This window comes from Streptomyces sp. NPDC017448, assembly GCF_044330565.1.
Classification (GTDB): domain Bacteria; phylum Actinomycetota; class Actinomycetes; order Streptomycetales; family Streptomycetaceae; genus Streptomyces.
On record NZ_JBIRLM010000006.1, the window covers coordinates 227,244 to 323,941 of the forward strand.

At 70.5% G+C, this 96,698-nt stretch carries 84 protein-coding genes, 2 tRNA genes, 2 pseudogenes and 1 riboswitch (1 of these 89 only partly in view); of the genes and pseudogenes, 44 read left to right on the forward strand and 44 right to left on the reverse strand.

Features of this window, described 5'->3' with window-relative positions:
* Window positions 1-50 carry the start of a peptidylprolyl isomerase gene (locus ACH4K1_RS13270; protein ID WP_398089119.1) on the reverse strand. Its footprint begins 478 nt before the window's first position, so only the first 50 of its 528 coding nucleotides appear in the window; it begins with the start codon at window positions 48-50; the stop codon falls past the left edge of the window.
* 335 nt (window positions 51-385) lie between these two features.
* On the opposite strand from ACH4K1_RS13270, the gene ACH4K1_RS13275 reads away from it, so the two are divergent.
* Window positions 386-1,105, forward strand: a complete 720-nt coding sequence (locus ACH4K1_RS13275) for a DUF5324 family protein (protein ID WP_398089120.1) — start codon at window positions 386-388, stop codon at window positions 1,103-1,105.
* A 113-nt stretch (window positions 1,106-1,218) separates the two neighbouring features.
* Here the strand turns inward: ACH4K1_RS13275 and ACH4K1_RS13280 are convergent, their stop codons facing one another.
* Entirely contained in the window at window positions 1,219-1,803 is a 585-nt protein-coding gene (locus ACH4K1_RS13280; protein ID WP_398089122.1) for a TerD family protein, read from the reverse strand.
* Between the two features lie 270 nt (window positions 1,804-2,073).
* A tRNA-Ala gene (locus ACH4K1_RS13285) sits at window positions 2,074-2,146 on the reverse strand.
* Between the two features lie 178 nt (window positions 2,147-2,324).
* Between ACH4K1_RS13285 and ACH4K1_RS13290 the strand changes: the two genes are divergently transcribed.
* Window positions 2,325-2,873 carry a helix-turn-helix domain-containing protein gene (locus tag ACH4K1_RS13290; RefSeq protein ID WP_398089124.1) on the forward strand — a complete coding sequence of 183 codons (549 nt, stop codon included), beginning with the start codon at window positions 2,325-2,327 and terminating at the stop codon, window positions 2,871-2,873.
* A gap of 218 nt (window positions 2,874-3,091) precedes the next feature.
* On the forward strand, window positions 3,092-4,546 hold the full coding sequence (locus tag ACH4K1_RS13295) for a serine/threonine protein kinase (protein ID WP_398089125.1): 1,455 nt from the start codon (window positions 3,092-3,094) through the stop codon (window positions 4,544-4,546).
* A gap of 170 nt (window positions 4,547-4,716) precedes the next feature.
* Here the strand turns inward: ACH4K1_RS13295 and ACH4K1_RS13300 are convergent, their stop codons facing one another.
* Both ACH4K1_RS13300 and ACH4K1_RS13305 read right to left on the reverse strand, forming a co-directional pair.
* Entirely contained in the window at window positions 4,717-6,045 is a 1,329-nt protein-coding gene (locus tag ACH4K1_RS13300; RefSeq protein WP_398089127.1) for a hypothetical protein, read from the reverse strand.
* A 313-nt stretch (window positions 6,046-6,358) separates the two neighbouring features.
* The gene (locus ACH4K1_RS13305) at window positions 6,359-6,493 is read right to left on the reverse strand and encodes a DLW-39 family protein (RefSeq protein ID WP_003958712.1); all 135 of its coding nucleotides are present in this window, start codon (window positions 6,491-6,493) and stop codon (window positions 6,359-6,361) included.
* Between the two features lie 290 nt (window positions 6,494-6,783).
* On the opposite strand from ACH4K1_RS13305, the gene ACH4K1_RS13310 reads away from it, so the two are divergent.
* From ACH4K1_RS13310 to ACH4K1_RS13325, 4 genes are all read left to right on the forward strand, one after another.
* Window positions 6,784-7,170: a DUF6344 domain-containing protein gene (locus ACH4K1_RS13310; protein ID WP_398089129.1), complete on the forward strand. Its 387-nt coding sequence runs from the start codon at window positions 6,784-6,786 to the stop codon at window positions 7,168-7,170.
* Window positions 7,171-7,367: 197 nt separating this feature from the next.
* A complete protein-coding gene (locus tag ACH4K1_RS13315; RefSeq protein WP_398089131.1) occupies window positions 7,368-7,553 on the forward strand; it encodes a hypothetical protein in 186 nt (61 codons plus the stop codon).
* Window positions 7,554-8,088: 535 nt separating this feature from the next.
* Window positions 8,089-8,289, forward strand: coding sequence for a hypothetical protein (locus ACH4K1_RS13320; protein ID WP_398089133.1), 201 nt, complete (start codon window positions 8,089-8,091; stop codon window positions 8,287-8,289).
* A 41-nt stretch (window positions 8,290-8,330) separates the two neighbouring features.
* Entirely contained in the window at window positions 8,331-8,570 is a 240-nt protein-coding gene (locus tag ACH4K1_RS13325; protein WP_398089135.1) for a hypothetical protein, read from the forward strand.
* 59 nt (window positions 8,571-8,629) lie between these two features.
* Here the strand turns inward: ACH4K1_RS13325 and ACH4K1_RS13330 are convergent.
* From ACH4K1_RS13330 to dnaA, 9 genes are all read right to left on the reverse strand, one after another.
* Window positions 8,630-8,703 (reverse strand) — tRNA-Ile (locus ACH4K1_RS13330).
* A 78-nt stretch (window positions 8,704-8,781) separates the two neighbouring features.
* Window positions 8,782-9,402, reverse strand: a complete 621-nt coding sequence (locus tag ACH4K1_RS13335) for a DUF3566 domain-containing protein (RefSeq protein ID WP_228993666.1) — start codon at window positions 9,400-9,402, stop codon at window positions 8,782-8,784.
* 94 nt (window positions 9,403-9,496) lie between these two features.
* Window positions 9,497-12,139: a DNA gyrase subunit A gene (gyrA, locus tag ACH4K1_RS13340; RefSeq protein ID WP_228993665.1), complete on the reverse strand. Its 2,643-nt coding sequence runs from the start codon at window positions 12,137-12,139 to the stop codon at window positions 9,497-9,499.
* 47 nt (window positions 12,140-12,186) lie between these two features.
* Window positions 12,187-14,256, reverse strand: a complete 2,070-nt coding sequence (gene gyrB / locus ACH4K1_RS13345; RefSeq protein ID WP_398089136.1) for a DNA topoisomerase (ATP-hydrolyzing) subunit B — start codon at window positions 14,254-14,256, stop codon at window positions 12,187-12,189.
* A 437-nt stretch (window positions 14,257-14,693) separates the two neighbouring features.
* Window positions 14,694-15,197, reverse strand: coding sequence for a DUF721 domain-containing protein (locus ACH4K1_RS13350; RefSeq protein ID WP_398089286.1), 504 nt, complete (start codon window positions 15,195-15,197; stop codon window positions 14,694-14,696).
* Between the two features lie 77 nt (window positions 15,198-15,274).
* A complete protein-coding gene (recF, locus tag ACH4K1_RS13355; RefSeq protein ID WP_398089138.1) occupies window positions 15,275-16,405 on the reverse strand; it encodes a DNA replication/repair protein RecF in 1,131 nt (376 codons plus the stop codon).
* A 119-nt stretch (window positions 16,406-16,524) separates the two neighbouring features.
* A complete protein-coding gene (gnd, locus tag ACH4K1_RS13360) occupies window positions 16,525-17,409 on the reverse strand; it encodes a phosphogluconate dehydrogenase (NAD(+)-dependent, decarboxylating) (protein ID WP_398089139.1) in 885 nt (294 codons plus the stop codon).
* Window positions 17,410-17,570: 161 nt separating this feature from the next.
* A complete protein-coding gene (gene dnaN / locus ACH4K1_RS13365; RefSeq protein ID WP_030115122.1) occupies window positions 17,571-18,701 on the reverse strand; it encodes a DNA polymerase III subunit beta in 1,131 nt (376 codons plus the stop codon).
* Between the two features lie 1,081 nt (window positions 18,702-19,782).
* Complete coding sequence (gene dnaA, locus ACH4K1_RS13370) at window positions 19,783-21,669, reverse strand: chromosomal replication initiator protein DnaA (protein ID WP_398089141.1); 1,887 nt, start codon at window positions 21,667-21,669, stop codon at window positions 19,783-19,785.
* A 381-nt stretch (window positions 21,670-22,050) separates the two neighbouring features.
* Here dnaA and rpmH point away from each other — a divergent pair, with 381 nt between their 5' ends.
* The 9 genes from rpmH (at window position 22,051) to ACH4K1_RS13415 (ending at window position 28,971) form a co-directional block, all read left to right on the forward strand.
* Window positions 22,051-22,188, forward strand: coding sequence for a 50S ribosomal protein L34 (gene rpmH, locus ACH4K1_RS13375; RefSeq protein WP_003967884.1), 138 nt, complete (start codon window positions 22,051-22,053; stop codon window positions 22,186-22,188).
* Between the two features lie 19 nt (window positions 22,189-22,207).
* Window positions 22,208-22,579: a ribonuclease P protein component gene (gene rnpA, locus ACH4K1_RS13380; protein ID WP_228993660.1), complete on the forward strand. Its 372-nt coding sequence runs from the start codon at window positions 22,208-22,210 to the stop codon at window positions 22,577-22,579.
* Complete coding sequence (gene yidD, locus ACH4K1_RS13385; RefSeq protein ID WP_073768205.1) at window positions 22,576-22,935, forward strand: membrane protein insertion efficiency factor YidD; 360 nt, start codon at window positions 22,576-22,578, stop codon at window positions 22,933-22,935. Before rnpA ends, yidD begins: the two co-directional genes overlap by 4 nt.
* A gap of 3 nt (window positions 22,936-22,938) precedes the next feature.
* The gene (gene yidC, locus ACH4K1_RS13390) at window positions 22,939-24,201 is read left to right on the forward strand and encodes a membrane protein insertase YidC (RefSeq protein WP_398089143.1); all 1,263 of its coding nucleotides are present in this window, start codon (window positions 22,939-22,941) and stop codon (window positions 24,199-24,201) included.
* Between the two features lie 14 nt (window positions 24,202-24,215).
* On the forward strand, window positions 24,216-24,731 hold the full coding sequence (locus ACH4K1_RS13395; RefSeq protein ID WP_398089144.1) for a protein jag: 516 nt from the start codon (window positions 24,216-24,218) through the stop codon (window positions 24,729-24,731).
* A gap of 109 nt (window positions 24,732-24,840) precedes the next feature.
* Entirely contained in the window at window positions 24,841-25,557 is a 717-nt protein-coding gene (rsmG, locus tag ACH4K1_RS13400) for a 16S rRNA (guanine(527)-N(7))-methyltransferase RsmG (RefSeq protein ID WP_398089146.1), read from the forward strand.
* A gap of 328 nt (window positions 25,558-25,885) precedes the next feature.
* Window positions 25,886-26,962 carry a ParA family protein gene (locus ACH4K1_RS13405; RefSeq protein WP_398089148.1) on the forward strand — a complete coding sequence of 359 codons (1,077 nt, stop codon included), beginning with the start codon at window positions 25,886-25,888 and terminating at the stop codon, window positions 26,960-26,962.
* Window positions 26,959-28,047 (forward strand): ParB/RepB/Spo0J family partition protein, encoded by a 1,089-nt coding sequence (locus tag ACH4K1_RS13410; RefSeq protein WP_398089149.1) that lies wholly within the window; start codon window positions 26,959-26,961, stop codon window positions 28,045-28,047. The genes ACH4K1_RS13405 and ACH4K1_RS13410 overlap by 4 nt, the downstream gene beginning before the upstream one ends.
* A 306-nt stretch (window positions 28,048-28,353) precedes the next feature.
* Window positions 28,354-28,971, forward strand: coding sequence for a GNAT family N-acetyltransferase (locus ACH4K1_RS13415; RefSeq protein WP_398089151.1), 618 nt, complete (start codon window positions 28,354-28,356; stop codon window positions 28,969-28,971).
* Between the two features lie 97 nt (window positions 28,972-29,068).
* Here ACH4K1_RS13415 and trxA read toward each other — a convergent pair whose 3' ends face one another.
* From trxA to ACH4K1_RS13450, 7 genes are all read right to left on the reverse strand, one after another.
* The gene (trxA, locus tag ACH4K1_RS13420) at window positions 29,069-29,404 is read right to left on the reverse strand and encodes a thioredoxin (protein ID WP_073768191.1); all 336 of its coding nucleotides are present in this window, start codon (window positions 29,402-29,404) and stop codon (window positions 29,069-29,071) included.
* Between the two features lie 43 nt (window positions 29,405-29,447).
* Complete coding sequence (gene trxB / locus ACH4K1_RS13425; protein WP_398089153.1) at window positions 29,448-30,419, reverse strand: thioredoxin-disulfide reductase; 972 nt, start codon at window positions 30,417-30,419, stop codon at window positions 29,448-29,450.
* A 125-nt stretch (window positions 30,420-30,544) separates the two neighbouring features.
* Window positions 30,545-31,501, reverse strand: coding sequence for a hypothetical protein (locus tag ACH4K1_RS13430; RefSeq protein WP_398089155.1), 957 nt, complete (start codon window positions 31,499-31,501; stop codon window positions 30,545-30,547).
* Window positions 31,498-32,214, reverse strand: a complete 717-nt coding sequence (gene sigM / locus ACH4K1_RS13435) for an RNA polymerase sigma factor SigM (protein ID WP_398089157.1) — start codon at window positions 32,212-32,214, stop codon at window positions 31,498-31,500. The genes ACH4K1_RS13430 and sigM overlap by 4 nt, the downstream gene beginning before the upstream one ends.
* 203 nt (window positions 32,215-32,417) lie before the next feature.
* Window positions 32,418-34,148: a protein kinase family protein gene (locus tag ACH4K1_RS13440; RefSeq protein WP_398089159.1), complete on the reverse strand. Its 1,731-nt coding sequence runs from the start codon at window positions 34,146-34,148 to the stop codon at window positions 32,418-32,420.
* Between the two features lie 129 nt (window positions 34,149-34,277).
* The gene (murJ, locus tag ACH4K1_RS13445; RefSeq protein ID WP_398089161.1) at window positions 34,278-36,431 is read right to left on the reverse strand and encodes a murein biosynthesis integral membrane protein MurJ; all 2,154 of its coding nucleotides are present in this window, start codon (window positions 36,429-36,431) and stop codon (window positions 34,278-34,280) included.
* 50 nt (window positions 36,432-36,481) lie between these two features.
* The gene (locus ACH4K1_RS13450; protein ID WP_398089162.1) at window positions 36,482-38,776 is read right to left on the reverse strand and encodes a DUF6049 family protein; all 2,295 of its coding nucleotides are present in this window, start codon (window positions 38,774-38,776) and stop codon (window positions 36,482-36,484) included.
* Between the two features lie 180 nt (window positions 38,777-38,956).
* Between ACH4K1_RS13450 and ACH4K1_RS13455 the strand changes: the two genes are divergently transcribed.
* Complete coding sequence (locus tag ACH4K1_RS13455) at window positions 38,957-40,399, forward strand: CCA tRNA nucleotidyltransferase (protein WP_398089164.1); 1,443 nt, start codon at window positions 38,957-38,959, stop codon at window positions 40,397-40,399.
* Between the two features lie 100 nt (window positions 40,400-40,499).
* Here ACH4K1_RS13455 and ACH4K1_RS13460 read toward each other — a convergent pair whose 3' ends face one another.
* From ACH4K1_RS13460 to ACH4K1_RS13470, 3 genes are all read right to left on the reverse strand, one after another.
* Window positions 40,500-41,768, reverse strand: coding sequence for an MFS transporter (locus ACH4K1_RS13460; protein WP_398089166.1), 1,269 nt, complete (start codon window positions 41,766-41,768; stop codon window positions 40,500-40,502).
* 124 nt (window positions 41,769-41,892) lie between these two features.
* Window positions 41,893-42,975, reverse strand: a complete 1,083-nt coding sequence (locus ACH4K1_RS13465) for an inositol-3-phosphate synthase (protein ID WP_398089167.1) — start codon at window positions 42,973-42,975, stop codon at window positions 41,893-41,895.
* 59 nt (window positions 42,976-43,034) lie between these two features.
* The gene (locus ACH4K1_RS13470) at window positions 43,035-43,745 is read right to left on the reverse strand and encodes a helix-turn-helix transcriptional regulator (protein ID WP_398089169.1); all 711 of its coding nucleotides are present in this window, start codon (window positions 43,743-43,745) and stop codon (window positions 43,035-43,037) included.
* Window positions 43,746-44,144: 399 nt separating this feature from the next.
* On the opposite strand from ACH4K1_RS13470, the gene ACH4K1_RS13475 reads away from it, so the two are divergent.
* Together ACH4K1_RS13475 and ACH4K1_RS13480 are read left to right on the forward strand one after the other, a co-directional pair.
* Window positions 44,145-46,886, forward strand: a complete 2,742-nt coding sequence (locus tag ACH4K1_RS13475; protein WP_398089170.1) for a transglycosylase domain-containing protein — start codon at window positions 44,145-44,147, stop codon at window positions 46,884-46,886.
* A 174-nt stretch (window positions 46,887-47,060) separates the two neighbouring features.
* Window positions 47,061-48,560 carry a glycosyltransferase family 87 protein gene (locus ACH4K1_RS13480; protein WP_398089172.1) on the forward strand — a complete coding sequence of 500 codons (1,500 nt, stop codon included), beginning with the start codon at window positions 47,061-47,063 and terminating at the stop codon, window positions 48,558-48,560.
* A 16-nt stretch (window positions 48,561-48,576) separates the two neighbouring features.
* Here the strand turns inward: ACH4K1_RS13480 and ACH4K1_RS13485 are convergent, their stop codons facing one another.
* The 3 genes from ACH4K1_RS13485 to ACH4K1_RS13495 all read right to left on the reverse strand — a co-directional run bounded on the left by ACH4K1_RS13485 (window position 48,577) and on the right by ACH4K1_RS13495 (window position 51,334).
* Window positions 48,577-49,608: an alanine racemase gene (locus ACH4K1_RS13485; RefSeq protein WP_397772011.1), complete on the reverse strand. Its 1,032-nt coding sequence runs from the start codon at window positions 49,606-49,608 to the stop codon at window positions 48,577-48,579.
* A 79-nt stretch (window positions 49,609-49,687) separates the two neighbouring features.
* A complete protein-coding gene (locus tag ACH4K1_RS13490; protein ID WP_073768161.1) occupies window positions 49,688-50,806 on the reverse strand; it encodes a peptidoglycan bridge formation glycyltransferase FemA/FemB family protein in 1,119 nt (372 codons plus the stop codon).
* A gap of 186 nt (window positions 50,807-50,992) precedes the next feature.
* Window positions 50,993-51,334, reverse strand: a complete 342-nt coding sequence (locus tag ACH4K1_RS13495; RefSeq protein ID WP_398089174.1) for a hypothetical protein — start codon at window positions 51,332-51,334, stop codon at window positions 50,993-50,995.
* Between the two features lie 329 nt (window positions 51,335-51,663).
* Here ACH4K1_RS13495 and rpsF point away from each other — a divergent pair, with 329 nt between their 5' ends.
* From rpsF to rplI, 4 genes are all read left to right on the forward strand, one after another.
* Complete coding sequence (rpsF, locus tag ACH4K1_RS13500) at window positions 51,664-51,954, forward strand: 30S ribosomal protein S6 (protein ID WP_006126011.1); 291 nt, start codon at window positions 51,664-51,666, stop codon at window positions 51,952-51,954.
* Between the two features lie 74 nt (window positions 51,955-52,028).
* On the forward strand, window positions 52,029-52,631 hold the full coding sequence (locus ACH4K1_RS13505) for a single-stranded DNA-binding protein (protein WP_398089176.1): 603 nt from the start codon (window positions 52,029-52,031) through the stop codon (window positions 52,629-52,631).
* A gap of 42 nt (window positions 52,632-52,673) precedes the next feature.
* Window positions 52,674-52,910, forward strand: coding sequence for a 30S ribosomal protein S18 (gene rpsR, locus ACH4K1_RS13510; RefSeq protein WP_003967857.1), 237 nt, complete (start codon window positions 52,674-52,676; stop codon window positions 52,908-52,910).
* 18 nt (window positions 52,911-52,928) lie between these two features.
* Window positions 52,929-53,375, forward strand: coding sequence for a 50S ribosomal protein L9 (gene rplI, locus ACH4K1_RS13515; RefSeq protein ID WP_073768155.1), 447 nt, complete (start codon window positions 52,929-52,931; stop codon window positions 53,373-53,375).
* Between the two features lie 116 nt (window positions 53,376-53,491).
* On the opposite strand, the gene ACH4K1_RS13520 is transcribed toward rplI, so the two are convergent.
* The gene (locus ACH4K1_RS13520; RefSeq protein ID WP_398089177.1) at window positions 53,492-54,829 is read right to left on the reverse strand and encodes an MATE family efflux transporter; all 1,338 of its coding nucleotides are present in this window, start codon (window positions 54,827-54,829) and stop codon (window positions 53,492-53,494) included.
* Between the two features lie 457 nt (window positions 54,830-55,286).
* Here ACH4K1_RS13520 and dnaB point away from each other — a divergent pair, with 457 nt between their 5' ends.
* On the forward strand, window positions 55,287-56,762 hold the full coding sequence (gene dnaB / locus ACH4K1_RS13525; RefSeq protein WP_073768151.1) for a replicative DNA helicase: 1,476 nt from the start codon (window positions 55,287-55,289) through the stop codon (window positions 56,760-56,762).
* 216 nt (window positions 56,763-56,978) lie between these two features.
* On the opposite strand, the gene ACH4K1_RS13530 is transcribed toward dnaB, so the two are convergent.
* Window positions 56,979-57,701 carry a dienelactone hydrolase family protein gene (locus ACH4K1_RS13530; protein ID WP_398089288.1) on the reverse strand — a complete coding sequence of 241 codons (723 nt, stop codon included), beginning with the start codon at window positions 57,699-57,701 and terminating at the stop codon, window positions 56,979-56,981.
* A 434-nt stretch (window positions 57,702-58,135) separates the two neighbouring features.
* On the opposite strand from ACH4K1_RS13530, the gene ACH4K1_RS13535 reads away from it, so the two are divergent.
* Window positions 58,136-59,512, forward strand: a complete 1,377-nt coding sequence (locus tag ACH4K1_RS13535) for a serine hydrolase domain-containing protein (protein WP_398089179.1) — start codon at window positions 58,136-58,138, stop codon at window positions 59,510-59,512.
* A 92-nt stretch (window positions 59,513-59,604) separates the two neighbouring features.
* Here the strand turns inward: ACH4K1_RS13535 and ACH4K1_RS13540 are convergent, their stop codons facing one another.
* A complete protein-coding gene (locus ACH4K1_RS13540) occupies window positions 59,605-60,057 on the reverse strand; it encodes a GNAT family N-acetyltransferase (RefSeq protein ID WP_398089181.1) in 453 nt (150 codons plus the stop codon).
* 40 nt (window positions 60,058-60,097) lie between these two features.
* Window positions 60,098-60,556 (reverse strand): MarR family winged helix-turn-helix transcriptional regulator, encoded by a 459-nt coding sequence (locus ACH4K1_RS13545; RefSeq protein WP_398089182.1) that lies wholly within the window; start codon window positions 60,554-60,556, stop codon window positions 60,098-60,100.
* A 141-nt stretch (window positions 60,557-60,697) separates the two neighbouring features.
* On the opposite strand from ACH4K1_RS13545, the gene ACH4K1_RS13550 reads away from it, so the two are divergent.
* Window positions 60,698-61,909, forward strand: coding sequence for an MFS transporter (locus tag ACH4K1_RS13550; protein ID WP_398089183.1), 1,212 nt, complete (start codon window positions 60,698-60,700; stop codon window positions 61,907-61,909).
* A 75-nt stretch (window positions 61,910-61,984) separates the two neighbouring features.
* Here ACH4K1_RS13550 and ACH4K1_RS13555 read toward each other — a convergent pair whose 3' ends face one another.
* The 3 genes from ACH4K1_RS13555 to ACH4K1_RS13565 form a co-directional block, all read right to left on the reverse strand.
* Window positions 61,985-62,875, reverse strand: a complete 891-nt coding sequence (locus ACH4K1_RS13555; RefSeq protein WP_398089184.1) for a GNAT family N-acetyltransferase — start codon at window positions 62,873-62,875, stop codon at window positions 61,985-61,987.
* Between the two features lie 169 nt (window positions 62,876-63,044).
* Window positions 63,045-63,524, reverse strand: coding sequence for an NUDIX domain-containing protein (locus tag ACH4K1_RS13560; protein ID WP_398089186.1), 480 nt, complete (start codon window positions 63,522-63,524; stop codon window positions 63,045-63,047).
* A 44-nt stretch (window positions 63,525-63,568) separates the two neighbouring features.
* Window positions 63,569-64,693, reverse strand: a complete 1,125-nt coding sequence (locus tag ACH4K1_RS13565) for a cystathionine gamma-lyase (protein ID WP_398089188.1) — start codon at window positions 64,691-64,693, stop codon at window positions 63,569-63,571.
* 327 nt (window positions 64,694-65,020) lie between these two features.
* On the opposite strand from ACH4K1_RS13565, the gene ACH4K1_RS13570 reads away from it, so the two are divergent.
* The 4 genes from ACH4K1_RS13570 (at window position 65,021) to ACH4K1_RS13585 (ending at window position 67,478) form a co-directional block, all read left to right on the forward strand.
* A complete protein-coding gene (locus tag ACH4K1_RS13570; RefSeq protein WP_398089189.1) occupies window positions 65,021-65,338 on the forward strand; it encodes a cupin domain-containing protein in 318 nt (105 codons plus the stop codon).
* Window positions 65,339-65,502: 164 nt separating this feature from the next.
* Entirely contained in the window at window positions 65,503-65,715 is a 213-nt protein-coding gene (locus ACH4K1_RS13575) for a DUF5326 family protein (protein ID WP_228991845.1), read from the forward strand.
* Between the two features lie 444 nt (window positions 65,716-66,159).
* The gene (locus ACH4K1_RS13580) at window positions 66,160-66,939 is read left to right on the forward strand and encodes an IclR family transcriptional regulator (RefSeq protein ID WP_398089191.1); all 780 of its coding nucleotides are present in this window, start codon (window positions 66,160-66,162) and stop codon (window positions 66,937-66,939) included.
* A gap of 101 nt (window positions 66,940-67,040) precedes the next feature.
* A complete protein-coding gene (locus tag ACH4K1_RS13585) occupies window positions 67,041-67,478 on the forward strand; it encodes an SsgA family sporulation/cell division regulator (protein WP_030115079.1) in 438 nt (145 codons plus the stop codon).
* 21 nt (window positions 67,479-67,499) lie between these two features.
* Here ACH4K1_RS13585 and ACH4K1_RS13590 read toward each other — a convergent pair whose 3' ends face one another.
* Window positions 67,500-68,846, reverse strand: a complete 1,347-nt coding sequence (locus tag ACH4K1_RS13590; RefSeq protein WP_398089193.1) for a YibE/F family protein — start codon at window positions 68,844-68,846, stop codon at window positions 67,500-67,502.
* Between the two features lie 70 nt (window positions 68,847-68,916).
* Window positions 68,917-69,054, forward strand: a riboswitch (TPP riboswitch).
* Between ACH4K1_RS13590 and thiC the strand changes: the two genes are divergently transcribed.
* On the forward strand, window positions 69,047-70,822 hold the full coding sequence (gene thiC / locus ACH4K1_RS13595) for a phosphomethylpyrimidine synthase ThiC (protein ID WP_398089195.1): 1,776 nt from the start codon (window positions 69,047-69,049) through the stop codon (window positions 70,820-70,822). Its footprint overlaps the riboswitch before it by 8 nt.
* Before the next feature lie 183 nt (window positions 70,823-71,005).
* Here thiC and ACH4K1_RS13600 read toward each other — a convergent pair.
* Window positions 71,006-71,248 (reverse strand): annotated as a pseudogene (locus tag ACH4K1_RS13600) (YybH family protein); the annotation flags it as partial.
* On the opposite strand from ACH4K1_RS13600, the gene ACH4K1_RS13605 reads away from it, so the two are divergent.
* Together ACH4K1_RS13605 and ACH4K1_RS13610 are read left to right on the forward strand one after the other, a co-directional pair.
* Complete coding sequence (locus ACH4K1_RS13605; protein ID WP_398089197.1) at window positions 71,129-71,485, forward strand: hypothetical protein; 357 nt, start codon at window positions 71,129-71,131, stop codon at window positions 71,483-71,485. The pseudogene ACH4K1_RS13600 and the gene ACH4K1_RS13605 overlap by 120 nt on opposite strands.
* Window positions 71,486-71,733: 248 nt before the next feature.
* On the forward strand, window positions 71,734-72,090 hold the full coding sequence (locus ACH4K1_RS13610; protein ID WP_398089198.1) for a DUF805 domain-containing protein: 357 nt from the start codon (window positions 71,734-71,736) through the stop codon (window positions 72,088-72,090).
* A 119-nt stretch (window positions 72,091-72,209) separates the two neighbouring features.
* Here the strand turns inward: ACH4K1_RS13610 and ACH4K1_RS13615 are convergent, their stop codons facing one another.
* From ACH4K1_RS13615 to ACH4K1_RS13625, 3 genes are all read right to left on the reverse strand, one after another.
* Window positions 72,210-73,031, reverse strand: a complete 822-nt coding sequence (locus ACH4K1_RS13615; protein ID WP_398089200.1) for a hypothetical protein — start codon at window positions 73,029-73,031, stop codon at window positions 72,210-72,212.
* Between the two features lie 203 nt (window positions 73,032-73,234).
* Complete coding sequence (locus tag ACH4K1_RS13620) at window positions 73,235-74,425, reverse strand: metallophosphoesterase (RefSeq protein ID WP_398089201.1); 1,191 nt, start codon at window positions 74,423-74,425, stop codon at window positions 73,235-73,237.
* 174 nt (window positions 74,426-74,599) lie between these two features.
* Complete coding sequence (locus ACH4K1_RS13625; RefSeq protein WP_228991836.1) at window positions 74,600-75,712, reverse strand: LacI family DNA-binding transcriptional regulator; 1,113 nt, start codon at window positions 75,710-75,712, stop codon at window positions 74,600-74,602.
* A gap of 403 nt (window positions 75,713-76,115) precedes the next feature.
* Here ACH4K1_RS13625 and hisC point away from each other — a divergent pair, with 403 nt between their 5' ends.
* The 5 genes from hisC to ACH4K1_RS13650 all read left to right on the forward strand — a co-directional run bounded on the left by hisC (window position 76,116) and on the right by ACH4K1_RS13650 (window position 85,592).
* Complete coding sequence (gene hisC / locus ACH4K1_RS13630) at window positions 76,116-77,195, forward strand: histidinol-phosphate transaminase (RefSeq protein ID WP_398089202.1); 1,080 nt, start codon at window positions 76,116-76,118, stop codon at window positions 77,193-77,195.
* Between the two features lie 445 nt (window positions 77,196-77,640).
* The gene (locus ACH4K1_RS13635) at window positions 77,641-79,152 is read left to right on the forward strand and encodes a cytochrome ubiquinol oxidase subunit I (protein WP_398089204.1); all 1,512 of its coding nucleotides are present in this window, start codon (window positions 77,641-77,643) and stop codon (window positions 79,150-79,152) included.
* Window positions 79,153-79,168: 16 nt separating this feature from the next.
* Window positions 79,169-80,170: a cytochrome d ubiquinol oxidase subunit II gene (cydB, locus tag ACH4K1_RS13640; RefSeq protein ID WP_398089205.1), complete on the forward strand. Its 1,002-nt coding sequence runs from the start codon at window positions 79,169-79,171 to the stop codon at window positions 80,168-80,170.
* A 93-nt stretch (window positions 80,171-80,263) separates the two neighbouring features.
* Window positions 80,264-83,785, forward strand: coding sequence for a thiol reductant ABC exporter subunit CydD (gene cydD / locus ACH4K1_RS13645; RefSeq protein WP_398089207.1), 3,522 nt, complete (start codon window positions 80,264-80,266; stop codon window positions 83,783-83,785).
* Window positions 83,786-83,885: 100 nt separating this feature from the next.
* The gene (locus tag ACH4K1_RS13650; RefSeq protein WP_398089209.1) at window positions 83,886-85,592 is read left to right on the forward strand and encodes a GAF domain-containing protein; all 1,707 of its coding nucleotides are present in this window, start codon (window positions 83,886-83,888) and stop codon (window positions 85,590-85,592) included.
* 60 nt (window positions 85,593-85,652) lie between these two features.
* On the opposite strand, the gene ACH4K1_RS13655 is transcribed toward ACH4K1_RS13650, so the two are convergent.
* Complete coding sequence (locus tag ACH4K1_RS13655; protein ID WP_398089210.1) at window positions 85,653-86,510, reverse strand: HAD hydrolase family protein; 858 nt, start codon at window positions 86,508-86,510, stop codon at window positions 85,653-85,655.
* 149 nt (window positions 86,511-86,659) lie between these two features.
* Between ACH4K1_RS13655 and ACH4K1_RS13660 the strand changes: the two genes are divergently transcribed.
* Window positions 86,660-87,562 (forward strand): LLM class flavin-dependent oxidoreductase, encoded by a 903-nt coding sequence (locus tag ACH4K1_RS13660; RefSeq protein WP_398089212.1) that lies wholly within the window; start codon window positions 86,660-86,662, stop codon window positions 87,560-87,562.
* 85 nt (window positions 87,563-87,647) lie between these two features.
* Here the strand turns inward: ACH4K1_RS13660 and ACH4K1_RS13665 are convergent, their stop codons facing one another.
* The 4 genes and pseudogenes from ACH4K1_RS13665 to ACH4K1_RS13680 form a co-directional block, all read right to left on the reverse strand.
* Complete coding sequence (locus tag ACH4K1_RS13665; protein ID WP_398089213.1) at window positions 87,648-88,202, reverse strand: RNA 2'-phosphotransferase; 555 nt, start codon at window positions 88,200-88,202, stop codon at window positions 87,648-87,650.
* 369 nt (window positions 88,203-88,571) lie between these two features.
* The gene (locus ACH4K1_RS13670; RefSeq protein WP_398089215.1) at window positions 88,572-89,537 is read right to left on the reverse strand and encodes a MerR family transcriptional regulator; all 966 of its coding nucleotides are present in this window, start codon (window positions 89,535-89,537) and stop codon (window positions 88,572-88,574) included.
* Complete coding sequence (locus tag ACH4K1_RS13675; RefSeq protein ID WP_398089217.1) at window positions 89,534-91,303, reverse strand: SDR family oxidoreductase; 1,770 nt, start codon at window positions 91,301-91,303, stop codon at window positions 89,534-89,536. The genes ACH4K1_RS13670 and ACH4K1_RS13675 overlap by 4 nt, the downstream gene beginning before the upstream one ends.
* A pseudogene (locus tag ACH4K1_RS13680) lies at window positions 91,300-91,458 on the reverse strand (Xaa-Pro aminopeptidase); the annotation flags it as partial. The gene ACH4K1_RS13675 and the pseudogene ACH4K1_RS13680, both read right to left, overlap by 4 nt.
* Before the next feature lie 501 nt (window positions 91,459-91,959).
* Here ACH4K1_RS13680 and ACH4K1_RS13685 point away from each other — a divergent pair.
* The 5 genes from ACH4K1_RS13685 (at window position 91,960) to ACH4K1_RS13705 (ending at window position 96,569) form a co-directional block, all read left to right on the forward strand.
* Window positions 91,960-92,979 (forward strand): ABC transporter ATP-binding protein, encoded by a 1,020-nt coding sequence (locus ACH4K1_RS13685; RefSeq protein ID WP_398089290.1) that lies wholly within the window; start codon window positions 91,960-91,962, stop codon window positions 92,977-92,979.
* Window positions 92,969-93,877 carry an ABC transporter permease gene (locus ACH4K1_RS13690; RefSeq protein ID WP_398089219.1) on the forward strand — a complete coding sequence of 303 codons (909 nt, stop codon included), beginning with the start codon at window positions 92,969-92,971 and terminating at the stop codon, window positions 93,875-93,877. The genes ACH4K1_RS13685 and ACH4K1_RS13690 overlap by 11 nt, the downstream gene beginning before the upstream one ends.
* Window positions 93,874-94,785: an ABC transporter ATP-binding protein gene (locus ACH4K1_RS13695; RefSeq protein ID WP_398089221.1), complete on the forward strand. Its 912-nt coding sequence runs from the start codon at window positions 93,874-93,876 to the stop codon at window positions 94,783-94,785. The genes ACH4K1_RS13690 and ACH4K1_RS13695 overlap by 4 nt, the downstream gene beginning before the upstream one ends.
* A 30-nt stretch (window positions 94,786-94,815) precedes the next feature.
* Complete coding sequence (locus ACH4K1_RS13700; protein WP_398089223.1) at window positions 94,816-95,535, forward strand: ABC transporter permease; 720 nt, start codon at window positions 94,816-94,818, stop codon at window positions 95,533-95,535.
* A gap of 320 nt (window positions 95,536-95,855) precedes the next feature.
* A complete protein-coding gene (locus ACH4K1_RS13705) occupies window positions 95,856-96,569 on the forward strand; it encodes a hypothetical protein (protein WP_398089224.1) in 714 nt (237 codons plus the stop codon).
* Window positions 96,570-96,698: the final 129 nt, after the last annotated feature.

The window sequence follows — 96,698 nt, forward strand, 5'->3', positions numbered from 1 at the left end:
TCGATGTCGCCCTGATCGGTCTTCACAGTGGCGTAAAGCTGCTCGGCCACGATCTGCCTTCCTTCGTCCTTCGCCTGCCGTCACATCCTGCGCCGACGTCCGCCGATCCTCCCACGGGCGGGGAAACGTACGGCCGGATGGCGAGCGAAGCGGCGCGTCCACCACCGAACCATGGCATTGTCGTCGGCACACTCCACATGAACCGTTTCGACCACATGAACCGTTTCGACCCCAAGAACGGTCTCACCTGTATGAACCGTTCCGGCCGCAGATGACGGTCATGACCCGGATGCCCGTCCCGCATGCCGGGCATGGCCGCAACAGGCATGATTTCGAACTGGGCGGACAGGCGGAGTACCTACCCGCCACCAAGGAGGAGGATCTCGTGACCCGCATCGACAGCGTGCGCGCCGCAACCGACTCGGCGAAGGACAGCGCGCAGCACGCCGCGGAAGTGGTGGCGCCCTATGCCGACACGGCCAAGGAACAGGCGGCCCACCTCGCGCACGAAGCGCGTGCCCTGCTCGCGCCCAAGGTGACGAAGGCGGCCAAGCAGGCCCGCGTCCAGTACGCCTCGCACCTCGCGCCCCGTATCGAGCAGGCCCGTACGCACGTGCCGCCCCGCGTCGACGAGGCCGCGCAGCGCGCCGCGGCCTCCACCCGCAGGGCCGCCCGGAGCGCCGCCGACTACACCGCGCCGCGCGTCGAGCAGGCCCGGGCGGCGGCCCTGCCCGTCGCCGAACAGGCCTCCGCCCGGGGCGCTGCCGCCTTGGCCGCGCTGCGCACCCAGGTGACGGCCAAGGAGATCCAGAAGCTCGCCCGGAAGCACCAGCGGCGGGCCAGGGCCGGCCGGGCCGCGAAGGGCTTCCTGGTGCTGGGCGTCCTGGCCGGCGGCGCGTACGCCGCCTGGCGCTGGTGGGACAAGCAGGCCAACCCGGACTGGCTGGTCGAGCCGCCCGTCGCCACCGAGGTGGGCGACGAGCGCTCGCCGCTCAGCTCGGTCGACGGCAGCGACCGGGCCGACCTCGACCCGGAGGTCAAGGCCAAGCAGGCCGAGGCCGAAGCGGGCCAGGACGACACCCCGGGCCTCGACGACCGGCCCTGAGCCGGGCGGAGCGCCTCCGGAAGGAACGAGAACGCGGCTGCGGTGACCGTCGGACGGTCACCGCAGCCGCGTTCGTCGCGTTCGCCGCGTTCGCCTGAACGAACGGCTGCCGACTACCGGCTCACCGCGAAGCGCATGAGGGCGTGCTCGTCGCCCTGCTTGATCTTCCCGGTCTCATTGATCACCTGGAGCTTCCACCCCGAGCCCTGCCGGACCGCCTTGGCCACCGCGACGCCGTTGTCCTGGGTGAGCATGCTCGGCCAGATGTCGGCGACCTGCTGGCTGCTGCCGCCCGTCGCGTCGTACACCTTGAAGCTGATGTTGCGCGCGTTGCTGAACGAGCTGCGCTTCTTGTACGCGGCGGCGACGAAGACGATCGACGTGATGTTCGGGGGAACCCTGGCGAACTCGACGGTCACCGTCTCGTCGTCACCGTCCCCGTGACCGGTCTGGTTGTCCCCGCTGTGCACCAGCGAGCCGTTGCCCAGCGGGTCCAGGGAGTCCAGGCCGGCGAGCCGCACCGGATCCCCGCCCTGCATCGCGATGGCGATCAGGTCGAGGTCCGTACCGGCCTTCTGCCGGATCTTCCCCATCAGACCGCCGCTGCTCCCTACGGTCGGATCCCACGAGGCCCCGATGCTCAGGTGCGTCACCCCGTCCAGGTCCGCGGGTCCGTCTTCCTTCGTCAACGTGATCATGCCTGAGTCCTTAATGGCTCGACTGCTTATGCAGGAAGTGTGCCTGGTTCCCCGGCACTCGTCCCCGGGGGGAAGAGGGGAGGGGCCTCCGGGACGGAAGCGGAACACCGCGCGAAGACCCGGGAACCCGGTCGGCGGGCCCCCTCGCGGCACCGGCCGGCAGCCCCGCCCGCCCGGCCGCCCGCAGAGCCGGCCCCCGCCCGGGGGCCGCACGACGAAAAAAAGACCCCCCTGACCACGTTTTCGCAGGTCAGGGGGGCCTTCACGCTGTGGAGCCTAGGAGATTCGAACTCCTGACATCTGCCTTGCAAAGGCAGCGCTCTACCAACTGAGCTAAGGCCCCGGGCCACTACGCACGAGGGTAACGCCCAGCACGTCCGCGCCAGGGCCACCGTCGCGAACCAGAGTACCGGGTGACCCCCGTGTTCCTGCAAAAAGATAGGGACTCCCGGTGGACGACCACGCTCCGTAAGATGCTCGCAAGGTTCGCAGCAGCGAAGCCGCAGCGATGGGGAGACGCCATGGACACAGCGCAGCAAGAGGCGACGGCAAGAGCCAGAGAACTTCAACGCAGTTGGTACGGGGAGCCGTTGGGGGCGCTCTTCCGTCGACTGATAGATGACCTCGGTCTGAACCAGGCCCGGTTGGCGGCCGTGCTCGGACTCTCGGCCCCGATGCTCTCTCAGTTGATGAGCGGCCAGCGTGCCAAGATCGGCAACCCCGCGGTGGTCCAGCGCGTCCAGGCCCTCCAGGAGCTGGCCGGCCAGGTGGCCGACGGCAGCGTCAGCGCCGGGGAGGCCACCGACCGCATGGAGGAGATCAAGAAGTCGCAGGGCGGCTCCGTCCTCATCCCCTCGGGCCAGACCTCCTCCTCCGGCGGCGCCCCCACCGTCCGCCGGGTGGTGCGCGAGATCCAGTCCCTGCTGCGGTCGGTCGCCGCGGCCGGCGACATCATCGACGCCGCGGACGCCCTCGCGCCCACCCACCCGGAGCTGGCAGAGTTCCTCAAGGTGTACGGCGCGGGGCGCACCGCGGACGCGGTCGCGCACTACGAAGGGCACCAGAGCTAGGACGTCCCGCCGGAGCGAGGACGTTCCGTTCGGGCCGGGCCCGTGTGCCCGGCACGACCCGAACGACAGGCCCGGGGACCCTTCACAGGAATCGGGCCGCAGGACGGAGCCAGGGCACGCGCGCCGCGCAGCGCCCTGGTGCCGCCGGACCACGGGGGCCGGACACGGGCCGCGGCAGCAGCCGCGGCGCCACGGGAACGGGGAGCGGGCGCAGCGCAATGGGTGAGGTCTTCGCCGGTCGGTACGAGCTGATCGATCCGATCGGACGGGGCGGGGTCGGCGCCGTCTGGCGCGCCTGGGACCACCGCCGCCGCAGGTACGTCGCCGCCAAGGTGCTCCAGCAGAGCGACGCGCACACGCTGCTGCGCTTCGTCCGCGAGCAGGCCCTGCGGATCGAGCACCCGCATGTGCTGGCTCCTGCCAGCTGGGCCGCCGACGACGACAAGGTCCTGTTCACCATGGAGCTGGTGGGCGGCGGGTCGCTCGCCCATCTCATCGGCGACTACGGCCCGTTGCCGCCGCACCTCGTCTGCCTGCTGCTGGACCAGCTGCTCTCCGGCCTCTCCACGGTGCACGCCGAAGGGGTGGTGCACCGGGACATCAAACCGGCCAACATCCTTCTGGAGGCGACCGGGACGGGCCGCCCGCATCTGCGCCTCTCCGACTTCGGCATCTCGATGCGCAAGGGCGAGCCCCGGCTGACCGAGACCAACTACGTGGTCGGCACGCCCGGTTACTTCGCTCCCGAGCAGATGATGGGCGCCGAGCCCGACTTCCCGGCGGACCTCTTCGCGGTCGGCCTGGTCGCGCTCTACCTGCTCCAGGGCAAGAAGCCCGACGCCCAGGCGCTGGTCGAGCACTTCGCGGAGCACGGCACGCCGGGCGCCCCCAAGGGGGTCCCCGAGCCGCTGTGGCAGGTGCTCGCCGGCCTGCTCCAGCCCGACCCGCACGCCCGGTTCCGCACCGCGACGGGTGCGCGCAAGGCGCTGGCCGCGGCGGTCGAGATGCTGCCCGAACCCGGCCCGGGCGACGAGCCGGTGGAGGTGTTCGACCAGATCGGGCCGCTACCCGCAGGATACGGCCCCGACGGGCCGCCCACCGCCCCCCGGCGTTCCTCGGACGCCGGGACCGGCGCCCCGGGCCCGGCGGCCGCTGGAGCGGCACAGCAGAGCGTTCCCCAGCCGACCGGCCCGCAACCCGCCACCCCGCCCCCCGTCTCGATGTCGGAGACGGGCAGCTTCCACCTCGCGCCCCCTCCGGAGGCCGCGCCCCCTCCGCGGCAGCCCCACCCGCAGGCCGGTTCGGAGCACCGGCCGGAACCCCACGGCCGACAGGTTCACCCGGAGCCGCACCGGAAGCCGCCGGAGCCCGTGCCGTACGCCGTGGAAGCGCCGCCCCCGTACGTCGTCGGCGCCCCGGACGCCTCCCGGGCACCGACCTCCGGGGTACCGCGCGACCCCGCCGCCACCCGCCCCTACACGGCCCAGCAGCACCAACAGCCCCAGCCGCACCAGCCCTTCCCCCCGGTGCCCGGCCCGTCGGTGCAGCACGCCACGCCCCCCGCCCCTGAACGACGCACGCTTCCGGGACCGTCCCCGAAGGTGGCGGCCGGGGTGCTGCTGGCGGCACTGATCTGCTTCGCGGTCGGTGTCTGGGCCCTGACCCAGGTCTGACGGCCTGCCCGCCGGACCCAGGCCGGCAGGCCCGACGGTCTGCCCGCCGGACCCAAGCCGGCAGGCCCGACGGTCTGCCCGCCGGACCCGGGCCGCAGCCCGTAGGACAGAAGACCGCCGACGCGTGCCGCAGGCGGGAGGGCGAGGCCGCCGACGCGTGCCGCAGGCGGCTACCGGCCCCGCGGCGTTCCGGGGCCCGGTACGCCGGAGGCGGCGGCCGGGGCGGCGGCGCGGCGGCGGGCCAGCAGTGTCCAGGCGCCGAGCCCGAGCACCAGCACGGTCCCCGTGCCGATCCCCGCCGCGGCGACCACCTTCATCGGGCCGCTCTTCGCGGCCTGCTCGGCGTTCTGCCCCTTCCGGGCCACCTCGCGGTCCTGGTCGGTGACGCCGAAGACCCCGGCGTCCCCTTCGTACGGGGACTCCCCGGCCCTGTTCTTCACCTGGACCGACAGCTCGTACGGGATCGGCCCGGAGCCGTAGGACTCCTTCAGCTTCGGGCTGAGGGAGACCGCCAGGTAGTACCAGCCCGCGAAGCGCATGGCGCTGACCTGGGTCGAGGAGTCGTACCGGTTGCGGTAGGCCACCGGCGGCAGCGGCCGCAGGGAGGCGGAGGCGGGCCCTCCCGAGTACGCGAGGGCGGCGTCGGAGACGAACCCCTGGGCGGGGTTGGCCAGCGACAGGGTCAGCGCGCTGCCCACGAACTCCTTCGCCGTTCCCGTGCTGTTGGAGAGGACCGCGGTGGCGTGGAGCTGCTGGCCCCAGCCCACCGGCACCCGGTAGAAGCGGGTCTGCCCCGGGGCGACCGTGTCCTGCCAGCGGCCGTTCTCCAGGCTGGTGGCCTCGGAGTACCCCGACCCGCCGGCCCGCTTCCGCTGCGTGCCGGTCAGGGGCTGCGGCGTGGCCGACGGCCAGCTCTCGGGCGCCTCCGTCGGCATGGCGGAGGCGTTCTTCAGCCGTGGTTCCCGGAGGAAGCGCAGCTCCAGGTCCCAGGCCCGGGTGTCCGAGGCGTCCTTGGTCTCGCGCTCGACGAGGACGTCGTACTGACCGCTCTCCTGGCAGGAGGTGGCGCCTTCCTCGATCGTCCGGTAGGCGTACGCGGTGACGGGGCGGGCGTACTCCCCCGAGCCGAAGACCGCCCGCTCCCAGCTGCACCGGGTGTCGTCGGTCTCCCGGAGGCTGACCTCGATGCCGTCGCCGTAGGCGGCCGGACCGCTGCCGCCGGGCACCGCGACCGCCGAGACGTAGGCGTTGGAGACGTCGTCCAGGGCGACCCGGTAGTACAGCTTCTCGCCCGGCCGGATGGTGCTGCGGTACGGAACGCCCTCGTCCAGCTCGGACGCCTCGACGTTGGCCGCGGCCCCCTGCACCTTCTTCGCGTCGGGATCGAACGCGTACGCCCCCGGATCCGCCGCGTGCGCCCCGCCCGGCAGCACCGCCACCGCGCACATCGCCGCGAGCGCCGCGGCCACCACCCGCCCCCTGTTGCGCTGCCTCTTCACGCGCTTCCCCTCGTCGTCCTCACGCGCCGGCGCCGTCGGCCCGCCCGACACCGCGGCCGGTCCATCCTGCCCCGCCCGCCCCACCGCTGTCTCCGGCCCTCCGCGGATCGCCCCGCCGGTCCGCGTCGGCGACCCGCCCTCACCCCGCCGACACCCCGGCTGACGGTCATTCACGTAAGCAAGCCATCTATTCGCTCAAGTGAATCCGCGGGCCCGGCCCCGCTCGCCGGCGTCCCCCACCGAGCACCCCGGCCCCGGACAGCACGAAGCCCCGGCCGCTCAGCGACCGGGGCCCGTATCAGACTGTGCCGTCTCACACACCCGAACCTGCGGGCACGGAGTCGGTCGCTTCCGTCCACAGATCCTGCTCGGCGCGATCCGCCTGGATCTGGCGGTACACGAGGAGCCCGCCGATGGCGGCCAGTGCGACCAGGAGAAGCTTCTTCACCGCGCTACCTCGTCTTTCCTTGGTTTTGGGGCCTTCCGCCGCCGACTATACACACCGGCCGATACCGATCGGTGACCTGCCCGCGACCGCGGAGCGAGCCCTCTCCGGCGCCCGGAACGCCCCCTCGACGCCCTTCTCGGGAGCCCGCGAGAGGCCGTCCCCTCCGGTTGCACCATACGAGTGGTGTTCATCCGAAGATCGGTGCAGCACGGGGGTCGGTCCTCGCATTCGCGGCTCGGCTCCCCATGATCGGAGAAGTCAGCAACCGGACCGTCCGAAAGCGAGGGGCCATGAGCACCTTCCAGCCCAAGAACATCTGGACCGCCTTCGTCACCGCCTTCTTCGCCCTCCTGGCGTCGCTGGGCCTCGCCACCGCCGCGGCGAGCACCGCGAGCGCCACGAACGCCACGAACGCCGCCCTGACGCCGAGCGCCACGACCCACGAGCACACCGCCGCCACCGCGGCAACTCCGTACGCTCCCTCGGTCCGATGGACCCTTCCGCGTGACCGCGCTCTCCCGCCCACGATGAAGCAGCGCATCCGGGCCGAGGCCCACGGCTCCTCCCCGGCCACCCGCCACCTGGCGGTCGACCCCGCGGAGACCGCTCGTAGCACCGGCCAGTCCGGCTCCCACTCCACAGCCCCGGAAGGCGACTCCCCGGCGCCACCCCCCTGACCCCGGCGCCGCACTCCGGGGCCCCTGGTCCGGTTCACACCGGCCGGGGGCCTTTCGCGTGCCGGGGAGACCCGGCGGGCGGCCCGAGGCCCTTCCCGTACGCCCGATGCCGGCCCCGCCGACCCGTCTGCGAGGATCTCGAACGTCGCGGTCGGCCGCGACGCGAGGTGACTTGACGTGCTCAGCGGAGGAATCGCATGGCGGCTCTGGGCTTCTTCTTCATCGTCCTGCCGTGCCTCGCCATCGCGAGCTTCACGTGCTTCGCCGCCTGCCGGGCCCAACGGCACAGGGCCTTCAAGGCCCTTGCGTACGTGTTTCTGTCCGCCGGCCTCACCTGCGGGCTGACGCCGGTAGCCATGGTGATCCGGGCGGCCACGCTGTAGCCCCCCGCCCGACGCCCCGGCGGAACACCGGAACACCGGAACACGCCGAAGGCCCCCACCGTCTCCGGTGGGGGCCTTCGTCTCCGGTGGGGCCGACAGGATGTGGACCCGTGGCCTCATCCTTACCGGGACGATCACGGGGAGTCGGCGACGTCGGTCAAGCGGCTCTGCGCCTGGAACGGTTGCCCGTTGAGGTTCGGCGTTGACCGCCGCCGTCCATCCCTGTGGGTGTCAGGTGCTGGTGTCGGACCTCAACCGGAAGCTGGACAGTTCTCACGGCCGGCAGGAGTGCCCCGGCGTGCCCTTGCACCGCGTTTCTGCGGTGTTCACCCCGGTTTCCAGCTCGGATCGGGCGATCGGGCACGTGAGGGGGACGGACTCGTCCAGAGGCGGTGCCGGGCGACCGTTCTGGTGATGTTTTGATCACCACATGATCTCTACCGGTGACTCGCCTGGCGACAGACCGGGGCGGAGGAGTCTCGCCGTCGCTTTCGGCGGGGCCTCCGTCGCCCTCTGGTTCTGCTGTCCGTTCTGGATGCTCATCTGGCTGGTGGCCTTGCCTCTGGGGCTGACAGGCCTGGTCCGGGGTGTCATCGAATACCGCGCTGCTTCGCGTCAGGACGCCGACCGTGCTCAGCCTCTGATCGGACTGACGCTCTCGACCGTAGGGACAGGAGCCGCGGTGGCTTACATGATCTTTGTGTTCACCCATCCGGACCTGCCGGTTCAAGGCTAGACCGACGGCTGAGCAGAATCTGTGAGGCGAGCGCCCGGAACGTGGCCGAGCCGGTGGACATGCCGAAGGTGACGGAGAAGCAGGCGAAGCCGTGGCACGCGCGGGGGGCCGTCACGTTCCTCCGGTCCGCTCGGGCCCACCGGCTCCACGCGGCCTGCGTCCTGGCGCTCGTCCTCGGCCTGCGGCGCGGTGGGGTGCTGGGGCCGCGCCGACAGGACATCGACTTCGACCAGCGCCGGTTCACCCCGTTCAAGCGGGTGCAAGACCCGCTGATCGGCTGATGTCAGCCGCAGATGCCGAAGGCCCCCCACCGTCTCCGGTGAGGGGCCTTCGTGTCCGGTGGGGCTAACAGGATTTGAACCTGTGGCCTCATCCTTATCAGGGATGCGCTCTAACCAACTGAGCTATAGCCCCGCCGCGCTGTACTGCTCCGCGCTGACCTCTGAAGATTAGCGCACGTCGGGGCCAGTCCCAAAATCGATACCCGGCGCCCTACTCGTCCTCGGCCAGCGTGAGCTCGACGCCGCCCACGAAGCCCGCCGAGAGGTTGTAGATGAAGGCGCCCAGCGTCGCCAGCGCGGTGGCCAGCACCACGTCGATCACGGCGATGACCGAGGTGAAGACGAGCACGCGCGGCAGCGACAGGAACGACTGCAGATCGAAGCCGTTGCTCTCGTTCGAGCCGGTGGCCTCGCTGATCGTGCCGCCGACGGTCTCGAAGACGCCCATCGCGTCCATGACCATCCACAGCACCGCCGCCGCCACCACCGTGCAGATGCCCAGCGCGATCGACAGCAGGAAGCTGACCTTCATCACCGACCACGGGTCGGCCTTGGCCACCCGCAGACGGGCCTTGCGGGTACGCGGAGTGGTCCGCGCCCCCGTGCGCGGCTTGCGCGTCGCCTGAGCGCCGTCCACGCCCTGCGCGCCCCCCAGAGTGCCGCCACCCTGGCCGGGACGCTGCTGGCCGCCCTGCGTGCCGCCGCCGGGCGCCTGGTACGCCTGGGGCGGGTGGTACGGCCCCGAAGGCCCCGGTGCGGGCTCACGCTCGCCGGGCAGCGGCCCGGTCGCGTAACCCTCGTACTGGGGCTGAGACCCTCGTGTGTCCGTCACAGTGCCCCCTTGGGAGTCCGTGGCAGGGCCACGGGCACCGTTCGCTCCTGCTCCGGAAGCGGCCGAACCGGCGCCCGTGGCTCCACTCACGCTCTTACTCCTCGTGCTCCCCGGTCGAAGGCTCCGTGCCCTCGACAATGCCCTCGATCACGCCCTCGGCGTGAACCTCGGCCGTCTCGCCCTCGGCGTCGTCGGCCCCTTCGACCTCTTCCGCCTCACGACCGGCCTCGGCGTTGCGCGCGATGCCGACGACGGCGTCGCGCTTGCCCAGATTGATCAGTTGGACGCCCATGGTGTCACGGCCCGTCTCCCTGACTTCATTGACTCGCGTACGAATCACACCACCGCCGAGCGTGATGGCGAGAATCTCGTCGGTCTCCTCGACCACCAGCGCGCCGACGAGCGATCCGCGGTCCTCCACGATCTTGGCGGCCTTGATCCCGAGGCCGCCGCGACCCTGGACGCGGTACTCGTCGACGGCGGTCCGCTTCGCGTATCCGCCGTCGGTGGCGGTGAAGACGAACGTACCGGGCCGGACGACATTCATCGAGAGGAGTTCGTCGCCCTCGCGGAAACTCATCCCCTTCACACCCGAGGTGGCGCGGCCCATCGGACGCAGCGCGTCGTCCGTCGCGGTGAACCGGATCGACTGGGCCTTCTTGCTGATGAGCAGCAGATCGTCCTCGGCCGACACCAGCTCGGCGCCGATCAGCTCGTCGTCCCCGCCGTCCGGCGTCTCGCGCAGGTTGATCGCGATGACACCGCCCGAACGCGGCGAGTCGTAGTCCTTGAGCGCGGTCTTCTTCACCAGACCGCCCTTCGTCGCCAGGATCAGGTACGGCACGGCCTCGTAGTCCCGGATCGCGAGGATCTGGGCGATCTTCTCGTCCGGCTGGAAGGCCAGCAGGTTGGCGACGTGCTGGCCGCGCGCGTCCCGGCCGGCGTCGGGCAGCTCGTACGCCTTGGCCCGGTAGACCCGGCCCTTGTTGGTGAAGAACAGCAGCCAGTGGTGGGTCGTGGAGACGAAGAAGTGGTCGACGATGTCGTCCTCGCGCAGCTTCGTCCCGCGCACGCCCTTGCCGCCGCGCTTCTGCGAGCGGTAGTCGTCGGTCTTCGTCCGCTTCACATAGCCGCTGCGGGAGATCGTGACGACGATGTCCTCCTCGGCGATCAGGTCCTCGATGGACATGTCGCCCTCGAAGGGCACCAGCTTGGAGCGCCGGTCGTCGCCGAACTTCTCGACGATCGCCGCCAGCTCCTCGCTCACGATCCCGCGCTGCTTGGCGGGCGAGGCCAGGATCTCGTTGTACTCGTTGATCTTCGCCTGGAGCTCGTCGTGCTCGGCGGTGATCTTCTGGTGCTCCAGCGCGGCCAGCCGGCGCAGCTGCATCTCCAGGATCGCGTTGGCCTGGAGGTCGTCGATCTCCAGCAGGCCCATCAGCCCCTCACGCGCGATCTCCACCGTGTTGGAGCGCCGGATGAGGGCGATGACCTCGTCGATGGCGTTCAGGGCCTTGAGGAGGCCGCGCAGGATGTGCGCCCGCTCCTCGGCCTTGCGCAGGCGGAACTTGGTGCGCCGGACGATGACCTCGATCTGGTGCGTCACCCAGTGGCGGATGAACGCGTCGATCGACAGCGTGCGCGGCACCCCGTCGACGAGCGCCAGCATGTTCGCGCCGAAGTTCGTCTGGAGGTCGGTGTGCTTGTACAGGTTGTTCAGGACGACCTTGGCGACCGCGTCCCGCTTGAGGACGACGACCAGGCGCTGCCCCGTCCGCGAGGAGGTCTCGTCGCGCACGTCGGCGATGCCGCCGACCTTGCCGTCCTTGACCAGGTCGGCGATCTTCTGCGCGAGGTTGTCCGGGTTGGTCTGGTACGGAAGCTCCGTGACGACCAGGCACTGGCGGCCCTGGATCTCCTCGACCGCGACGACCGCGCGCATCGTGATGGAGCCGCGGCCGGTGCGGTACGCCTCCTCGATGCCCTTGCGGCCCACGACCAGCGCGCCGGTAGGGAAGTCGGGGCCCTTGATGCGCTCGATCAGCGCGTCCTGCAGCTCCTCGTGCGAGGCCTCGGGGTGCTCCAGGTACCACTGGGCGCCCGCGGCGACCTCGCGCAGGTTGTGCGGCGGGATGTTGGTCGCCATGCCGACCGCGATCCCGGCGGAACCGTTGACCAGCAGGTTCGGGAAGCGCGCCGGCAGGACCGTCGGCTCCTGGTTGCGGCCGTCGTAGTTGTCCTGGAAGTCGACGGTCTCCTCGTCGATGTCCCGGACCATCTCCATGGACAGCGGCATCATCTTGCACTCGGTGTACCGCATGGCGGCGGCCGGGTCGTTGCCCGGGGAACCGAAGTTGCCGTTGGAGTCCACCAGCGGCATCCGCATCGACCACGGCTGCGCGAGGCGCACCAGGGCGTCGTAGATGGAGGAGTCGCCGTGCGGGTGGTACGTACCCATGACGTCGCCGACGACGCGGGCGCACTTGTAGAAGCCCTTCTCCGGGCGGTACCCGCCGTCGTACATCGCGTACAGCACCCGGCGGTGGACGGGCTTGAGGCCGTCCCGCACGTCGGGGAGCGCACGCGAGACGATGACGGACATCGCGTAGTCGAGGTAGGAGCGCTGCATCTCCGTCTCGAGCTGGACGGGCTCGACCCGCATCCCCACGCCGGGGACGGTGGCCTCCTCCTCGGTCGTCACGGATTCAGGTGTCACGGGGGTGTTCTCGTCGGCCATTGCTGGTCAAAGTCCTTTCGAGCTGCGGCGTGGCTGGTACGGCCGACTCAGATGTCGAGGAAGCGGACGTCCTTGGCGTTGCGCTGGATGAACGAGCGCCGCGCCTCGACGTCCTCGCCCATGAGCACCGAGAACAGGTCGTCGGCCTGCGCCGCGTCGTCCAGCGTGACCTGGCCGAGCACCCGGTGGTCGATGTCCATGGTCGTGACGCGCAGCTCCTCGGCGTTCATCTCGCCGAGGCCCTTGAAGCGCTGGATCGAGTCCTCCCTGATCCGCTTGCCGTTCTGCTTGCCGAGCGCCACCAGGGCATCGCGCTCGCGGTCCGAGTACGCGTACTCGAAGTCGTCCCGGCCCCACTTGATCTTGTAGAGCGGCGGACGGGAGAGGTAGACGTGCCCGGCCTCGACCAGCGGCTTCATGAAGCGGAAGAGGAAGGTCAGCAGCAGGGTGTTGATGTGCTGGCCGTCGACGTCGGCGTCCGCCATCAGGATGATCTTGTGATAGCGGAGCTTCTCGATGTCGAAGTCCTCGTGGACCCCGGTGCCGAAAGCCGAGATCAGCGCCTGCACCTCGGTGTTCTGGAGGATCTTGTCGATCCGGGCCTTCTCGACGTTCAGGATCTTGCCGCGGATCGGCAGGATCGCCTGGTACATCGGGTTGCGGCCGGACTTCGCCGAACCGCCGGCGGAGTCACCCTCGACGATGAAGATCTCGCACTGGGTGGGGTCGTTCGACTGGCAGTCGCTGAGCTTGCCCGGCAGCGAGGCGCTCTCCAGGAGCCCCTTGCGCCGCGTCAGGTCGCGCGCCTTGCGGGCCGCCACGCGGGCGGTCGAGGCGGCGATGCCCTTGCGGATGATGTCGGCGGCCTCGTTGGGGTTCCGGTCGAACCAGTCCGTCAGCTGCTCGTGGACGACCTTCTGCACGAAGGTCTTGGCCTCCGTGTTGCCCAGCTTGGTCTTCGTCTGGCCCTCGAACTGCGGCTCGCCCAGCTTCACCGAGATGATCGCGGTGAGGCCCTCGCGGACGTCCTCGCCGGTGAGGTTGTCGTCCTTGTCGCGCAGCAGCTTCTTGTCCCGCGCGTACCGGTTGACCAGCGAGGTCAGCGCCGCGCGGAAGCCCTCCTCGTGCGTACCGCCCTCATGCGTGTGGATCGCGTTGGCGAAGGAGTAGACGCCCTCGGTGTACTGCGTGTTCCACTGCATGGCGATCTCGGCCGAGAGGAGACGGTCCTTGTCCTCGGCCTCGATGTCGATCACCGACTGGTGGATGACGTCGCCCTTGCGGGAGTTGAGGTACTTCACGAAATCGACGATGCCGTTTTCGTAGTGGTACGTGACCGAGCGGGCGGCCTCCTCCTCGGCGGGCTCGGCCGCGTCCACGCTGTCCGCGCCCACCGTCGCCCTGGCCGACTCGCGCTCGTCGGTGAGCTTGAGGGTGAGGCCCTTGTTGAGGAACGCCATCTCCTGGAAGCGGCGCGAGAGGGTCTCGAAGCTGTAGTCGGTGGTCTCGAAGATGTCCCCGTCGGCCCAGAAGGTGACCGTGGTGCCGGTCTCGTCGGTGGCCTCGTGCCGGGCCAGCGGGGCGGTCGGGACACCGAGCTTGTAGTCCTGGGTCCAGCGGTAGCCGTCGGTCTTGACCTCGACGGCGACCCGGGTGGACAGGGCGTTGACGACGGAGACGCCGACACCGTGCAGACCGCCGGAGACGGCGTAGCCGCCGCCCCCGAACTTGCCGCCCGCGTGCAGGACGGTCAGCACGACCTCGACGGCCGGCTTCCCTTCGGACGGCACGATGCCGACCGGGATGCCTCGGCCGTTGTCGATCACGCGCACCCCGCCGTCGGGGAGGATCGTGACGTCGATGGTGTCCGCGTGGCCCGCCATCGCCTCGTCGACCGAGTTGTCGACGACCTCCTGCACCAGGTGGTGCAGGCCGCGCTCACCGGTCGAGCCGATGTACATGCCAGGCCGCTTGCGGACCGCGTCCAGCCCTTCCAGCACGGTGATCGCGCTGGCGTCGTACGAGGTGGTGGCCTCGCCCGGCTCACCGGCTGTGGACGGAATGTTCTCGTTGGGGTTGCCGGAATCGGCCACGAAGCGCCCTTTCTGGCACAGCACAGGCCGTCCTCCGGACAACCGGGAGCGGCTGCGTCGTTCGGCTTGTATCGACGACTCCCGCCTCAGCGGCGGGATTACTCACCAGTCTACCGGTAGCGCTGACATGAGTGGGGGTTTGCCGGTACCTGAGTACGCATGTGCCGCCCTGAATGAGCGGCTGACGACTCCCCATATTCGGGAAGGGGCTCCAAGAGGCCCTGACGGGCTTTGAGCGCTTCGGCCTGTCAACCTCCCGCTACGGTGAGGGACGCTTCAGCCGTACCGTCCGGTTTCCTCCCGCGCCCGCCGGGGGGAGATCCCCGGAAACTCGTCCCGTGCACGACAATTTTGCGCCAAAAGCGCAGCTCAGGGCAGGCGAGCGAAGAGAGACACGAGTGCGGCGAGGAGGCGTGGAAGCCGACCGTGGACGCCCCGGCCGGGCGGCGCGCCCCTGCCGCTCACCCGTAGGTGTCCCCCGGCCCCTTGCTGCCCGGCGCCCGCAGCGGACCGTAGCGGCGCTCCGGTCCCCCCGGCCCGACCACCTTGATCATCCGTACCGTGCCCTGCCCCAGATCCGCGTTCAGCCGGGCCACCAGCTGCGGGGCCAGCAACCGCAGCTGCGTCGCCCACGCCGTCGAGTCGCAGCTCACGGTCAGCACCCGGGCGTCCGGAGCCTCGTCGTACCGCAGCGGTACGCAGTGGTTGGCCAGGTCCTCGCCGACGATCTGCGGCCACCGCCCCACCACCCCGCCGACCGCCGCGGGCGTCTCCCAGCCCCGCTCGGTGATCAGCCGGTTGATCGCGGACCCCAGCGCCTGCGGGTCCCGGCCGTCCGACCGGGCCCCCGAGCGCAGCCCGCCGCCCCGCCGGGCCTGCTTCTTCTGCTGGGCCGCCGCGCCCCGCGCCCGCGCCTGCTCCTTCGCGGCCCGCAGCGCGACCCGGGCCAGATCGACCCCGGACACCTCGGGCGGCTTCGGGCCCCCGGGCTCCGGCGCGCCGCCGACGGCCCCCGCCTCGCCCGCCCGCCCGTCCCCGCCGGTCATACCCGCTCCACCTCGCCCGCGGCCACCGCGTACCGCGTCCCCGCCAGCACGGCCGGCACGTCCTCCGCCACCGCGGCCGTCACCAGCACCTGTTCGCCCGGGGCCACCAGCTCCGCCAGCCGCTCCCGGCGGCTGGCGTCCAGCTCGGCGAAGACGTCGTCCAGCACCAGCACCGGCTCGTTGCCCTCGGACCGCAGCAGCTCGTACGAGGCCAGCCGCAGCGCCAAGGCGTAGCTCCAGGACTCGCCGTGACTCGCGTACCCCTTGGCCGGCATGCCGCGCAGCCCCAGCAACAGGTCGTCGCGGTGCGGGCCGACCAGCGTCACGCCCCGCTCGATCTCCTGCTTCCGGACCCCCACGAGCGCGGCGAGCAGCCGCTCGTACAGCTCGTCGCGGGTCCGCTCGGGCCCCACGTCCTCGCCGACCGAGCTGCGGTACTCCAGCGCCACCGGACCGCCGCCCGGCGCGACGTCCCCGTACGCCTTGTCGGCCAGCGGCTGGAGCGCGGCGATCAGATCGATCCGCTGCGCCAGCAGCTCGGCGCCCACCCGGCCCAGGTGCTGGTCCCAGACGTCCAGGGTGGACAGGTCCATCGAGCGGCCGCCGTGCCGCCGGGCCATCGCCGCGGACTTCAGCAGGGTGTTGCGCTGTTTGAGCACCCGCTCGTAGTCGGAGCGGACCCCGGCCATCCGGGGCGAGCGCGCGGTGATCAGCTCGTCCAGGAACCGCCGCCGCTCGCCGGGGTCGCCCTTGACCAGCGCCAGGTCCTCCGGCGCGAACAGCACCGTCCGGACGATCCCGAGCACGTCACGCGGTCTGACCTGCGAGGACCTGTTGATACGGGCCCGGTTCGCACGGCCCGGGTTCAGCTCCAGCTCGACCAGCTGCGAACGCTCGCCCTGGGTCACGGCCGCGCGGATCACGGCCCGCTCCGCACCCATCCGCACCAGCGGGGCGTCCGAGGAGACCCGGTGGCTGCCGAGCGTGGCGAGGTAGCCGACGGCCTCGACCAGGTTGGTCTTGCCCTGCCCGTTGGCGCCCACGAACGCGGTGACGCCCGGGTCGAGAGGGACCTCGACCCGGGCGTACGAGCGGAAGTCGGCCAGCGAGAGGTGGGTGACGTGCATGGTGGCCGGCCTCTCCCGTTGGTGCTTCCGCTTCGCAGGCCGTCACGGTGTGCGGCGCTGCGCGGCGCGTCCCGTACGCGCCTTCTCGAGACGCCGGCGCGTGGGCGCCGGCGGCCCGGTCAGTTCTCGGACTTGGACTCGACGGCGTGGCCGCCGAACTGGTTGCGCAGGGCGGCGATCATCTTCATCTGCGGCGAGTCGTCCTGGCGCGAGGCGAACCGCGCGAACAGCGACGCCGTGATCGCGGGCAGCGGCACCGCGTTGTCGATCGCGGCCTCCACCGTCCAGCGGCCCTCGCCCGAGTCGGCTGCGTACCCCCGGAGCTGGTCCAGGTGCTCGTCGTCGTCGAGGGCCTTGACCGCGAGGTCGAGCAGCCAGGAACGGATGACCGTGCCCTCCTGCCAGGAGCGGAAGACCTCGCGCACGTCGGTGACGGAGTCGACCTTCTCCAGCAGCTCCCAGCCCTCGGCGTACGCCTGCATCATGGCGTACTCGATGCCGTTGTGGACCATCTTCGCGAAGTGGCCGGCGCCGACCTTGCCCGCGTGGACGGAGCCGAAGTCGCCCTCGGGCTTCAGCGCGTCGAAGATCGGCTGGACCTTCGCCACGTTCTCGTCGGTGCCGCCGTACATCAGGGCGTAGCCGTTCTTCAGGCCCCAGACACCGCCGGAGACGCCGCAGTCGACGAAGCCGATGTCCTTCACGCCCAGCTCGACGGCGTGCTTCTCGTCGTCGGTCCAGCGCGAGTTCCCCCCGTCGACGACCACGTCGCCGGGGGAGAGCAGCTCCGCCAGCTCGTCGATCGTGGACTGGGTCGCGGCGCCGGCCGGAACCATGACCCACACGACCCGCGGGCCCTTCAGCTTGCCCACAAGCTCTTCGAGACTGTGGACATCGGCGACATCCGGGTTGCGGTCGTAACCGATGACGGTGTGGCCTGCGCGGCGGATGCGCTCACGCATGTTGCCGCCCATCTTGCCGAGGCCGACGAGACCGAGCTCCATCAGAGATTCCTTAAGCGTCGTGGCGATAAGCGTCGGGGTGCGTGTGCACCCGTCTCCGAGCCTACGCCCGGCCGGGGACAGCGCGGCGGGCCCGCTCCGCGCCGAGCGGGCCCGCCGGAAACTGCCGCGGAAAGGTCCCCCGGACGGCGGGGGCGCCGGGATCAGCCGGAGAGGCGCACCGGCATGATCAGGTACTTGTACGCGTCGTCCGCCTCGGCGTCGACGGCCGGGCGGCCGCTGAGCAGGGCGGGCTTGGTGGACGTGGTGAACGAGAGCTGGGCGACGGGGGAGTCGATCGCGCTCAGGCCGTCCAGCAGGAACGTCGGGTTGAAGGCGATCGAGATGTCGTCGCCCTCCAGCACCGCGTCGACCCTCTCCACAGCCTGTGCATCGTCGCTGGAGCCGGCCTCCAGGATGAGGACGCCCTGTTCGAAGCTGAGCCGTACGGGTGTGTTGCGCTCGGCGACCAGGGCCACGCGCTTGACGGCCTCGACGAAGGGGGCCGTCTCGATCACCGCGACGGAGTTGAACTCGGTCGGGAACAGCGTGCGGTACTTCGGCAGGTCGCCCTCGAGCAGCCGCGTGGTGGTCCGCCGGCCGGCGCCCTCGAAACCGATCAGCCCCTCGCCCGCACCGGAGCCGGAGAGCGCCAGGGTGACGGTGTCGCCGCTGGTGAGCGCCTTCGCGGTGTCCAGGAGCGTCTTGGCGGGCACCAGGGCGACCGCCGAGGCGTCCGCGTTCTCCGGCTTCCACAGGAACTCGCGGACCGCGAAGCGGTAGCGGTCGGTGGAGGCGAGGGTGACGGTGTCGCCCTCGATCTCGATCCGCACACCGGTGAGCACGGGCAGCGTGTCGTCGCGGCCGGCGGCGATGGCCACCTGGGCGGCGGCCGAGGCGAAGACCTCGCCGGGGACGGTGCCGGTGGCGGTCGGCATCTGCGGCAGGGCGGGGTACTCCTCCACAGGCAGTGTGTGGAGGGTGAAGCGCGAGGAGCCGCAGACGACCGTGGCGCGCACACCGTCTGTGGAGATCTCCACCGGGCGGTTGGGCAGGGCGCGGCAGATGTCGGCGAGCAGCCGGCCGGAGACGAGCACCGTGCCGTCCTCGTCGACCTCCGCGTCGACGGAGACCCTGGCGGAGACCTCGTAGTCGAAGCTGGAGAAGCTGAGCGCCCCGTCCTCGGCCTTCAGCAGAAGGCCCGCGAGAACGGGCGCCGGCGGACGGGCCGGAAGGCTGCGGGCCACCCAGGCCACCGCCTCCGCGAGTACATCGCGCTCCACCCGGATCTTCACCGGAACCGCCTCCTGCTGTTGCTCGCTCGCCCTGCTGGCCTTCGTCGTCTGGACCGGAGCCGGCTGCCGAGTCGGCGGCGGCTCCGGGGTCCAGTCTGACGTACGGCACCGACAGCCGTTGCTGCTCGGGGTCAAGTCGGGCCGAGAGGCTCGCGGCGGTCGCCGGTCGAGTTGTACACAGGCCCCACTTCGAAGCGGATTCCTGGCTAACTCTGGGTGGTAGTAGTAGTAGGCCCTGTGGAAACCGTGGATAACGTCGTTTGCACAGGTCAGCATCGGTTTTTTGTCCACCGGTCCTGTGGGCGGCACCCGTGGACAACCCGGCCCATCTGTGGACAGCCGAAAGTTCTGCACACCCGATGCACAGGAGGGGGCTACTTCTCCCCAGCGCCGTCCCCAGTTTTACCCCCGTTCCCCACAACCCAACCCCGCCTCTTGGTGTGACGCCTTTCACTCCGGGCGGTGAAAGCGTGTGTTGGGTTGCCGAACAGTGGACAGGCATGTGGAGAAGCTGGGGACAACTCGGACCGGCCTGTGGGTCACCGGTGGACAACCCCGAGGACCCTCTGTGGAAGAGAAACTTGTCCACAGGCTGTGGATTGTTGTTGACCACAAATCCCCAACCGTCTGACCTGGCCTGATGGAGTATCGGCAGCGACCCCTGTGGACGCAATATGGACAACTTCCCAGTCCCCAGGCTGTGGACGGAAAATACTTCGCACATCTGTGGAGAAGGGCCTCTGAGCAGTCCGTATTCGAACAGTGAGGGTGCGAGGGGGCCCTCGGCACCGTCCCCGGCGGTGCCTCGACGGCGCCCAGGGAGGACCGGCGGCGGCCCCGGACGCCTCCCCGCCGGTCCCGAAAACGCGAAAAGGCGCCTGCCGCGGACCGTGGAGGTCCGCGGCAGACGCCCGGAGAAACGCCCTCCGAGAAGCCCGGCAGCCCCGGGAGGCCGGGAGACCAGAGGCTCGGGAGACCCGGGGACACCGGAAGCCCCGGGGTTCTTGAGTCCGGGGGCACCGGAAGCCCCGGGGCTCCTGAGGTCCGGAAGCCGGTGCACGGTCGTCCCGAGGGGCCGGGGTCAGCCGTTCTTGATGCGGTTGGTCAGCTCGGTGACCTGGTTGTAGATGGAGCGGCGCTCCGCCATCAGCGCCCGGATCTTCCGGTCCGCGTGCATCACCGTCGTATGGTCGCGGCCGCCGAACTGCGCACCGATCTTCGGCAGCGAGAGATCGGTCAGCTCGCGGCACAGGTACATCGCGATCTGGCGCGCCGTCACCAGCACCCGGCTGCGCGACGATCCGCAGAGGTCGTCGACGGTGAGGCCGAAGTAGTCCGCGGTCGCCGCCATGATGGCCGGCGCGGTGATCTCCGGGGCCGCCTCCTCGCCGCCCGGGATCAGGTCCTTGAGCACGATCTCGGTCAGCCCCAGGTCCACCGGCTGCCGGTTGAGCGAGGCGAAGGCGGTCACCCGGATCAGGGCGCCCTCCAGCTCGCGGATGTTGCGCGAGATCCGCGAGGCGATGAACTCCAGCACCTCCGGCGGGGCGTTGAGCTGCTCCTGCACCGCCTTCTTGCGGAGGATCGCGATCCGGGTCTCCAGCTCGGGCGGCTGGACGTCGGTGGTCAGCCCCCACTCGAAGCGGTTGCGCAACCGGTCCTCCAGCGTCACCAGCTGCTTGGGCGGCCGGTCCGAGGAGAGCACGATCTGCTTGTTCGCGTTGTGCAGCGTGTTGAAGGTGTGGAAGAACTCCTCCTGCGTCGACTCCTTGCTCGCGAGGAACTGGATGTCGTCGACGAGCAGGATGTCCACGTCGCGGTAGCGCTTGCGGAAGGTGTCGCCCTTGCCGTCGCGGATCGAGTTGATGAACTCGTTGGTGAACTCCTCCGAGCTCACGTACCGCACCCGGGTCCCCGGGTAGAGGCTCCGCGCGTAGTGCCCGATGGCGTGCAGCAGGTGGGTCTTGCCGAGTCCCGACTCGCCGTAGATGAACAGGGGGTTGTACGCCTTGGCGGGCGCCTCGGCCACGGCGACGGCCGCGGCGTGCGCGAAACGGTTGGAGGCCCCGATGACGAAGGTGTCGAAGAGGTACTTCGGGTTGAGCCGGGCGTGCGGTTCGCCGGGGCCCGGCGCGGGGGCCGGCTGGGCGCCCATCGGGCCGGGGGCCGAGCCGCCGGCCCGCCCGGGGCCGTGGCCCGGGGCGCCCTGGCGGTGCTGCGGCTGCTGGTCCTGGCGGTCGGACCGCTGCTGTTCGTACCCCTGGTGCTCGGCCGGCTGCGACCGGTAGTCGTGCTGGGGCCGACCGGCGCCGTACGGCTCGCGCCACTGCTCGGAGGGCTGCTCCCGGTACTGCTCGCCGTCGCGGTACTGCTCCTTCTCCCGGTACGACTCGCTCCCGCGGTACGCGTCGCTCTCGCGGTACGGCTCGCCGGGGGGCTGCTCACGGTCCTGGTAGCCGCTGTGCCGGGGCTGCTGCCAGGAGAGATCGTCCTGGGTGCGCGGCCAGGCGCCGGGGGCCGGGCGCTGCTGGTAGTCGGGGTAGGCGGGCCGGGCCGTCGGCATGCCGTCGTCGGAGGGGCGGTGGCCGTACCCGTCGTACGCGTCGTCCCGGGGGGCGTCCTCGCGCGGCTGCGCCGGATAGCGGTGGCCGTGCTGGCTCTGGTGCGACGGGGGCGGCGGGGCGGGCGGCTCGCCGGCGGAGTCGTCGACGGTGATGGCGATCCGGATCGGGCGGCCGCACTCGCGGGTCAGCGTCTCGCTGATGAGCGGCGCGAGCCGCCCCTCCAGGACGTGTTTGCCCCATTCGTTGGGGACGGCCAGCAGCGCGGTGTCGGCGACGAGTGCCAGAGGCTGGCAGCGCTCGATCCACTGCTTGTCCTTCGGCTCGATGCCCTGCTGGCCCTCCCCGAGGAGTTGTTCCAGCACTCGCGGCCACACTGCGGCAAGATCGGCAGGTACGTCAGCCACAAGGCACGCTCTCTCGCATGTCCCACGAATGTGTGGTTCTCGGGACGGGATGGGTCGGGTGGGGTGAGGTCCGGCAGTCGGGAAGGAAAAGAACCGGAGTTCAGCCAAGGTAGTCAGGCCGACCCGCACGGTTCAAGTTGTTGTCCACAGGCTGTGCACAATGGGGGGTCGTACGGAGCCGGTTTGACCGGATGGCGTAGCCGCGCGTACCGTGACCAGGTCGAGTTGTCGATGGCTGCTGCCGCCTGCCTCCGATGGGCAAAGATCACGATCTGTGATTGTGAAGCGGTGCACTAAGGCGTTTACGCGAGTTCCTCGTGGGCGCACGGTGACAGCCAGGCGATGTCCCGCCAAGACACGAATCATTTCTGGAGCCCCCGAGTGAGCAAGCGCACCTTCCAGCCGAACAACCGCCGTCGCGCCAAGACCCACGGCTTCCGTCTGCGCATGCGTACCCGTGCCGGCCGCGCCATCCTCGCGAACCGCCGCGGCAAGGGCCGCAGCAGCCTGTCCGCCTGATCGCTTACAGGTCCATGACGTGCTGCCTACCGAGAATCGGCTGAGGCGGCGCGAGGACTTCGCGACCGCGGTACGACGAGGCCGTCGAGCCGGACGGCCACTGCTCGTCGTCCATCTACGCAGCGGTGTTACGGACCCGCACGTGTCGGAGGAGACTGTTCCCCCGACACGTGCGGGTTTCGTTGTCAGCAAGGCCGTGGGGGGCGCCGTCGTCCGCACCGCGGTGAAGCGGAGGCTTCGCCACCTGGTCCGGGACCGGCTGGCTCAGCTGCCCCCCGGTAGCCTTGTTGTCGTACGGGCGCTGCCCGGTGCGGGCGACGCCGACCATGCACAGCTGGCCCGAGACCTGGACGCCGCTCTGCAGCGGCTCCTGGGAGGGGGCGCGCGATGAAGTACCCGCTGCTTGCTCTCATCAAGCTGTACCAGTGGACGATCAGTCCACTCCTCGGTCCTGTCTGCCGCTATTACCCGTCGTGTTCCCACTATGGATATACGTCGATCGACAGGCACGGTGCCATCAAGGGAACAGCGCTGACGGCTTGGCGCATCCTGCGGTGCAACCCGTGGTCACCCGGTGGTGTGGATCATGTTCCGCCTCGTAAGCGTCCGCGGTGGCACGAGCTGCTGCGCAACGCCCTGCGCGGTGAAAAGGGCGGGGAGACCGCCGCTGATGTGCCGCCCGGGGGGTCGGTCTCCGAACCTCCGAGCCCGGCCGCAGAGACCTCGCCCAATGCTCAAGGAGCCTGATTAGTGGACACGATTGCCAGTCTGTTCAGCTTTATCACCACACCTGTCTCATGGGTCATCGTCCAGTTCCACAAGATCTACGGAGCGCTCTTCGGCGACGACTCCGGGTGGGCCTGGGGCCTGTCGATCGTGTCCCTGGTGGTGCTGATCCGGATCTGCCTGATCCCGCTCTTCGTGAAGCAGATCAAGTCGACCCGCAACATGCAGGTGCTCCAGCCGAAGATGAAGGCGATCCAGGAGCGCTACAAGAACGACAAGCAGCGCCAGTCCGAAGAGATGATGAAGCTGTACAAGGAGACGGGCACCAACCCGCTCTCCTCGTGCCTTCCGATCCTGGCGCAGTCCCCGTTCTTCTTCGCCCTGTACCACGTGCTGTCGTCCATCGCCTCGGGCAAGAAGATCGGCGCGATCAACCAGGACCTCCTGGACAGCGCGCGTGAGGCCCACATCTTCGGCGCCCCGCTGGCCGCGAAGTTCATGGACAGCGCCGACAAGGTCGCCTCGCTCAACGCCGACCTGCTGGACGTCCGGATCGTCACCGCCATCATGATCATCCTGATGTCGGCCTCGCAGTTCTTCACTCAGCGCCAGCTGATGACGAAGAACGTCGACCTGACGGTGAAGACCCCGTACATGCAGCAGCAGAAGATGCTGATGTACATCTTCCCGATCATCTTCGCCGTGATGGGCATCAACTTCCCCGTCGGTGTCCTCGTCTACTGGCTGACCACCAACGTCTGGACCATGGGTCAGCAGATGTACGTGATCAACCAGAACCCGACGCCGGGCAGCAAGGCGCAGGACGCCTACCTCCAGCGACTGCTCAAGAGCGTGACCTCCCACGGGGAGGTGCGGGGCCGCACCCGGCGCAAGATGGTCAAGGCGATCGTCGCCAAGGGGGCCGACCGCAACGACATCGAGCGCAAGTTCATCACCAGCCTCGCCAAGCTGGGTCTCGTGGCCCAGGAGGACGGGACCGTCCAGAAGGGCGAGACCGCGGTCGCCGATGCCGACGGACAGTCGCCCAGGCGTCAGCAGCCCAAGCGCCAGACCAAGGCGAAGCGCCAGACGACCGGTCACGCGACCGCGGGAGCCAAGGACACGTCGTCCACGGCAGCCGGCTCCACGACTTCGCTCGAGAAGCAGGACGCACCGCAGGACAGCAAGCCGAAGTCGGCGGACAAGCCCGCCTCCGGCTCCTCACGCCAAGCCAAGTCCGGACAGCGCAAGGGCCCGCAGCGGCCCAAGCACCCGTCCAAGAAGTAAGAAGGAGTCCACCCGTGACGGAAGGCACCACTTCCACGGCGCCCGCCGAGGCCGGCAGCGACACCCTGACCCGCCTGGAGCAGGAGGGGGAGATCGCGGCCGACTACCTTGAGGGCCTGCTCGACATCGCCGACCTCGACGGCGACATCGACATGGACGTCGAGGCGGACCGGGCCGCGGTGTCGATCATCAGCGAGTCGGCACGCGACCTCCAGAAGCTCGTGGGCCGCGACGGCGAGGTCCTGGAGGCTCTCCAGGAGCTGACGCGGCTTGCCGTTCACCGGGAGACCGGCGACCGCAGCCGTCTGATGCTGGACATCGGCGGCTTCCGTGCCCAGAAGCGCGCGGTCCTCGCAGAGCTGGGTGCCAAGGCGGCGAACGAGGTCAAGAGCTCGGGCCGGCCGGTGAAGCTGGACCCGATGACGCCGTTCGAGCGCAAGGTCGTGCACGACGCGATCGCCGCCGCAGGCCTCCGGAGCGAGTCGGAGGGCGAGGAGCCGCAGCGCTTCGTCGTCGTTCTCCCGGCCTGACCGGACCCTTGTACTGTCGGCCCCGTCTGTTCGCAGGCGGGGCCGCATGTGTCAGCTTGATAGTCGGCCACCAGACAGGCCCTAGGGCGGTACGGAAGGACGGTCCCCCGTGACGGAGGCAGCAGAGCTTCCCCAGGCACCTGCGGAAGCGCAGGCGGTGTTCGGAGAGCTCTTCCCGGAGGCTGTCCGGTACGCGGAGCTTCTGGCGGACGCCGGGGTCAAGCGCGGCCTGATCGGGCCGCGTGAGGTCCCCCGGCTGTGGGAGCGGCACCTGTTGAACTGCGCCGTGCTCTCCGAGGTCGTGCCCGAGGGCGTCACCGTCTGCGATGTGGGCTCGGGTGCGGGCCTGCCCGGTATCCCGCTCGCGCTGGTACGCCCGGACCTCAAGATCACCCTGCTGGAGCCGCTGCTGCGGCGGACGAACTTCCTCCAGGAGGTCGTCGACCTGCTGGGCCTGGACCATGTGACGGTGGTGCGCGGCCGGGCGGAAGAGGTCCTGGGAACGCTGCAGCCGGTACAGGTGGTGACCGCGCGGGCGGTGGCTCCGCTGGACCGGCTCGCGGGCTGGGGCGTGCCCCTGCTGAAGCCGTACGGCGAGATGCTCGCCCTCAAGGGTGACACCGCCGAGGAGGAGCTCCACGGTGCCAGGGCGGCGCTCAGCAAGCTCGGCGTGGTGGAGACCGAGGTGCTCCAGGTCGGAGAAGGCGTCGTCGCGCCGCTGTCCACCGTGGTCCGTGTCGTGGTGGGCGAGAGCCCGGGCGGTGTGAGGTTCGCCGCAAAAAGGGCCAAGGCCGCCCGGACGGGGCGCACGCGCAGGCGTCGCTGAGAGGGCCTTCGGGCGGTCTTCCCGCCCGGCGGGGAGGCCGGCACCCCGCAGCCGGTACACGCGGGTGTATGCCTGTTCGATCCGTTTTGCAGCTTTTCTACCGGAACACGGCGATAGCTGCCGCCTGCGGAGTGTCGTGGCCCGGCGGTTGCCGTGCAGGGGCATCGTGTTTCACGTGAAACGTCGCTCTCTGCTGCAGGGAATCATCGGTCGCGGTCGTGCGGCCGGCACGCCGCGTGACCGCAAGCCCGGACGAGTGGCCGAGTTGTCCACACGCGCGGATTCATCCACAGAACAGCGGGCCTCGCTGGTTCACGACCCCGAAAGCATGGCAGGCTCTGTTCATTGCGAGCCTGAAGTCGAGGAGAGTGAATCCTTGCGGTCCGACGCCAACATCGCGGGACCGATGACCGACCCGGTCCCCGGTCCCCGAACCGAGTCCCTGGGCGAGGGTGTTTCACGTGAAACACCGCCGCCGATGGACGACACCCCCATCGGCCGTTCCGCTCAACTGGCGGTCGAGGCCCTCGGCCGCGCCGGCGAAGGGCTGCCCCGCCCTGACCGCACCCGCGTTATGGTGGTGGCCAACCAGAAGGGCGGCGTGGGAAAGACGACCACGACGGTCAACCTCGCCGCTTCTCTGGCGCTGCACGGCGCGCGCGTTCTGGTGGTCGACCTCGACCCGCAGGGCAACGCCTCCACGGCACTGGGGATCGATCACCACGCCGACGTCCCCTCCATCTACGACGTCCTGGTGGACAGTCGCCCCCTCTCCGAGGTGGTTCAGCCCGTACAGGACGTCGAGGGCCTCTTCTGCGCCCCCGCCACCATCGACCTCGCCGGGGCGGAGATCGAACTGGTCTCGCTGGTGGCACGGGAGAGCCGGCTTCAGCGGGCCATCCAGGCGTACGAGCAGCCGCTGGACTACATCCTCATCGACTGCCCGCCGTCGCTGGGCCTGCTGACGGTGAACGCCCTGGTGGCGGGAGCCGAGGTGCTGATTCCCATCCAGTGCGAGTACTACGCGCTGGAAGGGCTGGGGCAGCTGCTGCGCAACGTCGACCTGGTACGGGGCCACCTGAACCCGGAGCTGCACGTCTCGACGATCCTGCTGACGATGTACGACGGTCGGACGAGGCTTGCCTCCCAGGTCGCCGAGGAGGTCCGTACCCACTTCGGCAAGGAAGTGCTGCGGACGAGTATCCCGCGGTCGGTACGTATCTCGGAGGCGCCGAGCTACGGGCAGACCGTCCTGACCTATGATCCGGGATCCAGCGGTTCGCTCTCCTACCTCGAAGCCGCCCGGGAAATCGCTCTGCGGGGCGTCGGGGTGCACTACGAGGCCCAGCACGCCCACACGAGCAGTCAGAACAATCGGCAGAACATTTCGGAGGGCATGCAGTGAGTGAGCGGCGTAGAGGACTGGGACGTGGGCTCGGTGCGTTGATCCCCGCCGCCCCCCAGGAGAAGCAGATCTCGACGGCCGGTGGCGCCGTTTCGTCCGGTGCCGGTCAGGTCCTGACGGCGGAGCGCGGGGTGGCGGCGGCCAAGGTTGCCGGGCTCCCGTCCTCGCCGGTGGTGCCGGAGCCGGCGTCCGCTCCCGAGGAGCGGGCCGACCAGGGCACCGGGGCGTCCGGCGCGTACTTTGCGGAGCTGCCGGTCGGGGCGATCACCCCGAACCCGCGCCAGCCCCGTGAGGTCTTCGATGAGGACGCACTGGCCGAGTTGGTCGTCTCCATCAAGGAAGTCGGTCTGCTCCAGCCGGTCGTCGTCCGGAAGACGGGCCCGGACAGCTACGAGCTGATCATGGGTGAGCGTCGGTGGAGGGCCTGCCGGGAAGCGGGACTGGAGCGCATCCCCACCATCGTTCGCGCCACGGACGACGAGAAGCTGCTGCTGGACGCGTTGCTGGAGAACCTCCACCGGGCTCAGCTGAACCCGCTGGAGGAGGCTGCGGCATACGATCAGCTGCTCAAGGACTTCAAGTGCACGCATGACGAGCTGGCCGACCGGATCGGCCGCTCGCGCCCGCAGGTGTCGAACACGTTGAGGCTCCTGCGGCTCTCGCCGCCGGTGCAGCGCCGGGTGGCCGCAGGTGTTCTTTCCGCCGGACACGCCCGCGCCCTGCTGTCCGTGGACGACTCGGAGGAGCAGGACCGGCTGGCCCACCGCATCGTGGCCGAGGGTCTTTCGGTGCGTGCTGTCGAAGAGATCGTGGCGCTGTTGGGCTCGCATCCGTCCAGCTCTCCGAAGGCCAGGGGGCCGCGGGCGGGCGGCCGGGTGTCCCCGGCTCTGACCGACCTGGCGACCCGGCTGTCCGACCGCTTCGAGACCCGGGTGAAGGTCGACCTGGGCCAGAAGAAGGGCAAGATCGTCGTCGAGTTCGCCTCGATGGAGGACTTGGACCGGATTCTCGGAAGCCTCGCTCCGGGTGAAGGCCGGGTGCTGGAGCGCCGGCTCGCCGAGACGCACGAGGACGACAAGGGCTGAGCAGCGCGGCTCCGTGAAAGGGCGGGCTGGGTTCCGGTACTGGCCGGAACCCAGCCCGCCCTTTGCGCTCTCTCGGTGTCCGCATCACCTCTGGGTGGATACGATGCGTTCTGGGACGGCGCATCCACGGTGATGGACCTCGGAGGAGAGGGTGGAGACCTTGCCAAGAGTGAGCCGTAGCCGCCTTGTCGCGGTCGGGCTGGGCCTGGGCGCGGTCGGCGGTTTCATCGGCGGCCTGTTCCATGAACGGAGTGCGTTGGCAGCCGCACGGGGTGCGGCGGGTGGAGGAAGTGAGGAATCGCCGTCATGGGGCGCCGACTCGTACCACTCACCCTGGACAACCTTTCGGATCTCCCCGAGCGGTGCCGCTCGTGCGTCTTCTGGGAGCTTGACCCGGTCAGCGGGGAAGCCGCGGTAAGAGCGGGCAAGCCGGGGCTGGAGAAGGAAGCCTGGATCTCCGCAGTGCTTCTGGAGTGGGGCTCCTGCGGCCGGGTGGTCTATGTGGACGATGTACCGGCCGGTTTCGTGCTCTTCGCCCCACCCGCCTACGTTCCTCGTTCGACGGCTTTTCCGACCAGCCCGGTCTCCCCCGACGCCGTCCAGCTGATCACCGGGGTGATCGCCCCTGAGTACCAGGGCCAGGGGATCGGCCGTGTCATGGTGCAGACCGTGGCCAAGGACGTGCTGCGCCGTGGCTTCAAGGCCATCGAGGCGTTCGGGGACGCGCGGAGGGAGCCGTCCACCTGCATGCTTCCCGCGGATCATCTGCTGGCCGTCGGCTTCAAGACCGTCCGGCCCCACCCCGTCCATCCACGGTTGAGGCTGAACCTGCGGACGACGCTGTCCTGGAAGGAAGACGTGGAGATGGCGCTCGACCGGCTCCTGGGGGCGGTCCAGAAGGAGCCGGTGCTCCGCCCGCTGTGAGGCCGGGCCGCTGTCGGCCGTCATGCGAAACGGGCCCGCCCCTGAGAGGGTGGGCCCGTTTCACGTGAAACATCGCGCCGGAGGCGCTGCCGAGCTGTCAGGCAGGGGTGATGAAGCCTTCCAGGTCGCGGAGGATCGCGGCCTTCGGCTTGGCGCCGACGATGGTCTTGGCGACCTCGCCGCCCTGGTACACGTTCAGGGTCGGGATGGACATCACGCCGTACTTGGCGGCGGTGGCCGGGTTCTCGTCGATGTTGAGCTTGACGATCTCGATCTGGTCGCCGTGCTCGGCCGCGATCGCCTCCAGCGACGGGGCGATCTGGCGGCACGGGCCGCACCAGGCAGCCCAGAAGTCCACCAGAACGGGCTTGCCGCTCTTGAGGACGACCTCGTCGAAGGTGTCATCCGTAACGTGCTTCAGGTCGCCGGCCACGGCGGCCTCCTTAGTCTCTCGGGGTGGGGTGCGGTGCGCAGGTTCAGAGGGCCGGGGTCTTCTCCGGCTCGGCGGGCTCGGCATCGGCCAGAGCCGCGAGGAAGCGCTCGGCGTCCAGGGCGGCGGAGCAGCCGGTGCCCGCCGCGGTGATGGCCTGACGGTAGGTGTGGTCGACCACGTCGCCGGCACCGAAGACACCGGGGAGGTTGGTGCGGGTGGACGGCGCCTCGACCTTCAGGTAGCCCTCGTCGTCGAGTTCCAGCTGACCCTTGAAGAGCTCGGTGCGCGGGTCGTGGCCGACAGCGATGAAGAGTCCGGTCACGGGCAGTTCGGATGTCTCGCCGGTCTTGGTGTTGCGCAGGACCAGACCGGAGAGCTTCTGGTCGCCCTTGACCTCGGCGACCTCGCTGTCCCAGGCGAACGTGATCTTCGGGTCGGCGAAGGCCCGCTCCTGCATCGCCTTGGAGGCGCGCAGGGTGTCACGGCGGTGGACGATCGTGACGGACTTGGCGAAGCGGGAGAGGAAGGTCGCCTCCTCCATCGCCGTGTCACCGCCGCCGATCACGGCGATGTCGTGGTCCTTGAAGAAGAAGCCGTCGCAGGTGGCGCACCAGGAGACGCCTCGTCCGGAGAGGGCGTCCTCGTTGGGCAGTCCGAGCTTGCGGTGCTGGGAGCCGGTCGTGACGATGACCGACTTGGCACGGTGGACCGTGCCAGCCGTGTCGGTGACGGTCTTGATGTCGCCGGTGAGGTCGACCGCGACGACGTCGTCGGGCACCAGTTCGGCGCCGAAGCGCTCGGCCTGGGCCCTCATGTTGTCCATGAGCTCGGGGCCCATGATGCCGTCCTGGAAACCGGGGAAGTTCTCCACGTCGGTGGTGTTCATCAGCGCACCGCCGGCCGTGACGGCGCCCTCGAAGACCAACGGGTTCAGCGAGGCGCGGGCGGTGTACAGCGCGGCGGTGTACCCGGCCGGTCCGGAGCCGATGATGATCACATTACGGACGTCGCTCACGGGTTTCTTCCTCGTTTCTGCAGACTGCCTAACTGCCTACGGGGTGGGTCAACGACTCTCACCCCACCCAACGGATCCTACGGCTGATGCATTCCCGAACGTGCCGCGGCGGGTGCGGACGGTTTTCAGGGGCGGTCGTAGGCGCGGGTGAGCAGCAGCTGCCCCGGGGAGTTCGGTGCGGTGTCCACGCAGGTGGCGGAGACGAGGTAGGCCTGAACGCGCGAGGGGTCACTGGTGTGGGGAAGGACGACGAGGTAGGCGTTCTTCCCTTCGTACTCCCCCTCGTCGAGAGCGAGAGCCGGTGCGGTGCGGCCGGTGGCCTGTTGCACACATGGGGGGACAGCGACGACGGGAGCCTTCAAGGGGCTTCGGGAGGCGTCGGCATCAGGGTCGAGGGCTTCGCTCGACACCTTGGTGTCCGTCTCTGGCGGCACCTTCTTGGCACTCGGGTTCTCCTGGCCCCCGCCGCCGCTGAGGAGGTTCTGTACCTGGGCCTCGAGCGTGCCCTCTGCATAGGAGTGCGCCCCGCTTTCCGCTGCGCTGACCCCGCTGTCGGACGCCGTCCTGGACGCGTCGCCGGACGGGGCTACGGACTGGAGGAAGAAGACGCTCGCTCCGATGACCGCCGCGCCGAACGCGGTGCCGAGGAGCACGGTGCGGCGACGGCGGCGGGTGGGGCGGCGCCCCGGTCCGGCCGTCGCTGAGGACCGGCCCGCAGGGCGGTCCGGGGCAGGGCCACCGGTGCTCACAGGAGGGGGGCCGGCCGTCGGGTCTGCGTCCGTCGCTGTTTCACGTGAAACAACCACCGGTGTGCCCCCGGGGGGAGCGGTGGAGGAGGGGGTTTCCGCCGCGAGGGCCGCGTCGATCCGTGCGGCGACGTCCTCCGGCATCGGCTCAGGGGCGGGCACCGTTCCGAGAAGCCGCCGTACCTCTTCCAGGGAGCTCCGGACTTCCGTGCAGAGATCGCACTCCGCGAGGTGGAGCCGGACTTCCTCGGTCCGGGAAGGGGAGAGCAGCCCTTCGGTGAGGTCGGAGATCTCGGAGACCTCGGGGTGCTGAGCCGTGTCGGCCGGGGATGTCACGGGCGCCCACCTCCTCCCTTCGTCGCGGCAGGGTCGCTTGCTGCTGTGTCTCTGGGGCTGGACGCAGATGGGACGGATGCGCCGGGCGCCCGGTTCCTTCCGGCCGCTGTGTCGTCCCCGGCCGGGCTCCGTCCCCCTGCTTCCGCGCGCAGATGACGGACCAGGGGGGCCAGTCTCGCCCGGCCCCGGGCGCATCGGCTTTTCACGGTGCCGGTGGGGACCTCCAGGATGCTGGCCGCCTCGGCGACGGGGTAGCCCTGCATGTCGACGAGGACGAGGGCTGCCCGCTGGTCGGCGGGGAGGGTGGCCAGCGCTTCCTGGAGCTGTCGGTGGAGGTCCTGTCGCACGGCGGGGGCCTCGGCGGATTCGTGGGGTTCCAGGAGGTGATCGAGCCGTTCGGCGTCGTCCACCGGGGATGTCTTCCGGGAGGCTGTCTTGCGGGCCCGGTCGAGACAGGCGTTGACGGTGATCCGGTGCAGCCAGGTGGTGACGGCGGAGTGGCCGCGGAAGGTGTGGGCGGCGCGGAAAGCCTTGACGAGCGCGTCCTGGACGGCGTCGGCCGCTTCCTCCCTGTCCCCCAGGGTTCGCAGCGCCACGGCCCAGAGACGGTCGCGGTGGCGGCGTACGAGCTCGCCGAAGGCGTCGGGGTCGCCCGCCACGTGCCGGGCGAGCAGGTCCGAGTCGCTCGGTGCCTCTGGTGGAACGGAATCCACCGTGCTCCCCCTCCGAACCGGATCCGATGTGGCCTGTGGCCGCGCCGCCGAAGCGGTGCGACGGGGAGAAGCCTGCCGTCAGGGGCAGGGCGGCCGCAACCCTCGCCTCCGTCGGCGCCCGCCGGGGCGGGCTGTTCGCCCCACCGTAGTGGGTGGACGGGATCGTGATCACCGTTCGGTACGGACGGCCGCCCCCACCGTGCTCAGCCGAGGACGGAGATCTCCGTGATGCCGCCCCGGTATCCGCCGGTGCCGTCCGCCGGGAGCTCCGTGATGTGGATCAGGACGTAGCGCGTGCGGACGGGTTCGTTCAGTTTTTCCTTGAGCGTCGATCCCGCGACGGTCCGCTTGACGATCGACTGGTCGAAGTCGGCCGTCGTGGACGGGGACGTCGCGTCCGGGGACGCGGCGGAGACGGTGGTCGTCTGCCCGCTCCGGTACAGGGACACCTCGACGCCGGAGATGTCTCGCACCTTGCCGAGGTCGACGATGATTCCGCTGCCCTGCTTGCGCTGGGGGAGATTGCCGAAGTTGGCGAAACCCCTGTAGCGCGGGGTGACCCAGTGTGTCCCCCGGTCGCCGTCCACGGTGTTGCCCGCCTCGAGCTGCTTGATCCCGGAGCCGTCGGGCATGAACTCCGTGGCCCCCGCGATCTCCAGGGGCTCCGCGCGCGGGGCGGCCTTGTCGCCCTTGTTCTTGTCGTCCTCGTGCGGGCCGGGGACGCCGGTGTCGTTCGAGCCCTGGGTGCGGTCGAGCAGGGCCTCCGCGAGCTGCCAGCTGCCGAGGCCCAGCGCGGCGATGAGGAGCGCCGAGACAGTCCACTTGAGCGCGCGGCCGGCACGGCTCTGCAGGGGGGCCGGCGGGGGCGGCATCACCGGCTGGGGCACGGCGGCCGGGTGCGAGGACGGTCGTCCGTAGGTGCCCTGCTGGTAGGTCGTGCGCTGGTACGCCGGCGGCGCGGTGAACGCGGGCTCCGGCGGCAGGATGCGCGGCATGGCCGCGACGGCCTTGGCCAGCTCCTCCGGGGTGGTGCAGGGAGGTTCCTGCCGGGACGCGGTCGCGCCGTCGTTGGCCAGCGCCCGCATGGCGAGCTCGGAGAGGCCGCGGTGGACGCCGGCCCGGACCTGGTCCGGAGCGATGAGCCCCAGGTCCTTGGGCAGCCCGGCGAGCCCGTGTGCGTCCTCCCCGTACGGCCAGCGGCGGGTCAGGGCGGCGTACAGGAGAGCGCCGATGGCCTCGGTGTCCGTACGCAGAGGCTGCTCGGCGGTGATGCCGCGCAGGGCGGCGTTCACGGCGAGACCGCGGATGCGGTACTGCCCGGTGGAGCTGCGCAGGACCGCGCCGGGGGTGAGGCGCAGATGGGACAGGCCCTCGCGGTGGGCGGCGGCCATCGCCTGGGAGAGCTGGCTGACGAGCTGGTAGGCGTCGTGGGCCTCCATCGGGCCGGCGGCCAGCAGAGCGGTGAGTTCGGTGGCGTCCGGCAGCCATTCGTGGACCACGTAGACGAGGTCGTTCTCCTCGACGGCGTCCAGGACCTGGACGAAGCGGGGGTCGCCGAGCAGGGCCGAGGAGCGGGCGGCGGCCAGGACCGAGCGGGCCCGCGGGTGGTCCGCCGGAAGCAGGTGGACGCCCACCGCCCGGCGCAGCTTCTCGTCCACGGCGCGCCAGCTGCTGAAGCCGTCCAGCCGGGTGACGCACTCCTCCAGGCGGTAGCGGCCGGCGAGCTTGTGGCCGCTGTGCAGGTCGGGGGAGGCCGGGACGACCTCGGAACGCTCCCGCCCACCGTCCGACGCTCCGGTCTCCTCGGGGCTCGCGCCCTTGGTGTTCTCGGCTTGCGCCGTCCCGTCGGCCGTGGTGTCGTCCGCCTTGGCGGCCAACGGCTTGCCGCCGCTGTTGTCGGCCACGTCGACGGCAGCCGTGCTACGTTCCGCCACCGTCGTTCCTGCCTCCCCATCCGTTGCGCGATGCCAGCCAGCTCTGCACAGTCACGCCAATTGTGCCCACACTCCGGCGCTAAGCACGACACGCGGTGTGTGGGGATGGTTGTGCGGACAGGTGTTCATTCAGCGTCCGAGCCGCCCACGGACCATGCCCACCAGGCCGTTGACCTCTTCGATGCGCATCTTCTTCGCCGCGACGAAGAAGATGCCCAGGAGGAGGGCGCCACCGCAGACCAGTGCGGCCAGGGAGCCGAGGGCACCGGTGCCGACCAGTTCCAGGACGCCGAACCCGACGGCTCCGCCGATCAGGGCGGCGGGCAGCGCGGCCATGCAGAGACGTGCGTAGGTCCGCACGATGAGCGCGCCGTCCAGGTCCCCGCCCAGCCGGGTGCGCAGACGGCGCCAGGCGACACCGACGCCGACCGCGTAGGCCAGGCCGTAGGAGAACGCCATACCGACGACGGCCCAGCGGGCGGGCAGGACGACGTAGCAGAGGGCGGAGACGGCGGCGTTGACGGCGGCGACGATGACCGTGTTGTAGAAGGGGGTGCGGGTGTCCTCGTACGCGTAGAAGCCGCGCAGGACGACGTACTGCACGGAGTACGGGATCAGCCCCAGCGCGAACGCCATGAGGATGAAGCCCATGGAGCGGGCGGCCTCGGCGCCGCTGGAGGCGTAGAGCAGGGTGCACATCGGCAGGCCGAGCGCGAGGAAGGTGAAGGCCACCGGCACGATGGCGACAGCCGAGTTCCGCAACCCCTGCGAGATGTCGTCGCGGACGGCGCCGGGGTCGTTGTCGTGGGCGGCACGGGAGATGCGGGGCAGCAGCGCGGCCATGACCGAGACGGTGATGATGGCCTGCGGCATGCCCCAGATCAGCTGGGCGTTGGAGTAGGCCAGGAAGCCGGTGCCGTCTTTGCCGGAGAGCTTGCCCGCCGACGTGGCGAGCTGGGTGACGACCAGAACGCCCGCCTGGTTGGCCAGGACGAACAGCACGGTCCACTTGGCCAGCTTGACGGTCTTGCCGAGCCCGTGGCCCTTCCAGTCGAACCGCGGACGGAAGCGGAAGCCCGTCTCCCGCAGGTAGGGGATCATCGCCAGGGACTGGACGGCGAGCCCGAGCAGAGTGCCGATGCCGAGCAGCCGGATGCCCTCCGGCGGGATGGTGTCCACACCCATCCGGGACTCGGCGGAGGTGCCGTAGACCCAGATGAACAGCCCGAACGTGATGATCATGACGATGTTGTTCAGGACCGGGGTCCACATCATCGCGCCGAACTTGCCGCGGGCGTTGAGGATCTGTCCCATCACCACGTGCACGCCCATGAAGAAGATGGTGGGCAGGCAGTACCGGGCGAAGGTGACGGCGACGCTGTTGGCCGCCACATCGTCGGCGATCGTGCTCGACATCAACTTGATCAGCACCGGGGCGATGAGGACCGCCGCGGCGACGATCAGCCCGAGCGCGACCATCACCAGGGTCAGCAACCGGTTCGCGAAGGCCTCGCCGCCGTCCTCGTCGTCCTTCATCGCGCGGACGAGCTGGGGGACGAAGACCGAGTTCAGGCCGCCGCCGACGGTGAGGATGTAGATCATCGTCGGCAGGGTGTACGCGATGGTGAAGCTGTCGCCGAGCATCGCGGCGCCGAGGGCGGCGGTGATCACCAGGGACCGGACGAATCCGGTGAGCCGTGAGACGAGGGTGCCGGCGGCCATGACGGCGCTGGACTTCAGGAGGCCGGAGACCTTGCCGCCGCCCTTCGCCGGCACGGGCGCGGGAGCCGGTTCGGGGCCCCCCGGAGGCTTCCCCGCACCTTCCTGGTCCCGGAAGAGGTGGGCGAAGGCGTCCGGCTCCGGGCGCTCGTCCGCCGCCTGCGTGACGAGGTCGTCGACGCCGACGAACTGCGTGGTCTCCGGCCGGTCCCCGTACGGCAGGTGCCGGGAGGGGCCCGCAGGCTCGGGAGGCGGGGGCTGGGCCCAGATGCGCGGGTCGGGGGCGTAGGGGGAGGCGGGCGGCTGCTGGTAGAGCGCACCCGGCTCCTGGTAGGTGCCGGGAGGCGGCGGCGGGTGCGCGGCGCGGTCGTAGAGCGCCTCTCCCACCGGGTCCTGGGCGGCGAGGTCCCACGCCCGGTAGGGGTCGTCCTCGTAGGCCTGCTGGAGGTACGGGTCCGGCGGTACGGGACCGTCCCGGTCCGGGTCCGGAGGAACCGGGGGCCCGCCCGGAGACGCTGCTCCGCCCGCGCCCTGTCCGCGGTCACCGTCGTACGGCGCGTTCATCGAAACCCCTACCTCATCGTCCCCGGCCGACCGGCCACGACAGACATCGCTCAACGGTCCACTTTCTCACCCGTTCCCGACGGGGCCCCGCTTTCCGGACCGGTGTCCGGGGCCCGGTCACTCGGCTGCTCGGGTCCGCCATCGCCGCCGTCCGTCGTGTCGCTTGCCACGGCGCGCTTGCGATGGGTGTACATCCGGATGCCCGCCAGCACCAGGAGCAGCAGGCCACCGGCGATGACGAGCAGGACGGTCGGCGTCACCTCGGAGACCTTCACGGTGAAGGTCATCTCCTCGCCGTACTGGGTGCCGTCCTCCGTGAACAGCCGGGCGGTCACCTGGGCCCGTCCGTTGGCGCTGGTCGCCGTGTCGAACTTCACCGACTGGCTGTGTCCGCCCGCGATGACGACCGGCAGCTCTGCCTTGGTTCCGTCGTCGTTGAACTTGAGCCGGAGGTTGTCCGAGGTCAGCTGGAGAACCAGCCGGTCCACCCCCTGGACCAGCTGGTTCTGCACCGTCACCGGGATGGTCGCGCTGCGTCCGGAGAGGGTGACGTCGGACTTCTTGATGAGCTGCACCTCGGAGGTGAGGCTTTTCAGGTACGCGCGGACCGCGTTGCGGTACTGCCGCGCTTCCGGGAGCCGTCCGCGCCAGGACGTCGACATCGAGCGGTTGACGGCGTTGCCGAAGGGCGTCACCACGCGCTCGGGCTGCGTCAGGATCGTCTCGAAGCTGTCGAGCGATCCCTGGGTCACGCGGATGTCCTGGAACGCCTGGGTGGGCAGCTCCTGGGCGCGGAGCTTTTCCGGGTACGCGGAGCGTGGGGGGATTTTCCTGGTGGCCTTCGGATCGGGCTTGACCTCGGCGGCCGCCACGAGGTCGAGAGGCTGCGTCCAGCGGTTGCCCGACAGGGCCCCCAGCGCCCGGGCCATCGTCTGAGCCTGTGCGGCGGTGGGCATCCGGGGCGGGGCCACGACGATGCTGCGCTCGTTGTCCGGTGCTTGCTCGGTCAGCGCGAGGGTCTGGGCGAGGAACTTCTGGACCGCGAGGGTGGAAGCGCCCGCCCTCGACATGTCGCCGTCGAACAGGGTCGACAGCCGGGCGTCCGCGACGACCGCGGTGGTCCCTCCGCCGATCGGCCGCGCCGCGGTCGGGGTGTACGGAATCTCCGACGTCTCGCGGAAGCTGTCGCTGCGGGCGATCACGTTGTGAGCGCCCGCCGAGGTCGCCACGTCGACGATGGACGTGTCCACGGCGCCGTTCACGGGCCAGGCGAAGTCGGTGGACGGCTTCACGTGGAGGATGGTCTCCACCGTGGTCGCGGCCACGGTGGAGGCGTTCTGCAGATGGCTGAGCGTTCCGGATACGTTCTTCCCGCGGTGCGCGATGGAGGCCAGGTCGGGGTCGGCGAACGGCAGGGCGATCACCTTGCCGTCCTCCACCACCTTCTCCAGAGCGGTCAGCCACTGCTTGGCGACGGTCTGGTTCTTGCCCGGGACCGTCCGGTCACCCGACTTGATCTCGTACTTCCCGGCCATCGCCGCGACGCTCGCCAGGAGGTCCGGGTCGACGACCCAGGTCACCGGCAGGCGGCTGCCCAGGGACACCATCTGCTCCAGCCGGCCGCCGGGCGCCAGCTCCTTCGCCAGGTCGTCGTCGGCGAAGACCGGGGTCTGCTGCTGGTCCGAGCGGGTCTCCGCCGTGACGTGGGGAGAGGCGATCAGCGGCCAGAGGAAGGTGAGCTTCGTCCTGCTGTCGCTCGCCTCGGGCTGCCAGGGCAGGAACGAGCGCTTGATCCCGAGCACCTGCTCGTAGGGGCTGCCCGCGGTGCGGCCGGAGACCGAGACGCCGAGCTGGTAGACGCCCGGGTCGTCCAGTCGCAGCTTGTCGACGGGCACGGTGAGCGTGAAGTCCCGGCTGATCCCCCGGGCGAGCTCGGGGAGCTTCAGCGTGTACTCGTCGCCGACCGTGACCGGGTCGGCGCCGGGAACGTACGGGGAGCGCTTGGCGGCGTCGTCGACCTCGCCCCGGCCGTTGAGCCGGGGGCCGACCCGCAGATCGACCTCGGCGCCGCGGATCGTCTTCTTGCCCTTGTTGGTGAGCGTTCCGGAGACGGTCAGGGTGTCGTCCTTCGAGGGCACACCCGGGGAGAGGGTGTTGAGCGACACGTCGACCGTACGGGAGCCGGAGGGGGCCTTGGCGGGCTCGGAGGCCGGGGCGGCGCCGGCGGCCGGAACGGCCAGCAGACCGGCCAGGAGCGGTGCTCCGAGCACCGCAGAGGTCGTGCGCCGGAGCCACCGGCGGGCAGGAGAGGGACGAGTCCCCTGGAAATCTGCCGCCTCCGCCACGCGCCTACCCGTCCCTCGTCGTCGTCAGATGCTGTCGGTCGTTCGGTCCTGCGTCCACGCATGGTAACGAGGTGCGGCGGGCCGAAGTGCTGGGGTCCATCGCACATGATCGCGGGCGGCTCGCAGGGGCCGCGTAAACGATGACGTCGCGGGCGGCCCGTGCACGTACCCTTTTCTGTTGTGCCGAACGCCAACGAAGAGAACGCCAGTGCACTGAGCCAGGTGCAGCACCGCGCGGTGAGTGAGCTGCTGCGAGTGTCCCCGGTAGCCGACGACCTCGCCCGCCGATTCCAGAAGGCCGGATTCGGGCTCGCGCTGGTCGGCGGTTCGGTCCGCGACGCGCTGCTGGGCAGGCTCGGGAACGACTTGGACTTCACCACCGACGCCCGCCCGGAGGACGTACTCGAGATCGTCCGCCCGTGGGCCGACTCGGTGTGGGAGGTCGGGATCGCCTTCGGCACCGTCGGATCCCAGAAGGACGGCTACCAGATCGAGGTCACGACCTACCGGTCGGAGGCGTACGACCGGACCTCGCGCAAGCCGGAGGTCTCCTACGGCGACTCCATCGAGGACGACCTGGTGCGTCGCGACTTCACGGTCAACGCGATGGCCGTGGCGCTGCCGGAGAAGGAGTTCGTCGATCCGTACGGAGGTCTGAAGGACCTCGCCGACCGTGTCCTGCGCACGCCGGGCACACCCGAGGCATCCTTCTCCGACGATCCGCTGCGCATGTTGCGGGCGGCCCGCTTCGCCGCTCAGCTCGACTTCGAGGTCGCTCCCGACGTCGTCTCCGCCATGACGGAGATGGCCGCGCGGATCGACATCGTCTCCGCCGAGCGGGTCCGCGACGAACTCAACAAGCTGCTGCTCTCCCAGCACCCGCGCAAGGGTCTGGGACTCCTGGTCGACACCGGGCTCGCCGCCCATGTGCTGCCCGAGCTTCCCGCGCTGCGCCTGGAGAGTGATGAGCATCACCGTCACAAGGACGTCTACGAGCACTCGCTGACCGTCCTGGAGCAGGCCATCGATCTGGAGGAGGACGGACCCGATCTCGTCCTGCGGCTGGCCGCGCTGCTCCATGACATCGGCAAGCCGAGGACGCGCCGCTTCGAGAAGGACGGCCGGGTCTCCTTCCACCACCACGAAGTGGTGGGCGCGAAGATGACCAAGAAGCGCATGACCGAGCTCAAGTACTCCAACGAGCTGGTCAAGGACGTGTCGAGGCTGGTGGAGCTGCACCTGCGGTTCCACGGATACGGCGACGGCGAATGGACCGACTCCGCGGTGCGCCGCTATGTGCGTGACGCCGGTCCGCTGCTCGAACGCCTCCACAAGCTGACCCGGTCGGACTGCACGACTCGGAACAAGCGCAAGGCCAACGCGCTCTCCCGTACCTACGACCATCTGGAGGAGCGCATCGCCCTGCTCCAGGAGCAGGAAGAGCTCGATTCGATCCGCCCCGACCTGGACGGCAACGAGATCATGCAGATCCTGGAGGTCGGGCCGGGGCCGGTGATCGGCAAGGCGTACGGATTCCTGCTGGAGCTGCGGCTGGAGCACGGACCCATGGAGCGGGACGCCGCGGTGGCGGCGCTCAAGGAGTGGTGGGCGCGGCAGGACTGAGTCAGGACGAGCGAGGTTTCACGTGAAACATCGCTCACTGTTCGGGGAGGAGGGGCGTCGTTTCACGTGAAACGACGCCCCTCCTCGCTTCCTTGCCCGGCTACCGGGGACCATCGGTCCCTCGTCGGCGGAACATCGTCACCGCGACCGCCGCGTACAGCACTGCCACGACCACGATGACGGGGGCCGATCTGCCGTCCGGCGGGAGCATCAGGGCCGCCACTCCGGCGGCCCCCACGAAAGCGATGTTGAAGAGCACGTCGTAGAGCGAGAAGACCCGGCCGCGGAAGGAGTCGTCGACCGAGGTCTGCACGACGGTGTCGGTCGCGATCTTCGAGCCCTGCGTCACGACGCCGAGCACGAATGCGGCGATCACCATCGGGACCGGAGCGAACGAGAGGCCCAGGGCGGGGACCAGGACCGCCGCCGAACCGGCGCAACCGACGATCCACCCGTACCGGCCCAGCCGCCCCACCGCCCACGGGGTGACGACGGCGGCGACGAAGAACCCTGCCCCCGAGGCTCCGACCGCCAGGCCGAGCAGGGCCAGCCCGTCGGACTCGGTGTCCGTCCAGGCGTAGCGGCACAGCATGAGCACCGTCACGGTGAGCGCGCCGTAGCAGAATCGGATCACGGTCATCGCGGCCAGGGCCCGGGCCGCGTCGCCCCGTTGTGCCAGGTGGCGCACCCCGGCGGCCAGCCCGCGTGCGGTCACGGCCACGGCGGCCCGCAACCGCAGAGGGCTCGTTTCGGCGTCCGGCCCCAGCAGGACGTGGGGCAGCGTCAGGGACGCCAGCGCGGACGACAGGTAGAGCACCGATCCCAGCAGTACGACGGCCGCGTCGGACCCGTCGGCCACCAGCCGTACGACGAAGGCGAGACCGCCTCCCGCGGTCGCCGCCAGCGTGCCGACGGTCGGGGAGAGGGAGTTGGCGACGACGAGGCGGTCGTCGTCGACCACCCGGGGCAGAGCGGCGGAGAGACCGGCCAGCACGAACCGGTTGACGGCGGTGACGCAGAGAGCCGAGGCGTAGAAAAGCCAGTCGGGCGCCGGGGCGAGCATCAGCAGAGCCGTGGAGCAGGCAAGACCGGCCCGCAGGAGATTCCCGAAGAGGAAGACCTGGCGTCGGGGCCAGCGGTCCAGCAGCACCCCGGCGAAGGGACCGATCAGGGAGTAGGGCAGCAGGAGTACGGCCATGGCGGACGCGATGGCGGCGGCCGACGTCTGCTTCTCCGGAGAGAAGACGACGTAGGCGGCGAGAGCAACCTGATAGACGCCGTCGGCGGACTGGGAGAGGAGCCGCACGGTGAGCAGACGGCGGAAGTTCCGCAGGCGCAGCAGGATGCGCAGATCACGCGCGACAGACATGGGAGCAAGCGTCACACACGTAGGGGGCCCGCGGGCGGATTGCCCGGGGCCCCCTACGTGCGGCAGGAAGCGGTGACCGTGTCGGCTCAGCGCTCCGGTGAAGCGATCGGCCGAAGAAGCCGGTTCAGCGCTCCGTCTCGCCCTTGATGAACTTCTCGACGTTCTCGCGGGCCTCGTCGTCGAAGTACTGCACCGGCGGGCTCTTCATGAAGTAGCTCGACGCGGAGAGGATGGGGCCGCCGATGCCGCGGTCCTTGGCGATCTTCGCCGCGCGGACGGCGTCGATGATGACACCGGCCGAGTTCGGGGAGTCCCACACCTCGAGCTTGTACTCCAGGTTCAGCGGGACGTCGCCGAACGCGCGGCCCTCGAGGCGCACGTACGCCCACTTGCGGTCGTCCAGCCAGGCCACGTAGTCCGAGGGGCCGATGTGGACGTTGTCGGCGCCGAGCTCGCGGTCGCGGATCTGCGAGGTGACGGCCTGCGTCTTCGAGATCTTCTTGGACTCCAGGCGCTCACGCTCGAGCATGTTCTTGAAGTCCATGTTGCCGCCGACGTTCAGCTGCATCGTGCGGTCCAGGATGACGCCGCGGTCCTCGAAGAGCTTCGCCATCACGCGGTGCGTGATGGTGGCGCCCACCTGGGACTTGATGTCGTCGCCGACGATCGGAACACCGGCCTCGGTGAACTTGTCCGCCCACTCCTTGGTGCCGGCGATGAAGACCGGGAGGGCGTTGACGAACGCGACCTTGGCGTCGATGGCGCACTGCGCGTAGAACTTCGCCGCGACCTCGGAGCCGACGGGCAGGTAGCAGACGAGGACGTCGACCTGCTGGTCCTTGAGGACCTGGACGATGTCGACCGGGGCGTCCGCGGACTCCTCGATCGTCTCGCGGTAGTACTTGCCGAGACCGTCGTGGGTGTGGCCGCGCTGGACGGTGACGCCCGTGTTCGGCACGTCCGCGATCTTGATGGTGTTGTTCTCGCTGGCGCCGATGGCGTCCGCCAGGTCGAGACCGACCTTCTTCGCGTCGACGTCGAAGGCAGCGACGAACTCGACGTCACTGACGTGGTAGTCGCCGAACTGAACGTGCATCAGGCCGGGCACCTTGCCGGCCGGATCGGCGTCCTTGTAGTACTCGACGCCCTGCACCAGCGAGGCGGCGCAGTTGCCCACGCCTACGATGGCTACGCGAACCGAACCCATTCCGGTTGCTCCCTGTGTAATCGGTGTTTCCGATGAAGTCGCCGCGGAGTGCGATGACTTCACTTGGCGGTGTCGTCGGACGGATCCGGCGGGGTGTTGTCCCGGTGCCGGGGCAGGCCGCCCGTCTCTCCAGGTGTGTCCTGCTGAGCGGAGCCCTCGGGCGAGGATCGTCGCCGATCCCGTCCCGACCGCTCGCTCTCGATGAGCTCGTTCAGCCAGCGAACTTCGCGCTCCACGGACTCCATGCCGTGTCGCTGCAGCTCAAGTGTGTAGTCGTCGAGTCGTTCACGGGTGCGGGCGAGTGAGGCGCGCATCTTCTCCAGGCGCTCCTCCAGCCGGCTGCGCCGGCCTTCGAGCACACGCATCCGCACGTCGCGCTCGGTCTGGCCGAAGAAGGCGAAGCGCGCGGCGAAGTGCTCGTCCTCCCAGGAGTCCGGGCCGGTGTGCGACAGCAGCTCCTCGAAGTGCTCCTTACCTTCTGCCGTCAACCGGTAGACGATCTTCGCCCGGCGGCCTGTCAGTGAGGAGGAAGAGGCGGTGGTCGCACGTCCGGCGGTCGACGCGGGGCCGGCCGGGTCGCCGGCCGGTTCCTCGATCAACCAGCCGTGGGACACCAGCGTCTTGAGGCAGGGGTAGAGGGTTCCGTAACTGAAAGCACGGAAGATCCCCAGCGAGGTGTTGAGGCGTTTGCGCAGCTCATAGCCGTGCATCGGCGACTCACGGAGCAGACCGAGAACGGCGAACTCCAGAATGCCGGAGCGTCTGCTCACCCGTGCCCCCTCCTCTCCCGCTGTTCCTGCCGGCACGGTCCACCGGGGCCGCCGGTGGACTTATGCCGTGCTGATGTATCGACTCGATACATCAGCACGATAGATCTGTCCGTCCTCTTCGACAAGGGTGACCTTCGTGAGCGGCGTCACATCGGCAATTCTCGGGGTTCGACTTGCGTTATTTGGGGTGAAGTTCGGCCCTAGGCGGGTTTTGACCGTGCGTAGTCTGTGCGGCATGCAGACCACCGGGAACCGCGAGACGCCTTCGCGCGTCAGTCAACGCGGACAGCCGGATGTACTGCGGACGAGCCTTCCGCAGCGGCTTGTCCGTCATTCGGGGGGACCGGATCTCAACTGCCGCTTCCAGGCGCTCTCGCCTGCCCGAGGAGTAGTCGTTCCATGAGCGAGCACCGTCGCAAAACGCCTCAGCCGCAAGGTGGCGGGCGTGCCGCGGCCAGACGAGCCGCCCAGCAGTCGACCGGACGCCGATCAGGCCCGTCACGCAGGGTTGCTTCGGTATCACCTTCCGAACCGTCATCCGGTTCGTACGGCGAGGAGCGCCCGTACGGCAGCCGCGCCGAGGCCCGCCGCGCGGCCCAGAAGGGCGGACGGCGCCGTGGCGCCGACGCGGGGGGGCACGGCGCGGGCGGGGGCCGGCGGCGCGGAGGCGGGCCGGGCGGACACGACGACGGCGACCCCGGCAAGAAGCGGTTCATCGACTACCCGCGCCACGGCAGGTACGGGTTCCGCCGCTGGGTGCCCTCGTGGAAGCTGGTGTCGGGGCTCTGCCTGGGGTTCCTCGCCCTGTTGATGGGCATCGGGGGCATTGCGTACGCCCTTGTGGTCCCGCCGGACATCAACAAGACCGCCAAGGCGCAGAACAACGTCTACTACTGGGCGGACGGCACCCAGATGGTGGCGACCGGCGGTGCGGTCAACCGCCAGGTGCTCAAGTACGAGCAGATCCCGGAGGAGATGCGCAATGCCGTGATCTCCGCCGAGAACAAGAGCTTCGCGTCGGACAGGGGCATCGACCCGAAGGGCATCGGCCGTGCGCTGTTCAACATGGCCACCGGCGGAGAGACCCAGGGCGGGTCGACCATCACCCAGCAGTACGTGAAGAACTCCAGGCTCTCCCAGGAGCAGACCCTCACCCGCAAGTTCAAGGAACTCTTCATCACGCTCAAGGTGGGCGGCGAGATGAAGAAGGAAGAGGTGATGGCCGGCTACCTCAACGTCTCCTACTACGGGCGCGGGGCTTCCGGGCTGCAGGCGGCGGCGCGCACCTACTACAACAAGGACGCCGGCGACCTGGACGCGAGCGAGTGCGCCTTCCTGGCCACCCTGCTCAAGGGCGCCAGCTACTACGACCCCGCCGGCGCCCCTGACATCGACAAGGAGAACGCGACCCCCGAGAAGAACCGGAAGCGGGCGGAGGAGCGGTGGAAGTGGATCCTTGACGAGCAGGTCAAGGACGGGCGGATGACGGCGGCCGAGCGCGCCAAGTACAAGGAGTTCCCGGAGCCGCTGCCGCTGAGGAAGGACGCCAAACTGGGCGGCCAGACCGGCTACCTGGTGGATCTCGCCAAGAAGTACTTCCTCGCCAACAACGACCAGGGCATCGACGCCAAGCAGCTCGAACTCGGCGGTTTCGAGATCCACACCACCTTCCGGCAGAAGCAGGTGAAGCAGCTGGAAGCCGCGGTGAAGAAGGTCTACAAGGCCAAGATCCGGCCCGAGGAGCGCCCCAAGACAGACACGCACGTCGAGTTCGGCGGTGCGTCCGTGGACGCGAAGACCGGCGCCATCATCGCCACGTACGGCGGCCAGGACGCCACCACGCACTTCACCAACAACGCCGACGCCACGGGCGCCCAGGTCGGTTCGACGTGGAAGCCCTTCGTTCTGGCGGCGGCGATGCAGTACGGCGTGCGCGACCCCTCCGGGCCTCCGGAGCAGAACGAATCCCAGCGCACCCAGGTCTCGCCGAAGAGCATCTACAACGGCGACGACGGCGTGCGGATCAAGGACTACACGGGCAAGATCTGGCTGGACGAGAACGACAACGAGTGGCGCCAGACCAACGACGGCAACCACGACTACGGTGAGATCGACCTCCGGAAGGCCATGGAGCAGTCCGCGAACTCCCCGTTCGTGCAGCTCGGCATGGACGTCGGCACCGACAAGGTCAAGGACGTCGCCGTCGCCGCCGGTCTGAAGGACGACACCTTCATGGCGGACGCGACCGTGCCTTCGTTCTCCATCGGCACCTCCTCGCCCAGCGCCATCCGCATGGCGGGCGCCTACTCCACCTTCGCCACCAGCGGTCAGCAGAACGACACGTACTCGGTGACCGAGGTGAAGCGGGGCGGCGAGGTCGTCTTCCAGCACAAGAAGAAGCCCAAGCGGGCCTTCAGCCCGGCCATCGCCGACAACGTCACCGACGTGCTGAAGAACGTCGTGGAGAACGGGACGGGCAAGCCCGCCCGGCTCGAGGGCCGCGAGGCCGCCGGCAAGACCGGTACGACGGACGGCAACCGGTCCGCCTGGTTCGTCGGGTACACCCCGCAGATCTCGACCGCCATCAGCATGTTCCGACTCGACGACGACGAGACGAACACCAAGCGCGAGTTCGAGAAGATGTTCGGCACGGGTGGCGAGAAGAAGATTCACGGAAACTCGTTCCCCGCCTCCATCTGGCACGACTACATGACCCAGGCGATGAAGGGCAAGAAGGTTCTCTCCTTCCCGGAGCCGCAGGACCTGGGCGAGGTCGTGTGGGGCGGCGGGGCGGTCAGCCCCAGTCCGACGCCCAGCCCCACGCCTTCGCAGACGCCCTCCGAGAAGCCGTCGCCGACTCCGACGCCGACCCAGACCACTCCGGCCCCCCCGTCGCCGACGCCGACCAGGAGCTGCAGCATCTTCGATCCGAACTGCCAGGACGCCAACGGCGGCCAGAACGGCGGAGCGGACGACGGCGGCGGTCAGAACGGCGGAGCGGCCGACGGCGGCGGCGACAGCGATGGAGCGGACGGCGGAGGCGACAGCTCCGGAACGAGCGAGGGGGGCGACCCCGGCGGCCCCCAAGGAGGCAGCGGCAACCCCGACGGGGGCAGCACGATCTGGGGCACCGGCCGCTAGCCGGACCACCCCCGGAGCCCGTCGGCCGATCACGCACAGCGGCGAGGGCCGCCGTACCCACCCGGGTACGGCGGCCCTCGCCGCGTTCCGACGGCGCGCGGGCCCGGGGGCTCTCCCGCTGTGCCCGGAGCGGTGCTCGCCCCGGGCACAGCCGCGTACGGCAGGATGTGCGGCATGCCAAGCCCCAGCGCGGAAGAGACGAGCGTGGACCAGGACCGGACCGTCGTGCGGCCCACCGACCAGGACGAGGTCGCGGCGGCCGGCAGCGAGCTGTTCGGCGGCCGGGTGGGACGCTGGGCGCGACTGGGCGACGGTCCGCTCCCCCCCGTGCGCGTCGTCGCGCTGGTCATGATCGGGATGTTCGCCCTCGGCATGGTGCAGAAGATCCCCTGCTACGAATGGGCCTGGTTCCGCGGCGCCACCTCGCAGTACACGCACGCCTGCTACTCCGACATCCCCCACCTCTTCCTGGGCCGCGGGTTCGCCGACGGGCTCGTGCCGTACTTCGATCGGCTGAGCGGCGACATGCAGTACCTGGAGTACCCCGTGCTGACCGGGGTGTTCATGCAGGTGGCGGCCTGGCTGACGCTGACGCCCGACAACGACCCGATCCAGCAGCGCGAGCAGATGTACTGGATGGTCAACGCGGGCATGCTGATGATCTGCGCGGTCGTCGTCGCGGTGTGCACCGTCCGTACGCAACGCCGCCGCCCCTGGGACGGCCTTCTGGTCGCGCTGGCCCCCGCGTTCGCCCTCACCGCGACCATCAACTGGGACCTGCTGGCCGTCGCGCTGACGGCTGCGGCGATGCTCGTGTGGTCCCGGGGCCGGGCGCTCGCGTTCGGCGTCCTCATCGGCCTGGCCACGGCCGCCAAGCTCTACCCCGTCCTGCTGCTGGGCCCGCTCCTGGTGCTCTGCTGGCGGGCGGCCAGGTGGCGCGCGTTCGGGACGGCGCTGCTGGGCGCGGGGGCGGCCTGGCTCGTGGTGAACCTGCCGGTGATGGTCTTCGCCCCCGAGGGATGGCGGAAGTTCTACACCTTCAGCCAGGAGCGGCCCATCGATTTCGGGTCGTTCTGGCTGGTCATCACGCAGCGCACCGGCAAGCCCATCGACGTGGAGACGGTCAACACGGCGTCGGTCGTCCTGATGGTCGTGTTCTGCGCGGGCATCGCCGGGCTGGCGCTCTCAGCGGCGCGCAGGCCGCGCTTCGCCCAGCTGGCGTTCCTGGTGGTCGCCGCGTTCATCCTGACGAACAAGGTCTACTCACCGCAGTACGTGCTCTGGCTGATCCCGCTGGCCGTCCTGGCCCGGCCGCGCTGGCGCGACTTCCTCATCTGGCAGGCCTGCGAGGTCATGTACTTCCTGGGGATCTGGTTCTACCTCGCCTACACCAGCGACGGCGACAAGCACCAAGGGCTGCCGCAGGAGGGCTACCAGGCCGCGATCGCCCTGCACCTGCTGGGCACGCTGTACCTGTGCGCGCTGGTCGTCCGGGACATCCTCCGGCCGGAGGGGGACCCGGTGCGCGCCGACGGGGCGGACGACCCGGCGGGCGGTGTCCTCGACGGGGCTCCGGACGCGTTCGTGCTGGCGTCCGAAGCCCCTGCCCCCGGGCCCCCGGCGGTCACCGGCCCTCAGGTGGAGCGGGGCGCGGCGCCCACCCGGGACGGCTGACCCCGGGGCGGACGGCTCAGCGGTCGACGAGCCGGTCGTACTGGGTGGTCGTGTGACGCAGGTGGGCGACGAGCTCGTCGCCGACCCGAGGCTCCTGGGCGTCCGAGGGCACGAACAGGATCGACACCTGCATGTGCGGGGGCTCGGCGAACCAGCGCTGCTTGCCCGCCCAGACGAACGGCGACAGGTTGCGGTTGACGGTGGCCAGGCCCGCGCGGGCGACGCCCTTGGCCCGCGGCATCACGCCGTGCAGAGCCTTGGGCGCCTCCAGGCCGACGCCGTGGGACGTGCCGCCGGCCACGACGACCAGCCAGCCGTCGGACGCGGCCTTCTGCTGGCGGTAGCCGAACCGGTCGCCCTTGACGACCGGGGTGACGTCCAGGACCGCGCCCCGGTACTCGGTGGCCTCGTGGTCGCCGAGCCAGAGCCGGGTGCCGATACGGGCGCGGAAGCGGGTCTGGGGGAACTGCTGCTGGAGCCGGGCCAGCTCCTCGGCGCGCAGGTGGCTGACGAACATGGTGTGCAGCGGCAGCCGGGCCGCTCGCAGCCGGTCCATCCAGCCTATGACCTCCTCGACGGCGTCGGAGCCGTCGGTGCGGTCCAGGGGGAGGTGCAGGGCGAAGCCTTCGAGGCGGACGTCCTCGATCGCCGCGTGCAGCTGCCCGAGCTCCTCCTCCTTGACGCCGTGCCGCTTCATCGAGCTCATGCACTCGATGACGACCCGGGCGCCCACCAGGGCGTGCACCCCGTCGACGGAGGAGACGGACCGGACGACCCGGTCCGGGAGGGGTACGGGCTCCTCACCGCGGCGGAACGGCGTGAGGACCAGCAGGTCGCCGCTGAACCAGTCCTTGATCCGGGCCGCCTCGTAGGTCGTCCCGACCGCGAGGGTGTCGGCCCCGAAGCGGATCGTCTCGTCCGCGAGACGCTCGTGGCCGAACCCGTAGCCGTTGCCCTTGCAGACGGGTACGAGACCGGGGAACTGGTCGATCACGGACTTCTGGTGCGCCCGCCAGCGCGCGGTGTCGACGTAGAGGGAGAGCGCCATGGCCGGCCCGGAACCTTTCTGGTGGCTGCGGTGGATCGAGGAACGAACGAGGGGGTGCCCGGAAGAGCGGTGAAGCCGATCAGCGGCGCGACATGTAGATGTCGAGCGCCTTGTGGAGGAGTTTGTTGAGCGGGAAGTCCCACTCGCCGACGTACTCGACGGCCTCGCCGCCGGTGCCGACCTTGAACTGGATCAGACCGAAGAGGTGGTCGGTCTCGTCCAGCGAGTCGCTGATGCCGCGCAGGTCGTAGACGGTGGCGCCCATCGCGTAGCTGTCGCGCAGCATGCGCCACTGCATCGCGTTGGACGGCCGGACCTCGCGGCCGATGTTGTCGGAGGCGCCGTAGGAGTACCAGACGTGTCCGCCGACGACGAGCATCGTGGCCGCGGAGAGGTTCACGCCGTTGTGCCGGGCGAAGTAGAGCCGCATCCGGTTGGGGTCCTCGGAGTTGAGGACGGTCCACATGCGCTGGAAGTAGGAGAGGGGGCGCGGCCGGAAGCGGTCGCGCACCGCGGTGATCTCGTACAGCCGCTGCCACTCGGCCAGGTCCTCGTAGCCGCCCTGGACGACCTCGACGCCGGCCTTGTCGGCCTTCTTGATGTTGCGGCGCCACAGCTGGTTGAAGCCCTTGAGCACGTCCTCCAGGGAGCGGTTGGCCAGCGGCACCTGGAAGACGTAACGGGGCTGTACGTCCCCGAATCCGGCGCCGCCGTCCTCGCCCTGCTGCCAGCCCATCTTCCGCAACCGGTCGGCGACCTCGAAGGCGCGCGGCTCGATGTGGGTGGCCTCGACGTCGCGCAGCCGCTTCACGTCGGGGTCCTGGATGCCGGACTTGATGGCCGCCGCGTCCCAGCGGCGGATGACCACCGGGGGGCCCATCTTCACGGAGAAGGCACCCTGCTGCTTCAGGTGGGCGAGCATCGGCTGGAGCCAGTCGTCCAGATTGGGCGCGTACCAGTTGATGACCGGGCCCTCGGGAAGGTAGGCCAGGTAGCGCTTGATCTTGGGGAGCTGGCGGTACAGGACGAGGCCCGCGCCGACCATCTGGCCGTCCCGGTCGAACCAGCCGAGGTTCTCCGATCGCCATTCGGTCTTCACGTCAGCCCACGCCGGAACCTGGCAGTGACTGGCCGAGGGCAGGCTCTGGATGTATGCCAGATGCTGCTCTCGGCTGATGGTCCTCAGGGTCAGGCTCATGCGGGGCGCTCCTCGGCAGGTGTGTCCCCATCGGTCAGGGGCTCCGGCTCTCGCGCCGAAGCCTACTGTGACCGAGGCCCGCCCGGCCTGGCCCCGGGGGGCCGGAAAGCGCGACGGACCGGTGCGGGCATGCCTGGACGCCCGCACCGGCCCACGATCCGGCCGCGGCTCCGGCCGGTGCTCCGGTCAGGTGATCACGCCGCCGAAGAGGCCCCCGTGGGCCATGCCGAGGTAGAAGCCGACCGCGGAGGCGCCGATGCCCATGATCAGAGCGAACCTCTCCCAGGTGGTCTTCGAGATGTACTGGCCGTAGAGGCCGGTCAGAATCCCGACGAGCCCCGCCCAGGAGCTGATCAGGTGCAGGTGGTGGAACATCGCCGTGACGAACGCGAGGATGCCGAGCACCCCGGTCACCACCATCAGGACGTCCTGGACGGGGTGCGGCCTACCGTCCGTGGCGAAGAGCGAACCGGTGGCCGGGCGACCGGTCGCGGACCGGGATCCTGCGGGGCGGATGGTCTGTGCCATGGAGTACCTCCTGGCCGGACGGGTGGGCGGGGGAATCCGGCGCTCCCGCCTCGGCGGGTGTAGCGCCTCTCACACCGCATCTGTCTCGATTGTGCCCTCTGAGCTCCTGATTTCAACCGGAGGCCGGTCTACGGGTAGTCTGTACGGTCTGCACCGGTGTCTGCCCAGGCCAGCACGGCGGCCCTCTCCCCGAACCCCCGACCCGGGATCGTTCGGGAGTGGATTGTCAGTGCCGGGTGTTCTCCTCGGGGACGCCGTTGCATCACGCATCACGACCCTCCTGCCACGGAACGACCGTGGCCGCTGAGTCCAAAGGAGGTGGGTTCCACATGCGTCACTACGAGGTGATGGTCATCCTCGACCCCGATCTCGAGGAGCGAGCAGTCTCCCCGCTGATCGAGAACTTCCTCTCCGTCGTCCGTGAGGGCAACGGAAAGGTGGAGAAGGTCGACACCTGGGGCCGTCGTCGGCTCGCCTACGAGATCAAGAAGAAGCCCGAGGGCATCTACTCGGTCATCGACCTGCAGGCCGAGCCTGCGGTCGTCAAGGAGCTCGACCGCCAGATGAACCTGAACGAGTCGGTCCTCCGGACCAAGGTCCTCCGCCCCGAAGTCCACTGAGTCTCTGACTCAGCGGTTCTCGGGTCCGAGTAGCAGCAAGCAGCCAGAAGCAATCCCCGCCGAGAGGTTCACCCATGGCAGGCGAGACCGTCATCACGGTCGTCGGCAATCTCGTCGACGACCCCGAGCTGCGCTTCACCCCGTCCGGTGCGGCGGTCGCGAAGTTCCGTGTCGCGTCCACTCCCCGCATCTTCGACCGGCAGACCAACGAGTGGAAGGACGGCGAAGGCCTGTTCCTCACCTGCTCGGTCTGGCGTCAGGCGGCGGAGAACGTCGCGGAATCGCTTCAGCGAGGCATGCGCGTCGTCGTGCAGGGCCGGTTGAAGCAGCGGTCGTACGAAGACCGTGAGGGCGTCAAGCGCACGGTCTACGAGCTGGACGTCGAGGAAGTCGGCCCCAGCCTCAAGAACGCCACGGCCAAGGTCACCAAGACCACCGGTCGCGGTGGCCAGGGCGGCCAGGGTGGATACGGCGGCGGCCAGCAGGGTGGCGGCAACTGGGGCGGCGGTCCCGGTGGCGGCGGCCAGCAGGGCGGCGGCGGTGCACCCGCCGACGACCCGTGGGCGACCGGCGGACAGGCCGGGGGACAGCAGGGCGGCGGGGGCGGCTGGGGCGGAAGCTCCGGCGGTTCCGGCTCCTCCTCCGGCGGCGGCTACTCGGACGAGCCTCCCTTCTAGGGCTGCTCGTACCCCACTTCTTGATCACACAGGAGAAACACCATGGCGAAGCCGCCTGTGCGCAAGCCTAAGAAGAAGGTCTGCGCGTTCTGCAAGGACAAGACCCAGTACGTGGACTACAAGGACACGAACATGCTGCGGAAGTTCATTTCCGACCGCGGCAAGATCCGTGCCCGCCGCGTCACCGGCAACTGCACGCAGCACCAGCGTGACGTCGCCACGGCAGTCAAGAACAGCCGTGAGATGGCGCTGCTGCCCTACACGTCCACCGCGCGATAAGGGAAGGGTGACAACAGCATGAAGATCATCCTCACCCACGAGGTCTCCGGCCTCGGTGCCGCCGGCGACGTCGTTGACGTCAAGGACGGGTACGCCCGCAACTACCTGGTTCCGCGTGGCTTCGCCATCCGCTGGACCAAGGGCGGCGAGAAGGACGTGGCGCAGATCCGCCGCGCCCGCAAGATCCACGAGATCGCGACGATCGAGCAGGCCAACGAGATCAAGGCCAAGCTCGAGGGCGTGAAGGTCCGTCTGGCCGTTCGCTCCGGCGACGCCGGCCGTCTCTTCGGCTCCGTGACCCCGGCCGACATCGCCTCGGCGATCAAGGCTGCCGGTGGTCCCGACGTCGACAAGCGCCGCGTCGAGCTCGGTTCGCCGATCAAGACGCTCGGCGGGCACCAGGTGTCCGTCCGCCTCCACCCCGAGGTCGCTGCGACCCTCGGTGTCGAGGTTGTCGCTGCCTAAGGGCAGAGCTCGTCAGAGCTGAGGAAGGGCCGCACCCTCTGGGTGCGGCCCTTCCTGGTGTTTCACGTGAAACGGGCGGTCTGTTTCACGTGAAACAGACCGCCCGGCCCACTCCCTCAGCGTGTGGCTCCGGTGACGACCCACCGGCCCGACCGGGCGCGTACCCAGAGCGTGATGAGGCGGACGGCCATCATCAGCGTCATCGCCCACCAGAGAGCGGTGAGCCCACCGCCGAGGACGGGCACCAGGAGGGCGACAGGCGCGAAGACGGCGAGCGTCACCAGCATCGCCCAGGCGAGGTAGCGACCGTCGCCGGCGCCCATCAGTACGCCGTCCAGGACGAAGACCACGCCGGCGATCGGCTGCGAGACGGCCACCACCAGAAGGGCGGGGAGCAGGGCGTCCTTCACCGAGGGGTCGCTCGTGAAGAGCGGAATGAACAGAGGGCGGGTGAGCACGATCAGGACGCCGAGCACGATGCCGCAGCCGATGCCCCACTCGACCATGCGACGGCATGCCTCACGTGCGCCCTTCTCGTCGTCCGCCCCCAGGTAGCGGCCGATGATCGCCTGTCCGGCGATGGCGATGGCGTCGAGAGCGAAGGCGGTCAGGCTCCAGAGGGAAAGGATGATCTGGTGCGCGGCGATGTCGACGTCCCCGAGCCGGGCGGCGACGGCGGTGGCGATCATCAGGACGGCGCGCAGCGAGAGGGTCCTGATCAGCAGGGGCACCCCCGCCCGTGCGCTGGCCCTGATGCCGGCCGCGTCGGGACGCAGGGAGGCGCCGTGCTTCCGTGCCCCGCGGACCACCACGATGAGATAGGCGGCGGCCATGGCCGCCTGGGCGATCACCGTGCCCCAGGCGGATCCGGCGATGCCGAGCCCGGCGCCGTAGACGAGGGTCACATTGAGGATGGCGTTCGCCGTGAAACCGCCGATGGCCACGTACAGCGGGGTGCGAGTGTCCTGAAGGCCGCGCAGGACTCCGGTGGCGGCGAGGACGACGAGCATGGCCGGGATGCCGAGGACGGAGATCCTCAGGTAGGTGACGGCGTAGGGGGCCGCGGTGTCCGACGCGCCGAAGACGTCGACGAGCCAGGGGGCGGTCGGCATCGCGGCGGCGACGACGGCTGCTCCGAGCAGGAGGGCGAGCCAGATGCCGTCCATTCCCTGGCGGATGGCGGCGGGGAGATCGCCCGCCCCGACGCGGCGGGCGACGGCAGCGGTCGTCGCGTACGCCAGGAAGACGAAGATGCTCACCGCGGTCATCAGGAGCGCCGCGGCGATGCCGAGGCCGGCCAGCTGCGGGGTGCCGAGGTGGCCGACGACGGCGCTGTCGACCATCACGAACAGAGGCTCGGCGACGAGGGCGCCGAACGCCGGGACGGCGAGGGCGATGATCTCGCGGTCGTGGCGTCCACGGCCGTTCTTCGGGGTCGGGGGAGCCTGGTTCATGGGGTCAATCTAATCTTCCACAGGTAAGAGATGCAATCCGTCTCTGGTCCTTACTTTTGTCCTCGGTGGGAACTCCTCGTCGCGCCGTTCGAGGTGATCTTGAAAGGAAGGCGAAAGTTTTTCTCCCCCACAGTCGGTGGACGGAGAATCCCCAGGTCAGAGCGGTCGGGCCTCTTCCGCTATGAGTTTGTCCACAGTGCTGTCCCCCGGTCCGTGCACAGGTTCAGCGGGGTTGTCCACAACATCTGGTGCGTCGTCCACACGCCCTGTGGATAACCAGATTGGCCGAGAGTGCGGAGGGGCCTACCGTGGTGCGGCGCCCGCACTCCGTTCCGGCACCGGAATCCTCCGAACCAGACGTCCCGGAAGTGGAGTCGGGCGACCTGTTTGTCGGTGCCGTGACGTAAGAAAGAGTCGCACGGCTAGGTCCGCGACGCGGACGGGAGGAGGCGGCCCGGTGAGCATTCCCGAGCCTTTGGACGACCCCTGGACCGACACCGGTCCCGGGGACCGTCTGCCTGTCTCCCGACAGCGTCGCGGCGATCGCAAGGGGCGGGAGGACCGGCACGACCGCGGCTCGGACGAGGCGTGGGAAGGCGGCGCTCCCGGCTTCGAACGGGTACCGCCCCAGGACCTCGACGCCGAGCAGTCGGTCCTCGGCGGCATGCTGCTCTCCAAGGACGCCATCGCCGAAGTCGTCGAGGTCATCAAGGGGCACGACTTCTACCGCCCCGCCCACGAGACCGTCTTCTCGGCGATCCTGGACCTGTACGCCAAGGGCGAGCCGGCCGACCCGATCACGGTCGCCGCCGAGCTGGTGAAGCGCGGGGAGATCACCAAGGTCGGCGGAGCCCCCTATCTGCACACCCTGGTGCAGTCCGTCCCGACCGCGGCCAACGCCTCGTACTACGCGGAGATCGTCCACGAGCGGGCGGTGCTCCGGCGGCTGGTCGAGGCGGGCACGAAGATCACGCAGATGGGGTATGCGGCGGACGGGGACGTCGACGAGATCGTCAACTCCGCGCAGGCCGAGATCTACGCGGTCACCGAGCAGCGCACCAGCGAGGACTACCTCCCCCTCGGCGACATCATGGAGGGCGCGCTCGACGAGATCGAGGCCATCGGCTCGCGCAGCGGCGAGATGACCGGCGTGCCGACGGGTTTCACGGACCTCGACGCCCTGACGAACGGTATGCACCCGGGCCAGATGATCGTCATCGCGGCCCGTCCCGCCATGGGAAAGTCGACGCTGGCACTGGACTTCGCGCGCGCCGCCTCGATCAAGAACAACCTGCCCAGTGTCATCTTCTCGCTCGAGATGGGGCGCAACGAGATCGCGATGCGTCTGCTGTCGGCCGAAGCGCGGGTGGCTCTGCACCACATGCGGTCCGGCACGATGACGGACGAGGACTGGACGCGCCTCGCGCGCCGGATGCCCGAGGTCTCCGCCGCCCCGCTCTACATCGACGACTCCCCCAACCTGTCGATGATGGAGATCCGCGCGAAGTGCCGCCGGCTCAAACAGCGCAACGACATCAAGCTCGTGATCATCGACTATCTGCAGCTGATGCAGGCCGGCGGCTCGAAGCGGTCCGAGAGCCGACAGCAGGAGGTCTCGGACATGTCCCGAAACCTGAAGCTGCTGGCCAAGGAGCTGGAGGTGCCGGTGATCGCGCTCTCGCAGCTGAACCGTGGGCCCGAACAGCGCACCGACAAGAAGCCGATGGTCTCCGACCTGCGCGAGTCCGGCTCCATCGAGCAGGACGCCGACATGGTCATCCTGCTCCACCGCGAGGACGCGTACGAGAAGGAGTCCCCGCGAGCGGGGGAGGCCGACATCATCGTCGGCAAGCACCGTAACGGCCCGACGGCCACCATCACCGTGGCCTTCCAGGGCCACTACTCCCGTTTCGTGGACATGGCCCAGACCTGACGGGCTGCTGGAGGGGCCGACCTGGTTCAGCGTTCGAGCCCGTATCCCGGCGGTACAGCGGCAAGGCCGGGCAGCTCGGCAGCCCGTCCCCCCGGGGGCCGCTGCCCTCCCCCACCCGCCCCGTCGGCGATAGCGTGCGCTCATGGCATGGCGGAGGCCCAGGGCACCGGAGGGGCTTCTCCTGGAAGTCGCTGACGGGCGCGCGCCGCCCGCCTCTCAGCCGTTGGCGAGGGAACGGGCGAGGAGAGGGAGCAGACGGTCCCAGTGGCGCTGTAGAGCGGCCGGATCGAAGGCGTCGGTGTCGGACATGGTGAAGCCGTGAACCGTGCCGGGGTAGATCTCGGAGGTGTACGCGATCCCCACCGCGTCCAGGGAGCGGTTCAGCGCGTCGAGATCCTGGGGGCCGAGGTCCGTCTCGGCGTGGCCGAAGTGGGCCTCGGCGGTGAGGGGGCGCAGGCTCTCGGGGCCGTCGGCGGCGACGGGGGCGTGGAACGCGGCGAGGGCGGCGACCTGCTCGGGACGGGCTGCGGCGGTGCGCGTCGCCAGGAGGCCGCCGACGCAGTACCCGGTCACCGCGACCGGCCCGGCGCAGACCTCGGGCTGGGCGCCGAGGAAGTCGAGGTAGGCCTCGGCGTCCCCTTGGAAGCGTTCGCGGGTGAGGCCCTTGATCAGGGGCATCACCTGCTCGACGAGCGCGGCCCGGTCCGCCTCCCCGATGTGTTCGGGCAGATCGACGACCGGCGTCGGCCCCTCCCGGTGGAAGAAGTTGGGGACGAGCACGTAGTACCCGTGGCCGGCCAGTTCGCGGGCCATCTCCCGGATCGTGGGCCGGATGCCGAAGGCGTCCGCGTACATGAGCACCCCCGGGTGCCGTCCGCCGTCCTCGGGGCGGGCGACGAAGGCGTCGGCGGGGCCGTCCGTGGTGGGGATCTGGACCATCGTGGTGGGAATGGCGGTTCTTCCTTTCGGGGAGTCGTCGCGGTCCGGAGCCTGCCGGAACGAGGAGACGGGTGGATTCCGCGAGCCGGTTGTGCCCAGCCCCTTCGAACGGGAGCCCGACGAGCGAGCGCCGACGGCCGCGTCGTCGTCGCGGCCACCTTCCGGGCGGTCCTGATCCCGCGTCACGACGCTTCCATACTGGCGGCTGTGCCCCCGTCCACACCACCTGGCCCGGTGTGCCGGGCGAGATCCATCGTCGAGCCGCGCCCCTCTTCCGCGGCTTCGCCACCGCAGTGTGGGCGTGCCGAGTCCCGTGCCCCGGTCGGCGGAGAAGATCCGGACGCCCGCCCCGGGCCCCTCACGGCCGAGAAAAGCGGGTGGGAGGCCGGAGAAAAGAGTTCGTCAAGGAGCGGTCCGTCCGATAAGGGTGAGGCATGACCTCTACCGGAGAAGACCTGCTTCCCCCTACCCGGCGCGCGCTGCTGCACCGCATCGCCGTCGCCCAGCGTGAGGGGCGTGCGCCGTCCCTCGTGGCCGCGGTGCGTCGAGAGGGGCGTACGGCCTGGAGCGGGGCGCGTACGTGCGTCGAGGGGGAGGCTCCCGATGCCGATACGCAGTACCGAATCGGTTCGCTCACCAAGACCTTCACGGCTGTTCTGGTCCTGCGGCTGAGGGACGAGGGCCTGCTCGACCTGGGCGACCCCCTGGAGAAACACCTCCCCGGCACGGGCGTGGGCGACGTGACCGTTTTCCAACTGCTGGGCCACAGCGCGGGGCTGGGGGCCGAGGCGCCGTCCCCCTGGTGGGAGCGCACGCCGGGGAGCCTGCGGCCCGGGCTCGCGGACGTGCTGGGCGACCGGCCGCGGATGCACCCCGCAGGGCACCGTCACCACTACTCCAACCCGGGTTACACCCTGCTCGGCTCGCTGGTCGAAGCGGTACGCGGCGTCTCCTGGGAGGAGGCGCTGCGCCGCGAGATCCTGGAACCGCTGGGCATGAACCGTACGACCAGTGCCCCCGTCGCCCCGCACGCGGAGGGCTGGGCCGTCCACCCCTGGGCCGACGTCCTGCTGAGCGAACCCGCCGAGGACCTCGGGATCATGGCGCCCGCCGGGCAGCTCTGGTCCACCGCGGAAGACCTGTTGCGGTTCGCCGCCTTCCTGACCGAGGGGGACGACCGGGTCCTCCCGGCCGCTTCCGTGCGGGAGATGCGGACGCCTGCCGCACCGGTCGAGACGGGCGGCAGCGGTTATGGGCTCGGGCTCCAGATCGTCGGGGGCGAGGGGCGGGTGCTCTTCGGGCACACGGGGTCGCTTCCCGGCTTCGTCGCCGGCCTCTGGGTGTGCGAGGAGGAGGACGTGGCGGTGGTCGTCCTCGCGAACGCCACCTCCGGCCTGCCCGCCGCGACGGTGGCGGCCGAACTCCTGAACATCGTCGTCGAGTCCGAGCCGCGGATTCCGGAACCGTGGCGGCCGCTGCCGGAGGTGGACGACGAACTGCTCGCGCTGACCGGCGTCTGGCACTGGGGAACCCACACGTTCACCCTGACGCTCACCGAGGGCCGGGGGCTGCGGCTCACCCCGCTGGGCGGCAAGGGACGCGGCGCGGCCTTCACGCCCAACCCGGACGGCACCTGGACGGGTCGGAACGACTACTACGCGGGGGAGATCCTGAGGGTCGTACGCAAGGACGACGGTTCGGTGGACCACCTCGACCTCGGCTCGTTCGTCTTCACGCGAGAGCCGTACGAGGCGGGGGCAGCCGTGCCCGGTGGGGTGGACGCGGAGGGCTGGCGCGGGCTCGGCGGCTGAATTCCGGCCGAGGGGCCCAGGGATCGAGCACCTCGGAGCGGCGAGGCGGGAAGGGGTGGGTGTTTCACGTGAAACGCCCGCCCTGCGTTCGTTCAGAGCGCCAGCTTGAAGCCCACATGGCTGGCCGTGAAGCCGAGCCGCTCGTAGAAACGGTGCGCGTCCTCCCGGGTGGCATCCGAGGTCAGCTGCACCAACTGGCAGTTCTGGCGGCGTGATTCGTCCACCGCCCACTGGATGAGCCGGGTGCCGAGACCGCTGCCGCGCTCGTCGCTGTGGACGCGGACCCCTTCGATGATCGAGCGGGTCGCCCCACGGCGGGACAGCCCCGGGACGATCGTCAGCTGCAGGGTGCCGACGACTCGGCCCTCGCGGACGGCGACGACCACGTGCTGGTTGGGGTCGTCCACCAGCCGCTGGAACGCCACCCGGTAGGGGGCGAGATCGCCCGGGGACTCCCGCTGGGACCCCAGCGGATCGTCGGCGAGCATCGCGACCACCGGAGCCAGGTCGTCCGAGGCGACAGGCCGTATTTCGAGATCACTCATGATCGGCATCCTAGGTCGTCCCCGGGGCGCCACGGGGCGATCAGGCCGGGATCTTCAGCTCTTCGACCGCCCGGACCAGGGGGGCGAGCTCCGGGTTCTCCGCCGCCTCGTCCAGGGCCGCCCGCAGCGCGCGGTCGTTCGTCGGCCGGGCCTCCCGCAGCAGCGTGAGTCCGGCCTCGGTGACATCGGTGTAGATCCCCCGGCGGTCGGTGGCGCACAGGTAGCGGGTGAGCAGCCCGCGGTCCTCGAGGCGGGTGACGAGCCGGGTGGTGGCGCTCTGGCTGAGGACGACGGCGTCGGCGACCTGCTTCATCTGGAGGTGGCCGCCGACGCCGTTGTGCTGTCGGCTCAACACGTCGAGCAGGGAGTACTCCCGGGCGCTGAGCCCGTGGCCCGCCTGGAGGGCGCGCTCGATACGCGCCTCGATCTTCCCGTGGAGCAGGGAGAGGGCGCACCAGCGCTGGGCGAGGGCGGTCAGGGCGGGGTCGGTCGCGGTCATGTCTGTCTCCTCCGGCCGGGAGCGGCGATGACTCCAGGGTAGGGGACGTCTGCAATAGCCCGCGCTTGCCAATATAGAGCGTCTGCAATTATTGTGGACGCTTGTTAAATGCAGGTGCAATCTTCAGGAAAGGTGGAACCCATGCCGCTCGCGCTGCTCGCCCTCGCCATCGGGGCCTTCGGGATCGGGACGACCGAGTTCGTGATCATGGGGCTGCTCCCCGAGGTCGCCGATGACTTCCAGGTCTCGATCCCGACCGCGGGCTTCCTGGTCACCGGCTACGCGCTCGGGGTCGTGCTCGGCGCCCCGCTGATGACGCTGCTGGGCACCCGCGTCACCCGCAAGCGCATGCTGATGCTCCTCATGGGGCTCTTCATCGTGGGCAATGTGGTGTCCGCGCTCGCCCCCGTGTTCGGCGTGATGCTCGCCGGGCGGGTGGTCGCCTCCCTCGCGCACGGCGCCTTCTTCGGCATCGGCTCGGTGGTCGCGGCCGGTCTGGTGGCACCGCAGAAGAAGGCCGGGGCCATCGCCCTGATGTTCACCGGGCTCACCGTCGCCAACGTCGTCGGTGTCCCACTCGGCACCTTCATCGGCCAGACCGCGGGCTGGCGGACCACGTTCCTCCTCGTCGCCGGTCTCGGGGTCATGGGCCTGCTCGGGGTCGCGAAACTCGTCCCGGAACAGCCCAAGCCGGAAGGCGTGCGCCTCAGGCACGAACTGGCCGCGTTCCGCAACGTCCAGGTCCTGCTGGCGATGGCGATGACCGTCCTGGGCTTCGGCGGAGTCTTCGCCGCGATCACCTACATCACCCCGATGATGACCGGGGCCGCCGGCTACTCGCCCTCGTCCGTCACCTGGCTGCTCGTCCTCTTCGGCCTCGGCATGGTGGGCGGCAACCTGATCGGCGGCCGGTTGGCCGACCGGCACCTCATGCCCATGCTGTACGTCTCGCTCGGCGCGCTCGCCGTGGTCCTCGCCCTGTTCACCGTGACCGCCCACGACAAGATCGCCGCGGCCGTCACCATCGTCCTGATCGGCGCCCTGGGCTTCGCGACCGTGCCCCCGTTGCAGAAGCGGGTCCTCGACCAGGCGGCCGGTGCGCCGACGCTGGCCTCCGCGGTCAACATCGGGGCCTTCAACCTCGGCAACGCCCTCGCCGCCTGGCTCGGCGGCCTGGTGATCGCGGCCGGTCTCGGCTACACCGCCCCCAACTGGGTCGGCGCCGCGCTGGCGGCCTCGGCCCTGGCCCTGGCCGTGCTCTCCGGCCTGCTGGAGCGCCGGGAGACGCGCGGGAGCCGGATCGTCGCCGGGAGCAGCGCCGAGCCCGCCCCGGTGGCGGCGGCCCGGCGCTGAGACCGACGCCCCGGGAGAGCCGTCCCGCACCGCCCGACAGCCGCGCCGCCCTTCCGGCGGTGCGGCTGTTCCGCGTCAGCCCGTCGCGAGGGTGAGCGGGGCGAACCTGCGTACGGCGTCGCCGGGGAAGTCAGAGATGCCGTAGGTCATCACCGTCGTCCGGGAGACGGACTCCAGTCCACGCTCCGCCAACCGGCCGAGCAGTTCCTTGTGCCGGTCCTCGACATCGATCCGCAGAGGACGGTCCGTCGTGGCGGCCAGGTCTGTGATCAGCGCCTGCGCCACGGCCGGGTCCCGCGCGATCAGCGGGCCCACCACCGCGGTGCTCCCGCTCGGCCAGAGCGCCGCGTAGCCGACCAGCTCGCCGTGGTCCTCGGCCACCTGGAGCCGGTCGGAGAAGGCAGGCAGCCGGGCCAGGAGATGCGTCCGGTCGGCGCCGAACGCGGTGAGATCGAGCCGGATCATCGCCTGCAGATCGTCCGCCGCGGCCGGGCGCGTGGTCACCGACGAACCGGAGGAAACGGCCGAGGGGGAGTCGTCAGGGCCTCCCGTCAACCGGCCGCCGACACGTTCCGCCCCGCCCACGGCGGAGAAGCCGAGGTCTTCATAGAGCGGCCGCCCCTGCTCAGTGGCGTACAGGGCGAGCGGGGTGCCCTCCTCCGCCTCCATCACATGCCGCATCAGCCGTCGCGCGACCCCCTGGCGGGCGTAACGTCCGGCGACGAGGAGCATCCCGACGGCGGTGAGGCCGGGGCCGTACGCCATGGTCAGACAGGTCGCCGCCAGGCCCCTGCCGTCCGGCGCGTCGATCCCGTACCCCGTACCGGCCGAGAGCAGCAGCCCCCACCGGTGTTCGTCGCGGGGCCAGCCGCGGTCCTCGCAGAGGTCGGCACAGGTGACCAGGTCTCCCCGGTTCAGGCGCCGGATCGGCAGGTCGACGAGGGGGCGGGGTGATGGCCTGTGCATGGGGCCAGGCTGACGGACGGGATGATCGCCCGTCCACCGATTTCGCGGAACTGGCCGAGATCCGTGACCACCCGCGCCGGGGGCCTGGCCGGGCCCGGCCGGCGCCGGGCAGCGGTTTCACGTGAAACACGGGGGCAAGGGAGGTCGGGCGGCTCCCCGGCCCGGGGGGTCACCCCAGGTCGGGAGCGTGCATCGCTCGTACACCTTCGATGTTGCCGTCCAGATAGTGGCGCAGGGAGAGCGGGACGAGGTGCACGGCCGCGATGCCGACCCGGCTGAACGGCACCCGGACGATCTCGTACTCCCCGCAGGGCTCGTCGATCTCCGGGCCGTGGCGCCGCGAGACGTCCATCGACGCCAGACGGCAGACGAAGAAGTGCTGGACCTTCACCCCGGTCACGCCGCCGTCCGCGATGTGCTCCACGGTGTCGACGAAGCAGGGGACCACGTCGACGATCTTCGCGCCGAGCTCCTCGTCGACCTCGCGGTGCAGCGCGTCGACGACGGTGGCGTCCTCGGGCTCCACACCGCCGCCGGGCGTGAGCCAGTACGGATCGACCCCCGGCTTCGTGCGCTTGATCAGGACGAGGTCGTCGCCGTCGAGCAGAACGGCGCGTGCGGTGCGCTTGACCACTGGGCGTTCGGTCATGGCAAGAGAGTGGCCCGGGGGAGGTCCTCTGAAACTCTCCCGGCCTACCGGACCGCGGCGTCCAGCGCCTGTTCGACGTCGGCGAGCAGGTCCTCGGCGTCCTCCGCGCCGACCGAGAAGCGGATGAACCCCTCCGCCACGGCGTCGCCGCCCCAGCGGCCCCGGCGTTCCGCGGTGGACCGGAGCCCGCCGAAGCTCGTCGCGTCGTCGACCAGACGCAGTGCGGACAGGAACCGCTCCGCGGTCCCCCGGTCGGCCAGCTCGAAGGAGACCACGGAGCCGAAGCGTCGCATCTGGCGTGCTGCTACCGGGTGCGACGGATCCGTGGGCAGCCCCGGATACCGCAGTCCGGTGACCTCCGCCCGCCCCCCCAACGCCTCGGCGAGGGCGAGGGCGGTGGTGCACTGCCGGTCGATACGCAGCTGGAGGGTGGCCAGCGAGCGGTGCGCGAGCCACGCCTCCATCGGCCCGGGGATCGCCCCGACGACCTTGCGCCAGCGCCGTACGTCTGCCGTCAACCGGGGGTCGCGACAGGTCACGTGGCCGAGCAGGAGATCGCCGTGTCCGGTCATGCCCTTGGTGTCGCTGGCGACCGAGAAGTCGGCGCCCAGCTCCAGCGGGCGCTGCCCGATCGGGGTGGCCAGGGTGTTGTCCACCGCTACCAGAGCGCCCGCCGTGTGCGCGGCCTCCACCAGGCGCCGGATGTCGCAGACGTCCAGCCCGGGGTTGGACGGGCTCTCGATCCACAGCAGTTTCGCGCCCTCCAGCAAGGCCGACTGGGCGTCCCCGCCGGTCGGCGCGGTACGGACCTCGACCCCGTACGCCGTCAGTTGGTCCCGTACGAGCGGAAGCGCCTGGTAGCCGTCGTCGGGCAGGACGACGGCGTCGCCCGAGCGGACCTGCGAGAGCAGCACCGCGGTGATCGCCGCCATCCCCGAGGCGAACACCGTGGTGCCCACCTCTTCACCGGGAGCCTCCAACTCCCCGATGGCCTGCTCCAGGAGGGTCCAGGTCGGATTGGTCTCCCTGCCGTAGGTGTAGGGCCCCACCGGATCGCCGGAGAGGTGGAAGTGGGCCGCGAAGACCGGGCCGGGCAGGGTGGGTTCGAACTGCTCCGGTACCGGAAGCCCGGCCCTTACCGCACGGGTGCCGTCGCCCAGGGTGCTCATTCCTGCTCCTTCGCTGCCCCGCCGGTGGGGGACCGGCGCTTTCCCCGCACTCTTCCAGAGGCCCGGGAGAAGGCTCCCACCAGTTCCCGCTGTCCGTCCTCCTCGGGCAGGGCGACCGGGGCCGGTGTGAGGGCCTTGCGGCCTGTGCAGGCGCTCGTCGGCACGGTGTCGCCGATCAACCGGGCGACCGCGGCCGGTACCCCCCGCGTCGGCGGCCGTCTTGACTAAGAAATTCTTCCTGTGTCTGATCGTGGCAGGCATGATCGGTGGTGGTCACCGGCGACGCAGGTACAGCCGACGGTGTGAGCGCAGAGGGCGGGACGGACCATGAAGGCATTCAGACTGGACGAGCTGGAGGCGGAGCGGGCCGCCAACGACGGTGCGTATCTGCAGTTCCTGCGGGAGCGCACCATGTCGGTCGGCCTCTACGCCCTGGACGCGGGAGAGCTCGACCCGCAGCAGCCGCACCAGCAGGACGAGGTCTACTTCGTCGTCAGCGGGCGGGCGTCGATCACGGTGGGGACGGAGACCACCCAGGTCGGCAGGGGAAGTGTCGTCTACGTGCCCGCGGGCGTGGCGCACAAGTTCCACCACATCACCGAGGACCTGCGGGTGATGGTCGTCTTCTCGCCGCCCGAGGGCTGACCGCCGGTCCGGGGCCCGCGCGCCGGGGATCGGGGGCGGGCCGGCCCCGGGGTTCCCTAGGGGCTCGATCAGGGGTCTTCAAGGGCTGCCCGGCCCCCGCGGGCCGCCTCCGCGCCTTTAGCATCGAGGCAAGGACCCAGAGAGACGAGGTAGAGGCGATGGCCGTGCGGGAGATATTCGCGGGAATGCCCTGGTGGGTGAAGTGGATCGCGGTGCCCGTCATTGTGATCTTCGTGTTCGGCGGGCTGATCGCCAGTGTGGTGGGCTTCGTGATCGGCCTGCTCTTCAAGGTGCTGCTCTTCGTCGTCCTGGTCGGCGGACTGCTCTTCCTCATCCGCAAGTTCATGTCGTCGTCGTCCTCGCGCGGTGACTGGTAGCACCCGGACACGGGCCGGCGCGGGGCCGCCTGCCCCGGGCGACCGGGCGGGCCCGGGTCCGGTGGCGAACCGGCGGGCCGGGGGCCATGAGCCGCCCCGGCGGACTCGGCCCCAGGAAGTCCGGGGCGGGCAGCGCCGACTCGGGAGCATTAGCCCAGCAGAGCTAAGTCCCGGAGGAAACCACCCGTTCGCCGCAGGCGGCCGATACAGTGGCACACCACTGCCGCCATCCGGAATGTGACCTTCCGTCACCATATCGATCACCTGATCGTCCTGGGTACGACAGTCCGGTCGTTGGCCTCCGATCGCCGCGCCCGGACCGGTCCTCGCCGGTCACGGGTCACCGGAACTCCGGTCCCCTCCGGCCCTCGGGATCGCGGCAGTCCCGTGGGGGCGGCCCCCACGGGAGGGCCGAGGGCCCGTCACCATGCCTGGGGGTGACCGTTGACCACGGCATCGAGCACCGCTGTCCCGACGTTGATCGGTTCGGTTCAGCGGGCGTTGAGGCTGCTGGAAGCTGTGGGAAATCATCGGAACGGCGCGCCCGCGAAACAGCTGGCCCGCGAGGCGGGGCTGCCGCTGCCGACCGCGTACCACCTCCTGCGCACCCTGACCCACGAGGGCTATCTCCGCCGGGAGAACGGGGTCTTCCACTTCGGTGCGGCCGCCGAGAACCTCACATCGGCCCCGGGGGCCAGGAGCCGTCTGCGCCGCGCCCCTTCCGTCGCCGACTCCCTCAGCCACTGGCGGGACATCCTCGGGGCCCCGGTGTACTGCGCCGTCTACTGCGACGGCGAGATCGAGCTCGTCGCGGTCGCGGACGCGCCCGACACCCCGGCGGTGGAGGAGTGGGCCTCCTTCCGGGAGACCGCCCACGCCCACGCCATCGGCCAGTGTCTGCTCGCCCAACTCGACGAGCAGGCCCGCGAGGAGTATCTCGACCGCTACCCCGTACGGCCCCTCACCCGTTACTCAGTGCGAGATCGCGCCACACTTCTGGAACGGCTGCGTACCCTCCGACGAGGTGAACCGGTCATCGAACGCCAGGAGTACGCACTGGGGACCGTGTGCGCCGCCATTCCGGTCACCGCCGGTGCCACCATTGCGGCGATGGCCATTTCTGTACCCCTGGACCGAGAAGATCGGTTGCTACCCGCAGTCGAACAGTTACGTGGCGAAGTCGCCAGCCTCTTGCGTTCGTTCGTGTTCTCTATCAGTATCTGAAAAATCACTCCTTGTGATCTGCTATCGCGTGCACCACGATGGCGTCAATAGGGCCATGGGGGATCATTCCTGGCCAGTTTCATCTACTGCGGGGTTGAACGATGCGCGAGTCGGTTCAAGCAGAGGTCATGATGAGCTTCCTCGTCTCCGAGGAACTCTCGTTCCGTATTCCGGTGGAGCTCCGGTACGAGGTCGGCGACCCGTATGCCATCCGGATGACGTTCCACCTGCCCGGCGATGCCCCTGTGACCTGGGCTTTCGGCCGTGAGCTGCTGCTGGACGGGCTCAACAGCCCGAGTGGCGACGGAGATGTGCACATCGGTCCCACCGAACCGGAGGGCCTCGGCGATGTGCACATCCGGCTCCAGGTGGGCGAGGACCGTGCGCTGTTCCGAGCGGGAACGGCACCGCTGGTGGCGTTCCTCGACCGGACGGACAAGCTCGTGCCGCTGGGTCAGGAACACACGCTGGGTGACTTCGACGGCAACCTGGAGGAAGCGCTCGGCCGCATCCTCGCCGAGGAGCAGAACGCCGGGTGACCGGGCGCACCCGGTGCCCCCTCACCCCTTCTTACGACGACGGCCCCGGCCGGCCCGCACGGGCGCGGCCGTAGCCGTCTGTGCGCTGCCGGCCCCCGGGCGGTCCGCGGAGACCACCAGCGCGGCGAGCGCCGTGGTCACCGGCACCGAGGCGACCAGGCCGATCGACCCGATCAGAGTGCGGACGATCTCCTCGGCCACCAGCTCGCTGTTGGCCACCGTCCCCATACTGCTCTGGGCGATGGAGAAGAGCAGTAGCAGGGGCAGTGCCGCGCCCGCGTACGCCAGCACCAGGGTGTTGACCACCGAGGCGATGTGGTCCCTCCCGATCCGGATACCTGCCCGGTACAGCCCCTTCCAACCCATTCCGGGGTCGGCCTGGTGCAGTTCCCAGACCGCGGAGGTCTGGGTGACCGTCACATCGTCGAGCACCCCGAGCGAACCGATGATGACACCGGCCAGCAGCAGGCCGCTCATATCGATGTCCGGGTAGAGGCCGTGGATGAGGCCGGTGTTGTCGTCGGTGTTGCCGCTCAGGTTCGCCCAGCCGATGAACAAGGAGCCCAGCAGCCCGATCAGCAGCAGGGAGATCAGGGTGCCGACGACCGCGACGGAGGTGCGGGCCGTCACGCCGTGGCACAGGTAGAGCGCCGCCAGCATGATGGCGCTGGCCCCGATCACCGCCACCACCAGCGGATTCGAACCCTGCAGGATCGCCGGCAGGATGAACAGGGTCAGCACGGCGAACGACACGGCCAGCGCCACCAGCGCCATCACCCCGCGCAGCCGGCCCACCACGACCACCGCCAGCGCGAAGATCCCGGCCAGCAGCGCCATGGGAACCTTCCGGTCCACATCGGTCACGGAGTACTGGAGGTCGCGCGGTGCGTCGGGGGCGTAGGCCACCACCACGCCCTGGCCCTCCTTCAGCTGGCGGGGCGCGTCCGGCTGGACCACCTCGACGAACCTGCGGCCCTTGTCGGGGCCGCCGGCCACCTCGACGGTCGCCTTCGCGCACTCCCCCTCCTGCTCGTTGACGGCCTCCCGCCCCGAGGGCGTGGAGGTGTCGCCGGTCGGGGGCACCTGCGAGGCGTTGACGTCGGCGCAGTCGACCTTGACGACCTGGACGACCTTCCCGTCCTGGGTCTGCCGGTCGAAACCGACGCCGGTGCGTTCGTGGTCGGGCGCGCCGCCGGGCCAGAGGGCGATCAGGCCGATGACGACCGCCGTGGCGAACGGGATCACCACGGCGGCGATGACCTTGCGCAGATGCCGGGAGACGGGAGCGGCCGGGCCGTGGCTGTGCGTGTGGCCGTGGGAGTGGCCCTGGGGCGGCTGGGAAGCGGAGTCGCTCGGGGGAGAGGTCACGGGGCGATCATCGCAAGAACGCGGGGGCCCTCTGGTCAGCACGCCGGAAAGGACGCTAGCGTGGAGGCACCTTTGCACACGCGGGAGCTCGGAGCACCGGGCTGAGAGGGCGCTGACCGCCGTACGTCCGCACGTACGGGAAACGCTGCGCCGACCGCCGAACCTGTTACCGGGTAATGCCGGCGTAGGGAGTAGGTCTCATGACCACATCGGACGCACGCACGCCTGCCTCGAAACAGAACGACGAGGCCGGGAAGTCCATCGGCTGGCACAAGGGGTACGTCCAGGGCTCGCGCCCGGACCTCCGGGTGCCGGTCCGACAGGTGCACCTCACCAACGGCAAGGACGTGACGCTGTACGACACGTCGGGGCCGTACACCGACCCCGCCGTCGACACCGATGTCCGCCGCGGCCTCACGCCTCTGCGGGAGAACTGGATCATCGCCCGCGGCGACACCGAGGAGTATGCGGGACGGCCCGTCCGCCCCGAGGACGACGGGCTCAAGCACACCTCGCCGCGGGGCGGGCTGCGCAACCTCGACGCCGTCTTCCCGGGCCGCCCGCGCCAGCCGCGCCGCAGCCGCGACGGACGGCCCGTCACCCAGCTCGCGTACGCCCGGCGGGGGGAGGTCACCCCGGAGATGGAGTACGTGGCGATCCGGGAGAACGTCGAGGCGGAGGTCGTACGGGAGGAGATCGCGGCGGGCCGGGCGGTGCTGCCGGCCAACGTCAACCACCCGGAGATCGAGCCGATGATCATCGGCAAGCGGTTCCTGGTGAAGGTCAACGCCAACATCGGCAACTCGGCCGTCACCTCCTCCATCGAGGAGGAGGTGGACAAGATGACCTGGGCGACGAAGTGGGGCGCCGACACGGTCATGGACCTGTCCACCGGACGCAACATCCACACCACCCGCGAGTGGGTGCTGCGCAACTCCCCCGTGCCGATCGGCACGGTCCCGCTCTACCAGGCCCTGGAGAAGGTGGACGGCCGGGCCGAGGAGCTGACGTGGGAGATCTACAAGGACACCGTCATCGAACAGGCCGAACAGGGCGTGGACTACATGACGGTGCACGCCGGAGTGCGCCTGCCGTACGTCCCGCTGACGGCCCGTCGCAAGACCGGGATCGTCTCGCGCGGCGGTTCGATCATGGCGGCCTGGTGCCTCGCGCACCACAAGGAGTCGTTCCTCTACGAGCACTTCGAGGAGCTCTGCGAGATCCTCGCGACGTACGACGTCACCTACTCGCTCGGTGACGGACTGCGCCCCGGCTCGATCGCGGACGCCAACGACGAGGCGCAGTTCGCCGAGCTGCGCACCCTGGGCGAGCTGAACACGGTGGCCAAGCGGTTCGGCGTCCAGACCATGATCGAGGGCCCCGGGCACGTCCCGATGCACAAGATCAAGGAGAACATCGACCTCCAGCAGGAGATCTGCGAGGAGGCTCCGTTCTACACGCTGGGCCCGCTGACCACGGACGTGGCGCCCGCCTACGACCACATCACCTCCGGTATCGGCGCCGCGATGATCGCCTGGTGGGGTACGGCGATGCTCTGCTACGTCACGCCCAAGGAGCACCTGGGGCTGCCGAACCGGGACGACGTGAAGACCGGCGTCATCACCTACAAGATCGCCGCCCACGCGGCCGACCTGGCCAAGGGGCACCCGGGTGCCCAGGAGTGGGACGACGCCCTCTCCGACGCACGGTTCGAATTCCGCTGGGAGGACCAGTTCAACCTGGCCCTCGATCCGGAGACGGCCCGGGAGTACCACGACGAGACGCTGCCCGCCGAACCGGCGAAGACGGCGCACTTCTGCTCGATGTGCGGACCGAAGTTCTGCTCGATGAAGATCTCCCAGGACATCCGGCGGCAGCACGGCGGTTCGCAGCAGGAGATCGAGGAGGGCATGGCGGCGAAGTCGAAGGAGTTCGCCGCCGCCGGCAACCGGGTCTACCTGCCGATCGCCGACTGAGCCGCCCGGCGGCCGGTCCGTCCCGGTCGCCGGGACGGACCGGCCGCCGCCTGGACCGGACGGTGGTCGGGCCTGCTCCGGGCCGGGCGGCTGCGCCGTGCCGAACGGGTTGTCGATGACGTAGCGCCAGAACCCGTCGGAGCCCCGGCGGGCGACGTCGGTGGCCGTGCCCGCGATCCGGACCTGTTGGCCGTGCGCCGCCCGGCCCTCCACGGCCCAGTCGACGATCAGGAGCGCCAGATCGCCGGAGACGTAGGTGTGGCGCGGGGAGACCCGGATCGGTACGGGCAGGGCGAGGAAGTCCCGGTGGGCCGGTATCCGGTCGGGGCCGGTCCGGGGGCGGCCGGGCCGGGGGACGAACAGCGCGTCGGCCTCGTACAGCCGGTCGACGACGTCGGCGTCGAAGGTGTTGAACGCCCGCTCCAGGACGTACGGGTGATCGGCGGCGACGGTGGTCCGATGCACACGGGCGGGATGCGTCATGCCGTCAGTGAACAGCCCGCCGACGCGGGTCACCCAACGGATACCCACGCGGCCGGCGACCGGGAGCCGGCACCCACCGCCCGCGGCCGCACGGCCCGTCCCGGGCCGGACTGCCCGGTCGAGGTGGCCCTCGCCGCGGCTGAGCGGCCGGAGGCGGAAGCACCCGGCGCGGAGCCCTGAACCGGCCGTGGTGGCAAGGCCCGTAGGGCGTTCTGCGTGGATTGGCCAACCTCGGCCATTCCGAAGGTATTTGCGGGGGTTGAACGCCTTATTGGGCGACAGTATGGACACAGTCGTGTGGCAGGTGGATGTACGTTCCCCTCCTGCGTCAATGCAGCTTGACCCAGTCCTTATCTGTGGCTTACTTTCCGGCTTGCTTGGCTGAAAAGGGGAGCCCTCGCACGGGGGGCTTCGGGGAGGGAAACACAGTGAACTGGTACCTGGCCGTACTCAAGAACTACGCAGGCTTCAGCGGACGTGCGCGCCGCAAGGAGTACTGGATGTTCACCTTGATCCACATGGTCGTGGCGATCGTCCTCGCGGCTGTCGGATTCGCGATAGAGACCACCATCCCGTACATGATCTACCTGGTCGCGACGGTCATTCCGTCGCTCGCGGTGATGGTGCGGCGTCTGCACGACACCGGTCGCTCGGGCTGGTGGTTCCTGATCTCGTTCGTCCCGCTGGTCGGCGGCATCATCCTGCTCGTCTTCCTCGCTTCGGAGGGCAAGCACGAGGCGAACCAGTACGGCGCCAACCCGAAGCTGGCTCCGCAGGCCGTCTGATCCACCGCTCCGGTCCGTCCGGAGCGTCCCCGGGCCGGGCGCGGCACTTGCCGCCCCGGCCCGCGGTGTGTCCGGGCGACGGAAGCACGGTGCGGCCCGGCGGGAGTCCGGGCTCCTTCTCAGTCCGGCTGGTGTTCGGGGCCGCCGAAGTCCGGGCTGGTGAAGTCGGGGCTGGTGAAGGTCGGCCGGGGCCCGGCCGCCGGGCCGTCCTCCGGGCCGGAGAAGTCCGGCCTGCTGTAGCCGATCTTCGGGATACGGTGGGGTGAACGGTGCGGGGTGCGTGCGGCGGGGCCCGCCGTGGGGTCGTCCAGGGCGTCCCGGAGGAACGGGAGGATGCCCCGCTCCAGCAGAGCGTGGCGCCACGCCTCCCTGGCCCGCGCGACCTCTTCCGGAAGCTCCTGCTCCTCGTCCTCGGCGTCCAGGGACGTCGCACCGTTGCGGAGCGCGGTGACGAGCAGCCCGACGGCGGCGACCAGGATCGCCGCGGCGGCGACGCAGGCGAAGAACCACCCGGCCGTGACCAGGGGGCGGCCGAACGCCCACGACGGGTTGACCGCCCTGAGCAGGTAGCCGACGAGCAGGAAGATGACGGCCGCGGCGCCGGCCAGCAGCGGCGTCAGCACCGTGACGACCGCGCCTACGCCCGCACCGGCTCCGGCCGCCGTGCTCTGCGGCCCGTCCAGAGGCGGTACCTCCTCGGCGGCCGCCGCCCGGCGCAGTTCGCCGCGGGCCTGGACGTAGTGCTCGTACTCGGTGGCCGCGGACGCGGTGATCAGCGCCGTGGCGCCGAGCGCCAGGGTACGCAGCTGTTCGGTGTTGAGCCGGTCACCGACGCCCTCGAGGTCCGGGCGTTCGTGAGCGTGGCGCAGTGCGTCGCCCAGGATCCGCTCGTACTCGGGTCCGTCCTCGGCCAGCAGGTGCGGAGCGCTTGTCATCTGCATCCCCCGATGCTCCGTCGGTGCCCGAATGCCCGCGTGGACCGGGCGATCGGGCGGAAACGGAGGAGAGCCTGCCACTGTTAGGCCGATGGTAGAGCGCTCACGGCACGCGGTGACAGGGTGTTTCCAGAATTGGGTCCGGTGAGGGGCCCGGTGATCGGCGGGGTCGGCGCGGACGCAACCTGAAGCGCCTTCCCCCTCGACGGTCAGTCATGCAGGGGGAGCTGAACCACCAGCAGCTTTCCGGCCATGGTCACACCGCCGTCCATGGCGATGGCGAGACCGTCCGCGTACACGTGGGGGCCGGTGATCACGGGGCCCGACTCCTCGTCGCCGTCCTCCGTGCCGACCTCGCCCAGAAGGTACGGAATGGGGCTGTGACCATGGACGACGCGCTGTCCTCCGTACGTCGACAGCAGCTCGCGCACGGCGTGGGAGCCGCCCTCGTCCCGGAAGGCGAACCGCTTGGTGAGCTTGCGGAACAGGTCCCAGCACTCGTCGGCGTCGTTGCGCGTGAGAATGGCCGTGATCGTGTCGTTGACGTCCTCGATGGTGGAGCCGTAGTCGAGGTAGGCCGTCGTGTCGGAGTGCAGCAGCAGATGGCCGTCCTGCTCGACGACGGCGTCGAGTCGCGACATCCACTGGAGGTGGACGTCCTGGAGGCGGTCCATGTCGGCCTTCTGGCCGCCGTTGAGCAGCCAGGCGGCCTGGAAGGTGGCGGTGCCCGCCCCCGAGTTGACGGGGGTGTCGCCGAACCGCTTGGCGCCGATCAGCAGCAGTTCGTGGTTGCCCATCAGGGCCTTGCAGTAGCCGCCCGCCGCCGCGGCCTCGGCGGAGAGCCGCATGACGAGGTCGATGACTCCGATGCCGTCCGGGCCGCGGTCGGTGAAGTCGCCGAGGAACCACAGCCGGGCGTTGCCCGCGGCCCACTTCCCGTCGGCGTCGACGAGGCCCTGCTCCCCGAGGGCGGCCAGCAGCTCGTCCAGGTAGCCGTGCACGTCCCCGACGACGTAGAGCGGACCGCGGCTGTCCTCGGGGCCGGGGCCGGGGCTCGGCTCGGAGACCGTCCGGACCTGGACCGTGTCGCCGCGACGGATGACCGGGAGGTCCCGCTCGGTCGGGGTGTAGCCGTCCGGCTGCTCGTCGCCCACGACGGCGTTGCCGGGGTGCGGCGGCGGTGCGGGCGTGGGGGGCGGCACGGAGGCCCCGGGAGCTCCGGGGGCCTGCGGTGGGGACGCGCCGGGCGGCGGGCCCGGCTCCGGTGCGCGCGGCGGCACCGGGGATGGCGGTGCCGCCTGAGCGGGCGGTGGCACGGGTGTCTGCGCGTACGGCGGAACCCGGAAGTCACGCAACGTCGCCGTCCGCACCACGGGTTCCTGACCGGCCCCCTGAGTCATCGACCCCTCCACCACCGTCGCGCCGCCGTACACCTGACGGGCCGTGCCTGGTAGAGGTGGTCCGCGGTGTCGTGCGCCCATCATAGGAATGCGGATCGATCTGTGTGACGCACCAGGGGTGGTGAATCCGGGCGCACGCACGGTTCACCGGCCGATTGGTCCGAAAAGTGACGATCAATCCCTGCTGGGGGAGCGCGGCGCGCTGACCGTGGTGCGGGGTGGACGTCGCTGGGAGGAGGTCCGGACGATGAGCTCCGTCGGTATGACCTGCTCCACCGGCCCGTCGTGCTCGACCCCTTCGATGGCGTCGATGAGGAGCTGGACGACGGCCGTGCCGATGCGCCGGGGCTTCAGCGAGAGCGTCGTGATGGGCGGTTCGGTGGCCGCGTACACGGTGGACTCGCTGCAGCAGACCAGCAGCAGGTCGTCGGGGACGCGCAGCCCGTAGCGGCGGGCCGCGGCGAGGAGGTCGGTCCCGTTGGGGTCGAAGAGCCCGTAGACGGCGTCGGGGCGATCCGGGCGGGCGAGCAGCCGGTCGGCGGCTACCGCGCCCGCGCACGGGTCGTGGGCAGGGTAGGACTCGTAGACGGGGTCCTGGCCGACCCGCTCGCACCAGTGGAGGTAGGCGGCGGTGGACAGCCGGGTGTACGTGTCGGTGGTGTTGCCGGTCAGCAGGCCGATGCGGCGGGCCCCGGCGGCGGCGAGGTGGTCGAGGAGGTCGAGCACGGCGGCCCGGTGGTCGTTGTCGACCCAGGCGGTGACGGGGAGCGTCCCGGCCGGGCGGCCGTCCGATACGACGGGCAGACCCTGGCGGACGAGTTCGGTGACGACCGGGTCCTGGTCGGAGGGGTCGATGACGACGGTTCCGTCGAGCGCGACGTTCGACCAGACGTCGTGCCGGGAGGTGGCGGGGAGGATGACGAGGGCGTAGCCGCGGGCGAGCGCCGCGGAGGTCGCGGCTCTCGCCATCTCCGCGAAGTACGCGAATTCGGTGAAGGTGAAAGGTTCATTCCCGTACGTGGTCACGGTCAGGCCGATGAGCCCCGACTTGCCCGTACGGAGGGTTCGGGCCGCGGCGGACGGGCGGTAGCCCAGGCGCTCGGCGACCTCGCGGACATGGCGGCGGGTGGCGTCCGGGAGCCTGCCCTTGCCGTTGAGCGCGTCGGAGACGGTCGTGATCGAGACGCCGGCCGCAGCGGCCACGTCACGGATCCCCGCCCGTCCTGGCCGGCCGCTGCGCCGGGGGGTCTCCGTCCGGCTCACCTGGTGCTTCCCTGCTGCTGTCATGGCGAGCCGATAGTAGGGCTCCGAAGGGTGGTCGGTCCGGTCGCATATGCCCACGTTGACAGGTACGTTTCTGCAAGGCGACGCGCCATCAGTTCCATGGTAAAGCAAGGCAGTTGGGCATTAAGGCTTACAGGTTTCAGGCGAGGTGGCCTCGCGGCCTGCTGGATGGCCGATGTCTCGAAGAGGTCTCAACTCACCAGTTCGGGGGACGCGCGCCACGGCGCGGGCCACCGGCGCGCGTTTGGGCGGCGAGCGCCCCCTCCGGCGGAAACCCGTGGCGGCCCCCGCGGAGGCCCCTTCCCGGGCACCGCGGCCGATTTCCCGCTCGGCCCATTCGCACCGGGGCCCAATCCTCATAGGGTGTGCAGTATTGATGTGAACGGATGGTCGAGGAGGACCTGCGGTGAGCGAGACGAGCCCCAAGCTGCGCGCCGAACTGGACGGCGTTCCCGCCTACGTGCCGGGGAAGCCGGCGGCGGCCGGTGGTCCGGTCGCGTACAAGCTGTCCTCCAACGAGAACCCCTATCCGCCCCTGCCGGGCGTCCTGGAGTCGGCGCTCGCCGCGGCGGGGACCTTCAACCGCTACCCGGACATGGCGTGCACCGGTCTGATGAACGAGCTGGCCGAGCGTTTCGGTGTGCCCCTCTCGCATCTCGCCACCGGCACCGGCTCGGTGGGGGTCGCCCAGCAGCTGCTGCAGGCCACATCGGGCCCCGGTGACGAGGTCGTCTACGCCTGGCGGTCCTTCGAGGCGTACCCGATCATCACCCAGGTCAGCGGAGCGACCTCGGTCAAGGTGCCGTTGACCGAGGGGGATGTGCACGACCTCGACGCGATGGCGGAGGCGATCACCGACCGGACCCGGCTGATCTTCGTCTGCAACCCCAACAACCCCACCGGCACGGTGGTGCGCCGAGCCGAGCTGGAACGGTTCCTCGACCGGGTGCCGAGCGATGTGCTGGTGGTGCTCGACGAGGCGTACAAGGAGTTCATCCGTGACGCCGATGTGCCGGACGGCATCGAGATCTACCGGGACCGGCCCAATGTGGCGGTGCTGCGGACCTTCTCCAAGGCGTACGGCCTGGCGGGGCTGCGGGTCGGGTTCGCGGTGGCCCACGAGCCGGTGGCGGCGGCGCTGCGCAAGACGGCCGTCCCCTTCGGTGTGAGCCAGCTCGCCCAGGACGCGGCGGTGGCCTCGCTCCGGGCGGAGGACGAGCTGCTGGGCCGGGTCGGCTCGCTGGTCGCCGAGCGCTCCCGGGTGAGCGCCGAGCTGAAGCGCCAGGGCTGGGCGGTGCCGGAATCGCAGGCGAACTTCGTCTGGCTGCGGCTGGGGGAGCGGACCCTCGACTTCGCGGGCGCCTGCGAGCGGGCCGGCGTGGTCGTGCGCCCGTTCGCCGGGGAGGGCGTACGGGTCACGATCGGCGAGAGCGAGGGCAACGACCTCTTCCTCAAGGCGGCGGAGGCGTTCCGCGCGGAGCTGTAGCCTCCGCTCCCCCGCAGGCCGAAGCGGTGTCCGTACGGGCCCCGGACCTTGATCGACGAGGTCCGGGGCCCGTCGCGTGGGCCGGCTCCGGCGTGCGAGGGGGCCGAGGGGCGAAGCGGTCGGCGGGGCGGGACCGGCTTCGGCGCGTGCGGCCGGCGGGGGCGGGGCGGTCTCGGCGCGGATAGTCGGCGGCGGGGCGGTCTCGGCGCGTGCGGACTGCGGGGACGGAACGGTCTCGGCGCGCATGGTCTGCGGGGACGGGGCGGTCTCGGCGCGGGTGGTCGGCGAAAAGGGGTACCCCCGGCGAAGGGTCCGAAAGTGTGTGCGCCATAATTGCTTGTGAATGTGAACGCGTTCACAAGCGTGCCCTGCTTTCCCCCGTAATCGGTGGAATCGCCGGGGCGTAGTGCCGGTACGACCACGGCGATGTAAGGAGACTGACGACGTGGACCTCGCTCTGGCGCCGGAGACCCTGGCGCGATGGCAGTTCGGCATCACCACCGTCTACCACTTCCTCTTCGTCCCGCTGACGATCTCGCTCGCCGCGCTCACGGCCGGTCTGCAGACCGCCTGGGTGCGGACGGAGAAGGAGAAGTACCTCAGGGCCACCAAGTTCTGGGGCAAGCTGTTCCTGATCAACATCGCCATGGGCGTCGTCACGGGCATCGTCCAGGAGTTCCAGTTCGGCATGAACTGGTCCGACTACTCGCGCTTCGTCGGCGACGTCTTCGGCGCTCCGCTCGCCTTCGAGGCGCTGATCGCCTTCTTCTTCGAGTCCACCTTCATCGGGCTGTGGATCTTCGGCTGGGACAAGCTCCCGAAGAAGATCCACCTCGCCTGCATGTGGATGGTCTCGATCGGCACGATCCTCTCCGCCTACTTCATCCTGGCGGCCAACTCCTGGATGCAGCACCCGGTCGGCTACCGGATCGACGAGGAGCGCGGACGCGCCGAGCTGACCGACTTCTGGCGGGTCCTCACCCAGGACACCGCGGTCACCCAGTTCTTCCACACGATCACGGCGGCGTTCCTGGTCGGCGGCGCCTTCATGGTCGGCATCGCCGCCTTCCACCTGGCGCGCAAGAAGCACATCCCGGTGATGCGGACCTCGCTGCGGCTCGGCCTGATCACCGTCGTGGCGGCCGGAATGCTCACCGCCGTCAGCGGCGACAGCCTCGCCAAGGTCATGTTCCGGCAGCAGCCGATGAAGATGGCCGCCGCCGAGGCCCTCTGGGACGGGCAGGACGGGGCGCCGTTCTCGATCTTCGCGTACGGGGACGTCAGCGAGGGCCACAACTCGGTTGAGATATCGATCCCCGGGGTGCTCTCCTTCCTCGCCAACAACGACCCGAACTCGCACGTCCCCGGCATCAACGACATCAACAAGAGCCTTGAGGAGAAGCACGGGCCCGGCGACTACCGCCCCAACATCCCGGTCGCGTTCTGGAGCTTCCGGTGGATGATCGGCTTCGGGATGGCCTCCTTCGGCCTCGGCCTGCTGGGGCTCTGGCTGACCCGGAAGAAGTTCCTGCTGCCGCCGGCGCTGCGGACCGGTGAGGACGAGGTGCCGCATCTGGTCCTCTTCAAGAACAAGGCCCTGAGCCCGAAGCTCACCAAGCTCTACTGGCTCGTGGCGCTCTGGACGCTGCTCTTCCCGCTGATCGCCAATTCCTGGGGCTGGATCTTCACCGAGATGGGCCGCCAGCCGTGGGTGGTCTACGGAGTGCTCCAGACCCGGGCGGGGGTCTCCCCCGGTGTCTCGCAGGGCGAGGTCATCACCTCGATGGTCGTCTTCACCCTGTTGTACGCGGTGCTCGCCGTGATCGAGGTGAAGCTGCTCGTGAAGTACATCAAGGCAGGTCCTCCGGAACTCACCGAGGACGACCTCAACCCGCCCAAGAAGATCGGCGGACACGACGAAGAAGACGCCGACCGGCCCATGGCCTTCTCGTACTGAGCACAGGAGCTGAGAGATGGAACTCCACGACGTCTGGTTCGTGCTCATCGCCGTCCTCTGGACCGGCTACTTCTTCCTGGAGGGGTTCGACTTCGGCATCGGGGTCCTCACCCGGCTGCTGGCCCGTGACCGCAAGGAGCGGCGGGTCCTGATCAACACGATCGGACCCGTCTGGGACGGCAATGAGGTCTGGCTGCTCAGCGCCGGCGGCGCGACCTTCGCCGCCTTCCCCGAGTGGTACGCCACCCTCTTCTCCGGCTTCTACCTGCCGCTGCTGATCATCCTGTTCTGCCTGATCGTGCGCGGCGTCGCCTTCGAGTACCGCGCCAAGCGGCCCGAGGAACGGTGGCAGACGAACTGGGAGACCGCGATCTTCTGGACCTCCCTGATTCCCGCCGTGCTGTGGGGCGTGGCCTTCGGGAACATCGTGCGGGGCGTGAAGATCGACGCCGACATGGAGTACGTCGGCAACGTCTGGGACCTCCTCAACCCGTACGCCCTTCTCGGCGGCCTCGTCACGCTCACCCTCTTCACCTTCCACGGGACGGTGTTCGCGGGACTCAAGACGGCGGGCGACATCCGGGTCCGGGCCCGCGCCCTGGCGCTCAAGCTGGGGCCGGTCACCGCGGTGCTCGCCCTGGGCTTCCTGCTCTGGACCCAGGCCGACAACGGGAACGGCTGGAGCCTGGGGGCCCTGATCGTGGCGGTGGCGGCGCTCACGGCCGCGATCGCGGCCGTCGCCAAGGGCCGCGAGGGCTGGTCGTTCGCCTTCTCGGGCGTGACGATCGCGGCGGCGGTCGCGATGCTCTTCCTGACGCTCTTCCCGAACGTCATGCCGTCCTCGCTGAACGACGCCTGGAACCTCACCGTCACCAACGCCTCGTCCAGCCCGTACACGCTCCGGATCATGACCTGGTGCGCGGGCATCGCCACGCCCGTCGTGCTGCTCTACCAGAGCTGGACCTACTGGGTCTTCCGCAAGCGCATCGGCACCCAGCACATCGCCGACGCGCACTGACCCCGGCGAGCCGCGGGCCCCGTCACCCCTGAGGGGCCCGCGGCCGACGCCGATCCCGCAGAGCTCACCGACCCCGCCGGGGGGATGTTTCACGTGAAACCGATCGATCCGCGTCTCCTCCACCACGCACGGGCCACCCGCCTCTTCCTGGTGGCCGCGGTCGCCCTCGGCCTGCTCGGCGCCCTGCTGGTGATCGCTCAGGCGATGCTCATCGCCGAGATCGTGGTGGGCGGTTTCGAGGGCGGGCTCACCGTCACCGAGTTGCGCACCCCTCTGCTGCTGCTCGCCGCGGTGGCGGTCGGCCGGGCCCTGATCGCCTGGCTCACCGAGCTGGCGGCCCATCGCGCGAGCGCGGCCGTCAAGTCCGAACTGCGCGGCCGTCTCCTGGAGCGGGCCACGCTTCTGGGCCCCGACTGGCTGAGCGGCCAGCGCACCGGCTCCCTGACCACCCTGGCGACCCGGGGGATCGACGCGCTCGACGACTACTTCGCCCGCTACCTTCCCCAGCTCGGCCTCGCGGTCGTCGTACCCGTCGCGGTGCTCGCCCGGATCGTCACCGAGGACTGGGTGTCGGCGGCGATCATCGTGGTCACCCTGCCGCTCATCCCGCTGTTCATGATCCTGATCGGCTGGGCCACCCAGTCCCGGATGGACCGCCAGTGGCAGCTGCTGTCCCGGCTCTCCGGGCACTTCCTGGACGTGGTCGCCGGGCTGCCGACCCTCAAGGTCTTCGGCCGGGCCAAGGCCCAGGCCGCCTCGATCCGCACGATCACCTCCGACTACCGCCGAGCCACCCTGCGTACCCTGCGGATCGCCTTCCTCTCCTCGTTCGCCCTGGAGCTGCTGGCCACGCTGTCGGTGGCCCTGGTCGCCGTGACGATCGGCATGCGGCTCGTCCACGGAGAGCTCGACCTCTACACCGGCCTGGTCGTCCTGATCCTGGCCCCCGAGGCCTATCTGCCGATCCGCCAGGTGGGGGCGCAGTACCACGCGGCGGCCGAGGGGCTGTCGGCCGCCGAGGAGGTCTTCACGGTCCTGGAGACCGCGCCTCCCCCCTCGGGGGCCGGGGAGGTCCCCGACTCGCTGCGGCTGGAGCTGGCGGAGGTGACCGTACGCCACCGGGGCCGCGCCGAACCGTCGCTGAACGCCGCGTCGCTCACCGTGGAGCCCGGGGAGACCGTCGCCCTGGTCGGCCCGAGCGGAGTCGGCAAGTCCACCCTGCTGAACGTGGTCCTCGGGTTCGCCGTGCCCGATGAGGGACACGTCCGGGTGGGCGGCCGGGACCTCGCGGAGCTGGACCTCGAACGCTGGCGGAGCCGTATCGCCTGGGTTCCCCAGCGCCCCCACCTCTTCGCCGGCACGATCGCCGAGAACGTCCGGCTCGCCCGGCCCGGCGCCGATGACGAGGCAGTCCTCGCGGCGCTGCGGGAAGCCGGCGCGTACGACTTCGTCGCCGCCCTGCCCGAGGGGATGCTCACGGCGCTCGGTGAGGACGGTGCCGGGCTCTCCGCGGGCCAGCGCCAGCGCCTCGCCCTGGCCCGCGCGTTCCTCGCCGACCGGCCGGTCCTGCTGCTGGACGAGCCGACCGCGAGCCTGGACGGCGAGAGCGAGGCGGGCATCGTCGACGCGGTACGGAGGCTGGCCGCCGGGCGGACCGTCCTCCTGGTCGTCCACCGCCCGGCGCTGCTGGCGGTCGCCGACCGGGTGGTGACCCTGGAGGCGGGCGGCGCCGTCCGCCGGACCGGAGCGGCGGGACGCGGCACCGGACCGGCCGTCCCCCAGCCGCTCGCCGGGGGCGAACTCCTCGACACCCGCCGGGCGGAGGAACTGCGCGCGGCCGACAGCGGCCCGGGGGGGACGGAGGCTCCTTCCGGACGGGTGCTCGCCCGCGTCCGGAGGTCCGCCGGGGCACAGCGGGGACAGCTGGCCCTGGCCCTGCTGCTGGGCAGCCTGGCGGTCGGGTCGGCCGTGGGGCTCATGGCGGTCTCCGGCTGGCTGATCTCCCGCGCCTCCGAAGAACCCCCGGTCATGTACTTGATGATGGCGGTCACCGCGACCCGCGCCTTCGGTATCGGACGGGCGGTCTTCCGCTACGCCGAGCGGCTCGTCTCGCACGACGCCGTCCTCAAGCTCCTCGCCGACCTGCGCGTCTCCGTCTACCGGGGTCTCGAACGCATCGCACCCGCCGGGCTGCGCACCACGCGCCGCGGCGATCTGCTGACCCGGCTCGTCGCCGACGTGGACGCGCTCCAGGACTACTGGCTGCGCTGGCTGCTGCCGGCCGGGACCGCCGCCGTGGTGGGGGCCGCGGCCGCCGGATTCACCGGCTGGCTGCTCCCGGAGGCGGGCGTGATCCTCGCGGTCGGGCTGCTGCTCGCCGGGGTGGTCGTTCCGCTCGTCAGCGGCGCCTGCGCCCGCCGTACGGAGGGCCGGCTCGCCCCGGCCCGCGCCGCCCTGGCCACCCGTGTCACCGACCTCCTCGGCGGCACCGCGGAGCTGACCGTCGCCGGGGCGCTGCCCGAGCGCCGGAGGCGGCTGCGCGAGGCCGACGCCCTGCTCACCCGGATCGCCTCGCGGGCCGCCGCCGCGACCGCCCTGGGCGGCGGCCTCTCCGCCCTGGTCTGCGGGCTCACCGTGGTGGCCGCCGGGCTCGTCGCCGTGCCCGCCGTGAACGACGGCCGGTTGTCGGGGGTCGCGCTCGCCGTGGTGGTGCTGACCCCGCTCGCCGCCTTCGAGGCCGTCGCCGGGCTGCCGCTCGCCGTGCAGTACCGCCGCCGCGTCGCCCGGAGCGGGGAGCGGGTGTACGAGGTGCTGGACGCCCCCGTCCCCGTACGCGAGCCCGAGCGCCCCGCCGAGGAGCCCGTCTCCCCGTTCCCGCTGGAGGTACGGGGGCTGAGCGCCCGCTATCCGGCGGCCGGGCACGACGCGCTGACCGCGCTCGACCTGACGCTGACGGCCGGACGGCGCATCGCGGTCGTGGGCCCCTCCGGCTCGGGCAAGACGACGCTCGCCCAGGTCCTGCTGCGCTTCCTGGACGCCTCGTCGGGGACGTACCGGCTCGGCGGCGTCGAGGCGTCCGCGCTGGACTCGGACACCGTCCGGCGCTCGGTCGGGCTCTGCGCCCAGGACGCGCACGTCTTCGACAGCACGATCCGCGAGAACCTGCGCCTGGCCCGCCCCGGGGCGTCCGACCCCGAACTGCGCGACGCGCTCTCCCGGGCCCGTCTCCTCGACTGGGTGCAGACCCTTCCGCAGGGCCTGGACACCCCGGTGGGTGAGCACGGCGCCCGGCTCTCCGGCGGCCAGCGCCAACGCCTCGCCCTGGCTCGCGCGCTGCTCGCCGACTTCCCCGTACTCGTCCTGGACGAGCCGGCCGAACACCTCGACCTGCCGACCGCCCACGCCCTCACCGCCGATCTGCTGGACGCGACCCGGGGCCGCGCGACGGTCCTGATCACGCACCGGCTGACCGGACTGGGGGCGGTGGACGAGGTGCTGGTGCTGGAGGCGGGCCGGGTGGTGCAGCGCGGCCCGTACGCCGAACTCGCGGCCGAGGCCGGCCCGCTGCGCCGCATGCTGGAGCGCGAGAGGGCCGCGGTGGGGGCGGGGGTGTGAGCCGCGGGCCGGGAGGCCCCGCGCAGGGACCGGTGGTCCGGCGGGACTTCACACGCATTCTCGACTTTCGTCCTGTAACGGTACTAACTAGGCTCGGGCCATGGCAGAGCCCGACCCGAAGGACTCCCTCGACGCCGCCACCCGGGCCGCCCGCAGCCTCCAAGGGCTCTCCACGGAGCTGGCCGCCCGGGTGCCGCAGTTGCTGGAGGCGATGCGGTCGGTGGGCTCGGGGCTGGAACTGCACTCCACCCTGGACCGGATCTGCGAGACGGCCGCCGAACTCGCCCACGCCGAGTACGCCGCGATCGGCGTCGTCGACGAGTCGGGCGAGGGGTTGTCGGACTTCGTCACGTACGGCGTACCGCCGGAGGCGGTCGAGGAGATCGGGCGGCTGCCCGACGGCCACCGGGGGCTGCTCGGCGCGCTGATCCACGACCCGGGCCCGGTCCGCCTGGCCGACCTGGCCGCCGACCCCCGTGCGGAGGGGTTCCCCGCGGGCCACCCGCGGATGCGCACCTTCCTGGGGGTGCCCATCCAGGTCCAGGGAGAGATCTTCGGCAACCTCTACCTCACGGAGAAGCGGAACGGCGCGGAGTTCACCGACTACGACCTCCACACCGTCCGGGTGCTCGCCACGGAGGCCGGGATCGCCATCGGCAACGCCCGGCTGTACGAGGCGGCGCGGCAGCGGGAGCACTGGATCGACGGTTCGGTCGCGGTCACCACCGCGCTCCTGTCGGGCGGGGACGCGGACGAGGCGCTGTCCGTGGTCGCCGAACAGGCCCGCCGACTCGCCGGTTCCGCCGCCGGGATCGTGCTCCTGCCGGCCGAGGGAGGCGGGCTGGAGATCGTCGCCGTGTCGTCCGACGAGCCCTCGTCCTTGCTCGGGGTGATCATCCCGCCCCACAGCGCGGTGGCGGCGAAGCTGCTCGCGGGCGAGGCGGTGTTCATCGACGACTCGGCCACCGACAGCCGGATGGTGACCAGGCCGGCCGCCCGGTTCGGCCCGAGCATGATGCTCCCGCTGCACAGCGGGGGCCGGGTGCTCGGGGCGTTGGCCACCCCGCGCGCCCGGGGCGCGCGCCCGTTCACCGCGACCGAACGGACCCTCGCCACCCAGTTCGCCTCCCAGGCGGCGCTCGCGCTGATGATGGCCGAGGCCCAGCGGGACCGCGAGCGGCTGGCGGTGTACGAGGACCGCGACCGGATCGCCCGGGACCTCCACGACCTGGTCATCCAGCGGCTGTTCGCCACCGGAATGATGCTGGAGAGCGCCCAGCGCAGAGCGGTCGTTCCCGAGGTGCGGACCGGTGTCGCCCGGGCGGTCGACGAGCTGGACGTGACGATCCAGGAGATCCGTACGGCCATCTTCGCGCTCCAGCAGGAACCGGCCGAGGCCCCTTCGGGGCTGCGCACCCGTGTGCTGCGGGAGATCAACATGGCGGCCGTCCCGCTCGGTTTCAAGCCCTCGCACCGCTTCCTGGGCCCGGTGGACGCGCTCGTCGGCGAGCTGACCGGGAAGAACCTGGTCGCCGCCTTGCGGGAGGCCCTCTCCAACGCGTTCCGGCACGCGGAGGCGTCGTTGATCGACGTGGTCGTCGATGCGACGGCGACCCTGGCGGACGGGCGGGGGGCGGTACGGCTCTCGGTGGCAGACGACGGGGTGGGCATCCCGGAGGGCGGTCGGCGCAGCGGCCTGCGCAACCTGGCCCGCCGCGCCGAGTCCCTGGGCGGGGCGAGCCGGATCGAGCCGGGCCTCGGGAAGGACGGCGGCGGGACGACGGTGGTGTGGGAGGCGCCGTTGTGAGGGAGGGCAGCGGTCGCGACCACCGGGGGAGAGCGGTCGCGACCGATGTGCTGAAAGGTTTCAGCGGGTTGCTGCGCGGGCGGCGAGGATCCGCTCGATGACGACGGCCACCCCGTCCTCCTCATTGGTGGCGGTCCGGCCCGTGGCGGCGGCCACCGCGGCCGGGTGGGCGTTGCCCATGGCGAAGGAGGCCCCGGCCCAGCGGAGCATCTCGACATCGTTGGGCATGTCCCCGAAGGCGACCACCTCGGCCGCAGCGATACCGCGCTCGGCGCAGCAGGCCGCGAGGGTGGTGGCCTTGGAGACGCCGAGCCCGCTGACCTCCAGGAGCGCGGAGGGGCTGGAGCGGGTGATGGCGGCCCGGTCCCCGGCCGCCGAACGGGCCAGGGCGAGGAAGGCGTCGGGCGCCAGCTCGGTGTGGTGGGCCAGCAGCTTGAGCACCGGCGCTCCGGCGCCCGGCGCGTCCTCGTGCAGCAGCTTCTCGGCGACCGCCACCGTGGCGCCCGGGTCCAGGTGGAAGGGCGGGTAGGCCGGTTCGTAGTTGATGCCGGTGGTCAGCTCGACGGCGAAGGAGGCGCCGGGGGCCGCTTCGCGCAGGGTGCGCACGACGTGCAGGGCGGCGACGCGCTCCAGCGGCCGTACGGAGAGGAGCTCGCCGTCCCTCCGCAGATCGGTGACCACGGCTCCGTTGGCGCAGATCGCCGTGCCGTGGCTCTGGACGTGGGCCCGTACGACGTCCATCCAGCGGGCCGGCCTGCCGGTCACGAAGAAGACCTCGATGCCGGCCTCCTCGGCCGCCGCGAGGGCCGCGAGCGTACGCGCGGACAGCGTCTTGTCGTCGCGCAGCAGAGTGCCGTCGAGATCGGTGGCGATCAGCCGGGTCACGGCGGGAAGAGGCGTCTCGGTCACTGAGGTCACCGGCCCATTCTCGCCCACCAGGGCGCACGTGCGTGCGGAGGTGCGCACATCTGAGTGAAGAAGACGCTGACCAGCGAAAATGTCATTGGCATATGCCGAAGCCATGGAGGGGGCTCCCCCGCCCCCGGCCCGGCCGTAGGCTCAGGAGCATGAGCCCCCGTCTGAGCATCGTGATCCTGCCCGTCCACCGTTGGAACGAGGGAGGTCGCGAGCGCTGGCAGCGGGCGGAGGAGCTGGGCTTCCACACCGCCTACACCTATGACCACCTGTCGTGGCGGACCTTCCGGGACGGCCCGTGGTTCGGCGCGCTCCCCGCCCTCACCGCCGCGGCGACGGCCACCGAACGGCTGAGGCTGGGCACGCTGGTGACCTCGCCGAACTTCCGCCACCCGGTCACGCTGGCCAAGGAGCTGATCACCCTGGACGACGTCTCGGGAGGCCGGGTCACCCTGGGCATCGGTGCGGGGGGCGGCGGCTTCGACGCCACCGCCCTGGGCCAGGAGGCGTGGACCCCGCGCGAGCGCGCCGACCGGTTCGCCGAGTTCGTACCGCTCCTGGACCGGCTGCTCACCGAGGACGCGGTGACCGAGCGCGGGACCTTCTACGCCGCGGAGGAGGCCCGCAACATCCCCGGGTGCGTCCAGCGGCCCCGGCTGCCCTTCGCGGTCGCGGCGACCGGACCGCGCGGCCTGAAGCTCGCCGTCCGGCACGGGCAGGCATGGGTCACCACCGGCGACCCGAAGCTGTACGAGAACGGCACCCCGGAGGAGTCGCGGGCCGCGCTGCGGGCGCAGAACGAGAAGTTCACGGCGGCCTGCGCGGAGATCGGCCGGGACGCCGCCGAGCCGGGCCGGGTCCTGCTGACCGGCTTCACCCCGGACCGCAACGCCCCGCTGGAGTCGGTGGACGCCTTCGTCGACTTCGCGGGACGCCACGCGGAGCTGGGCTTCACCGAGATCGTCGTCCACGCCCCGGTCCCGGACTCGGTCTTCGACGCCGACGAGAAGGTCTTCGAACGCATCGCGACCGAAGCGCCGGCACAGCTCGCGTGAGCTCCGGCGTCCGGGATGCGGGGCGCCGACGAGGTGCCGGGTCGGCGCCCGGGCCCGTCCGGCGGGCCGACGGCGCGCCCGCTGCTCAGCCGCGCAGGCGCAGGAACTCCGGCGGTACGGCCTCGGCGAGCCAGACGCCGTTGTCGCTGACCCGGAGGAGATGGCCGGCGCGGTGCATCGCGCCCGCGTCCACGGTGAGCACGAGGGGGCGGCCTCGGCGGGCGCCGACCCGGGCGGCCGTCTCCCGGTCGGGCGACAGGTGGACGTGGTGGCGGCCCATGGGTCGCAGGCCCTCGGCCCGGATCGCGTCCAGCGCGCGGGCGACCGTGCCGTGGTAGAGGTACGCGGGCGGTTCGGCGGGCGGCAGCTCCAGGTCGACGGCGACGGTATGCCCCTGGGCGGCTCGGATGCGGTCGCCGTCGACGCCGCTCTCCACGGTGAAGCGCCGCTTGTCGTTGACGGCGACGGCGTGGTCGAGCTCGGCGCGTGAGAGGGCGAATCCGTGCCGGGCCGCGGCGGTGAGCAGCTCGTCCACCGCCACCCAGCCGTTCCGGTCGAGGGCGAGGCCGATGCGTTCCGGCTGGTGCCGCAGGTGTTTCGAGAGGTACTTGGACACCTTGACGGTGCGACGTTCGTCCATGGTGCCAGCGTGCCGGTACGAGCCGGCCGACGCATCCGTGTTTCGCCCCGGCGCCCGTGACGTCCTTCCGGTGCTGACGGACATCGCCCCGGCGCCCGTGACGTCCTTCCGGTGCACGCGGACGTCGCCCCGGTGCTCGTGCCGGAGTCCGGCCCTTCTGGCCGCCCGGCCCTCTGCTCTCCAGGACGGTTGCCCGCCGCTCCTGTGCGGCGTGGTCTCGTCGCTGGGGCGCCCCCTCGCCTCTTCGTATGGTCAGCCTGTCATTCTTCTGTGATTCCTCGGTTGTTTTTCGTCATCAGGTTTGATCCACAGCCAACTCGGGTTATCCACAGGCGCTTTGGAAAAACTGTGGACAAGGGGCTGTGTTCTTTAGGGTAGTTCGTTAACTTTGTCTGTTTTTGCGTGAGTTGCTGCTAGGCCATCCAACGCCCGTGCCTGTACCTCTCGTTCGGCAGCAGCCGTGACGAACGCGGCCACCTGACCCGCACCGACCAGGTCCCGCACCGCCTGTGCGGTCCGTACCGGCAGCAGCACCGGGCGGAACGATTCCACGTCCATGGCGCCGCCCTCCGCACCCAGGTGGTGATGCAGGTGCCGAGGGGCGAAGGTCCGCATGGCGCGCGCCAGTTCGGCCTCCACCGACTGCTGGGCGAGCGGGCGCAACCGGCGTACCAGGGAGGCGGCATCGGCTGCGTCGGAGTCCGTGGGCGGCCGGTTCCCCAGATAGCGCGCGAAGACGTGTTCCGTGGTGAACTCCAGGAAACGTGAGGCGATGTGCTCGACCTGGCAGCGGAGCTCCCTCAGGTGGCCGGCGATGGCGGGCAGGGGGACACCGGCGGCGTGCAACTCGACGGCCACCGCCAGCTCTTGCGGGCTCGGCACGAGGAACTCGTCGTCCCGGCCCGGCACACGCTCCAGTACGCCGAGGTCCACCGCCTCGGCGATGGCCGCGTCGTCCCGCCGGCCGCCGAACTTCGCCTCCAGCTCCCGGCGGCTGATCCGGCCGGCCTCCTCGTCCGTCCACGGGCCGTGCACCTCCGCCACCAGGCCGAGCACCCCGCCGAGCCCCCGCCCGGCGTCCCACGCCTCCAGCAACTCCTTGATGCTGGCCAGGGTGTAGCCACGGTCGAGCAGGTCCGCGATCTGCCGCAGCCGCACCAGATGGGCCTCCCGGTACACGTTGGCCCGTCCCCGGCGTTCGGGTGTCGGCAGCAGCCCCCGGTCCTGGTAGGCGCGGATCGTGCGCACGGTGGCCCCGCTGGCGTGGGCCAGGTCCTCGATACGGTATTCGGCGGCTTTTTCTCCCCCGGCCGAGGGCGCGCCGGGCCCGGTCACAGCGGCGGCTTCAGCCGGGCGACGGAGCGCAGCGCCCCCGGGCTCAGCCGGGAGAGCAGCCGCAGACCGCGCGCCTCCGGGGTCACCGGCACCACGGCCTGGTTGCGCACGACCGCCCGCAGGACCGCGTCGGCGACCTTCTCCGGAGGGTAGTTGCGCCGCCCGTAGAGCTTGGCCGCCCGCTTGCGCAACCGGTCCTGCTCCGCCGCGTCGACCCCCGTGAAGTGCGCGGCGCCGGTGATGCCGGTGTTCACGACGCCGGGGCATATGGCGCTCACCCCGATCGCTTTCTCCGCCAGCTCGGCCCGCAGACATTCGCTGAGCATCAGCACGGCCGCCTTCGACGTGCTGTACGCGGGCAGCGCGCGCGAGGGCTGGAAGGCCGCGGCCGACGCCATGTTGACGATATGGCCGCCCTGGCCGCGGTCCGCCATCTGCTTGCCGAAGAACCGGCAGCCGTGGACGACGCCCCACAGATTGACGTCGAGGACCTTCTTCCACTCCTCGGCCGTGGTCTCCAGGAAGGGGCCGGAGAGGCCGATCCCGGCGTTGTTGACCAGTACGTCGACGGTTCCGTACTCCGTGGCGACCCGGGTGGCGAGCTTCTCCATCGCGGCTTCGTCGCCGACGTCGACCGCTTCGCCCCAGGCGGCCGGCGCCCCGATGAGCCGCGCCTTCTCGGCGGTCCGGGCGGCTCCGTCCGCGTCGCGGTCCACGGCCACGATCCGCGCGCCCGCCTCGGCGAACGCGAACGCCGTGGCCCGTCCGATCCCGGAGGCCGCGCCCGTCACCAGGACCAGTTGGCCGCCGAACCGCTGTGCGTAGGGGCTCTGCGTCACCGGTCGCGGCGGGGTCCCGGCGCGCTCGGCCGACTCGTTCGCGCTCACGAACTCGGTGATCCAGGAAGCGATCTGGTCCGGGCGGGTGCGGGGAACCCAGTGCTTGGCCGGGAGTGAGCGGCGCACCAGCGCGGGTACCCAGCCCTCCAGCTCGTCGTAGAGCCGTTCGGAGAGGAAGGAGTCCCCGGTCGGCGTGATCAGCTGGACCGGTGCGTGGGCGTGGGCGTCCGCGCGGGGCCTGCCGAGCCGGGCGCGGACGTTGTCGCGGTAGAGCCACGCCCCGTGTGCCGCGTCGTCGGGCAGGGAGGCGGTGGGGTAGTCGCCCGGGGGCACCTTCTCCAGCCGCTCCAGGATCCGCGGCCAGCGTCTGCCGAGCGGCCCGCGCCAGGCGAGCTCCGGCAGGACCGGCGTGTGGAGCATGTACACGTACCAGGACTTGGCGCCCTGGCCGAGCAGTTGGCCGACCCGGCGCGGGGTGGGGCGGGCCATCCTCTGCTTGATCCAGTGCCCGAAGTGGTCCAGGGAGGGCCCGGACATCGAGGTGAAGGAGGCGATCCTGCCCTCGGTCCGGCCGACCGTGACGAACTCCCAGGACTGGACGGAGCCCCAGTCGTGGCCGACGACGTGCACCGGACGGTCCGGGCTGACCGTGTCGATCACGGCCAGGAAGTCGTCGGTCAGCTTCTCCAGGGTGAAGCCGCCGCGCAGCGGCTTCGGCGCGGTGGACCGGCCGTGCCCCCGCACGTCGTACAGCACCACGTGCCACTGCCCGGCCAGTCGCCGGGCCACCTCCGACCAGACCTCCTTGCTGTCCGGGTAGCCGTGGACCAGCACCACGGTCGGCCGGTCCGCGTCGCCCAGCTCCGCGACGCACAGCTCGACGCCGCCCGTACGCACGTACCGTTCACGCGCCTGAGACAGATTCACGCCGCCACCTTCTCCCTGGTCCAGCGCCGCATGTGCGGCAGATCGTCGTCCGGCCGGAAGGCGCTCTGCTCGGGGCCCTCGGAGCCGGGGACGACCAGGACCTCCTCGAACTCGGCGCCCGTACCCCGGAATCCGAGGCGGGGTTCGACCGCCCACCGCACCCACCGTCCGGCGACCGCCCCCGCGCAGGCGCAGGGCAGCCGTTGGACTTCTCCCAACCCCCGCGCCTCCGGGGTGAGATCGTGCTGCCCTGCCGAAACCCTGCCGGTCATGCCACCGTCCGTTCCCTGCCGTGTGCGGTACGCGTCCGTAACGTGACACTGATGAATGTGACCATGTCCAGCGGCTACGTCAAGGGGGCCGCATCGCCTGGGGAAAACCTCGGAGGGCCGGTCCTGGGGCCAGGGCCGGCCCGGGGCGCCACCGGGCGCACGCCCCGGTGCGCACCTGCGCACGCCACCCGGTGCACGACTCCTGCGCACGCCCCCGAGGACCACCCGGCCGGGGCTCCTGCGCCGCCCTTCCTCGCCCGCCCCCCTACGGGCGCGTACGCCTGGAGTCTGACGCCGATCCAGCCGTCAGGGCTGACGACCGGTGTGGTCCGCACCACTAACGTCGTGGACGTGACAGCCGTAATCGCTACCGAAGCCCTGAGCATGCGGTTCCCCCGGGTGACCGCGCTTGACCGGCTCACGTTGGACATCGGACCGGGTGTGACCGGTCTGGTGGGTTCCAACGGAGCCGGCAAGTCCACACTGATCAAGATCCTGCTGGGTCTCTCCCCCGCCACCGAAGGCCGGGCCGCGGTGCTCGGGCTCGACGTCGCGACCAGCGGCGCCGCCATCCGGGAACGGGTGGGGTACATGCCCGAACACGACTGCCTGCCGCCGGACGTCTCGGCGACCGAGTTCGTCGTGCACATGGCCCGCATGTCGGGGCTGCCGCCCACGGCCGCCCGCGAGCGCACCGCCGACACCCTGCGCCACGTCGGCCTCTACGAGGAGCGCTACCGCCCCATCGGCGGCTACTCGACCGGCATGAAGCAGCGGGTGAAGCTGGCCCAGGCCCTCGTCCACGACCCCCGACTGGTCCTGCTCGACGAGCCCACCAACGGTCTGGACCCGGTCGGCCGGGACGAGATGCTCGGCCTCATCCGCCGCGTCTACACCGACTTCGGCATCTCCGTCCTGGTGACCTCCCACCTCCTGGGCGAGCTGGAACGCACCTGCGACCACGTCGTCGTCATCGACGGCGGCACGCTCCTGCGCTCCAGCTCCACCAGCGACTTCACCCAGACCACGGCGACCCTCGCGGTCGAGGTGACCGACAGCGACGCCCACCCCGACGGCACCGGCGCCCTGCGCAAGGTCCTCACCGACGCCGGCGTCACGCTCGTCGGCCACGACGGGATCGACACGGAGGGGCTGCCGGGAGCGGGCCACATCCTGTTGATCGAGGCGGACGGGGAGGACACCTACGACCTGGTCCGCGACAGCGTCGCCGGGCTGGGGCTCGGCCTGGTCCGCATGGAACAGCGCCGCCACCACATCGCCGAGGTCTTCCGTACCGAACAGGGCGGGGCCCACCCGGCCACCGTCCCGGCCGCCGCCGGAGCCGTCCCCCCGCCCGCGCAGCAGGTCGTCCAGCAGAAGGGAAGCGGTCGCGATGAGCGCTGAGACCAAGGCCGCGGCCGGGCGCGACGCCTCCCGGATCCACAACATCGGCTACCGCTCCTACGACGGGCCGCGGCTCGGCCGGGCCTACGCCCGCCGCTCCCTGTTCTCGCAGACCCTGCGGGGCTCCTACGGACTGGGCCGTTCCGCCAAGTCCAAAGTGCTGCCCATGCTGCTGTTCGGCGTGATGACGCTGGTCGCGGCGATCCTCGTGGCCGTCTCCATGGCCACGCCGAACGCCAGCAAGCTGGTGATCGAGTACACCTCGTACGCGATCTACCTCCAGGCAGTCATCGGACTCTTCATCGCCGCGCAGGCGCCGCAGGCGGTCTCCAGGGACCTCCGGTTCAAGTCCGTCCCCCTGTATTTCTCGCGGCCCATCGAACGCACCGACTACGTGCTGGCGAAGTTCGCCGCCACCGCCGCCGCGCTCTTCATCCTCACCGGCGCGCCGCTGCTCGTCCTCTACGCGGGTTCTCTGCTCGCGAAGTTCGACTTCGCCGATCAGACCAAGTGGTTCGCCCAGGGACTGGTGTCGGTGGCGCTGCTCTCCGTGCTGTTCGCCGGGCTCGGCCTCGTGATGGCCGCCCTCACCCCCCGGCGCGGCTTCGGCGTCGCCGCGGTGATCGCCCTGCTGACCATCACCTACGGGGCCGTCTCCACGGTCCAGGCCATCGCCTGGGAGACCGGGTCGAGCGGGGCCGTGCAGTGGCTCGGCCTCTTCTCGCCGATCACGCTGATCGACGGCGTCCAGACCGCGTTCCTCGGCGCCACCTCCGCCTTCCCCGGAGGGGAGGGGCCGGGGGCCGGTACCGGGGTGGTCTACCTGATCGTTGTTCTCGCGCTCGTCGCCGGCTCGTACGCCGTCCTGATGCGCCGCTACCGGAGGGCCGGGCTGTGACCACCATCGAGATCGACCACACGTCGCGCTGGTTCGGCAACGTGGTCGCCGTCAACGACGTCTCCATGACCGTGGGGCCCGGCGTCACCGGTCTCCTCGGCCCGAACGGAGCCGGGAAGTCCACCCTCATCAACATGATGGGCGGATTCCTCGCCCCCTCGACGGGGAAGGTCACGCTCGACGGCCGGCAGATCTGGCGCAACGAGGCCGTCTACAAGGAGATCGGCATCGTCCCCGAGCGGGAGGCGATGTACGACTTCCTCACCGGCAAGGAGTTCGTCGTCGCCAATGCCGAACTCCAGGGCCTGGGCGAGGCGGAGGCGCGGACGGCGCTCGCCACGGTCCAGATGGAGTACGCGCAGGACCGCAAGATCTCCACGTACAGCAAGGGCATGCGCCAGCGCGTGAAGATGGCGTCCGCGCTGGTCCACCAGCCCTCGGTACTGCTCCTGGACGAGCCGTTCAACGGCATGGACCCGCGCCAGCGGATGCAGCTCATGGAGTTGCTGCGACGGATGGGGGAGGAGGGGCGCACGGTCCTGTTCTCCTCCCACATCCTCGAAGAGGTCGAGCAGTTGGCCTCCCACATCGAGGTGATCGTGGCGGGCCGGCACGCCGCGTCCGGCGACTTCCGGAAGATCCGCCGGCTGATGACGGACCGGCCGCACCGCTACCTGGTGCGCTCCAGCGACGACCGGGCCCTCGCGGCCGCGCTCATCGCCGACCCGTCCACGGCGGGCATCGAGGTCGACCTGACCGAGAAGGCGCTGCGCATCCAGGCCGTCGACTTCGGACGGTTCACCGAACTGCTGCCGAGGGTGGCCCGGGAGCAGGGCATCCGGCTGCTCACCGTCTCACCGTCCGACGAGTCCCTCGAATCGGTCTTTTCCTACCTCGTAGCGGCCTGAGTAGCGGCCTGAAAGGAGCTGTGCACCGTCATGTACGACCCCACAGTCGCCCGGCTCACCTACCGGGCCCTGCTCGGCCGGCGCCGGGCCGCCATCCTGTTCGTCCTCCCCGCGCTGCTGCTGGTCATCGCCGCGGCCGTGCGGATGTTCGCCGGAGCCGATGACCAGGTCGCTGCGAACGTCCTCGGCGGCTTCGCCATCGCCACGATGGTGCCGCTGATCGGCGTGATCGCGGGAACCGGGGCGATCGGCCCCGAGATCGACGACGGCTCGATCGTCTACCTGCTCGCCAAGCCGGTGAAGCGGCCCACGATCATCTTCACCAAGCTGATCGTGGCCATCGCGGTGACCATGGTGTTCTCCGCGCTGCCGACGCTGCTGGCGGGCCTGATCCTGAACGGCAACGGCCAGCAGATCGCCGTCGCCTACACGATCGCGGCGCTGGTCGCCTCGATCGCGTACAGCGCCCTGTTCCTGCTGCTCGGCACCGTCAGCCGGCACGCGGTCGTCCTCGGCCTGGTCTACGCGCTGGTCTGGGAGGCCCTCTTCGGCAGCCTGGTGGCCGGGGCGCGGACGCTCAGCGTCCAGCAGTGGTCCCTGGCGGTCGCCCAGAAGGTGGCGGGCGACGGGGCGGTGACCTCGGAGGTCGGTCTGCCGCTCGCCACGGTCCTGCTGGCCGCGGTGACGGTCGCCGCCACCTGGTACGCGGGCCAGAAGCTGCGGGCGTTGAAGCTGGCGGGCGAGGAGTGAGGGCCCCGACGGGGGGTTGAGGCCCGCGCCCTGAGACCCGCGCACACGACGGCTCCCGCCCCGGACAGGGCGGGAGCCGTCTGTCGTACGACCGGACAAACCCCGCGTGACGTCGCGTCCACCGGGTCGTTGGGCAGGGCGCGTGGAGGCAACTGGAATCCGTGGCGTCGTAGCGATCGTGACATCGGGGAATGCCGGCACCGGGTGAGGCCCAGCCCACCGGACCGGTCATCGAGTGAGTGGCAACCGTGAGCGTCCTCCACCCCTGAAGCCCGGGGTGTGGGCCGTCCTCGTCATTCCCTCGTACGAAAGGCACACCCATGCCCACGGAAGTCGCCCTGCTCGAATCGCGCGCGTTGCGCGGGGAGCAGATGGGGCGCGTCGACGTCCTCGACAAAGTGAGGAGCCTGGTCATGCTCCCGGACGGAATTCACGTTCGCACGGAGGAGGTGGCCCGCTACTTCGAAGTATCCACAGAGGCCGTGAAGAAGGTGACCCAGCGGCACCGCGCGGAGGTCACGGAGAACGGACTTGTCCTGTTGCGCGGCGCTGAGCTGCGGCTTTTCCATAGGGACATGTTGTCCCTATGGGAGGGAGCGGGGAGGGAAAGTTATCCACAGGCTGCCACGCAGCTGACCCTCTACACCCGCCGCACCGTCCTCAACATCGCCATGCTTCTTCGCGACAGCGACATCGCCCGCTGCGTGCGGACGTACCTCCTGGACGCCGAGGAGCCGCTGCGCACGCGGTACGCCTCCCTCGACCAGCGCGTCACCCGCATCGAGAGCTGCCTCTCCGGGGTGGGCAGCGCGCTGCAGGAGCTGGGGCCGGTGCTGGTGCGGATGTCGGAGCGGCTCGACAGCCTCGACCGGAAGGCGGAGCTGACGCACCAGGTGGTCAGGGCGATGAGCGTGCGGCTGGCGGACGTCCAGCAGGACATCGTGCGCCTCGACGGGCGGCTGGACGGCTTCGCCCGGCAGATGAAGGAGCTGCGCCGCCGAAGCGAGAGGCGCGGGCAGCACGGACAGCGGTAGGGAAGGGCGGCCCCGGCCCCCCGGGGGGGGGGGGGGGGCCCCCGGGGGGGGGGGGGGGGGGGGCCCCCCCGCCCCCCCCCCCCCCCCCCCGGGCCGCCGGCCCCCCCCCCCCCCCCCACCCCGCGCCCG

Bases quoted from the DNA above. Each gene is read 5' to 3' on its own strand.
- ACH4K1_RS13615 (WP_398089200.1), bottom strand. From the start codon at position 73,031: ATGCAGATGACAAGCGCTCCGCACCTGCTGGCCGAGGACGGACCCGAG.
- ACH4K1_RS13535 (WP_398089179.1), top strand. From the start codon at position 58,136: ATGACCTCTACCGGAGAAGACCTGCTTCCCCCTACCCGGCGCGCGCTG.
- ACH4K1_RS13485 (WP_397772011.1), bottom strand. From the start codon at position 49,608: ATGGCGCTCTCCCTCTACGTCGACACCGCGCGCTGGCGGGCGCACCAG.
- ACH4K1_RS13585 (WP_030115079.1), top strand. From the start codon at position 67,041: ATGCGCGAGTCGGTTCAAGCAGAGGTCATGATGAGCTTCCTCGTCTCC.
- ACH4K1_RS13315 (WP_398089131.1), top strand. From the start codon at position 7,368: ATGGCGGCTCTGGGCTTCTTCTTCATCGTCCTGCCGTGCCTCGCCATC.
- recF (WP_398089138.1), bottom strand. From the start codon at position 16,405: ATGCACGTCACCCACCTCTCGCTGGCCGACTTCCGCTCGTACGCCCGG.
- rpsR (WP_003967857.1), top strand. From the start codon at position 52,674: ATGGCGAAGCCGCCTGTGCGCAAGCCTAAGAAGAAGGTCTGCGCGTTC.
- rpsF (WP_006126011.1), top strand. From the start codon at position 51,664: ATGCGTCACTACGAGGTGATGGTCATCCTCGACCCCGATCTCGAGGAG.
- ACH4K1_RS13505 (WP_398089176.1), top strand. From the start codon at position 52,029: ATGGCAGGCGAGACCGTCATCACGGTCGTCGGCAATCTCGTCGACGAC.
- ACH4K1_RS13540 (WP_398089181.1), bottom strand. From the start codon at position 60,057: ATGAGTGATCTCGAAATACGGCCTGTCGCCTCGGACGACCTGGCTCCG.
- gnd (WP_398089139.1), bottom strand. From the start codon at position 17,409: ATGGAGCTCGGTCTCGTCGGCCTCGGCAAGATGGGCGGCAACATGCGT.
- ACH4K1_RS13620 (WP_398089201.1), bottom strand. From the start codon at position 74,425: ATGACTCAGGGGGCCGGTCAGGAACCCGTGGTGCGGACGGCGACGTTG.
- ACH4K1_RS13480 (WP_398089172.1), top strand. From the start codon at position 47,061: ATGCCAAGCCCCAGCGCGGAAGAGACGAGCGTGGACCAGGACCGGACC.
- ACH4K1_RS13310 (WP_398089129.1), top strand. From the start codon at position 6,784: ATGAGCACCTTCCAGCCCAAGAACATCTGGACCGCCTTCGTCACCGCC.
- murJ (WP_398089161.1), bottom strand. From the start codon at position 36,431: ATGAACGCGCCGTACGACGGTGACCGCGGACAGGGCGCGGGCGGAGCA.
- ACH4K1_RS13685 (WP_398089290.1), top strand. From the start codon at position 91,960: ATGCGGTTCCCCCGGGTGACCGCGCTTGACCGGCTCACGTTGGACATC.
- gyrA (WP_228993665.1), bottom strand. From the start codon at position 12,139: ATGGCCGACGAGAACACCCCCGTGACACCTGAATCCGTGACGACCGAG.
- ACH4K1_RS13530 (WP_398089288.1), bottom strand. From the start codon at position 57,701: ATGGTCCAGATCCCCACCACGGACGGCCCCGCCGACGCCTTCGTCGCC.
- ACH4K1_RS13555 (WP_398089184.1), bottom strand. From the start codon at position 62,875: ATGCACAGGCCATCACCCCGCCCCCTCGTCGACCTGCCGATCCGGCGC.
- ACH4K1_RS13650 (WP_398089209.1), top strand. From the start codon at position 83,886: ATGGCAGAGCCCGACCCGAAGGACTCCCTCGACGCCGCCACCCGGGCC.
- ACH4K1_RS13320 (WP_398089133.1), top strand. From the start codon at position 8,089: ATGCTCATCTGGCTGGTGGCCTTGCCTCTGGGGCTGACAGGCCTGGTC.
- ACH4K1_RS13475 (WP_398089170.1), top strand. From the start codon at position 44,145: ATGAGCGAGCACCGTCGCAAAACGCCTCAGCCGCAAGGTGGCGGGCGT.
- ACH4K1_RS13405 (WP_398089148.1), top strand. From the start codon at position 25,886: ATGGCAGGCTCTGTTCATTGCGAGCCTGAAGTCGAGGAGAGTGAATCC.
- ACH4K1_RS13550 (WP_398089183.1), top strand. From the start codon at position 60,698: ATGCCGCTCGCGCTGCTCGCCCTCGCCATCGGGGCCTTCGGGATCGGG.
- ACH4K1_RS13705 (WP_398089224.1), top strand. From the start codon at position 95,856: ATGCCCACGGAAGTCGCCCTGCTCGAATCGCGCGCGTTGCGCGGGGAG.
- cydB (WP_398089205.1), top strand. From the start codon at position 79,169: ATGGAACTCCACGACGTCTGGTTCGTGCTCATCGCCGTCCTCTGGACC.
- ACH4K1_RS13545 (WP_398089182.1), bottom strand. From the start codon at position 60,556: ATGACCGCGACCGACCCCGCCCTGACCGCCCTCGCCCAGCGCTGGTGC.
- ACH4K1_RS13495 (WP_398089174.1), bottom strand. From the start codon at position 51,334: ATGGCACAGACCATCCGCCCCGCAGGATCCCGGTCCGCGACCGGTCGC.
- ACH4K1_RS13460 (WP_398089166.1), bottom strand. From the start codon at position 41,768: ATGTCTGTCGCGCGTGATCTGCGCATCCTGCTGCGCCTGCGGAACTTC.
- ACH4K1_RS13660 (WP_398089212.1), top strand. From the start codon at position 86,660: ATGAGCCCCCGTCTGAGCATCGTGATCCTGCCCGTCCACCGTTGGAAC.
- ACH4K1_RS13490 (WP_073768161.1), bottom strand. From the start codon at position 50,806: ATGAGCCTGACCCTGAGGACCATCAGCCGAGAGCAGCATCTGGCATAC.
- ACH4K1_RS13280 (WP_398089122.1), bottom strand. From the start codon at position 1,803: ATGATCACGTTGACGAAGGAAGACGGACCCGCGGACCTGGACGGGGTG.
- ACH4K1_RS13625 (WP_228991836.1), bottom strand. From the start codon at position 75,712: ATGACAGCAGCAGGGAAGCACCAGGTGAGCCGGACGGAGACCCCCCGG.
- ACH4K1_RS13295 (WP_398089125.1), top strand. From the start codon at position 3,092: ATGGGTGAGGTCTTCGCCGGTCGGTACGAGCTGATCGATCCGATCGGA.
- rplI (WP_073768155.1), top strand. From the start codon at position 52,929: ATGAAGATCATCCTCACCCACGAGGTCTCCGGCCTCGGTGCCGCCGGC.
- ACH4K1_RS13560 (WP_398089186.1), bottom strand. From the start codon at position 63,524: ATGACCGAACGCCCAGTGGTCAAGCGCACCGCACGCGCCGTTCTGCTC.
- ACH4K1_RS13690 (WP_398089219.1), top strand. From the start codon at position 92,969: ATGAGCGCTGAGACCAAGGCCGCGGCCGGGCGCGACGCCTCCCGGATC.
- ACH4K1_RS13520 (WP_398089177.1), bottom strand. From the start codon at position 54,829: ATGAACCAGGCTCCCCCGACCCCGAAGAACGGCCGTGGACGCCACGAC.
- ACH4K1_RS13565 (WP_398089188.1), bottom strand. From the start codon at position 64,693: ATGAGCACCCTGGGCGACGGCACCCGTGCGGTAAGGGCCGGGCTTCCG.
- ACH4K1_RS13465 (WP_398089167.1), bottom strand. From the start codon at position 42,975: ATGGGTTCGGTTCGCGTAGCCATCGTAGGCGTGGGCAACTGCGCCGCC.
- ACH4K1_RS13665 (WP_398089213.1), bottom strand. From the start codon at position 88,202: ATGGACGAACGTCGCACCGTCAAGGTGTCCAAGTACCTCTCGAAACAC.
- ACH4K1_RS13415 (WP_398089151.1), top strand. From the start codon at position 28,354: ATGGGGCGCCGACTCGTACCACTCACCCTGGACAACCTTTCGGATCTC.
- ACH4K1_RS13570 (WP_398089189.1), top strand. From the start codon at position 65,021: ATGAAGGCATTCAGACTGGACGAGCTGGAGGCGGAGCGGGCCGCCAAC.
- ACH4K1_RS13700 (WP_398089223.1), top strand. From the start codon at position 94,816: ATGTACGACCCCACAGTCGCCCGGCTCACCTACCGGGCCCTGCTCGGC.
- thiC (WP_398089195.1), top strand. From the start codon at position 69,047: ATGACCACATCGGACGCACGCACGCCTGCCTCGAAACAGAACGACGAG.
- yidD (WP_073768205.1), top strand. From the start codon at position 22,576: ATGAAGTACCCGCTGCTTGCTCTCATCAAGCTGTACCAGTGGACGATC.
- ACH4K1_RS13290 (WP_398089124.1), top strand. From the start codon at position 2,325: ATGGACACAGCGCAGCAAGAGGCGACGGCAAGAGCCAGAGAACTTCAA.